Source organism: Lysinibacillus sp. NPDC059133 (assembly GCF_042755925.1).
Lineage (GTDB): Bacteria > Bacillota > Bacilli > Bacillales_A > Planococcaceae > Lysinibacillus.
Map to the genome: position 1 here is coordinate 1 of NZ_JBHZDH010000003.1, position 115,343 is coordinate 115,343.

General features: G+C 37.7%; 109 protein-coding genes, 1 tRNA gene, 2 pseudogenes, 1 riboswitch and 1 other annotated feature (1 of these 114 running past the window's edge). Of the genes and pseudogenes, 28 read left to right on the plus strand and 84 right to left on the minus strand.

The window, feature by feature from the left end:
• Positions 1 to 285 precede the first annotated feature (285 nt).
• Both ACFXN8_RS02500 and ACFXN8_RS02505 read left to right on the plus strand, forming a co-directional pair.
• Positions 286 to 765, plus strand: a complete 480-nt coding sequence (locus tag ACFXN8_RS02500; RefSeq protein WP_376079023.1) for a DUF6530 family protein — start codon at positions 286 to 288, stop codon at positions 763 to 765.
• 19 nt (positions 766 to 784) lie between these two features.
• A complete protein-coding gene (locus ACFXN8_RS02505; RefSeq protein ID WP_386842544.1) occupies positions 785 to 2,161 on the plus strand; it encodes an MATE family efflux transporter in 1,377 nt (458 codons plus the stop codon).
• Between the two features lie 111 nt (positions 2,162 to 2,272).
• Here ACFXN8_RS02505 and ACFXN8_RS02510 read toward each other — a convergent pair whose 3' ends face one another.
• Entirely contained in the window at positions 2,273 to 2,608 is a 336-nt protein-coding gene (locus ACFXN8_RS02510; RefSeq protein ID WP_386842546.1) for a hypothetical protein, read from the minus strand.
• 266 nt (positions 2,609 to 2,874) lie between these two features.
• Entirely contained in the window at positions 2,875 to 3,075 is a 201-nt protein-coding gene (locus ACFXN8_RS02515) for a cold-shock protein (RefSeq protein ID WP_053484870.1), read from the minus strand.
• Between the two features lie 832 nt (positions 3,076 to 3,907).
• Here ACFXN8_RS02515 and ACFXN8_RS02520 point away from each other — a divergent pair.
• On the plus strand, positions 3,908 to 4,960 hold the full coding sequence (locus tag ACFXN8_RS02520) for an ABC transporter ATP-binding protein (protein WP_386842548.1): 1,053 nt from the start codon (positions 3,908 to 3,910) through the stop codon (positions 4,958 to 4,960).
• Between the two features lie 60 nt (positions 4,961 to 5,020).
• Here ACFXN8_RS02520 and ACFXN8_RS02525 read toward each other — a convergent pair whose 3' ends face one another.
• Positions 5,021 to 5,944, minus strand: a complete 924-nt coding sequence (locus tag ACFXN8_RS02525; RefSeq protein ID WP_386842550.1) for a substrate-binding domain-containing protein — start codon at positions 5,942 to 5,944, stop codon at positions 5,021 to 5,023.
• 617 nt (positions 5,945 to 6,561) lie between these two features.
• Here ACFXN8_RS02525 and modA point away from each other — a divergent pair.
• Together modA and modB are read left to right on the plus strand one after the other, a co-directional pair.
• Positions 6,562 to 7,347: a molybdate ABC transporter substrate-binding protein gene (gene modA, locus ACFXN8_RS02530; RefSeq protein ID WP_386842552.1), complete on the plus strand. Its 786-nt coding sequence runs from the start codon at positions 6,562 to 6,564 to the stop codon at positions 7,345 to 7,347.
• A gap of 3 nt (positions 7,348 to 7,350) precedes the next feature.
• Positions 7,351 to 8,007 (plus strand): molybdate ABC transporter permease subunit, encoded by a 657-nt coding sequence (gene modB / locus ACFXN8_RS02535; protein WP_376075227.1) that lies wholly within the window; start codon positions 7,351 to 7,353, stop codon positions 8,005 to 8,007.
• Between the two features lie 93 nt (positions 8,008 to 8,100).
• Here modB and moaD read toward each other — a convergent pair whose 3' ends face one another.
• The 5 genes from moaD to ACFXN8_RS02560 are packed head-to-tail and all read right to left on the minus strand — an operon-like array spanning position 8,101 to position 11,611.
• Complete coding sequence (gene moaD / locus ACFXN8_RS02540) at positions 8,101 to 8,334, minus strand: molybdopterin converting factor subunit 1 (protein ID WP_376075225.1); 234 nt, start codon at positions 8,332 to 8,334, stop codon at positions 8,101 to 8,103.
• Positions 8,327 to 8,806: a molybdenum cofactor biosynthesis protein MoaE gene (locus ACFXN8_RS02545; protein WP_386842555.1), complete on the minus strand. Its 480-nt coding sequence runs from the start codon at positions 8,804 to 8,806 to the stop codon at positions 8,327 to 8,329. Before ACFXN8_RS02545 ends, moaD begins: the two co-directional genes overlap by 8 nt.
• Positions 8,803 to 9,321 (minus strand): molybdopterin-guanine dinucleotide biosynthesis protein B, encoded by a 519-nt coding sequence (gene mobB, locus ACFXN8_RS02550; RefSeq protein WP_386842557.1) that lies wholly within the window; start codon positions 9,319 to 9,321, stop codon positions 8,803 to 8,805. The genes ACFXN8_RS02545 and mobB overlap by 4 nt, the downstream gene beginning before the upstream one ends.
• Positions 9,288 to 10,580: a molybdopterin molybdotransferase MoeA gene (locus ACFXN8_RS02555; RefSeq protein ID WP_386842559.1), complete on the minus strand. Its 1,293-nt coding sequence runs from the start codon at positions 10,578 to 10,580 to the stop codon at positions 9,288 to 9,290. The genes mobB and ACFXN8_RS02555 overlap by 34 nt, the downstream gene beginning before the upstream one ends.
• A gap of 14 nt (positions 10,581 to 10,594) precedes the next feature.
• The gene (locus ACFXN8_RS02560; protein WP_386842561.1) at positions 10,595 to 11,611 is read right to left on the minus strand and encodes a thiazole biosynthesis adenylyltransferase ThiF; all 1,017 of its coding nucleotides are present in this window, start codon (positions 11,609 to 11,611) and stop codon (positions 10,595 to 10,597) included.
• Positions 11,612 to 11,730: 119 nt separating this feature from the next.
• Between ACFXN8_RS02560 and ACFXN8_RS02565 the strand changes: the two genes are divergently transcribed.
• From ACFXN8_RS02565 to moaC, 3 genes are read left to right on the plus strand one after another with little or no spacing between them, the layout of a single operon-like run.
• Complete coding sequence (locus tag ACFXN8_RS02565; RefSeq protein ID WP_386842563.1) at positions 11,731 to 12,225, plus strand: MogA/MoaB family molybdenum cofactor biosynthesis protein; 495 nt, start codon at positions 11,731 to 11,733, stop codon at positions 12,223 to 12,225.
• Positions 12,222 to 12,815: a molybdenum cofactor guanylyltransferase gene (locus ACFXN8_RS02570; RefSeq protein ID WP_386842565.1), complete on the plus strand. Its 594-nt coding sequence runs from the start codon at positions 12,222 to 12,224 to the stop codon at positions 12,813 to 12,815. The genes ACFXN8_RS02565 and ACFXN8_RS02570 overlap by 4 nt, the downstream gene beginning before the upstream one ends.
• Positions 12,808 to 13,290 carry a cyclic pyranopterin monophosphate synthase MoaC gene (gene moaC / locus ACFXN8_RS02575; protein WP_376075212.1) on the plus strand — a complete coding sequence of 161 codons (483 nt, stop codon included), beginning with the start codon at positions 12,808 to 12,810 and terminating at the stop codon, positions 13,288 to 13,290. Before ACFXN8_RS02570 ends, moaC begins: the two co-directional genes overlap by 8 nt.
• A 78-nt stretch (positions 13,291 to 13,368) precedes the next feature.
• Here moaC and moaA read toward each other — a convergent pair whose 3' ends face one another.
• From moaA to ACFXN8_RS02590, 3 genes are read right to left on the minus strand one after another with little or no spacing between them, the layout of a single operon-like run.
• Entirely contained in the window at positions 13,369 to 14,385 is a 1,017-nt protein-coding gene (gene moaA / locus ACFXN8_RS02580; protein ID WP_386842751.1) for a GTP 3',8-cyclase MoaA, read from the minus strand.
• Position 14,386: 1 nt separating this feature from the next.
• Positions 14,387 to 15,202 (minus strand): formate dehydrogenase accessory sulfurtransferase FdhD, encoded by an 816-nt coding sequence (gene fdhD / locus ACFXN8_RS02585; RefSeq protein WP_386842568.1) that lies wholly within the window; start codon positions 15,200 to 15,202, stop codon positions 14,387 to 14,389.
• A 12-nt stretch (positions 15,203 to 15,214) separates the two neighbouring features.
• The gene (locus ACFXN8_RS02590; RefSeq protein ID WP_376075208.1) at positions 15,215 to 15,562 is read right to left on the minus strand and encodes a Na-translocating system protein MpsC family protein; all 348 of its coding nucleotides are present in this window, start codon (positions 15,560 to 15,562) and stop codon (positions 15,215 to 15,217) included.
• A gap of 618 nt (positions 15,563 to 16,180) precedes the next feature.
• Here ACFXN8_RS02590 and fdhF point away from each other — a divergent pair.
• The 3 genes from fdhF to ACFXN8_RS02605 are packed head-to-tail and all read left to right on the plus strand — an operon-like array spanning position 16,181 to position 20,654.
• Positions 16,181 to 19,114 (plus strand): formate dehydrogenase subunit alpha, encoded by a 2,934-nt coding sequence (gene fdhF / locus ACFXN8_RS02595; RefSeq protein ID WP_386842570.1) that lies wholly within the window; start codon positions 16,181 to 16,183, stop codon positions 19,112 to 19,114.
• Between the two features lie 4 nt (positions 19,115 to 19,118).
• Positions 19,119 to 19,595: a helical membrane plugin domain-containing protein gene (locus tag ACFXN8_RS02600; RefSeq protein ID WP_386842572.1), complete on the plus strand. Its 477-nt coding sequence runs from the start codon at positions 19,119 to 19,121 to the stop codon at positions 19,593 to 19,595.
• A gap of 12 nt (positions 19,596 to 19,607) precedes the next feature.
• Positions 19,608 to 20,654 (plus strand): Mrp/NBP35 family ATP-binding protein, encoded by a 1,047-nt coding sequence (locus ACFXN8_RS02605; protein WP_386842574.1) that lies wholly within the window; start codon positions 19,608 to 19,610, stop codon positions 20,652 to 20,654.
• Positions 20,655 to 20,757: 103 nt separating this feature from the next.
• Here ACFXN8_RS02605 and ACFXN8_RS02610 read toward each other — a convergent pair whose 3' ends face one another.
• The 3 genes from ACFXN8_RS02610 to ACFXN8_RS02620 all read right to left on the minus strand — a co-directional run bounded on the left by ACFXN8_RS02610 (position 20,758) and on the right by ACFXN8_RS02620 (position 23,406).
• Complete coding sequence (locus tag ACFXN8_RS02610) at positions 20,758 to 21,045, minus strand: hypothetical protein (RefSeq protein WP_049667586.1); 288 nt, start codon at positions 21,043 to 21,045, stop codon at positions 20,758 to 20,760.
• A gap of 293 nt (positions 21,046 to 21,338) precedes the next feature.
• Entirely contained in the window at positions 21,339 to 22,697 is a 1,359-nt protein-coding gene (locus ACFXN8_RS02615; protein ID WP_386842576.1) for a lytic polysaccharide monooxygenase, read from the minus strand.
• A 508-nt stretch (positions 22,698 to 23,205) separates the two neighbouring features.
• On the minus strand, positions 23,206 to 23,406 hold the full coding sequence (locus ACFXN8_RS02620; protein ID WP_386842578.1) for a hypothetical protein: 201 nt from the start codon (positions 23,404 to 23,406) through the stop codon (positions 23,206 to 23,208).
• A gap of 230 nt (positions 23,407 to 23,636) precedes the next feature.
• Here ACFXN8_RS02620 and ACFXN8_RS02625 point away from each other — a divergent pair, with 230 nt between their 5' ends.
• Positions 23,637 to 23,831: a hypothetical protein gene (locus tag ACFXN8_RS02625; RefSeq protein ID WP_386842580.1), complete on the plus strand. Its 195-nt coding sequence runs from the start codon at positions 23,637 to 23,639 to the stop codon at positions 23,829 to 23,831.
• A 168-nt stretch (positions 23,832 to 23,999) separates the two neighbouring features.
• Here the strand turns inward: ACFXN8_RS02625 and ACFXN8_RS02630 are convergent, their stop codons facing one another.
• From ACFXN8_RS02630 to ACFXN8_RS02640, 3 genes are all read right to left on the minus strand, one after another.
• Positions 24,000 to 24,200 (minus strand): cold-shock protein, encoded by a 201-nt coding sequence (locus ACFXN8_RS02630; RefSeq protein ID WP_049664906.1) that lies wholly within the window; start codon positions 24,198 to 24,200, stop codon positions 24,000 to 24,002.
• Between the two features lie 206 nt (positions 24,201 to 24,406).
• Entirely contained in the window at positions 24,407 to 24,598 is a 192-nt protein-coding gene (locus tag ACFXN8_RS02635) for a hypothetical protein (RefSeq protein WP_386842583.1), read from the minus strand.
• A gap of 1 nt (position 24,599) precedes the next feature.
• Positions 24,600 to 24,893, minus strand: coding sequence for a hypothetical protein (locus ACFXN8_RS02640; protein WP_386842585.1), 294 nt, complete (start codon positions 24,891 to 24,893; stop codon positions 24,600 to 24,602).
• Between the two features lie 194 nt (positions 24,894 to 25,087).
• Between ACFXN8_RS02640 and ACFXN8_RS02645 the strand changes: the two genes are divergently transcribed.
• Complete coding sequence (locus ACFXN8_RS02645) at positions 25,088 to 26,023, plus strand: IS30 family transposase (protein WP_386842587.1); 936 nt, start codon at positions 25,088 to 25,090, stop codon at positions 26,021 to 26,023.
• Between the two features lie 141 nt (positions 26,024 to 26,164).
• On the opposite strand, the gene ACFXN8_RS02650 is transcribed toward ACFXN8_RS02645, so the two are convergent.
• Entirely contained in the window at positions 26,165 to 26,590 is a 426-nt protein-coding gene (locus ACFXN8_RS02650) for a hypothetical protein (protein ID WP_386842589.1), read from the minus strand.
• Between the two features lie 778 nt (positions 26,591 to 27,368).
• Positions 27,369 to 27,442: transfer RNA gene (locus ACFXN8_RS02655), tRNA-Arg, on the minus strand.
• A gap of 215 nt (positions 27,443 to 27,657) precedes the next feature.
• Here ACFXN8_RS02655 and ACFXN8_RS02660 point away from each other — a divergent pair.
• Positions 27,658 to 27,987, plus strand: coding sequence for an SDR family NAD(P)-dependent oxidoreductase (locus ACFXN8_RS02660; protein WP_386842591.1), 330 nt, complete (start codon positions 27,658 to 27,660; stop codon positions 27,985 to 27,987).
• A gap of 66 nt (positions 27,988 to 28,053) precedes the next feature.
• Here the strand turns inward: ACFXN8_RS02660 and ACFXN8_RS02665 are convergent, their stop codons facing one another.
• The 13 genes from ACFXN8_RS02665 to ACFXN8_RS02725 all read right to left on the minus strand — a co-directional run bounded on the left by ACFXN8_RS02665 (position 28,054) and on the right by ACFXN8_RS02725 (position 39,051).
• Entirely contained in the window at positions 28,054 to 28,755 is a 702-nt protein-coding gene (locus ACFXN8_RS02665; RefSeq protein ID WP_386842593.1) for a YqjF family protein, read from the minus strand.
• Between the two features lie 61 nt (positions 28,756 to 28,816).
• Positions 28,817 to 28,990 (minus strand): DUF2639 domain-containing protein, encoded by a 174-nt coding sequence (locus ACFXN8_RS02670; protein WP_376075182.1) that lies wholly within the window; start codon positions 28,988 to 28,990, stop codon positions 28,817 to 28,819.
• Between the two features lie 483 nt (positions 28,991 to 29,473).
• Entirely contained in the window at positions 29,474 to 30,934 is a 1,461-nt protein-coding gene (locus tag ACFXN8_RS02675; protein WP_386842595.1) for a protein adenylyltransferase SelO, read from the minus strand.
• Positions 30,935 to 31,065: 131 nt separating this feature from the next.
• Positions 31,066 to 31,569, minus strand: a complete 504-nt coding sequence (locus tag ACFXN8_RS02680) for a metallophosphoesterase (RefSeq protein ID WP_386842597.1) — start codon at positions 31,567 to 31,569, stop codon at positions 31,066 to 31,068.
• Positions 31,570 to 31,581: 12 nt separating this feature from the next.
• Positions 31,582 to 32,175, minus strand: a complete 594-nt coding sequence (locus ACFXN8_RS02685; RefSeq protein ID WP_386842599.1) for an XTP/dITP diphosphatase — start codon at positions 32,173 to 32,175, stop codon at positions 31,582 to 31,584.
• A gap of 1 nt (position 32,176) precedes the next feature.
• Positions 32,177 to 32,926, minus strand: coding sequence for a ribonuclease PH (gene rph / locus ACFXN8_RS02690; protein ID WP_376075173.1), 750 nt, complete (start codon positions 32,924 to 32,926; stop codon positions 32,177 to 32,179).
• Between the two features lie 131 nt (positions 32,927 to 33,057).
• Positions 33,058 to 33,855 (minus strand): glutamate racemase, encoded by a 798-nt coding sequence (racE, locus tag ACFXN8_RS02695; RefSeq protein ID WP_386842602.1) that lies wholly within the window; start codon positions 33,853 to 33,855, stop codon positions 33,058 to 33,060.
• Between the two features lie 10 nt (positions 33,856 to 33,865).
• A complete protein-coding gene (locus tag ACFXN8_RS02700; RefSeq protein ID WP_053484913.1) occupies positions 33,866 to 34,318 on the minus strand; it encodes a MarR family winged helix-turn-helix transcriptional regulator in 453 nt (150 codons plus the stop codon).
• Positions 34,319 to 34,393: 75 nt separating this feature from the next.
• Entirely contained in the window at positions 34,394 to 34,615 is a 222-nt protein-coding gene (locus tag ACFXN8_RS02705; RefSeq protein ID WP_004226437.1) for a helix-turn-helix domain-containing protein, read from the minus strand.
• 343 nt (positions 34,616 to 34,958) lie between these two features.
• Positions 34,959 to 35,417 carry an acyl-CoA thioesterase gene (locus tag ACFXN8_RS02710; protein ID WP_376075170.1) on the minus strand — a complete coding sequence of 153 codons (459 nt, stop codon included), beginning with the start codon at positions 35,415 to 35,417 and terminating at the stop codon, positions 34,959 to 34,961.
• A gap of 419 nt (positions 35,418 to 35,836) precedes the next feature.
• Positions 35,837 to 36,616 (minus strand): succinate dehydrogenase iron-sulfur subunit, encoded by a 780-nt coding sequence (sdhB, locus tag ACFXN8_RS02715; protein ID WP_053484915.1) that lies wholly within the window; start codon positions 36,614 to 36,616, stop codon positions 35,837 to 35,839.
• A gap of 5 nt (positions 36,617 to 36,621) precedes the next feature.
• A complete protein-coding gene (gene sdhA, locus ACFXN8_RS02720) occupies positions 36,622 to 38,376 on the minus strand; it encodes a succinate dehydrogenase flavoprotein subunit (RefSeq protein WP_386842605.1) in 1,755 nt (584 codons plus the stop codon).
• Between the two features lie 66 nt (positions 38,377 to 38,442).
• Positions 38,443 to 39,051 carry a succinate dehydrogenase cytochrome b558 subunit gene (locus tag ACFXN8_RS02725; protein ID WP_376075165.1) on the minus strand — a complete coding sequence of 203 codons (609 nt, stop codon included), beginning with the start codon at positions 39,049 to 39,051 and terminating at the stop codon, positions 38,443 to 38,445.
• Positions 39,052 to 39,323: 272 nt separating this feature from the next.
• Here ACFXN8_RS02725 and ACFXN8_RS02730 point away from each other — a divergent pair, with 272 nt between their 5' ends.
• Positions 39,324 to 39,758 (plus strand): YslB family protein, encoded by a 435-nt coding sequence (locus ACFXN8_RS02730; protein ID WP_376075164.1) that lies wholly within the window; start codon positions 39,324 to 39,326, stop codon positions 39,756 to 39,758.
• Positions 39,759 to 40,485: 727 nt separating this feature from the next.
• Here ACFXN8_RS02730 and ACFXN8_RS02735 read toward each other — a convergent pair.
• The 15 genes from ACFXN8_RS02735 to zapA all read right to left on the minus strand — a co-directional run bounded on the left by ACFXN8_RS02735 (position 40,486) and on the right by zapA (position 60,004).
• Complete coding sequence (locus tag ACFXN8_RS02735; RefSeq protein WP_386842607.1) at positions 40,486 to 41,745, minus strand: methyl-accepting chemotaxis protein; 1,260 nt, start codon at positions 41,743 to 41,745, stop codon at positions 40,486 to 40,488.
• A 474-nt stretch (positions 41,746 to 42,219) separates the two neighbouring features.
• Positions 42,220 to 43,446: an aspartate kinase gene (locus tag ACFXN8_RS02740; RefSeq protein WP_386842609.1), complete on the minus strand. Its 1,227-nt coding sequence runs from the start codon at positions 43,444 to 43,446 to the stop codon at positions 42,220 to 42,222.
• Between the two features lie 225 nt (positions 43,447 to 43,671).
• Positions 43,672 to 43,850: riboswitch (Lysine riboswitch) on the minus strand.
• A gap of 125 nt (positions 43,851 to 43,975) precedes the next feature.
• Positions 43,976 to 45,766: an excinuclease ABC subunit UvrC gene (gene uvrC, locus ACFXN8_RS02745; RefSeq protein ID WP_386842611.1), complete on the minus strand. Its 1,791-nt coding sequence runs from the start codon at positions 45,764 to 45,766 to the stop codon at positions 43,976 to 43,978.
• A gap of 131 nt (positions 45,767 to 45,897) precedes the next feature.
• Entirely contained in the window at positions 45,898 to 46,209 is a 312-nt protein-coding gene (trxA, locus tag ACFXN8_RS02750) for a thioredoxin (protein WP_004226420.1), read from the minus strand.
• A 124-nt stretch (positions 46,210 to 46,333) separates the two neighbouring features.
• Complete coding sequence (locus tag ACFXN8_RS02755; protein ID WP_386842614.1) at positions 46,334 to 47,692, minus strand: amino acid permease; 1,359 nt, start codon at positions 47,690 to 47,692, stop codon at positions 46,334 to 46,336.
• Positions 47,693 to 47,879: 187 nt separating this feature from the next.
• Positions 47,880 to 48,114: a binding site (T-box leader), on the minus strand.
• Between the two features lie 144 nt (positions 48,115 to 48,258).
• Positions 48,259 to 49,236: an electron transfer flavoprotein subunit alpha/FixB family protein gene (locus tag ACFXN8_RS02760; RefSeq protein ID WP_376075153.1), complete on the minus strand. Its 978-nt coding sequence runs from the start codon at positions 49,234 to 49,236 to the stop codon at positions 48,259 to 48,261.
• Between the two features lie 51 nt (positions 49,237 to 49,287).
• Positions 49,288 to 50,061, minus strand: a complete 774-nt coding sequence (locus tag ACFXN8_RS02765) for an electron transfer flavoprotein subunit beta/FixA family protein (RefSeq protein WP_376075151.1) — start codon at positions 50,059 to 50,061, stop codon at positions 49,288 to 49,290.
• 117 nt (positions 50,062 to 50,178) lie between these two features.
• Positions 50,179 to 50,952, minus strand: coding sequence for an enoyl-CoA hydratase (locus ACFXN8_RS02770; protein WP_386842616.1), 774 nt, complete (start codon positions 50,950 to 50,952; stop codon positions 50,179 to 50,181).
• Between the two features lie 14 nt (positions 50,953 to 50,966).
• Entirely contained in the window at positions 50,967 to 51,548 is a 582-nt protein-coding gene (locus ACFXN8_RS02775) for a fatty acid metabolism transcriptional regulator FadR (RefSeq protein WP_049667778.1), read from the minus strand.
• A 193-nt stretch (positions 51,549 to 51,741) separates the two neighbouring features.
• Positions 51,742 to 53,433, minus strand: coding sequence for an AMP-binding protein (locus tag ACFXN8_RS02780; protein ID WP_386842619.1), 1,692 nt, complete (start codon positions 53,431 to 53,433; stop codon positions 51,742 to 51,744).
• 1,176 nt (positions 53,434 to 54,609) lie between these two features.
• Positions 54,610 to 55,023, minus strand: a complete 414-nt coding sequence (locus ACFXN8_RS02785; RefSeq protein WP_197144741.1) for a DUF350 domain-containing protein — start codon at positions 55,021 to 55,023, stop codon at positions 54,610 to 54,612.
• A 21-nt stretch (positions 55,024 to 55,044) separates the two neighbouring features.
• Positions 55,045 to 57,411, minus strand: coding sequence for an endonuclease MutS2 (locus ACFXN8_RS02790; protein WP_386842621.1), 2,367 nt, complete (start codon positions 57,409 to 57,411; stop codon positions 55,045 to 55,047).
• Positions 57,412 to 57,429: 18 nt separating this feature from the next.
• Entirely contained in the window at positions 57,430 to 59,139 is a 1,710-nt protein-coding gene (polX, locus tag ACFXN8_RS02795) for a DNA polymerase/3'-5' exonuclease PolX (RefSeq protein WP_386842623.1), read from the minus strand.
• Positions 59,140 to 59,198: 59 nt separating this feature from the next.
• Entirely contained in the window at positions 59,199 to 59,738 is a 540-nt protein-coding gene (locus tag ACFXN8_RS02800) for a CvpA family protein (protein WP_376075142.1), read from the minus strand.
• Between the two features lie 5 nt (positions 59,739 to 59,743).
• Complete coding sequence (gene zapA, locus ACFXN8_RS02805) at positions 59,744 to 60,004, minus strand: cell division protein ZapA (protein ID WP_376075141.1); 261 nt, start codon at positions 60,002 to 60,004, stop codon at positions 59,744 to 59,746.
• Between the two features lie 132 nt (positions 60,005 to 60,136).
• Here zapA and rnhC point away from each other — a divergent pair, with 132 nt between their 5' ends.
• Positions 60,137 to 61,063 carry a ribonuclease HIII gene (gene rnhC / locus ACFXN8_RS02810; protein WP_386842625.1) on the plus strand — a complete coding sequence of 309 codons (927 nt, stop codon included), beginning with the start codon at positions 60,137 to 60,139 and terminating at the stop codon, positions 61,061 to 61,063.
• Positions 61,064 to 61,193: 130 nt separating this feature from the next.
• Here rnhC and ACFXN8_RS02815 read toward each other — a convergent pair whose 3' ends face one another.
• From ACFXN8_RS02815 to ACFXN8_RS02830, 4 genes are all read right to left on the minus strand, one after another.
• A complete protein-coding gene (locus ACFXN8_RS02815) occupies positions 61,194 to 63,161 on the minus strand; it encodes a methyl-accepting chemotaxis protein (RefSeq protein WP_386842627.1) in 1,968 nt (655 codons plus the stop codon).
• A gap of 250 nt (positions 63,162 to 63,411) precedes the next feature.
• Entirely contained in the window at positions 63,412 to 65,829 is a 2,418-nt protein-coding gene (gene pheT, locus ACFXN8_RS02820) for a phenylalanine--tRNA ligase subunit beta (protein ID WP_386842629.1), read from the minus strand.
• Between the two features lie 12 nt (positions 65,830 to 65,841).
• The gene (pheS, locus tag ACFXN8_RS02825; protein ID WP_386842631.1) at positions 65,842 to 66,879 is read right to left on the minus strand and encodes a phenylalanine--tRNA ligase subunit alpha; all 1,038 of its coding nucleotides are present in this window, start codon (positions 66,877 to 66,879) and stop codon (positions 65,842 to 65,844) included.
• A gap of 1,352 nt (positions 66,880 to 68,231) precedes the next feature.
• The gene (locus tag ACFXN8_RS02830) at positions 68,232 to 68,996 is read right to left on the minus strand and encodes a TrmH family RNA methyltransferase (protein WP_386842633.1); all 765 of its coding nucleotides are present in this window, start codon (positions 68,994 to 68,996) and stop codon (positions 68,232 to 68,234) included.
• 614 nt (positions 68,997 to 69,610) lie between these two features.
• Between ACFXN8_RS02830 and ACFXN8_RS02835 the strand changes: the two genes are divergently transcribed.
• Complete coding sequence (locus tag ACFXN8_RS02835; protein ID WP_386842635.1) at positions 69,611 to 70,006, plus strand: (deoxy)nucleoside triphosphate pyrophosphohydrolase; 396 nt, start codon at positions 69,611 to 69,613, stop codon at positions 70,004 to 70,006.
• Between the two features lie 67 nt (positions 70,007 to 70,073).
• Here ACFXN8_RS02835 and ACFXN8_RS02840 read toward each other — a convergent pair whose 3' ends face one another.
• Positions 70,074 to 71,423, minus strand: a complete 1,350-nt coding sequence (locus ACFXN8_RS02840) for an FAD-binding oxidoreductase (protein ID WP_386842753.1) — start codon at positions 71,421 to 71,423, stop codon at positions 70,074 to 70,076.
• 168 nt (positions 71,424 to 71,591) lie between these two features.
• Here ACFXN8_RS02840 and ACFXN8_RS02845 point away from each other — a divergent pair, with 168 nt between their 5' ends.
• From ACFXN8_RS02845 to ACFXN8_RS02855, 3 genes are all read left to right on the plus strand, one after another.
• On the plus strand, positions 71,592 to 73,007 hold the full coding sequence (locus tag ACFXN8_RS02845; protein ID WP_386842637.1) for a LysM peptidoglycan-binding domain-containing protein: 1,416 nt from the start codon (positions 71,592 to 71,594) through the stop codon (positions 73,005 to 73,007).
• A gap of 231 nt (positions 73,008 to 73,238) precedes the next feature.
• Positions 73,239 to 73,412, plus strand: coding sequence for a hypothetical protein (locus ACFXN8_RS02850; RefSeq protein WP_386842639.1), 174 nt, complete (start codon positions 73,239 to 73,241; stop codon positions 73,410 to 73,412).
• Positions 73,413 to 73,424: 12 nt separating this feature from the next.
• On the plus strand, positions 73,425 to 73,616 hold the full coding sequence (locus tag ACFXN8_RS02855) for a small, acid-soluble spore protein, H family (protein WP_376075120.1): 192 nt from the start codon (positions 73,425 to 73,427) through the stop codon (positions 73,614 to 73,616).
• A 319-nt stretch (positions 73,617 to 73,935) separates the two neighbouring features.
• Here ACFXN8_RS02855 and ACFXN8_RS02860 read toward each other — a convergent pair whose 3' ends face one another.
• The gene (locus ACFXN8_RS02860) at positions 73,936 to 76,098 is read right to left on the minus strand and encodes a bifunctional diguanylate cyclase/phosphodiesterase (protein WP_386842641.1); all 2,163 of its coding nucleotides are present in this window, start codon (positions 76,096 to 76,098) and stop codon (positions 73,936 to 73,938) included.
• Positions 76,099 to 76,296: 198 nt separating this feature from the next.
• Complete coding sequence (locus ACFXN8_RS02865; RefSeq protein WP_376075117.1) at positions 76,297 to 76,821, minus strand: sigma-70 family RNA polymerase sigma factor; 525 nt, start codon at positions 76,819 to 76,821, stop codon at positions 76,297 to 76,299.
• Positions 76,822 to 77,057: 236 nt separating this feature from the next.
• Here ACFXN8_RS02865 and sspI point away from each other — a divergent pair, with 236 nt between their 5' ends.
• Together sspI and ACFXN8_RS02875 are read left to right on the plus strand one after the other, a co-directional pair.
• Positions 77,058 to 77,267 (plus strand): small acid-soluble spore protein SspI, encoded by a 210-nt coding sequence (gene sspI / locus ACFXN8_RS02870; protein ID WP_376075115.1) that lies wholly within the window; start codon positions 77,058 to 77,060, stop codon positions 77,265 to 77,267.
• 78 nt (positions 77,268 to 77,345) lie between these two features.
• Positions 77,346 to 78,725, plus strand: coding sequence for an FAD-binding oxidoreductase (locus ACFXN8_RS02875; RefSeq protein ID WP_386842644.1), 1,380 nt, complete (start codon positions 77,346 to 77,348; stop codon positions 78,723 to 78,725).
• A gap of 67 nt (positions 78,726 to 78,792) precedes the next feature.
• Here the strand turns inward: ACFXN8_RS02875 and ACFXN8_RS02880 are convergent, their stop codons facing one another.
• From ACFXN8_RS02880 to ACFXN8_RS02900, 5 genes are all read right to left on the minus strand, one after another.
• A complete protein-coding gene (locus ACFXN8_RS02880; protein WP_386842755.1) occupies positions 78,793 to 79,536 on the minus strand; it encodes an ABC transporter ATP-binding protein in 744 nt (247 codons plus the stop codon).
• Between the two features lie 308 nt (positions 79,537 to 79,844).
• On the minus strand, positions 79,845 to 80,762 hold the full coding sequence (locus tag ACFXN8_RS02885) for a GGDEF domain-containing protein (RefSeq protein WP_386842646.1): 918 nt from the start codon (positions 80,760 to 80,762) through the stop codon (positions 79,845 to 79,847).
• Between the two features lie 706 nt (positions 80,763 to 81,468).
• On the minus strand, positions 81,469 to 81,768 hold the full coding sequence (locus ACFXN8_RS02890) for a hypothetical protein (RefSeq protein ID WP_386842648.1): 300 nt from the start codon (positions 81,766 to 81,768) through the stop codon (positions 81,469 to 81,471).
• Positions 81,769 to 82,071: 303 nt separating this feature from the next.
• The gene (locus ACFXN8_RS02895) at positions 82,072 to 83,427 is read right to left on the minus strand and encodes an APC family permease (RefSeq protein ID WP_386842650.1); all 1,356 of its coding nucleotides are present in this window, start codon (positions 83,425 to 83,427) and stop codon (positions 82,072 to 82,074) included.
• A gap of 366 nt (positions 83,428 to 83,793) precedes the next feature.
• A complete protein-coding gene (locus ACFXN8_RS02900) occupies positions 83,794 to 84,915 on the minus strand; it encodes an alanine dehydrogenase (RefSeq protein WP_386842652.1) in 1,122 nt (373 codons plus the stop codon).
• A 450-nt stretch (positions 84,916 to 85,365) separates the two neighbouring features.
• Between ACFXN8_RS02900 and ACFXN8_RS02905 the strand changes: the two genes are divergently transcribed.
• On the plus strand, positions 85,366 to 87,006 hold the full coding sequence (locus ACFXN8_RS02905) for a PucR family transcriptional regulator (protein WP_386842654.1): 1,641 nt from the start codon (positions 85,366 to 85,368) through the stop codon (positions 87,004 to 87,006).
• Between the two features lie 860 nt (positions 87,007 to 87,866).
• On the opposite strand, the pseudogene ACFXN8_RS02910 reads toward ACFXN8_RS02905, so the two are convergent.
• Positions 87,867 to 87,953 (minus strand): annotated as a pseudogene (locus ACFXN8_RS02910) (IS607 family transposase); the annotation flags it as partial.
• A gap of 311 nt (positions 87,954 to 88,264) precedes the next feature.
• Between ACFXN8_RS02910 and ACFXN8_RS02915 the strand changes: the two are divergent.
• Positions 88,265 to 88,582: pseudogene (locus ACFXN8_RS02915) on the plus strand (hypothetical protein); the annotation flags it as partial.
• A gap of 106 nt (positions 88,583 to 88,688) precedes the next feature.
• Here the strand turns inward: ACFXN8_RS02915 and ACFXN8_RS02920 are convergent.
• From ACFXN8_RS02920 to argF, 9 genes are all read right to left on the minus strand, one after another.
• The gene (locus ACFXN8_RS02920) at positions 88,689 to 89,201 is read right to left on the minus strand and encodes a GNAT family N-acetyltransferase (protein WP_386842656.1); all 513 of its coding nucleotides are present in this window, start codon (positions 89,199 to 89,201) and stop codon (positions 88,689 to 88,691) included.
• A gap of 26 nt (positions 89,202 to 89,227) precedes the next feature.
• The gene (locus tag ACFXN8_RS02925; RefSeq protein WP_386842658.1) at positions 89,228 to 89,935 is read right to left on the minus strand and encodes an amino acid ABC transporter permease; all 708 of its coding nucleotides are present in this window, start codon (positions 89,933 to 89,935) and stop codon (positions 89,228 to 89,230) included.
• 11 nt (positions 89,936 to 89,946) lie between these two features.
• A complete protein-coding gene (locus tag ACFXN8_RS02930; protein WP_386842660.1) occupies positions 89,947 to 90,651 on the minus strand; it encodes an amino acid ABC transporter permease in 705 nt (234 codons plus the stop codon).
• Positions 90,652 to 90,677: 26 nt separating this feature from the next.
• Complete coding sequence (locus ACFXN8_RS02935) at positions 90,678 to 91,502, minus strand: transporter substrate-binding domain-containing protein (protein ID WP_386842662.1); 825 nt, start codon at positions 91,500 to 91,502, stop codon at positions 90,678 to 90,680.
• Positions 91,503 to 91,517: 15 nt separating this feature from the next.
• On the minus strand, positions 91,518 to 91,790 hold the full coding sequence (locus ACFXN8_RS02940) for a glutaredoxin family protein (protein WP_386842664.1): 273 nt from the start codon (positions 91,788 to 91,790) through the stop codon (positions 91,518 to 91,520).
• A gap of 13 nt (positions 91,791 to 91,803) precedes the next feature.
• Positions 91,804 to 92,811: an LLM class flavin-dependent oxidoreductase gene (locus ACFXN8_RS02945; RefSeq protein WP_386842666.1), complete on the minus strand. Its 1,008-nt coding sequence runs from the start codon at positions 92,809 to 92,811 to the stop codon at positions 91,804 to 91,806.
• Between the two features lie 46 nt (positions 92,812 to 92,857).
• Complete coding sequence (locus ACFXN8_RS02950; protein ID WP_386842668.1) at positions 92,858 to 94,186, minus strand: LLM class flavin-dependent oxidoreductase; 1,329 nt, start codon at positions 94,184 to 94,186, stop codon at positions 92,858 to 92,860.
• A 186-nt stretch (positions 94,187 to 94,372) separates the two neighbouring features.
• Positions 94,373 to 95,272, minus strand: coding sequence for a LysR family transcriptional regulator (locus tag ACFXN8_RS02955; RefSeq protein ID WP_386842670.1), 900 nt, complete (start codon positions 95,270 to 95,272; stop codon positions 94,373 to 94,375).
• A 761-nt stretch (positions 95,273 to 96,033) separates the two neighbouring features.
• Positions 96,034 to 96,999 carry an ornithine carbamoyltransferase gene (gene argF, locus ACFXN8_RS02960; protein WP_376075098.1) on the minus strand — a complete coding sequence of 322 codons (966 nt, stop codon included), beginning with the start codon at positions 96,997 to 96,999 and terminating at the stop codon, positions 96,034 to 96,036.
• Positions 97,000 to 97,236: 237 nt separating this feature from the next.
• Between argF and ACFXN8_RS02965 the strand changes: the two genes are divergently transcribed.
• Together ACFXN8_RS02965 and ACFXN8_RS02970 are read left to right on the plus strand one after the other, a co-directional pair.
• Positions 97,237 to 97,695 carry a MarR family winged helix-turn-helix transcriptional regulator gene (locus ACFXN8_RS02965; protein ID WP_386842672.1) on the plus strand — a complete coding sequence of 153 codons (459 nt, stop codon included), beginning with the start codon at positions 97,237 to 97,239 and terminating at the stop codon, positions 97,693 to 97,695.
• A 13-nt stretch (positions 97,696 to 97,708) separates the two neighbouring features.
• Entirely contained in the window at positions 97,709 to 98,695 is a 987-nt protein-coding gene (locus ACFXN8_RS02970) for a serine hydrolase domain-containing protein (protein WP_386842674.1), read from the plus strand.
• 150 nt (positions 98,696 to 98,845) lie between these two features.
• On the opposite strand, the gene ACFXN8_RS02975 is transcribed toward ACFXN8_RS02970, so the two are convergent.
• On the minus strand, positions 98,846 to 99,460 hold the full coding sequence (locus tag ACFXN8_RS02975) for a cysteine peptidase family C39 domain-containing protein (protein WP_386842676.1): 615 nt from the start codon (positions 99,458 to 99,460) through the stop codon (positions 98,846 to 98,848).
• 295 nt (positions 99,461 to 99,755) lie between these two features.
• On the opposite strand from ACFXN8_RS02975, the gene ACFXN8_RS02980 reads away from it, so the two are divergent.
• Positions 99,756 to 100,523, plus strand: a complete 768-nt coding sequence (locus ACFXN8_RS02980) for a MerR family transcriptional regulator (protein ID WP_386842678.1) — start codon at positions 99,756 to 99,758, stop codon at positions 100,521 to 100,523.
• Positions 100,524 to 100,772: 249 nt separating this feature from the next.
• On the opposite strand, the gene ACFXN8_RS02985 is transcribed toward ACFXN8_RS02980, so the two are convergent.
• Both ACFXN8_RS02985 and ACFXN8_RS02990 read right to left on the minus strand, forming a co-directional pair.
• Positions 100,773 to 101,861: a M42 family metallopeptidase gene (locus ACFXN8_RS02985; RefSeq protein WP_370041481.1), complete on the minus strand. Its 1,089-nt coding sequence runs from the start codon at positions 101,859 to 101,861 to the stop codon at positions 100,773 to 100,775.
• A gap of 94 nt (positions 101,862 to 101,955) precedes the next feature.
• Entirely contained in the window at positions 101,956 to 102,441 is a 486-nt protein-coding gene (locus ACFXN8_RS02990) for a dUTP diphosphatase (protein ID WP_376075252.1), read from the minus strand.
• Positions 102,442 to 102,544: 103 nt separating this feature from the next.
• On the opposite strand from ACFXN8_RS02990, the gene ACFXN8_RS02995 reads away from it, so the two are divergent.
• Complete coding sequence (locus ACFXN8_RS02995) at positions 102,545 to 102,940, plus strand: sigma-w pathway protein ysdB (protein WP_376075253.1); 396 nt, start codon at positions 102,545 to 102,547, stop codon at positions 102,938 to 102,940.
• A 59-nt stretch (positions 102,941 to 102,999) separates the two neighbouring features.
• Here ACFXN8_RS02995 and ACFXN8_RS03000 read toward each other — a convergent pair whose 3' ends face one another.
• The 12 genes from ACFXN8_RS03000 to polA all read right to left on the minus strand — a co-directional run.
• A complete protein-coding gene (locus ACFXN8_RS03000; protein ID WP_376075255.1) occupies positions 103,000 to 103,260 on the minus strand; it encodes a DUF1294 domain-containing protein in 261 nt (86 codons plus the stop codon).
• A 92-nt stretch (positions 103,261 to 103,352) separates the two neighbouring features.
• Positions 103,353 to 103,712, minus strand: a complete 360-nt coding sequence (rplT, locus tag ACFXN8_RS03005) for a 50S ribosomal protein L20 (protein WP_053592414.1) — start codon at positions 103,710 to 103,712, stop codon at positions 103,353 to 103,355.
• Between the two features lie 54 nt (positions 103,713 to 103,766).
• The gene (rpmI, locus tag ACFXN8_RS03010) at positions 103,767 to 103,967 is read right to left on the minus strand and encodes a 50S ribosomal protein L35 (RefSeq protein WP_004226312.1); all 201 of its coding nucleotides are present in this window, start codon (positions 103,965 to 103,967) and stop codon (positions 103,767 to 103,769) included.
• A 31-nt stretch (positions 103,968 to 103,998) separates the two neighbouring features.
• Positions 103,999 to 104,502 carry a translation initiation factor IF-3 gene (gene infC / locus ACFXN8_RS03015; protein WP_025114499.1) on the minus strand — a complete coding sequence of 168 codons (504 nt, stop codon included), beginning with the start codon at positions 104,500 to 104,502 and terminating at the stop codon, positions 103,999 to 104,001.
• A 564-nt stretch (positions 104,503 to 105,066) separates the two neighbouring features.
• Positions 105,067 to 106,998, minus strand: coding sequence for a threonine--tRNA ligase (thrS, locus tag ACFXN8_RS03020; RefSeq protein ID WP_376075260.1), 1,932 nt, complete (start codon positions 106,996 to 106,998; stop codon positions 105,067 to 105,069).
• A 653-nt stretch (positions 106,999 to 107,651) separates the two neighbouring features.
• The gene (gene dnaI / locus ACFXN8_RS03025) at positions 107,652 to 108,590 is read right to left on the minus strand and encodes a primosomal protein DnaI (RefSeq protein WP_376075378.1); all 939 of its coding nucleotides are present in this window, start codon (positions 108,588 to 108,590) and stop codon (positions 107,652 to 107,654) included.
• A 2-nt stretch (positions 108,591 to 108,592) separates the two neighbouring features.
• Positions 108,593 to 109,978 (minus strand): replication initiation and membrane attachment family protein, encoded by a 1,386-nt coding sequence (locus tag ACFXN8_RS03030; protein ID WP_376075262.1) that lies wholly within the window; start codon positions 109,976 to 109,978, stop codon positions 108,593 to 108,595.
• A 16-nt stretch (positions 109,979 to 109,994) separates the two neighbouring features.
• Complete coding sequence (nrdR, locus tag ACFXN8_RS03035) at positions 109,995 to 110,465, minus strand: transcriptional regulator NrdR (protein ID WP_049667519.1); 471 nt, start codon at positions 110,463 to 110,465, stop codon at positions 109,995 to 109,997.
• A gap of 210 nt (positions 110,466 to 110,675) precedes the next feature.
• Positions 110,676 to 111,698 carry a glyceraldehyde-3-phosphate dehydrogenase gene (locus tag ACFXN8_RS03040; RefSeq protein WP_370075649.1) on the minus strand — a complete coding sequence of 341 codons (1,023 nt, stop codon included), beginning with the start codon at positions 111,696 to 111,698 and terminating at the stop codon, positions 110,676 to 110,678.
• A gap of 757 nt (positions 111,699 to 112,455) precedes the next feature.
• Positions 112,456 to 113,049: a dephospho-CoA kinase gene (gene coaE / locus ACFXN8_RS03045; RefSeq protein WP_386842683.1), complete on the minus strand. Its 594-nt coding sequence runs from the start codon at positions 113,047 to 113,049 to the stop codon at positions 112,456 to 112,458.
• A 13-nt stretch (positions 113,050 to 113,062) separates the two neighbouring features.
• Positions 113,063 to 113,935, minus strand: coding sequence for a bifunctional DNA-formamidopyrimidine glycosylase/DNA-(apurinic or apyrimidinic site) lyase (gene mutM, locus ACFXN8_RS03050; protein WP_386842685.1), 873 nt, complete (start codon positions 113,933 to 113,935; stop codon positions 113,063 to 113,065).
• Between the two features lie 12 nt (positions 113,936 to 113,947).
• Positions 113,948 to 115,343 carry the 3' portion of a DNA polymerase I gene (gene polA / locus ACFXN8_RS03055; RefSeq protein ID WP_386842687.1) on the minus strand. 1,232 nt of this gene lie beyond the right edge of the window, so only the last 1,396 of its 2,628 coding nucleotides appear in the window; the start codon falls outside the window, past its right edge — the gene reads right to left on this strand; the stop codon is at positions 113,948 to 113,950.

The following is a 115,343-nucleotide window of genomic DNA, read 5'->3' on the forward strand; positions in this document are numbered from 1 at the left end:
ACAATATACAACATAAACATATGTTCTATAAAGAAAAAAGCACTTCATTCCTCCCACCTCTGAAGAAGTGGGCTTCCTGAAGCTCAATTCTGTGATTTTCATATTAATATTGCGAAGATCATCTTGATGTTTTCCCTTTAAAACTGGTTTGTTTATGTGATCCATGTTACGGAATAATTTCCATATATAAATTGACCTCCAAATTTGTCCAATGTTATATTTACTAATGCAGTAATTTACTAAATTACTGAATTTTCAAACAAAAAAAGAAAGGGGTTGTAATTGATGAAAATACCTACACATTTAAAGCATAAACCTGTTATTGTTGCTGAAAATTATGCCAATATTGATGGGCGCACCGCTTATCATACAGATGCACAGGGGCTCTCACTTGGCTTAGCTCAATGGAATGACAGAGGTAAGGTTGATATTTCTGCTAAAGTGTGGCGTCATACAGGTGGTAAATGGTCACGTCAATCGGAGGAATTACCACTTCATCGCGTGCTTGACCTCGCTATTTTAGTTTGTGAGTCTCAGCATTATTTTAAGGACGCTTATCGCTACGATCATTTATATGATGAAGAAAACCCTGTTATTAAACGTGTTGGCTTACAGGGGGATGCAATGACAGTGGAAGTATGTACCGACAATGAACAAATTAAAGAGGATATTAAGCTCTATAACCAAGCATTAAGTGCGGATGGTGAACTAATTGGTGAACGTCTGCGCACGCTATCACATATTTTAAAGGAAATGGGTTATTAAAACCCAAGAGGGCATGAAAATGGACCAACAAATTTTACATGATGATAAAAAGCTACAGAAAGCTTTTTTTAACTTTTTAATTCCTGTTATGCTAGCGAATGTGCTGCAATCATTAGGGCAAGTCTTTGGCATGTTTATAGTTGGGCGCAATTTAGGAGTTGATGCGCTAGCGGCAATTTCAGCATTCTTTCCATTTTTCTTCTTTTTAATGGCATTTGCTATTGGGATTGGCTCAGGTAGCTCGATTTTAGTAGGGCAAACATATGGGGCTGGGAATCATGAGAAGATGAAGGAGGTTGTTGGGGTAACATTAGCTTTCACGACGATTTTATCAATTGTCGTCGCAATTTTTGGTGGCTTTTTCATTGAGTGGATTTTACGTTTTATGCAAACACCTGCAAACATTTTAGATATGAGTATTAGCTATGCTCAAATTTTATTTTTTACACTACCGATTATGTTTTGGTATTTGGTGTACACTACCTTTATGCGTGGTGTAGGTGACTCTAAAACACCCTTTTTATTTTTAGTCACAAGTGTTATTTTAAATATCGCATTCCTACCACCATTAGTTTTTGGCTGGCTCGGTCTGCCTAAGTTTGGCTTAAATGGTGCTGCTTATGCCTCTGTTTTATCCAATCTAGTGACGATGTTATTATTATTTGCCTACTTGCATAGAACAAAGCATATTTTGCGCTTAGACAAATCAATTTTACAGCATTTTAAATTAAAGAAGGATATTTTAGCTTCATTATTAAAATTAGCCATTCCAGCAAGCATTAGTATGGTTGCGATCTCTGTTGCAGAAATTGCTGTCATTGGCTTCGTTAATGTTTACGGCTCCGATGCCACTGCCGCTTACGGTGTTGTCAATCAGGTCGCTAGCTATGCACAAGTGCCTGCGATGAGTATCGCTATTGCGACATCTGTATTTGTGGCGCAGGCTTTAGGGGCTAACTCTACAGAAATGATAAAAAAAATTCGTCAATTAGGTGTGCTTATTAACTATATTTTAGGCGGCACGATTATTTTAATTATGTATTTATTTGCGGAGCCTATTTTATCTTTCTTTATTGATCAACAGGATACGGTACTTATCGCAAAGGATTATTTATATATCGCATTTTGGAGCTATTTAATTTTTGGCCATACACAAACAGTTTCAGCTACAATGCGAGCTACAGGTGTTGTCTTATGGCCTACAATTTTCCTAGTCATTGCGATTTGGGTAGTCGAGGTGCCATTAGCGTTTGTTTTATCGCACTACACTACATTCGAGCTAAATGGCGTTTGGTTAGCTTACCCTACTGCCTTCTGTGTGCATTTTGTATTACAATACGCATACTTCAAGCTAGGTTGGCAAAAACGAACATTAAAAGCAATGCTCAGCGATTAATCTTTATGATTGTGTCTGTAGACAAAGCAGCACACGTAACTTTGTCTACAGCAATTTTTTATAGACGTTTGGGGTAAATAAATATAAACCAGAATTTGTTGATCCACATAATTAAGCTTTAGGCGGAATTATTCCCGAAACCAATAAGATAAAGAATACTAATCCAATGAAAAAGAATATAATTGAAGCAGTAAATATCGGACCTATTTGATAAGTGAACTGTTCCCTTTTCTGAATTATGCCTGTTTGCCCACTAACTTGAGATGTAAATAATCTAGTTATAGATCCACCACTACTTGAAAAGTAAAAAGTACCCCCAGCAAAAACTATACCAGTGAAAAACATTACCTCGATAAACCTTACGGAGAAAAATGAGGCAATAAAATAAGTGATTAAAACTTCTACAATAAATGCCACTATCATAATAATTAAATTTTTACTACGCATATAAACCTAACCCTCCTCCTAAATTGTATACTCCTTACTCTGTATACGATTGAACAGGAATTAAGTTCCATTTTTAGCTATATTAATAAGATTTCTTTTTTTGTATTCTTTATTGTTAATGGGAGAGAAATTAAATTAATGTTTGATGATTTTTTTCATGAGAATAGGATGTACTAACCTACTTTTCCATTACATCACATCCTTTTTCGCATAAAAAAAAGGCATCCTACTAAAAGGATGCCTTTTTTATGGTTACATCATTAAAATTAAAGTTTTACGATGTTTGTAGCTTGAGGTCCACGTTGGCCTTCTTCTACTGAGAATTCAACTTTTTGACCTTCTTCAAGAGTTTTGAAGCCGTCACCTTGGATAGCTGAGAAGTGAGCGAATACGTCATTTCCACCTTCTACTTCGATGAAACCAAAACCTTTTTCTGAGTTAAACCATTTTACTGTACCTTGTGTCATTTGAATGACCTCCATTAATTGTATTAATTAAAATCATATTACCAAAAGAAAATCCACATATTACAAAAAGCATCAAATAAAACACGATTACTCTTTGTAATATGTGAATTTATTGTTCTCTTGAAAACGATTTTATTACATTTACTATATACAATAAAAACACATTTGTCTAGTACTAAAGGAAATTATTAAATAAACAGTTTTCTTTCTAACCGGATACGTCATTAAATAAGTTCAATTAATAAGGTGCGATAATCTTTTTAGATCAACGCACCCCGTTAGTAAACTTAGTTTTTGACAAATATCTATTGTGGTTTCAATTGCCATTAATTTTAGACCAAGACCAAGACTAATAAATACAACGCCTGCTACCTTATTCATAATCGTATTAAACAGTTTGCTATCTTTTATGCTTTGTGTTGCTAACGTCGCTCCATATGTATCACAAACGTACCATACGAGGACAATAATCGAGAATGTCGCACCTAAAATTAGAAATGGTCATGAACCAAAGCTGTTATCTGCTGAAATGAATGGTGGTAAGAAGGATAATTAAAACAAAATATTTTTAGGATTCGAAACATTCGTCATTACACCTTGCATATAATCCTTTTTCATAGAGCCGCTAGAGGTACGCTTTACTTATAAGCCCTCGCTTTTTTTGAAAAGCGATTTTGCACCAATGTAAATTAAATAAATACCACCAATTACTTTAAGTACCGTAAAGAGTACAGCTGATTATGATAAGATAATCGATAGACCAGCAGTAGAAAGAATTGTATGAACTACAATGACTTTTGTTTTAGTTATCATGTGAAATGAGGTTTAACAAATGAGTTTTATTAAGCTAACGCAAGTCGAAAAAGCATATAATGCCCAGCAACCTGTATTAAAAGATATTAATATAACGATTAAAAAAGGCGAATTCTTTGTATTAGTAGGCCCATCTGGTTCAGGTAAAAGTACACTTCTGCGCCTTATTGCTGGCTTAGATAAAATGACGACCGGCACAATACAAATAAATGGAGAAACATTAGATATGGCTTCCCCTCAAGAACGAAATCTATCAATGGTTTTCCAAAATTATGCACTATACCCTCATCTAACAGTGGAACAAAATATTTTATTTGGTTTAAAAAGAAAGGGAGTTCATAAACAGGAGCAGCAAAAACGTTTGCAGGAAAGTGTTGAACTGCTCAAGCTGACTAATTATTTACATCGAAAACCAAAAGCTTTATCCGGAGGTCAACGTCAACGTGTCGCTCTTGCACGTGCTATTGTGAGCCAATCTCCGCTGTGCCTAATGGACGAACCTTTATCCAATTTAGATGCACAATTACGATCACAAATGCGGACAGAAATCAAACAACTACAAAAAAAATTGGGCTTAACAACTATTTATGTAACCCACGATCAAACAGAAGCGATGACCATGGGGGATCGAATAATGGTTTTACATAATGGATGTATTCAGCAAATCGGAACACCTCTAGAATTGTATAATCAACCAAAAAATCTATTTGTCGCAAGTTTTATAGGTTCTCCAACTATTAACATGGCAACTGCAGTTATAGAAGATTCTACGCTCATTATTGAAAATCAATTTAAAATGAAACTTCCAACTGATGTTTATGCACGTTTACCTCAACATACACCATTAACAGTTTGCGTTCGTCCAGAGCATCTCCAAAAAGGAGACGCTTTGCATCTTCCTATAGTAAATATTGAACAGCTTGGACATGAAACGCATATCATTGTTCGATTAGCAGATCGAACATGGACGATTAAATGGAGTGGCCAACATACCTTTAAAATCGGAGAAACACTTTCTCTCCAGCCTCAACACCTATTATTTTTTGATGCGGAAACAGAAGTATTATTATAATTTTCCCGATAATGTAAAAAAACTTGCCTTTTCGGCAAGTTTTTTTCACACCATACATTATTAAAGTGTTTCATATATAACTTGTCCCATTTGAGTGGCGTCATAATCTCCTAATGCGACTACTTCTGATTGGAAATCTGGTGAATTTAAAATCTCTTTTACCGATTCAATCAGCAGTTGGTTTTCGGGAGTTTTTAATAGGACAATATCATAACGTTCTCTAACAAGTGGTATAAAGTCAACTTCTATAAGTTTTGATATTTTTTCAATGCCTATTCCAATGTCTGCATTCCCGTTTGCGACAGCAGAAGCTACATCAATATGGCTCATTTCTTCTTCGTTATACCCTTCAATTGAGGATGGAGATATGTGATGTATGCGTAATTGCTCATCTAGGAAAGTACGAGCACCTGAACCTTTTTCACGATTCATCAATTTTAGTGATTTGGTCTTAAAATCATCCATTGATTGAATTTGCAATGGATTTCCTTTTTTTACATAAAAGCCTGCTCGGCGTGAAATCAGATTGAGAAGAATATAAGAGTGACTTACAAAAATCTTTTTCAAATAAGGTGTATTATATTCCCCTGTATCACCATCATACAAATGTAAACTAGCAATATCACATTCCCCATTATACAGCGCCATGACACCATTAAAGCTACCTTCATGTGAGCGCAATACTTTATTGGATTGTTTTTTCTCTATATATTTTCCTAATAAGTCTAAAGCTAAATCTTGTCCGCTAATTATAATTTTTTTATTGTTTGTCGGAGGAGTAGTCGAAGCAGTAGATGCAGTAGGAGTTGCCCCTGTCTTGCTCTTTTGGATATATAATTGTAAATCGGTTCTATCCACACGCATTTGTCGACCTACACGAAAAATGGGTAAATCCCCCTTTTTCACTAAATCATAGATCGTTAATTTTGAAACCTTTAATAATTGAGCAACCTCTTCAATCGTATAGGAATGTTCATGTGACATGTAAAAAATCTCCCCTTCTGCTTCTATTGATTCTATAGTAACGTAATTATAATATTTTTGGATCATCACCAAAACGTGTGGTTGATTTCCGTTCCGACTGGGCGCTTTGCTTTCGCTACAGAAAACATTTGTTGCTGACGCTTCGCTTTCGCACAGATAAAACATTTGTTGCCGCCGCTTCGCTTTCGCACAGATAAAACATTTGTTGCTGACGCTTCGCTTTCGCACAGATAAAACATTTGTTGCTGACGCTTCGCTTTCGCACAGATAAAACATTTGTTGCTGCCGCTTCGCTTTCGCACAGATAAAACATTTGTTGCTACCGCTTCGCTTTCGCACAGATAAAACATTTGTCGCTGACGCTTCGCTTTTGCGCAGAGCAAAGCTTCCTGGGGGCGTCCGATGAGACACTAATCCCCAAGGAGTCGCCCAGCCTCCACTCCAATTAACTTATTTACATAGTATACGGTTAACAAAAGTCATCCACAACTTTTGGTGATGAACCATATTTTTAACATCTTGAAAGTTTCTAGCCATTTGGTATTTCTTTTTTAGACATAACTAATTATAATTAGTTATGTCTTGTTATAACGAGTTATAAAAGGAGTATAATCAAAGTGAAAAAGTATTATAGTTTAATAGCTTCATTGTTACTACTGGTCGGCATTTTAGCAGGTTGTGGTAGCCAAGGAAGCAACAACAAAACAAACAAACCAGTCGAATTAACGATTTCCGCAGCAGCTAGTTTACAAGAATCATTAGAAGAACTTCAAAAAAACTATGAAAATGAACACGATACTATTAAAATCACATTTAACTTTGGTGGCTCTGGTGCTTTACAACAACAAATTTTAGAAGGTGCTCCTGTTGATCTTTTCTTTTCAGCAGCAGAGGATAAGTTTGATGAGCTAGTTCAAGAAGATTTAATCGATAAAAAGCAAGGAACAGATCTTTTAGCGAACGAATTAGTATTAATCGTTCCTAAGAAAAATGAAAAACAGATTCACTCATTTGAAGACTTAACGAAGGTTGATAAGATTGCCGTTGGTACACCTGAAACAGTTCCTGCTGGCAAGTACGGTATAGAAACATTGAAAAATATGAACCTTTGGGAACATGTAGAATCAAAAGTAGTGTATACAAAAGACGTACGACAAGTTCTAACTTATACAGAAACTGAAAATGTTGATGCAGGTCTGGTTTATAAAACAGATGCTCTTGTATCAGAAAAAGTCGATGTCGTTGCTACAGCCAAAGAAGATACACATACACCTATTATTTATCCTGTAGGTGTTATCAAAGATAGTAAGCATGCAAAAGAAGCGGAAGAGTTTTATCACTATTTACAAAGTGATCAAGCGATGAAAGTATTTAAAAAATACGGCTTTCAAGGAACTCATTAATAAATGAGTACGGATTTCTGGTCACCTCTTAAACTTTCTATCGAGATAGCCCTTGTGTCAGGAATAATTGTCATAGTAGCAGGTACTCTATTTGGTAAATGGATGGCAAAACGCAATTTCAAAGGAAAATTATTTCTAGAAACGGTGTTACTTTTACCATTAGTATTGCCTCCTACTGTAGTAGGATTTCTTCTAATTATTATTTTTGGCAAAAACAGCGTGCTTGGTAACTTGATTACATGGCTTTTTAACCAACCCGTTATGTTCACATGGTGGGCAGCTGTCATAGCCTCTACTGTTGTTGCATTTCCTTTAATGTATCAATCTGCAAAAACCGGCTTTGAATCTGTTGATGAGGACATTGAGAACGCTGCACGTGTTGATGGTGCTAATGAATGGCAAGTCTTTTTCTTTATTTCTATCCCTCTTGCATTAAAGTCAATTGTTTCAGGTGGAATTTTAAGTTTCACACGAGCTTTAGGTGAGTTCGGTGCAACCTTAATGTTTGCTGGAAACCTCCCAGGCAAAACGCAAACGACGCCACTTGCTATTTACATGGCGATTGGTTCAGGTAACATGTCACTCGCTTGGTCGTGGGTGATTTGTATGATAGGTATTTCCTTCCTTATGCTTCTGAGCGTTCATCTCATAAAGGCATAAAGTAAAACTTTAATTACTGACGAGCCTTTTCAGGATAAATAGAATAAAAGATGTAGTCGGTTCACTAAACTGTACCAACTACATCTTTTCTTTTTACCCTCCACTAATAGGTGGAATAAAGGCGACTGTATCCCCTTTTTTTACAACCGTTGCATCTGTTGCAAATTCCTCATTTACTGCTGTCATGACATGTTGTAAATGAACTTGTGGATATTGTATTTCCATCCATTCTTTAATTTGACCAATTGTTCGGTCTGACAGGTCTACACATAATTTTGACTCACCGATACTTTCTTGTAAGTGAGCAAATAGTAATATGTTAATCACAAGATTCCTCCTCACTTATTGATGGATTTCCTTTTGGATAAGGGACATTTTCTAATTGATCACCAATCCATTCGGTCCCATCTTCCCAATACTCTTTTTTCCAAATAGGCACAATTTGTTTAATACGATCAATAGCATATTCATTTGCTTCATAAGCTATTTTACGATGTGGTGATGAAACCGCAATTACTACGGCAATATCCGAAATTTCTAAATGGCCAACACGATGTGTAATGGCTACTTTTGCTTCTGACCATTGTTCTTGTATTTCTTCAGATATTTGTTCAAACATTTTAATAGCCATAGCTGGATAAGCTTGATATTCCAAATGTAGTGTTTTCTTTCCTTTGGTCATTTCACGCACTGTTCCGATGAAAACGGTGATTGCACCAGCATTTCGATCTGTTACTTTTTGTCTAACTTCTTCAACATCAATTGGTTTATCAATGATTTCAAACAACGATGTAGTCATGATTTTCTCCTCATTTCCTGCATAAGAACTTCCATATATTGTGCTTTTTCTTGAATTGAAAAAGTTGGATAATCTAACGGTTTATTTAGTGGATAAGTGGGCCAATAAAGAACACAGACGATATTGCTTACTTTTTGTAGTAAAGATTCATCTTCCGCCTTGCGCAAAAGAACAACCTTCGGATAATCTTCATTTTTATAGCCTTCAATGAGAATGATATCCATATTAAATGTTTCATAAATAGCTAGTATATCAGCAAGCTGCCAGTTACTTTGGTGAATACTCATGCGCAAAGTACCTTCTCCCTCAACTGCCGTTACACTTGCGCCAGCCTTCTCATGGCGAACACTATCTTTTGAACTTTCTATCATAGGGATACCACCATGTCCATGATGCTTGATTGTTCCTACACGAAAACCGTCTGTGGTGGCTTGTGTAATGAGTTGTTCCATTAACGTTGTCTTGCCACTATTTTGATAGCCTACGATTTGTAAGATTTTTCGATAATGTCCCATGGCCACTCACTTCCCTGCAAATCTTCTAGCAATAAGACAACAACTTGCATGCCTTTTTCGTAACCACGTGATCCACCTGGTAATACAATAAAAGAATTGGCCTCCGCTAAGGATGAAACGGCACTAGATTTATCGAACCCAGAAGGAACTGCAACTAATTGACCGTTTTCGTAAGAAGCATTCGCACGCACAAAACGAGTAAACGGATTCGGTTTTTTAAAGTCCGCATTTAAAACAGCCTGCTCTCTACGTAGATGAGGTTGCTTATTACCAAACGCCGTTCTTATAATAGGTCGTGTAAATAATTCAAAACCAACATAGCAAGCTGACGGATTACCTGAAAGTCCAAATAATAATTGACCATTTCGAGCCGCAACAGTCGTTACACTACCTGGTCGCATTGCTACCTTGTTAAAAAGTACTTGTGCGTCAATGGCTTCATAAATGGCAGGTAAATAATCGTAATCACCTACAGATACTCCTCCTGTTGTAATCAATATGTCTACTTCCTGAAGAGCTTTTTCGACAGCTTGAATACATAAATTTAAATCATCGCTAAATTTACCAAAATATTTGACGGTTGCCCCAGCACGTTCAATTTGAGCCATTATCATATAGGCATTGCTATTACGAATTTTCCCTGGCTGCAAAGCATCACTCGGTTCTAGTAATTCACTTCCTGTTGCAATTACGCCAACGATTGGTTTTCGAAAAACAGGTACTTGATCATAACCAAAAGTAGCAAGTAATGCGACAACGCCTGGATTGATGTATTGTCCTTTTTCAATAAGAATTGCGCCTTTTTGAACGTCCTCACCCTTATAGGAAATATTTGTTCCCGCTTCATAAGAGCGTTTAATTGACATATAACGTTGATCGTCTTCTTCAAAGCTTTGCGTTAATTCTAGCATAACGACTGCATCACATCCGTGTGGGATAGGAGCTCCTGTCATAATACGCACCGCTTCTCGATCACCTACTTCTCCTTCAAATACAAAACCCGCGCCAATTTCCCCCACTACTTTAAAGGTTACTGGATTTTCAGAACAGGCTTCTTGACTATCGACCGAGCGAATAGCATAACCATCATAAGGTGAACGATCAAATGCTGGTACATCTTGGTCCGCAGCAACATCTTCTGCTAAAAATCGTCCATGTGCTTGCTGTAGTGAAACGACCTCTACTTTTTCTTGGAATGCAAACTCCATGACCCGTTGAACCGCTTCCGCAACAGCAATTGGTTTTCTTTTTTCTAACATTTTAAAACACTCCTTTATCCGAATAAACGATAATAAATGGTTTTAGCTTTTTGTATATCTTTTACGCCGTGAATGACAACTCGTCCATCTTGGAAAATCACTAGTCGATAATCTTCTGCTTGGCAAGATAATAAATAGGGATTTTGTTGAATATCACCATAAGGACGAAGTTGGACAGCGAGCTGATCCAAATTATAGTGAATTGGTTTAGGTGGACGTATTTGAATAGCATCCCGACCACATAATACATTTAATTTTGTTTGATTTTCATATGACAAGTATGGATAGGTCGGATTTTTGCCACAGGATGGGCAATCATGATTTCGAATTTTTTCTACGTTTATTTCATAGTGTTGATTTTGCCAAACATCAAAAGTTAAATAACTTTTACGTAATGCCTCTTCATTGCCAACTAAAAACTTTAATACTTCAGCTACTTGATAAGCTGCTACGATTTGAACAGTAGGACTTATAATTCCTACTGTATCGCATGTCATCCCTGTATTAGGCATCGCTGCTAACAAACAATGTAAACAAGGTGTTTTACCTGGCACAATCGTATAAGTAGCGCCATAACTGCCAATACAAGAACCATAAACCCATGGAATTTGATATTTTTGTGCAAGATCGTTCATCATAAAGCGAATATCAAAGTTATCCGTCGCATCCACCATCATATCGACATCTTCAAGCAGTGAAATTAATTGCTCTGTACACGCATCAACAATATATTCGTTGATTTCTACCTCAGAATTAATGCTTTGTAGTCGTTTTTTTGCAGCGATTACTTTAGGGACTTTTTCTTGCGCATCTTGTTCCGTATAAAGTTGTTGTCTTTGTAAATTACTCCACTCTACATAATCACGATCAATAATCGTCAATTTTCCGATGCCTGCCCTTACTAGAGCCTCTGCGCTAGCACTGCCTAAAGCACCAACCCCTATCATCAGGACATGCTTTTGTTTTAGTAGTAGCTGCCCGTTTTCTCCGATTGGGCTGAATAATTGTTGTCTAGAATATCTATTATGCATAAACGTTTTTGCCTTTCTTTCTATGAATTTTAGTTTGACCTTTTCATTTATAGCTTTATAATAAAAGCAATGTTTTTCAGCAAAAACAATATCAACTCTATAAAAGGAGGCCTTTTACCTTGCATCCCACACATAGTCAACTTCCTATACGAGCTGCCATTTTAACAGTGAGTGACACACGCACGAAGGCGGATGATCATGGTGGTCAGCGTATTCAATCATTACTTCAAGAAGCTTCATTTGAATTAATAGACTATCAAATGTCAAAAGATGAACCACTTGAAATCTCAAACCATGTACAAAAATGGTGCGACGATCCTACCATTAATACCATTATCGTAACAGGAGGAACAGGGTTTACACCGAGAGACCAAACTTACGACACGATTCTCCCACTTTTCGAAAAAGAAATGATGGGATTTGGTGAATTATTTCGAACATTAAGCTTTGAAGAAATCGGCCCAAAAGCCATGTTTAGTCGTGCAACAGCAGGTAGTCGCGATAAAACGGCTATCTATGTGCTACCAGGTTCCACGAATGCCGTGACTCTTGCCATGACAAAACTGATTCTTCCTACTGTGCAACATTTTGTCGGTGAGTTGAATCGCATATGAAAATAGCTGGTGTTGTCTTAGCTGGCGGTCAATCTTCTCGGTATGGTCAACCGAAAATGTTTGAATTATTTGCTGGTCTGCCTTTATATAAGCAAAGTCTCATAGCCTTACAAAAAAATCAACTACATCCTCTCATTATTGCTACGAATGCTAGCTTGCAATCGAAGTTTGTAGAAGAAGATGTCCATTGGATCATTGAAAAACAGCCTCATCAAGGACCTCTGTTTGCCTTGCATAATATCATGACAAATTTTTCGGAAGTAGAGTGGTTTTTCGTAATAGCAAGTGATATGCCTTTTATTAATACAGAATTTGTCCAAACTATGCTAACATTTATCGATGATCGTTATGAGGCTATTGTTCCTAAACAAGCTTCAAGATTACAACCTCTTGCTGCTTTATATCGACGCAGTGCTTTACCAAAAGCACTGCAATTAGTCCAACAAAACAAGCGAAGTATGAAAGTCTTGTTAGAGCAACTTCAAGTGTGTTATGTTCCCTTTGAAGAAGATAGCTCAACATTTATCAATATCAATTCACAACAAGATTGGCTACAAACATTTGAAAGGAAATCTAATAATAATGAGTAATTTTACACACTGGAATGAAGAAGGTCGTCCTAAAATGGTCGACATTTCAGAAAAAACAATCACAAACCGTACAGCTATCGCTCGCAGTACAATCACGTTATCCGATGAAGTCTATCAAGCCATCCAACAAGGAGGCATTAAAAAAGGCGACCCAACGCAAGTGGCACAAATTGCCGGGATTATAGGTGCTAAAAAAACGGCTGATATTATCCCAATGTGCCATCCGATTATGTTACAAGGAACAGATCTTCAATTTGATTATACAAAAACAGAGGTTGGTTACGAACTACACATTCAAGCTACAGTGAAATGTAGTGGTAAAACAGGTGTCGAAATGGAAGCACTAACTGCTGTATCCATTGCTGCACTGACTTTTTATGATATGTGTAAAGCCGTCGACAAGTCTATGGTGATTAAAGAAACATACCTTGTTCAAAAAACAGGCGGAAAAAGTGGCAACTTTGTGCATAAATAAACAGAAAAAATCCGGCATTATTTTGCCGTTTTTTTTCTGTTTTTTTTACCATAAATCACTAATACCACTCTATTTCGTCTAACCACCGATGTGTGACATTTCAATTTTTGAGTTTTTCCGTTTTTCCATTGTCTGTTCATTTCGTTCATCGGAATAGCGATCTTTTCTATTTTCCCAGACGTTCGAAATGCATTGGGTGATCGTTTCATCATCTTCCCCAGACCTTAACAATTCTCGCAAACTCGTTCCCTCTGTTGCAAATAAACACGTATATAATGTTCCTTCTGCCGAAATACGAGCACGCGAACAAGTGGAGCAGAAAGAATCTGTTACAGACGATATCACGCCAATTTCACCTTGGGCATCCTCATATTGATAACGTGTAGCTACTTCCCCTTTATAATTAGGGTCGACAGGATGCAAGGGAGAAAATTGATGGACTTGGTCAACGATTTCTTTCTTCGACAGAACTTCATCAAGCCGCCAACCATTCGAATTACCAACATCCATATATTCAATAAAGCGAAGAATATGCTGTTTCTCTTTAAAATATTCTGCCATTGAAACGATATCTTGCTCATTTTTTCCTTTTTGAACAACCATATTAATCTTAACTTGTAAACCTGCTTCTGCCGCTTTTTCGATACCTTCTAATACCGCTTTCACTTTTCCTCGATGGCCATTCATCTCGAAAAAACGTTCCTCATTTAGAGAATCTAAGCTAATAGCTACTCGCGATAAACCAGCTCTCGCCAATTCATTTGCATATTTCTTCAACAATGTGCCATTGGTCGTTAAAGCAATATCCTCTACTCCATCTATGCGATGTATACGTTCAATTAATGTCGGCAGATCACGACGTAGTAAAGGCTCACCACCAGTAATGCGTACTTTTTTCACACCTAATGAAACGAAAATCTTTACTAATCGTTCGATTTCTTCAAAACTCAATATTTTATCGGACGGTAAAAAAGCATAATCTGGACCAAATACTTCTGCAGGCATGCAATATTGACAACGAAAATTACAACGGTCTGTTACTGATATCCTTAAATCTCTTAATGGTCTTTGTAGTTGGTCTCGTAGATTAGTAATGTTAATCTCTTCCTTTCATTTTATTTGTAGGTAAGTGAATACGTTCTTTATGTGTATAAATATTAAGTGTGTTTTGGCGAATAAAACCTACCGTCGTAATACCGAGTTGCTCTGCCAATTGCAATGCTAATTCTGTTGGTGCTGATTTGGACAGCACAATTTCACAGCCAATTTTCGATACTTTAAGTAGAATTTCCGATGAAATCCTTCCGCTAAATACGATGATTTTGTCCTGAATGCTAATGTTGTTTTTTAGGCAATATCCATAAATTTTATCTAAGGCATTATGGCGCCCAATATCCATTCGACTTAATAAAACTCCATTCGTATCACATAGCGCTGCATTATGAACACCACCAGTTTGTTTGAATATTTCAGCCAACTCTTGCATATCTCGCATTAAACGAAAACAATCATCTGTTGTAATACGTACATGAATACCGTCCATTTTTTTAGCTACTAATGCATCATTAGCAAAAACAAACCCTTGGCGGCTCATGCCACAGCAAGAAGTAATGTAACGTTTATTTTGAATTTGTTGAAAGTAAGGATTCACACGCTTTGTTTTAACATGCACAAACCCTTCTTTTTCTTGGTGCCAAATGGCTTCAATATCTTCGTAATTGCGAATAATTCGTTCAGAAGCCAAATAGCCAATAACCATATCTTCTACATACTCTGGTGTACAAACCATCGTCACAAATTCTTGCTCATTAATCTTCACTGTGACAGCATATTCTGTGACAACAGTATCTTCTATTTCTTTGCTTTGATTTCCTTCAACACGAATGATGTCTCTTGTTACTGCTCGTTCCATATGGCATCCCCTTTATTCACTAATATTATTTTCAAAAACAAATACAGAAATAGCAAAATCCTCTTCAATTTTGATATCTGAAAATAAATGGAGTAACTTAGAACCCATCAGTTCTTCCATGCCTTCTGGTGGTGATTTAGCATACAAATCTTGAATCATTCTTGTACGTGCAGCATGAACCATCTTTAACCCTTCAGGTGTACTCGCAATAAATTTTTCTGTCGGTGTGATATTACCATACAAAGTTGACACAGCCATGTTCTCGACGAAAACAGTATGAATACGCTCTGGTCCTTTTCCAAATATATCTTTGCGTAGTTTTCGAATAATGTCGTTGAATTCATGCACTTTTTTTGACATTTTAACGATTCTCCCAACGTAATTAATCTTTTTATCCTATTTTTATGGGGGTCACCCTTATAGTTTGTTAATAATATAGCAACTTAAATAAAAATTAAAGAGAAAATATCCAATGATAATTATTCTCAATCAATAAATTTTACTATAATTATTGTCCATTTTGGCTGAAAAGGCTATAATAATTGGTATTACATATGGAATGAAAGTATTTTGATTCCTATGTCATGGTTTCATACAAATAAGTTTGAACTATTGGCATGGTGGTTTTAATATTTATATTCTATAGTTATATTGAATAAAAAATAAAAGTAGATTGAATTTTTAGCAAGGCCTGTTAAGAATTTTATCCACCATGAATAAATAGCATGTTTTAAACGTGCCTTTTCATGGTGGATTTTTTTATTTTTCAGCAATATCAACATTGACAACTCGTAATACATGTTTCTTCATCTATCTTAGTGTAGAAATTTGATAAATCGGGAAATGACATGATAACAAGACCATTTTTTAAATGAACAAGACATTCAAAATTAAAAAACTCGTAGTTCTATTCCCGGTTTATCCTCAGTATTAACCTGTTGCCAAAGAAGTCTTAAAGAACAAAAGGAGGAAATCACCTTGACTAAAATTAACATTAATGGCCAACCGTATGATGTAGCAGAGGGAGCTACAATACTTGATACCATTAATCAAAATGGCATCGCCCATCCACAAATTTGTCATGTACCATCTGTTGATCCTATCAAAACTTGTGATACATGTATCGTTGAAGTGAATGGACAATTAGTTCGCTCTTGTTCAACAAAAGCTATAGACGGCATGGATATCCAACTTACTTCTGATAAAGCGAAAGCTGCACAAACAGAAGCGATGGATCGTCTACTAGAAAACCATCTGCTGTATTGTACAGTTTGTGATAATAACAACGGAAATTGTACATTACACAACACAGCAGAATTAATGGAAATCGAACATCAAAAATATCCTTATCAACCAAAAGTTGAACCACACGAAGTAGACATGTCACACCCGTTTTATCGATATGATCCAAACCAATGTATCGCATGTGGACAATGTGTAGAGGTTTGTCAAAACTTACAAGTTAACGAAACATTATCTCTTGACTGGGAAGCCGAAAGACCAAAAATAGTTTGGGATGAAGGCGTTGCCATTAACGATTCTTCATGTGTAGGCTGTGGACAATGTGTTACTGTTTGTCCATGTAATGCCTTAATGGAAAAATCAATGCTTGGCGAAGCTGGTTTTATGACTGGGCTTAAACAAGAAACATTAGATCCGATGATTAATTTAATTAAGGAAGTTGAACCTGGTTATAGCGGTATCTTCGCTGTTTCTGAAGTCGAAGCTGCTATGCGTAGTAAACGTACTAAAAAGACAAAAACAGTTTGTACTTTCTGTGGAGTAGGTTGTTCGTTCGAAGTGTGGACAAAAGACCGCAAAATTTTAAAAGTGCAACCTTCTGACGGTCCTGTAAATGCTATTTCTACTTGTGTAAAAGGAAAATTCGGTTGGGACTTCATCAACTCTGAAGAACGAATTACAAAACCATTAATTCGTAAAAATGATGCATTTGTTGAATCTTCATGGGATGAAGCGCTTGACTTAATTGCTACTAAACTAGGTGGCATTCAAAAAGAACACGGTTCTGGTTCTGTCGGCTTTATTTCTTCTTCAAAAATTACAAACGAAGAAAACTACTTAATTCAAAAAATGGCACGTCAATTATTCGAAACAAACGACGTTGATAACTGCTCACGCTATTGTCAATCTCCAGCTACAGATGGCCTACTACGCACAGTTGGTATAGGTGGCGACGCTGGAACGATCAAAGATATCGCAAAAGCTGGCCTTGTTATTATTGTTGGGGCAAACCCTGCAGAAGGTCACCCTGTTTTAGCTACTCGTGTAAAACGTGCCCATAAGTTACACGGTCAAAAATTAATTGTTTCCGACATTCGTAAACATGAAATGGCTGAGCGTTCTGATATTTTCATGCGCCCAAAACAAGGAACAGACCAAGTATGGTTAATGGCCGTTACAAAATATATGATCGATCAAGGTTGGCATGATGAAGCCTTCATTAAAGAGAACGTGCACTTCTTTGATGATTTTAAAGATGTACTTGAAACATACACACTAGAATATGCAGAAAAAGAAACGGGCATTTCAAAAGAAACGTTGATAAATGTTGCTGAAATGATTCGTGATGCTGACGGTACATGTGTACTTTGGGGTATGGGTGTTACACAAAATACAGGTGGCTCATATACATCAGCTGCAATTTCTAACCTACTTCTAGCTACTGGTAACTATCGTCGTCCAGGTGCAGGTGCCTACCCTCTTCGTGGTCACAACAATGTTCAAGGTGCTTGTGATATGGGTACACTACCAAACCTATTACCAGGTAATCAAAAAGTAATAGACGACGAAGCACGTAAGAAATTTGAAGAAGCATATGGTGTGAAAATCAAACCTGAACCAGGTCGTACGAATATGGCAATGTTAGATGCTATCATGGAAGGTAAAATGAAAGCAATGTATTTAGTTGGGGAAGATATGGCACTTGTAGATTGCGATGCTAACCATGTAGATAAAGTACTTTCACAATTAGACTTCTTTGTTGTACAAGATTGCTTCCTTTCACGTACAGCACAATATGCGGATGTTATTTTACCAGCAGCACCTTCTCTTGAAAAAGAAGGTACTTTCACGAATACAGAGCGTCGTGTGCAACGACTATATCAAGTATTACCAACACTTGGTGAATCAAAAGCCGATTGGGAAATCCTACAAACAGTTGCCCGCCGCTTAGGTGCTGACTGGAATTACAGTCACCCAAGTGAAATCTTTGCTGAAATGGCTAGTCTTGCTCCATTCTTCTCGCAAGCGAACTATGATGTATTAGAAGATTGGGGTAGCTTCTGTTGGGGTAGCCATGATGGTAAAGACACACCTTTACTATATGAGGATGGCTTTAACTTCCCTGACAAAAAAGCTCGTTTTGCTTTAAATGATTGGATCAGACCGGTTGAATATGAAGCACAATATGATTGCCATATTAACAACGGTCGTATGCTTGAACACTTCCATGAAGGTAATATGACAAATAAATCAAAAGGTATTCAATCGAAAGTACCTGAAATTTTTGTTGAAGTATCACCAGAACTAGCAAAAGAACGCGGCATTGAAGATGGAGCTCTTCTTCGTTTAGTGTCTCCTCAAGGCGCATTAAAATTAAATGCCCTAGTAACAGATCGCGTACAAGGAAATGAACTTTTCTTACCTATGAACTCTGTTAGCAAAGATTCAGCGATTAATTTCTTAACGGGCCCAGCTGGAGACATCAATACATCCACACCAGCGTACAAACAAACAAAAGTACGCGTAGAAGTATTGAAACAAAAAGGAAAATCGCCACTTCCTAGAACAAACCCGCGTTATAAAAAACGTCATCCACAAAATGGTGTTGAGGTAGAACGCAAATGGAATCGTCCTGGCTACGTTCACTTAACAACTAACGAAAGGGAGTGAGTTCATGGCAGCACCAATTACAACAATTCAAAAAGCGCAAAAAACAGAAGAACAATTAAAGGAAGAAAAGTTAGGGAATTTAAAGCAACTTCTTTCTGAGAATGAAGAAATGGTTAACCAGGTCTTTACGATCATGGCAGAACTAAATGATATTGGAGCACTAGAAGCAGCTACGAAACTACTTGAAGCAAAAGAGGATGTTGCCCATATTGCACTTGGTCAATTAACTCGTAAGCCTGTTACGAATATCATCAACAACTTAATGGGTGTTGCGGGAGCATTAACCGAACTGAACCCAGAAACAACAACAAAGCTGATTGAAGGCTTAAATACTGGCTTAGATGAAGCGAACAAAGCCGTTGAATCTGATGAAAAAGTTAGTGCCTTTAAGCTGTTCAAAATGCTAAACGATCCTGATGTTAATCGTGCTGTGAATTTTGGCGCTCACTTCTTAAAAGGGCTAGGCAAAGGCCTAAAATAGGAGGATGGTTATATGCTAACGAACGAGCACATTTTAAAAACTTTACAGAAAGTTGATGACCCAGAACTTCATAAAAGCATCGTTGACTTGAATATGGTACGCAATATTCAAGTCAATGGTACGCATATCTCACTTGATATTATCTTGACTATTCAAGGTTGTCCTTTGAAAGCCAAAATCCAACAAGATGTTGAAGAAGCGTTGAAAGCAATCGGCGCATCAAATGTCTCCATTACATTTGGTTCTATGACAGATGACGAACGTCGTAGTTTAACAGCTTCTTTAAAATCAGAAAAAGTTACGGATAAAGGTATGCCTAAAATGCTTCTACCCGATTCTGGTGTCAAATTTATCGCAGTTACTAGTGGTAAAGGTGGCGTCGGTAAGTCTACCGTGACGATTAACTTAGCAGTAGCTCTTGCCCGACTTGGCAAACGTGTAGGTATTTTAGACGCCGACATATATGGATTCAGTATTCCTGCCATGATGAAGATTGATCAAAAGCCAACAATGATTGACCAAACAGCTATTCCAGTCATAAGTCACGGTGTAAAAATCATGTCGATGGGCTTTTTCACAAACGAAAACCAACCTGTCATGTGGCGTGGTCCAATGCTCAACAAATGGATTCGTAATTTCCTTGTCAATACACATTGGGATGAACTAGATTATCTCCTCATAGATTTACCACCTGGTACAGGAGATGTAGCCATTGATATGGCGGCAATGATTCCACAGGCACAAGAAATTATTGTCACAACACCGCACCTTGCAGCTTCCCATGTTGCTTCTCGTGCAGGTTTGATGGCTCAACATACGAACCACTCAATTCTTGGTGTTGTTGAAAACATGGCTTACTTTGAAAATGCAAATGGTGAAAAGAACTATCTATTCGGTCAAGGTGGCGCCGAAAAATTGGCAGATGAGCTTCAAACAAGTATCATCGCTCAAGTTCCATTTGCGCAACCTGAGGAAAATACAGGTTCTTCCGTTTACGACGAAGATTCTATTATTGGTGAAGTATTTACCCACCTTGCAGAAGATTTGATGCATCAATAAAAATGCAGGCTAAAGCAAGAAAACCCTTGACTCGTTCTTATACGAGACAAGGGTTTTTTCATGGAGCCATGTTCAAATTTGAAACACTCCCCTACTATTTAGTTCAATAGCCTGCCTTCTTTAAAACCTGCATAAAATAAAAACGGTACGTATTTTTAACGAAAGAATCTAAAGGCAGCCCAACATTTAATTGATACTTCGTAAAAATAAAATAAAAACGCTTATCCCATTTTAACCGTAATAATTCCCCAGCATCTTCACCGTATTTCTCCGTAAATTCCTCAATTAAAGGTTCAATCATATAGTAGCAATAGTCTTTTAAGTTTGCGAGAGCCTCTATATCTTTCTCCTTTTGAAAACGTGTAATCCAATCTACTAATTGTTCATTCATTTTAAAATCCATCTCTCTATAATTTTGAGTTTCTTCCTATTAAATTATAACTCTTTTTGTAAGTTTTCGCTTCTCTCATTTCTTAGACATTTGGATTGATAAAATCAATAACTAAATTTGAAAAGAGGCTGGGACATAACTCGTTTATTTTGAAAAATAGCGAAAAGAGATAATAACTTTTCCGCTTCATCAAATTGAATTTCCCCATCTAAAATCAAAAAAATGTTAGACCGATTATATCGGTCTAACATTTTTCTTTTTGTCCCAGCTTCTTTTTATGAGGACTCTTCTTTTTATTTAATTTCTTTCCATAAAGACAATGCGAATATCCAATTCGGATCTCCATACCCTTGATAGCTTTGAACAGCTTCATATTTTTTACCTTGGTGCTCTACTTTATCACCTTTTGTGTACGCTTTAATTGGGCTCCATTGCTCATAAGACGACCCTTGCTCTTTTGTAGTTACAGTGAAAATGGAACTTTTAATAGATTCATTTCCAGCTGCATCAACGGCAGTGACCGCATACTTATAAGTTGTATTTGATTGAAGATTCTTGTCCATAAAGGATGTAGTTTTCGATGTTCCAACTACAGTCATTTGTCCTACTGATGTCCCTCGGTAGATAACATAATGGTCAACCGCTACATTATCCTCTGATGCACTCCACATTAAGTCCACACTTGAGGATGTTACGCCCATCGTGTGCAGTGCAGTTGGTTGCGTTGGTGCTTCTGTATCTGGAACTGCAATCGTTGTCTCTACAGCTATAGACTCACTTTCTTTAGAAACATTTCCAGCTGCATCCACTGCCTTTACTGTATATGTATATTTTGTATTCGCTTTTAAATTTTTATCTGTGAATGTAGTTCCCGGTACATTTCCAACTACTTTACCATCACGGAAAACTTGATATTCTTTTACACCCACATTGTCCGTAGAAGGATTCCATTTTAGCTCAGCACTGTTAGAAGTAACTTTCGTTGCTTGTAATCCATTTGGTTGAGATGGAGCTTCCTTATCTACATCCACATTATTCACCAAATTAACATCAATTACATTATAGAAAGCATTTGCAGTATTCGATACATCCCAAACAGCTAAAATAACGTGGTAGCCACTACGATCAGTTGGTACGTTAATTGTATGAGTTAAATTAGTTGATGCTTCAGTACCGTTATGTTCAACAGTTCCAATTGGCTCAAGATCAGCACGGGTTAATGGCTTATTAGGATCCCATCCCTTTTTCGTAATATAATAGTGCCATTTACTTGTTAAATGCGACTGAGTGTACTTCCATTTAAAGGTATTTGATCCTCCTGTAATCGTATTCTTAAACCAGCGATTTACGGATTGTTGATCTAGGATGCCATCAAACTGACCTCCTGCAGATGCAATTTTACCATCAACTGGTCCACCTTGTGGAAATCCTTTTTTGGCCTCTAAGCTCTGTGGCTCATACATAACCCTTCCACAACTCAAGTTAAGCGCGCCATAACTTTGGCTACATAAGGCAGCACGGCTAGCTGGTTTTTCAACAAACCCATGTGCAGATGCATTTGGTGCCATTGCAATCCCCATGATTCCCGCTGCTAATAATGCAGCACTTATCCCCTTTTTACTCTTACTTAATTTCGTGAATTTAATGTTCATATAACTAGTCTCCTTATTTTGAAATTGTGTTTCTATTGGTATAATAGCTACGAATTTACTAATAAGCAAACTATGAATAAACATGATAAAAGGTGTATTAAGTGAGTATGTTTTTCCTCAAACTATATAGATAAATAGCGCTAAATGTAATAAATATCTTATAATTTTGTTATATTTCATTCAAAAGTGCTATAAATTTCAACAAAACGTTCATAAAGTGTTCAAGTTAAATTTGTCATTTTTACGATTTCAACAAAGAAATAAAGACTAAAAAAACAGCTCATGCTTCCTAGGCATGAGCTATTTTCACATTAGACTGCTGGATCATAACTTTCGAAGTACTTTCAATTCCATACCAACTCTTTTGCTTCTTTATTATCTATCTGAAATATATAAAAACTATTATTAATGAGATCAGAGGAAAACTTCGAAATTGTTTTAAAGCCACCTGGTGTCAATGATTACGAAATATCTACTAATAGTTAAAAATGAATACTAGACCCTTATTCTAATTTGCGAGCCCTTTATTATATTCAAGCCATTTTTCCATTTCTCTCTCCACAGCTCGATTTTGCCATTCAAACCAAATACCAGAACATTCACTGCAATGACTGTCTACCCCGCTTTTATTATGCATATCTTTACGTGTAAATACAGTTTTTTTACGACAGCTGTAGCAGTAAACTTCTTTCTCTTTATCAAATTCCATACCTATCAACTCCAACATTTTACACGTATTTATTTCCTTTTTTCATATAAATTATTCTAATTTTATAAAAGAATCATTACGGAGAGAGAATGGCATTATGTATTAACAGATATGGTTAACTGGAAAGAACCGAATTTTTTTGATTACTCTATGATTGTTATTTACTCACTCTGTTTCTTATTAGCGATAGTTAACATTGTTCTGTATTTTACGAAAAGGAGAGGATAAATTTGACGGATCAGAAGACTTCGGAAGCGCAGAAACGTGCTACACAAGCGTATCGGGAGAAAAATAGAGAAAAGACACGTAAGCAATCAGCTAAAAGTTCAGCAAAGTCTTATATTAATAAATATAGTGATTTAGACGATCTAGTTGAACTAAAGCAGCTTATAGCAGCTCGAGAAAAGGAATTACAAGGTGAATAAACACAAAATAGCCCAGGCTCAAAATTAATTGAGTACCTGGGCTTTTTTTGAAGTTGAAGTTTAGGTTTAGGAAAAATATGAAATCTTACATTAATAAAAAACACAACAACCTAAACAAATTCTGAACAAAAAACCACTCTACTAATGAGTGGTTTTCTTCATTAAAAATTAAAGTTTTACGATGTTTGCAGCTTGTGGTCCACGTTGGCCATCTTCTACTGAGAATTCAACTTTTTGACCTTCTTCAAGTGATTTGAATCCGTCACCTTGGATAGCTGAGAAGTGTGCGAATACATCTTTCCCGCCTTCCATTTCGATGAAACCAAAACCTTTGTCTGCGTTAAACCATTTCACTGTACCTTGTGCCATTTATAATGACCTCCATTAATTGTATTAAATAAAATCATACTACTACAAAAGAAAAAAATTCACATATTACAAAAAGTATCTAACAAAACACGATTACTCTTTGTAATATGTGAATTCATTGTTCCCTTGCAAACGATTTTATTACATCAACTATATGTTAAAAAATCATATTTGTCTAGTGTAAAAGCGAACTCATTAACTATAAACTAAGCTAAATGACCGCCAACAAGGTTTTCACGTTTAAGCGCTGTTCCAGCATCTGTGAACGATACTGCTCTTGATGCAAGTCCAAATTTTGCCCTAATTGCATCCATCGTATGACCAAGAATCTGTCGTTTGTCCTTACGATCATCAAATAAATCTAGTTGGATATTTCGCTCCGTTTCAAGTTTGGTCAACCTAACAGATAATTGGTGTGCTGGCTCCCCCTTCAAAATATTTATCTAACAGCTCAGTACATACCTTATATAGATCCATTGTTTCATTAATTGGAATTTCTTCCGTTTTAGAACAATAAAATCTTTTAGTCATTGCTCTATCACTGTACCTTGTAAAACAAAAAAACTGAAATGAATCACCAAAAATCTTAATGATCTTTATCCGCCTTTTTGAGACGACACCTGATTTCGATACATACATCATGTTTACTAATTGGTTACGTTTCATAGCTTTTATTAATTGTTCCTTCATCATTCCACACTCCTCTGGATAAGAACGTTTGTTTGTAACTGCATTAGAACAGATATTTGTATTTTGACAAGAAAAAGTTTTTGGAAATGACGGATTGTAAGATTAAGTGCAACACCCAGAAGTCAATATAAAGGAAGCCCATAACGACCTCGTGTAGAATGTAGTTACCACACCAACATTCAAACGGAGGAATCGTTATGAGCTATACCCATCTTACCATATCAGAACGTGTAAAAATAGAAACATACCTGGAACTTGATTATTCGATTCGTAAAATAGCGAAACTCTTAAATCGTCAACCTTCTACGATTTCCAGAGAAATAAAACGCCACGCCGGTAGGACGGCTGACGAAGCGCAAGTACGTTACCACCAAAATAAATCCAACTGTGGTGCCAAGTCAAAATGTACGCCAGAAGTAAAAGAAGCTGTTCAAGAAAAGTTGCGGGATACTTGGTCGCCTGAACAAATTGTCGGCCGCTTGTATCAAGGACAACTGAGTTTTAAAACCATCTATCGCTGGATTTACGATGGTCTTTTAGAAGTGCCTATAACCGTTCTCCGTCAAAAAGGAAAGCGCCAAAAACCCCGCGAAACAAGGGGAAGATTTAACATTGGCACACCAATTTCTAAACGCCCAAAAGAAGTACGTAAACGTGAAACCTTTGGACATTGGGAGTTAGATACAGTTGTATCTGGACGTGGGAAAGCAAAAGGTTCTGTAGCAACATTTATTGAGCGAATGACACGGTGGTATGTTGGCTTTTTGATACCAGATCGCTCAGCTCAATCAATGGAAAAAGCAGTACGTCTTCTTCATACTAAATTACCAAAAGGTACTATAAAAACAGCCACAACAGACAGAGGTAAAGAATTTAGCTGCTATAAAGTGTTAGAAAAAGACTTGAAAATTGATGTTTATTTTGCGGACGCCTATTCTTCTTGGCAACGTGGAAGTAACGAAAATGGGAATGGATTACTTCGAGAATTCTTCCCTAAGCAAACAAATTTCGAAGAAGTATCACCAGAAGAACTAACAGAATCATTAAACTATATCAACAACCGACCAAGAAAATGTCTTGGTTGGAAAACTGCAAACGAGGCTTTTAATGAGCAATTGTTGCACTTAATTTGACAAATCATCATATACAAAAAAAGATAATGCATATATTCCTTCCTCATTCCAATTTTCAATAATCGATTTTACCTTTTTGTACAAATATTCCGTTAAATTTAACATAGTAATCCTCCTACAAAAGTAGTTAATATATAATCCTTAGTAGTTTTCCATTCGGATAAAGTATTTTTCATAAATATCTATTGCTTCAATCTGTGGATTATTTAAATTAAATTTCAACTCACCCTCACGCTCTTCATCTTCTTCACCCAACCAACAAATATAAACTTCACAATAATCACCTTGTGGAAGCAACTCTTTTAGTAAGTGACATAAATAGAGAAAAGTCTTTTTGGATTTTTCATAGTTATGTGGTGAATGAATCTTTTGATATTCATTCATTTGCCAAATATGGTTACCTTTCTCACAAACTTCATAAATATAAGGCGTAGTAAAATGCTTCTGTTTAACTACATCACGATCTTCTTCATCCGAGAAAACATAATTAATTTCAACTTCATCCCCCGTATAATACTCATTAAGTTTTACTGAAAAATTTAAACCAATATAGGTTACTATACTCATTTTCACATACTCCTTGTTTTAGAGTGACTTTTATTTAACTCCTCATTGTTTAAGTCCTTCTTCAAGTACACTGCTTCGTTAGTAAAAAAACGTCCTCACTTGTTGGAGAAACGCCACCGTTCCAATTTCATTCCATAGAATACTTTACCTATCAAATCTTAACAATGTATTGCCTTATTTTATATATGTAATTTTTTCCTCTTTCAACTTAACTGCACCGTTAGTGGAATAGAAACAATCTTTTAGAAAACAGCCATTTTTTTGTTTTGCCTGTAAATCTGTGATATCGCAAACATCTGTCATATACTTTAATTGTTCTCCATTTTGGCAGGTGTAGCTTCCGGGTTATCACTTATAAATTCTTTTTGTGTTCTCCTAAGTGATACCACACCGAACTTATAACTTGTGCCTAGAAGTTCTAGAAAACTGAATGTCGGAAATTAATTTACGAGCCTTTGGTTATATTCAATCCACTTTTCCATTTCTCGCTCCACTGCTTCTAAATTACAAACTTTTTCATTAAGAATGATGAATGGCATTCAAGAATAGTGGTTTAATGAGACTACTGCTAACTTAACCTTTTAGCGGCTTAGTGCAATAACAGACTAGAAGCGTATTCGTGATACTTTTTCTTGTGTAGAAAATGTGTAGAAACTTTTCATTTTCTATCCTTTTCTAACGAATTCTCAAAAAAAGGAAAAGCGCCTCAAACCCTTGATAATAAAGGATTTGAAGCGCTTTTCAGTTGGTTCAAACTTAATCTATCTGAACCTTTAGACGTCCCAGGAGGGATTCGAACCCCCGACCGACGGCTTAGAAGGCCGTTGCTCTATCCTGCTGAGCTACTGAGACATGATGTTATTTTATGTAGTCCATATCAAGGACAATATTTATTATATGTTCTTTTTACGATAAAGTCAACATTAATTTTACTATGAAGGCAAGGTTTGCCTCATAATAATATTATATGATTTCATATACCCCGTTATGCCCTCTCGCTACTCTTTTTTTCTAATAACTTTTCTTTGCTAAAATAATGAAAAGCAATAAAACTGGAGGAAGCTATTATGTTTAAAGATTTAGTTGTCGTCGTAACTGGCGGTGCACAAGGAATCGGCAAAGGCATTGTGCTTGCGTATGCACGAAATGGTGCCAAAGTTATTATTGCCGATGTAAATAAAGAATTAGGGCTGCAATTAGAAAAAGATTTACTTGCGCAAGGTTATTCTGTTCTATTTGTTCAAACAGATGTTACAAAAGAACAGGACATCGTTTCTTTATTGCAAAAAGTAGTTGATCATTTTGGTACTATCCATATTTTAATTAATAATGCGGGTAAATTTCAACATAAATCTCTTTATGACATAAAATTGGACGAATGGAATGGAATGATATGATTCAAACAAATTTAACTTCTTTCAGCGGGTGTCCGAACACCAATGAAAAAAAGCAAACCAGATTCACTAAGCTTTTTTGAATCCGGTTTCCACTTTTGGTGAAAAAATTCTAGCTTTTTTACTCTTTGAATAATGGGCAATGGGTTGAATGCCCTGTATAGATTCCTTCACAAATGGAGCTAGTGTATTGCTTTCAATGTTAATATGGACTCGTTGTAGCTGCCATGGCATATGATCTATATCTATGCGAAATAGAGAGCTCTTCCATTTTGACCAAGAGTGATAACGTTCCACTAACCATTTATCAAAGGTAGAACTACTTATTTCACTAGCAATCGGTTGAAATGAAATTTTCAACCTTTCATCCGGTGCACCGTGATATAAACTTGTAAACGAAAAATGGTTCTCTTTTTGTTTTATAGATATTTTTGAATGGCGATATGATAAACCGCCCTTTGTAGCTAGTTGAACAATAAAATGATTCGTAACATCTAAGTTAAAGAAATAGATACCTTTCATGCCGTTATATGTAACATATGTCCGGACATTAAGCTGCAAATGGGAACCTACTCCTGGGAATGGTGGTAGAAATCTTAGTCGTTGTCCATTTACTTTAAAAAGGACAGCACTAAGCCAAGCGTTATTTTCATAGAGATCCAGTTGCAACTCTTGCGGAATGTACTGCTCTAAATCCTTAGGTGGTACTGGCCAGTGTAAGAACAACACATCTTGCCAAATCTGCGTCAAAACCCATGATTTACTCCACATAAAATAACTCCTTTCTGTAGTTAAATTCTTTCCTACAAAGGAGTTATTCAAACGAACATGACTATTTTTGTTCTGAATCCAACGTTTCATTTTCAACATATCGATAATATAAATTGCGCAGTTCGGATTCTTTATAATTGCCTAAATGACTTTTAAATTGTGGATGCACCAAAATACCATGATCTCGAAGTTGCTTCACAAACCACCCTTTTGAATACTTATGCACTGTACACATTCTCCTTCACTAATACTCTTACATAGCGTATGCTCAGGATTTTATGTAGTGACAATTTTTCCAAAAAATAAAAAACGAAGAAATTATCCTTCGTTTCATACTGTTGAAAACCAAAATGGGCCAAGGTAATTTTGGTGAATGTTATGCTCTTTAAATAAGGGTGATTTCCGTTTCAGGCTACTCGCTTTCGTACATAAGATACATACTATGTGAATTAGTTGATTGGAGTGGAGACTGGGCGACTCCTTGGGAATTAGCAAATTGAGGAACGAAGGCTAAAACCATCACCGTCCTGTGATAACGCCTTCGTGACCAACATCGTGTTGGCCCAAGCGGCTCATCGGACGCCCCCAGGAAGCTTTGCTCTGTGCGAAAGCGTAGCGACAGCAACAACAAAGCGCCCAGTCGGAACGGAAATCAACCCTTCACTTTGCCGAAGAGCCATATTTTATTTAATATAACTTTATTCCCTCGGTTTTCAACTTATGTGCCACAAAACGTTCGATATGGTTGGTTAGATGGTGTTGGTAATGTTGCATATTCCTGCTGCTCCTTACAATGCGCAAAAGGTTGAGCAAGAGCTTCTAGTAATCGCTCCATTACACTATAGTCTTCCCGTTCAACAGCAGCCTCTAATGCTTCTTCCACACGGTGATTTCGTGGAATTACTGCTGGATTATGATCGCGCATTAATTGTTGAGACATGTCTTTTGTTTCTTGCTGTCTTTCTAGTCTTGCAAGCCAATTCTTATGCCATTCTTTAAATTCATTTGTACTAAATAACGTCGAGTCATCAAATTTATTAAAGGTTAATGCGATAAAAATATTCGTGTAGTCTGCTTGATGTTGCTGCATTAACTTTAGAAGCTCTTCAATGAGTGCCATGTCCTGATCTTCTTCGTTGAACATCCCAAGCTTTGCTCGCATACCTGCTATCCAGTTTGCATAATACAACTGAGGATACTGCTTTAGAGCCTCTTGAGCTAAATGTATAGCATCTTCCTCATTTTCGTGGATTAACGGTATTAATGATTCGGCAAATCGTGTTAAATTCCATCCTCCGATATTAGGCTGGTTACCATATGCATAACGTCCTTGTCGATCAATAGAGCTAAATACTGTCCCTGAATCATAAGTATCCATGAAAGCGCAAGGACCATAATCAATCGTCTCCCCACTAATGGTCATATTATCTGTGTTCATGACCCCATGAATAAAACCAACTAGCTGCCATTTTGCAATAAGAGATGCTTGTTTCTTTATAACTTCCTCTAGTAGGGTTATATAACGGTTTTGAGCTTTATCAACATTGGGAAAGTGCCGTTCTAAAGCATAATCTGCCAATGCTTTTAGCTCCTCCTCCGTTCCAAAGTTCGCTGCATATTGGAAGGTTCCAACACGCAAATGACTGCTTGCAATACGTGTTAAAACTGCGCCCGGAAGCTCTGTTTCACGGACGATCGTTTCGCCTGTAGTCACGACAGCTAAGCTTCGAGTAGTTGGAATGCCAAGTGCATACATGGCTTCACTCATAATATATTCACGTAGCATTGGACCAAGTGCAGCCCTGCCATCTCCGCCACGTGAATAAGGCGTTCTTCCTGAGCCTTTTAGTGCGATATCAAAGCGTTCATGAGCTGGCGTTAGTTGTTCACCTAATAACAGTGCTCTTCCGTCTCCTAGCATGTTAAAGTGACCAAATTGATGCCCTGCATAAGCTTGTGCAATGGGTGAGCCTCCGGTCGGGTTGTTGTTACCCGTAAAAATCGCTACCGCTTCTTCACTTTTCAGAGCATTGCTGTTTAATCCAAGTGAATTGGCAACTGATTCATTTAACATGATTAACTTTGGTGAACGAACTGGATTTAAATTGATTGATGAATAAAAAATGCTTGGTAGGCGGGTATAGCTATTATCAAAATTCCATCCTATTGTATTTTCCATGTTTTCTCCTTTGTTCGTTTATATTTATTTTTTCTATTTCATCATAAACAATTCATAGCCATTTTTACCATTTGCATTGGGATAAAACAAAAAACGCTTAGAGTTTCTAAAACTTAAGCGTTTTTGTTTCATCATTTTCGCATAAACTTGTGGGTGAAAATACAGCTATTATCATCCGTAAAGAACTTTACTTCAAAACACGTGTCTTCAACCTCTACAAGGGCAAAGCTTTTTTCTTTACGATCTCGTGGTTTCAATAAGCTCCCAGGATTTAAAAATAACACATCATCAATCATTTCCGCCCCAAGAATATGAGAGTGACCAAAGCACGCAATTTGCGCGTTTACTTCTTTGGCACGATAGGATAATGACAAGATTGACGTTTTAACATTGAATAAATGGCCATGTGTGACAAAGACTGTGACGTCCTCTAAATCGAATACTACCTCATCAGGGTAGGCTTTATCGATGTCACAATTTCCTCGTACTTTCTTCGTGCCCTCCAATGCTTTATGGGCGAAAGGAAGCTCACTATCTCCACAATGAATGACAGCATCAACCTTTGGGTAAAAGCCTCGAACTTTTTCAATTACATTACTATCGCCATGTGTATCACTCATGACCAGTATTTGCATGGATATCACCTCTTATTTTATAAGATTAGGTAATTGGTCCTTCAACTTACGAATCGCATTCCCGCGATGGGAAATTGCTCCTTTTTCATCGGCTGTTAGCTCTGCCATCATACGGTTTAAGCTTGGGACAAAGAAGACTGGATCATAACCAAATCCGTTTGTACCACGTTTTTCGTGTGCAATAACACCTTCACAAGTACCAAAGACAGTTGTCGTTTCAAAATCAGGCCCTGCAATAGCAATGCAACAGCAGAAGCGTGCTGTACGCTTTTCAGCCTCGACATTTTTTAAGTTTTCTAGTAGTTTAACCATGTTGGCTTCATCATCATGATCACCAGCATAACGTGCAGAATACACACCTGGTTCACCATTTAATGCATCCACAGCTAAGCCACTATCATCGGCAATAACAATTGTACCAAGCTCTTTTGCTAATGCTTCTGCCTTTAAGATTGCATTTTCCTCAAAGGTAGTGCCTGTTTCTTCTATTTCCATATCCGGGGCAACATCAAACATCGTTACAACTTCATAGCCAAGTGGTCCAAATAACGCTTCGAAATCTTTTGCTTTTCCTTTATTTTTTGTCGCAATTACTACTTGTTTCATGTTATTCATTTCCTCCCACTTTGTTAGCCAATTCACCTAGTGTCTCTTTTTGAAGTGCAATCAATTGTTGAATGCCCTTTTCACCTAACTCCAGTAGTTCATTTAACTCTTCACGAGAAAAGGTTGCTTCTTCACCTGTACCTTGAAGCTCAACAAATCGTCCTGCTCCTGTCATGACGATATTCATATCTACAGCAGCAGCGACATCTTCAACGTAGTTTAAGTCTAAAATGGCCCCGTGATCCTCTACAATACCAACACTTGTTGCAGCTAAATAGTCTGTCACTGGGAATTTTTTAAATGGTTTTTCTTCAGCAAACTTAGCAATTGCCTGTGTCATCGCTACAAATGCTCCTGTTATTGAAGCTGTACGTGTCCCTCCGTCTGCTTGAATCACGTCGCAGTCAATCCATACAGTACGTTCGCCAAGTGCTTCTAAATCCACGATTGCACGTAATGCACGACCAATTAATCGTTGGATTTCCATTGTGCGGCCATTGACTTTACCACGAGATGATTCGCGTGCTGTACGCTGTGCTGTTGCACGAGGTAGCATCGAGTATTCTGCAGTAATCCATCCTTTGCCTTGTCCACGTAAAAAACCAGGAACCTTATCCTCAATCGTTGCTGTACAAATCACTTTCGTATTTCCTACTTGAATTAATACTGAGCCTTCTGGGTGCAATAGATACTCACTATCTATTTTCACAGGACGCAGTGCATCTACATTTCTACCATCATATCTTGTCATATTTTTCGTTCCTCCTAAAAACTTTCGCGCACTCATCTTAACATAATTTTGACCTTCAAAAAAGTACTCAGTCCCTATGTACAATGCTAAAAACGTCAAAAATCAGCCTAGCCCATAGCTAAGCTGATTTTTTATTTTAATGTCATACGTTTTATATGGAGTGTACCTTGCTCAAGCCAACTTTCGGAAATCGAACGGAAAATTGGAACAGAACCAGTTGCATAAAATTTATGAGCAGGCACAGCGTCTGGTTCAGCCAAAGTGCCATTATAAGCAAGCATTTCCTGAACATCCTTTGCTGTTTCCTCTGCGGAAGATAGCACAAAAACTTCTTCTCCTACAATAGCTTCAATTTGTTTTTGCAAAATTGGATAATGCGTACACCCTAGTATGACCGTATCAAATTGTTCATTTTTCAGCGGCTTTAAGCCTTCCGCAATTAATTTATTTGCAAATTCACCTTTATATTCGCCACTTTCTACAAGTGGTACGAATGTTGGACAAGCAAGTGGAATTATATGAGTTGACGTATTCAGTGATAATAAGGCTTCCTCATACGCTCCACTTTTAATTGTTCCTTCAGTTGCAAGCACAACGACTTCATGTCGCTTCGTTTTCTTTACAGCTGCACGTGCGCCAGCATTAATAACGCCTAGTACCGGAAAAGGCATATTTCTTTGTAAACTTTCGAGTGCTACTGCAGTCGCTGTATTACATGCAATGACGAGCATTTTGATATTCATTTTTTCTAGTGCTTTTGCCATTTGCCAAGTAAAATTCCGCACTTCTTGTCGAGTTCTTGGACCATACGGACATCTTGCTGTATCACCAATATAATAGATCGTTTCGTTTGGTAATAGCTTCATTATTTCTTTTGCTACGGTTAAACCGCCTACTCCTGAGTCAATAACGCCTATCGGGGCATTCATACTTTCCGCCTCAATCCTGTTTCATGTGTACATGTAGTTTTTCTAAATAGCTTGATAATTGCGCGACTTCTTGTTCGTTAAAACCAACAAGTTTCTCTTGCAAATATTGCTGTCTTTTTTCAATAACCTCTTGAATAATACGTTCGCCCTTTTCGAGAAGATGAACAACAACGACACGACGATCATTTTCGTCACGTACGCGCTTAACTAATTCATTTTTCTCCATTCGGTCCACTAAATCTGTTGTTGTACTAAAAGCTAAGTATAATCGATTTGACAGGTCGCCAATTGTTATATCTCCAAGCTCTTCTAACCACTGTAATGCAACAAATTGTGGCGGCGTAATCGCATATTGTGAAACAATCTCTCTTCCTTTTTGCTTCACAATCGCCGCTATATAGCGTAATTCCTTTTCAACCGTTGCAACGGTTTCAGGTGAGTGTTTTGTTACTTCATCCGACATATAACTATTTCACTCCTAAAAATGCGTTGAATAGTTCTATTTTGTCGTTTTTTTTCTGAAATAGCAAGTGTCCATTTAGTCTAATTTAAATTCTTCTAAGCGTAACAGCTCAATTAACGCCTGAGATCGATTCGTTACACCTAACTTTTGAATTGTATTGGAAATGTGATTTCGCACTGTTTTTTCACTAATACCAAGTTGCTCTGCAATATCCCTCGTTGTTTTTTCAGCTAATAAAAGCGCAAATATTTCACGTTCTCGGTTAGTTAAAAGAGAACGATGATGAGAGCCATTCATTTTCAGTTACACCCTCCTCCCCCGCACGTATTGTAACTTATGTTAAGGAATGAGGAGCGGTGACGGCTATTTTCATGAATATCTCGTGTTTCCTAAAAAAAATCGGAAATTGCTTCCATATATCAATAAATTTTATGTAGAAGTGGCTCATCACCAAAACGCATGGTTGATTTTCATTTCGACTGGGCGCTTTCCTGGGGGCGTCCAGTCGGAACGGAAATCAACATATTTATGAGATACGTTTTAAACAAATGTCATCCACAACTTTTTGTGATGAGTTGAAAAAAATCACTCTCACTATTTCTTTCTATGGACAATTAACTTTCGTAATCCGTTTCCAATATTATATGAATGCCAATCTTGCTAACTGAACTTTTTCTTCTTCAGATAAAGGTACACTCTTTCCAGTTTGAGGGTCCATTTGCACTACCGTCCCACGCCCCGTAAAGCAAACCTCATCATGCTGATTTTTCGCTAAGTAATGAATATCCATCGATGAGTTCCCTACTGTCGCTATCTTCGTATAAATTCTTAGCACATCATCAAAGAAAACTTGCTTTACGTAATCACACTGTAAGTCAGCTACAATTGGAATCGCTTCTACATTTCCATCAATTGCTGATGGCATGAGAACACCTAAATGACGGAAATAATCAATTCGTGCCTGTTCAAAATATGTAAAGCTAACAGTATTGTTCATATGACCGTACATATCCGTTTCTGAAAAACGTACACGAACCTCAATAAAAAATGCAAAATCCTTTGTCCATTCCTGAAAATCTCCGATATAATTTGCTTTCATATTAGCCATCCCCCTAATTTTCATTGCTTATTCCCGAAACAACAGATGGAATTAGCAAGTCATAAATGAATATATATTCATTATAAAAGAAAACACACTATTATCATAGAAGATTCAGATTTTTGAGCTAATTAATTTCAAATTTTCTTGTTCTTCGTATTCTATTTTTTGCATAATACTATGCTGTATAGAAGTCATCATAGTTAGTTTATTAATCTTTCTTGAAAATGTCCCTATTCAGAACTCTCACTACTACGAAACTTTAATCAGTAAAGAGCTTCTTCATCCCCACTGCGTATAAATCTTCATCCATCTTACATTTACAAGCGATTAATCTACAAAATTATTTACTATTACACATAGAAAAAAACTCCCTCACACATTGAGTGTAAGGGAGTTTGGGAGTAAAGCTTGTATTATTAGTCAACGTAGTGGTCAGAACCGAAGAAGTTACGGAACATTTGCACTGAAGTTGCACGGTTTAATGATGCGATAGATGTTGTTAAAGGAATACCTTTTGGACAAGCAGCTACACAGTTTTGTGAGTTACCGCAGTTTGCAAGGCCTCCATCACCCATGATTGCATTTAAACGTTGGTCTTTAATCATTGCACCAGTTGGGTGAGTGTTGAATAGACGTACTTGTGATAATGGTGCTGGTCCGATGAATGAAGCTTTTTCAGACACGTTTGGACATGCTTCCATACATACACCACAAGTCATACATTTAGATAATTCATAAGCCCATTGACGTTTACCTTCTGGCATACGTGGACCTTCACCTAAATCATAAGTACCATCGATTGGAACCCACGCTTTAACTTTTTTAAGTGCATTGAACATACGTTCACGGTCAACTTGTAAGTCACGAATAACTGGGAAAGTTTTCATAGGCTCAAGTTTAATTGGCTCAGTCAATTGGTCAACAAGAGTTGAACATGATTGACGTGGGCGGCCATTGATAACCATTGAACATGCACCACAAACTTCTTCAAGACAGTTCATATCCCATGCTACTGGAGTAGTGTTTTCACCATTTTCAGTAACAGGATTTTTTTGAATTTCCATTAAAATAGAAATTACGTTCATACCATGACGGTAAGGCACTTGGAATTTTTGCCAGTAGCCATTGCCGCCTTTTGTATCTTGACGTAAAATTTCCACTTTGACCATTCTTCCAGTATTAGCTGCGATATTCATAATTCTTAGTCTCCTTTCGCAGAGTAATCACGTTTACGTGGTGGAATTAATGAAACGTCGACTTCTTGGTACGTGATGATTGGATCACCAGTAGTTGGGTCAAACTTCGCAATTGTTGTTTTTAAGAAGTTCTCATCATCACGGTTCGGGAAATCTGGCTTATAGTGAGCACCGCGAGATTCGTTACGTAGTAATGCACCTTTTGTCATTACTTTTGCTAGGTAAATCATATTTTTCAACTGACGCGTAAAGTGAGCACCTTGGTTACTCCATTTTTGAGTATCGTTGACGTTAATGTTTTCCCAACGTTTTTGGAATTCATCAAGTTTATTCAATGTATCTTGAAGTTGGTCGTTGTAACGTACTACTGTCATAGTAGCTGTCATCATTTCACCAAGCTCTTTATGAAGCAAGTAAGCGTTTTCTGTGCCGTCCATTTTCATGACAGCATCCCACTTAGCTTGTTCTTCTTTAACGCGAGCATCGAATACTTCTTGAGGAAGATCTTCAGCATGCTTTTTAAGATGTTTAACATAATCTACTGCGTTTGGTCCAGCAACCATACCGCCATAGATAGCAGATAATAATGAGTTCGCACCAAGACGGTTTGCACCATGTTGAGAATAATCACATTCACCTGCTGCAAATAGACCAGGAATTTCAGTCATTTGGTTGTAGTCAACCCATAATCCACCCATTGAGTAGTGAACTGCTGGGAAGATTTTCATTGGTAATTTACGTGGGTCATCCCCTACGAATTTTTCGTAGATCTCGATGATACCACCTAGTTTAACGTCTAATTCATGTGGATCTTTATGAGAAAGATCTAGGTATACCATGTTTTCGCCGTTGATACCAAGTTTTTGGTTTACACAAACGTCGAAAATTTCACGTGTTGCAATATCACGTGGTACTAAGTTACCATATGCAGGATATTTTTCTTCTAGGAAGTACCAAGGTTTACCGTCTTTATAAGTCCAAATACGGCCACCTTCACCACGAGCTGACTCTGACATTAGACGGTTTTTGTCATCTCCAGGAATCGCTGTTGGGTGAATTTGGATGAACTCACCATTCGCGTATGAAGCACCTTGTTGGTAAACGATAGAAGCAGCAGAACCTGTATTAATAACAGAGTTTGTTGTTTTACCGAAGATAATACCAGGGCCACCAGTCGCCATAATAACAGCGTCTGCACGGAATGATTTGATTTCTTCTGTACGCATATCTTGCGCTACGATACCACGACAAACGCCGTCAGGATCGACTACTGCACCAAGGAATTCCCAGTGCTCATATTTGTTCACTAAACCAGCTACTTCGTGAGAGCGAACTTGCTCGTCTAGTGCGTATAGTAATTGCTGACCAGTTGTTGCACCAGAGAAGGCTGTACGATGCATTAAAGTACCACCGAAACGACGGAAGTCAAGAAGACCTTCTGGTGTACGGTTGAACATTACACCCATACGGTCCATTAAGTGAATAATACCAGGGGCTGCATCACACATACCCTTAACAGGTGGTTGGTTCGCTAAGAAGTCCCCACCATAAACTGTATCATCAAAGTGGATCCAAGGAGAATCCCCTTCACCTTTTGTATTTACCGCACCATTAATTCCGCCCTGCGCACATACAGAGTGTGAGCGTTTTACAGGAACTAATGAGAATAAATCAACTTCAGTACCAACTTCAGCTGCTTTAATCGTTGCCATCAGACCAGCTAGACCGCCGCCGACAACAATTATTTTGCTTTTCGCCATGATTATTTCTCACTCCTCTTAAAAAATTGCAATGATTGCATGTACTCTATAGTAGCTTCTATTAAATTAAACAAAAGCTAAAATAGCAGCCACACCAACTACACTTAGAATTACGAAAATAATGTTTGTTACATAAGTAGCAATCTTTTGAGACTGAGGAGATTGTACAATACCCCAGCTTACTAGGAATGCCCATAAACCGTTAGATAAGTGGAAAGTTGCTGATATAATACCAACGATGTAGAATCCAAGCATGAATGGATTAGAAACGATATCCGCCATCATGTCGTAATCAACTTCTGTACCAAGTGCTTTTTGAACACGAGTTTGGAAAATATGCCATGCAATGAAGATCACTAAGAATACACCAGTGAAACGTTGTAATGAGTACATCCAGTTACGGTATGTGCTGAAACGTCCTGTATTTGGTGTAGCAGTGAATGCAATGTAGACACCATAGAATGCGTGGAACATTAATGGAATATAAATGACAATCCATTCAACTAGGATAAGGAATGGAATCTTTTCCATTACTGCGGTAGCATCGTTGTAACTTTCTGCTCCGCCTGTTGCTGTAAAGTTAATGAACAGGTGCATCGTTAAAAACAGACCTACTGGAATGATACCAAGTAGAGAATGTAAGCGACGCCATAAAAACTCTCGATCTTTCGACAAGACTGTTACCCCCCTTAGTACTTAAAATATCACAACAAAAGAAGTCATCATTTTGTAACTGATACTTCATTGACTGTGTATTTCATCATGGTACAATATTATGACATGTTTATTGTACTCTCAAGAGCTACGAGCGTCAAGGCAACTAAGAGTTTTTCACAATCCTTATTAAAGAAATAATCTAGTACATGACGCATCGTTTTTTCTCGAAAAATCTATCTTTACTTTATCAGTGTCAAATTTTAAGAAAATTCTAAGAAAGAAGGATTTAAATGTTAAACACTTCATCACCTACAATCTCAGCATTTGGCTACGAGATAATTCGCGATTATATTTTATCTTCTATTCTTGGTAAACATGAAGCAGATGTACTTTACTGGGCAGGAAAAGATCTAGCTCGTAAGTTCCCATGTAAAAGTCAAGAAGAACTTATCGCATTTTTCGCAGATGCCTGTTGGGGTAATTTAGAGCTTGTCAAAGAAACGAAGGATGGGCGTATATTCCAGTTGACAAATGATCCAGAACTGATACAAATCGGTCTTCGTAGCTTTAGACTTGAAGCAGGATTTATAGCTGAACAAATCCAGCAAGCAAAAGGTTATTTAACAGAATGCTATGATGAAAAACGCGAAAAGCAACAGAACGTTATGTTTACAGTAAAATGGGACGTCAAAGAACGAATCATGTACACTGTTCCAACAGAATAAAACAAAATGGATTGTCACCCTAAATTTATGGATGACAATCCTTTTTTAGTGTTGGAAAACAAAATGGCCAAGGAAACCTTTGTGAATGTTGTGTCTCTTTAGATGAGGGTGGTTTCTGTTCCAGTCTACTCCAATCAACGATTGCGTAAAACTAACACTATTGCTACTCACCATAATCAAACAGAAAAGACTTATAACAGTGATGCGGTTGTACACCCATTGTTGCTGTCGCACAGACAAACTCCTTTGCTGACACTTCGCTTTCGACATAACTGAAGTTTTGTTTTATCGCTATAAATTGGATTGACATGCTATGTGAAATAGTTGATTGGAGTGGAAGCTGGGCGACTCCTTGGGGATTAGCGTAAGAGGAACGAAGGCTAAGAACATCACGTCCTGTGATAACGCCTTCGTGACCAACATCGTGTTGGCCCGAGACCCTGCAGCGAGCACATAGGGAACGAAGGCTAAGAGCATCACATCCTGTGATAACGCCTTCGTGACCAACATCGTGTTGGCCCAAGCGGCTCATCGGACGCCCCCAGGAAGCTCTGCGCGAAAGCGAAGCGTCAGCGACAAAGCGCCCAGCTGGAACGGAAATCAACCCCTCACTTTGCTGAGAGCCAGAATTTATTTGATAGGACACCTTATTCATTGAAAAATAGTTTTTTCAACAACATGAAAAGATTGTCATTCCAAATTGATGAATGGCAATCCTTTTCTATATTTATAGTTGGCCATGTCTTTCTTTTAAAAGCACATCTATTAACGAAATAAACGCTTCTAAAATATTTAGTGAGTGTTGAATCATTTCCTCTAAGTTTATAATTGACAGTTCATTCACTAATTTTTGTGCGGCCCTATGTACTAATTCATGGGGTTGTTCTATTTGTCGATATTCTGGTAAATTTCGATATTCCTCAAAATGGCCATAATACCATTCCCCAAACTTACATTGATGATGCGTTTTTATAGTTTCTTTATGGCCAGCCTTTTGAATAGCATTTCGTAAAAAGCTAGCATGATCCATTAACCTTGCTGCCAATTGGCTCACTACCGTTTGCTCTTTGGGCTTACGGATTGTAGGTGCAATAGCTTTTAACATTTCAGATACTTGATTTTGTATTATTTCCGAGAAGTCACTAGTATGAGATAATTCAGTCGTTGTTTCCGCTAAACGACCTACAGCTATTACATTTTCTTCTGATGCAGCTGTCATTTGATGAATGCCATGTGCTGCTTCTTCAATATTTTTGCTTGTGACAGTCAAATTAGCAATATTGTTCTTCATGATGCTTAAAAAGTCAGTTAAATAATGTTCAACTTGTTTGATATTGTTTATTGTATTATGTAATTTCTTATCAATGACTGATCGAATCTTCGTCATTTCTTGCAATGAACCTTTCGAGCTGCTGGCTAACTTTCCTACTTCCATCGCGACAACATTAAATCCCTTTCCATGCTCGCCAGCACGTGCGGCTTCAATAGAGGCATTTAAGGATAGTAGTTGTGTTTGATCAGCAATCCCGGTTACACTTTTACCAACATCATCCATTTTAGTCATTTCATTAGATAACTGCTCTGTTGAATGACCTCCTTTAGCCAACAACTCCTGAACCATTTCACCTTTTGAAATGGATGATTCCATTTCCTCTACAAGGAGTAATGAATGCTGTTTTATTTCTTGAATGTTTGCATTAACATTTTGCTCAACTGCAAGCATCTCTTCAGTATTTGACGACATTTCTTCACTCATTGCTGAAATATCCCCTACACCCGCTGAAACATTTTGAACCTTTAAAGCCGTTTGAAAATTAATTAGCTCCATATGCGCTAGGACAAAGTCTAAAATCGCATTTTTCACATCAATGCTTTCCTGCTCAAGTTCTAATTCCAGGATTCGCTTTTTTAATAATTGTATTTCTAAATCGTTGTTTCTCTCAACGCCTTCATCTACTGGCTTTTGAAATAAACCGAACAATACCATACAAACTCCCACCTTCCACTTGGTAAAACATGTCACTTTTTATTATATAACAATAGAATTGGATAAATTATTAAATTGATGTGAACAAAAAAAGATGTGCCCATTCCAGAAGATTCATTCTAAGTGAAGTAGTTGATTGGAGTGGAGGCTGGGCTACTCCTTGGGGATCAGCAAAAGAGGAACGAAGGCTAAGAACATCACGTCCTGTGATAACGCCTTCGTGACCAACATCGTGTTGGCCCGAGACCCTGGAGCGAGCAAAGCGAGTGAAGCGGCTCATCGGACGCCCCCAGGAAGCTCTGCTCTGCGCGAAAGCGAAGCGTCAGCGGCAAAGAGCCCAGCCGGAACGGAAATCACCCCCTCGTTTTGCCATAGAACCCTACTTTATTTAATATGACATATTAATTTCATTGACATAATAGTTTTTCAACAACATGAAAAGATGTGCCTTTTACTGACACATCTTCTTCAACATTATATGTAAAGCGCTTGTTCTAAGTTAAATTCATCATGTAATGCATTTGCTGCATGAATCATTTCGTCCTGAGGAACAACGACAGACACTTTTATTTCAGAAGTACTGACCATTTTTACAGGGATACCTTCACGACGTAGACGATCAAACATACGGGCAGCCACCCCTGGATTAGATGCCATTCCTGAGCCAATAATAGAGACTTTTGCTAAGCCGATTTCAAAATCAGCAAAACTAAACCCTAGTGATAATTTGCTATCTTCTAGGACACGTAATGCATCGGCGAACTCCTCTTTTAAAATGGTAAACGATACAGTTGGCTTTAAGCCATCAATTATTGCTTGTACGATGATATCGACGTTTATGCGATTTTCTGCAAGTATTGTGAACATATCTGCTAACGAAGCATTAGAATAAGCATCATAACCCACCGTTAGGCGAATAACGTCTGACTCATAGGCAACACCACGTACAATTAAATTTTTCTCCATTTCAACTTCCTCCTTCAATAAAGTACCTACTGTATCTTTTTCGCTCGACCGAATGGTAACTGGGATTTGAAACTTCTTTGCTATTTCTACAGCCCGCGGGTGTAAAATTTGTGATCCTAAGTTTGATAGCTCTAGCATTTCATCATAGGAAATTTCTTTTAGCTTTCGTGCCCCAGCAATCTGACTTGGATCAGCTGTGTAGACTCCATCTACATTCGTGTAAATATCTACGCGCTCCGCCTCCAATGCTGCAGCAATAGCTATCGCCGTCGTTTCCGCACCACCTTTACCGAACGTCGTAATATTCCGAGAATTACAGATACCCTGTCCCCCTGCAACGATGACGATCTTCCCCTGCATAAAATGCTCTTCTATTCGACTAGCGTCTATCTCCTCAATACGTGCATTGCCATACATGACATCGGTTTGAATACCTACCTGCCAGCCTGTTAATGACACTGCCTCATATCCTTCTTCCTGCAAAGCAATCGCCACTAATGCACTTGATAGTTGTGAGCTTGTTGACAACAATGCGTCTAGTTCACGCTTAGACGCATTGTCTGATAGATCACGAGCCATCTTCCCTAATTCTTTAGACATCCCCCTCATTGCCGCAGTGACAACGACAATCTCAGTACCTCTTTCCTTTTCTGCAATCACCTTTTTCGCAACATCTTGAATGTGCTCTGTTGATGTTAATGTAGCACCACCAAATTTCATCACAATTCTCGCCATCCTTATCATTCTCCTTTGTATTTAATCATTTAAAGTAGCTATACTTTTGCGGCTCTTTACAAAGATAACGCTGCAAACTCAAAGCGACATTAAGTTATAGGGCTTGAACTAATACGGTTGGCATCACCTCTTACATAGTAGTAACTGCCTTGAAAGAAAGCTAAAAAGGCAGCTCCCACATAACGTGAAAGCTGCCTATAACATGTACAATAAAATAACTTGCGCATGTGTGATAGCTCTCCGAAACGATTAGAATCGACAGTCTTACATCTCTTAAATGTAAAACCAGCACAGCATCGGAAACAACGATGCTCCACTTCGGCAAGATCCCCTTTCATACATTTTCACTGGACTTGTTCGTCCTCGAATGTACTACTCCTAAATCTTGCACCTCTATCATCACTAAATAGTGAATGTATTTAATTGAACCTTATAGTTTATGGATAAATAGAAACTACAAAAAACTAAGGCTCCGTACATAAACATTGCTATATTGAAGAACAATGTTATATACAACCTTAGCATACGTCTAATCCTTTGACAATGTCTCTTGTTGAAAATAAGCATGAATATTGCTAGCTAAATTAGCAGGCATTCCTGCTTCTTCTAACGCCTGTACACTTGCCTCACGAATTTTTTTGACAGAGCCAAAATGCTTAAGTAATTGCTGTTTTCGCTTTGGACCAACGCCCTCTATATGATCGAGGACAGATTGTATAGCATGCTTCTCGTGCTGCTGTCGTAAGAAGGTAATAGCAAAGCGGTGTACTTCGTCTTGAATTCGCTGCAGTAAATAGAAGCCATCACTTGTGCGCTTTAATGCAATGACTTCAGGTGGATCACCGAATAGAAGCTGTGACGTATTATGCTTTTCATCTTTTGCTAATCCGGCAATTGGAATGACAAGGCCGAGCTCATCCTCTAATACTTCTCTTGCAACTTCCATTTGCCCCTTCCCACCGTCAATTAGTACTAAATCTGGTAAAGGTAGACCTTCTTTTAATACGCGTGTGTAACGACGACGGATTACTTCCTGCATTGCCCCGTAATCATCGTGCTTGGCAGCTGTACGTGTTTTGTACTTTCGATACTCCTTCTTTGCGGGTTTTCCATCGATAAATGCAACCATTGCAGATACAGCATCTGTCCCATGCATATGACTATTATCGAAAGCTTCAATCCGTAAAGGCGTAGAAATGCTCATAGCTTCACCAAGCGCCTCACATGCTCCTATAGTGCGTTCTTCCTGACGTTCAATAAGTTGGAACTTCGCTGCTACAGCAATTTCAGCATTTTTCGTCGCTAATTCAACTAGCTCTTTTTTTTGCCCACGTTTTGGTGTAAGTACCTTAACTTCTAATAATTCCGTTAAAATATCTGCATCAATAGATTGTGGGATAAAGATCTCCTTAGGCTTAATGTGCTCTAGCTTTTCGTAAAATCGTCCAACGAACGTTAAAAATTCCTCTTCTGCCTCTTGGTAAATTGGGAAAATCGAGACATCTCGCTCAATAAGCTTTCCTTGACGGACAAAGAAAACTTGAACACACATCCAGCCCTTCTCGACGGCATAGCCAAATACATCGCGGTTAGTTGTATCACTTGAGACGATTTTTTGCTTTTGCATGACTGTATCGATATGTGCAATTTGATCACGAAATTCCTTTGCACGCTCAAACTCTAAATTTTCTGCGGCCGCTAGCATTTTTACCTCTAGCTCCTTTTTGACTTCCTCAACCCCACCATTTAAAAATTTTGTCATATCCTCAATCATATCGTGGTAAACTTCAGCATCAATATCCTTCACACAAGGGGCTAGACATTGCCCCATGTGATAATACAAACAAACCTTGCTAGGGAGTTGTACACATTTTCGCAGAGGATATAAACGATCTAGCAGCTTTTTCGTCTCACTTGCTGCATACGCATTCGGATATGGACCAAAATATTTTGCCTTATCCTTTTTCACTTTTCGTGTTGTAATAAGGCGTGGGTGTTTTTCATTTGTAATTTTTAAATACGGATACGTTTTATCATCCGTCAGCATAATATTGTACTTCGGATCATGAAGTTTTATAAGATTAAGCTCTAAAATTAAAGCTTCAATATTGGAGGATGTCACAATGTACTCAAAATCTTCTATTTCGCTTACAAGTCTTTGTGTTTTCCCTTCATGCGTACCAGTAAAATACGAGCGCACTCGATTTTTCAGCACTTTTGCTTTCCCGACATAAATAATGGTTCCTTGTCGATCTTTCATCAAATAGCAGCCAGGCTGATCTGGTAAAATTTCAAGCTTTCGTTTAATTAAATCATTCATCGCCTACCTGCCCCCTTTTTGTTCAAACTAACATTCGTTCTTTACATGCATTATGATACTTATCTCTTTATTATATAACGAAAAAAAGCCAAGCACATCTATTGATGGCTCGACTCTTTTTTTCTTACAAATTAAGCATGTTTTGCGATAAATGCTTCTAACGCTTCTTTTGGTTGGAAACCAACAGTTTTATCTACTAATTCACCGTCTTTGAATAATAGTAATGATGGGATAGACATAATTTGGTATTGCGCTGCAGTACCTTGGTTGTTATCTACATCTACTTTTACAATTTTAGCCGCACTACCTGCAGCATCCATTTCTTCAAGAACTGGTCCAATCATTTTACATGGTCCGCACCAAGCAGCCCAAAAGTCTACTAGTACTAAACCTTCTTTAATATCGTCTTGGAAAGTTGCATCTGTTGCATGTACAATTGCCATTTGAAATCCTCCTTAAACTTACTATGTTTGTAGTATAGCATGGATAAATTCTCTTGAGCGAACAATCTGCCTAGTATGCATAATTTATGAAAAACAAGGTCGAAAATGGCATTAAGTTGATTTGTTATTTAGCTTCATTTTCTTGAAAACGACCTTTAAAGACATACGTTAACGTAATAAAGAGATAAATAGCTAATGTAATACCTGTTACGATAATAGATGTTGTAAAAATAATACCAATCAGGATTGCACTTAACGCAATAATAGCTATCCAAGTTGTATAAGGGAACCATTTCACTGCATAGGCACTTGTTTTTTCCGGCTGTATTTTACGCGATTTCAAATGCGCAATCGCAATAATTAGCCAAATAAATAACACGGTATATCCAAGTGAACCCATTAGGAAATCAAAAGTTTTGCTTCCCGCAAATAAAGAAAATATTACAGCTATATATAAAGCTAACGTACACATTAATATGGCATATACCGGAACTTTCCTTTTTGATAAATAGGCAAAGATTTTAGGAACACGCCCGTCCACAGCTTGTGTATACAGAACACGTGATGAACCATAAAGTCCTGAGTTCATTGATGAAATAATGGCAAGTAAAACAACAGCGTTCATAATATGGTCAGCACCAGGAATCCCAATCATTTTAAAAACCATTACAAACGGACTTTCTGGCACCCCGTTTACTTCATTCCAAGGAATCAAGCTAACGATTATAAAGAAAGGAATTAAATAAAAAGTCACGATACGTACTAATGTACTGCGAACAGCTTTTGGCACTACTTTCTCTGGATTTTTCGTTTCAGCTAATGTAATACCAATAATTTCAGTACCACCATAAGAATAAATAACTACAAGCATTGCAGCAATCAACCCCATTGATCCGTTCGGGAAGAAACCACCATGCTCCGTTAAATTTGAAAAACCAACAGCTGTATGATTACCAAAAGTAACAAGCAATAAAATTAATCCCGCTATAATGAACACCACAATAACGGTAATTTTAATTAACGCCAGCCAATATTCAGTTTCAGCAAAAACTTTCACCGATAACAAGTTAATGGCTGTAACTAACACCGAAACAGATAATGCAAGTATCCAAATTGGATAATCTGGCAACCAATACTGAATAAAAATTGCCGCAACTACAGCTTCTGCTGCAATATTTAACACCCACATTTTCCAATAAATCCAATCTAGGAAATAAGCTGGATACTTTCCTAAAACGGCTTGCACTAAATCTCTAAATGTTCTCGCTTCGCTATTGCGGACTGCCATTTCTGCTAAACCTTGCATAACAAATAGCAGAATAATCCCACCAATTAAGTACGCAATAAGTACTGATGGCCCTGCCATATCAATGGCTGTACTACTTCCCTTAAACAACCCTGCACCAATGGCACCACCTAAAGCCATCATCGTAATATGCCGTGAGGTCATCGTTCTCTGTAATTTCTGATTGTCATTTTCCATTTCTTTACCTCCTAAAATCAACAAATGCGCTAAAGTGCTCGTTTACATCCGACAAGCGCTGGAGAGCCCGAAGCAAAAGTAAGTGCTCCTCCACTTTTGCCCGAGGGATCGAAGCGACCTCGAGGATGTAGCGCTTTAGCCTAGACGCAAAAAAGGCATATCGTCTCTTCCTTCATTATCAAATGAAAGAAGAGACGATATGCCATAAGCAAACCGCGGTACCACTCTAATTGGTTCTTTAAGAACCCTGCTTAAAAACCTAATAACGAAGGTTAACCGTCCAACAAATAGAATATTCTGCAAATTCCATTTATCTTTACCGCTCCTAGGCAAGTTCAAAGTCTTATTGGACTGCGTTGCACCAACCCGCAGCTCTCTTCACCAAATAATGAGCTTTTACTACTCCTAATCTTTGCGTTTACAAATTGATTTAAATTAATATTCATCACTATACGTTCTAAAATTAATTATGTCAACATTTTATTTTGCAATAACTTTTAAAAATCAAAAAATTCAACAAAAAAAGCAGGGAAGATAAATCCTCCCTGACTTTAAATATCAATTAATTAGGCATTCACTTTTAACGCTTTAAATTCTTCGATTAGAAGAGGCACTACTTCAAATAAATCACCTACGATACCGTAGTCCGCAACTTTGAAAATATTTGCCTCTGGATCCTTATTAATCGCTACGATTACTTTTGAGTTTGACATACCCGCTAAGTGCTGAATTGCTCCAGAAATACCCGCTGCGATGTAAAGGTCTGGTGTTACTACCTTACCTGTTTGACCAATTTGAAGTGAGTAGTCACAATATTCAGCATCACATGCACCACGTGAAGCACCAACTGCACCACCAAGTAAATCCGCTAGCTCTTTCAATGGTTCAAAGCCATCCTCCGACTTTACGCCACGACCACCTGCTACAACTACTTTTGCCTCTGAAAGATCGACACCCTCTGAAGATTTTCGAACAACCTCTTTAATGATTGTACGAAGGTTTGTAATATCTACAGTAAGAGAAGTGATGTCACCTGATTTGCCTGCTACTTTTTCTAATGGCGCAATATTATTTGGACGAACTGAAGCTAAAACTAAGCCGTCTTTTACTTTCACTTTTTCAAAAGCTTTACCAGAGTAAATTGGGCGGATGAATACAGCATCATCACCAGCACCTTCAATAGACGTTACATCAGATACAAGACCTGCTTGTAATTTACTTGCAATTTTAGGTGATAAATCTTTACCGTTTGCAGTATGACCAAAAACGATACCTGTTGGCTTTTCTTCCTCAATTACAGCTAATAAAGCTTGACCATAGCCATCAGATGTATATTGTTTTAAATGTGGGTGCTCTACCGTTACAACACGATCAGCACCATATTCAAATAATGGACCTGTTAAGTTTGCCACTGCATCTCCTAAAAGAACACCAACAACCTCACCGCCATCTGCGATTTGCTTTGCAGCCGCAATTGCTTCGAAAGAAACATTACGTAAGCTTCCTTCACGAACTTCACCTAATACTAATACTTTTTTTGACATAGTATATTCCCTCCGTTACCCTTTAAGATTCGATTTGTGTCATCAGATGACCTAAACTACTTTTGCCTCTGTATGAAGTAAGTTTACTAGCTCTTTTACTTGAGCAGAAAGTTCGCCCTCAAGAACACGACCTGCTGCCTTTTGAGCTGGCAAGAAAATATCAACCGTTTCTACCTTAACCTCTACATCATCTTCATCGATATCTAAATCATCTAACTCAAGTTCTGCAAGCGGTTTCTTCTTCGCTTTCATGATTCCTGGTAAAGATGGGTAACGCGGCTCGTTTAAACCTTGCTGAGCTGTTACTAAAAGTGGTAATGATGTCTCGATAACTTCGGAGTCACCTTCAATATCACGTACAATTTTCGCAGATGTTCCATCAATTTCAAGCTTTGTAATTGTTGTTACATAGTTAATGCCTAGTAAATCTGCAACACGAGGTCCTACTTGACCAGAGCCTCCGTCAATTGCAACGTTACCTGATAAAATTAAATCAGCGTCTTTATCTTTTAAATACTCAGCCAAAATATAGGCTGCTGCATTTTGATCCAGTTCATCTAAATCGTCTTCTGTATTAATTAAAACCGCTTCATCAGCTCCCATTGCAAGAGCTGTGCGTAATTGCTTCTCTGTATCTTCGCCACCAATTGAAACAACTGTTACTTTACCACCAGCAGCGTCTCGTACTTGGATGGCCTCTTCAATGGCATATTCATCGTAAGGATTGATGATGAACTCTGCACCATCCTCTTGGATTTTACCACCCGACACAACGATTTTTTCTTCTGTATCAAACGTACGTTTAATTAATGCAAAAATATTCATATATTCATACCCCCTGAAACGTTTTTTAATTCTAAGTAAACTTATAAATATTATATATTTTCAGTGTCGATAACGTCGATAACACTCTTTCAAGTCGCTATCGACACTGATGGAATATTATTTACCAGTAAACACAGGCTCGCGTTTTTCAATAAATGCTTGAATTCCCTCTTTTGCATCTTCCGAAACGAATACTGTACCAAAGGATTTCGCTTCCGCCTCAATCCCTTCATAGAATGAAGCATGCTTTGCATATTGCAATGTTTGAATAGCTGCTTTTAAAGCAACTGGGCTCTTCTTCGCAATTTTCTTCGCTACCTTTAGCGTTTCTTCTAGTAATGCTTCATCTGTAAATGCACGATTTGCTAAACCCCATTGTACAGCTTCTGTACCGGAAATCGGCTCACTTGTAAACATCATTTCTGCAGCTTTTGCAACTCCTACATATCGTGGTAGACGTTGTGTACCCCCAAAACCTGGAATCAGACCTAATTGTAATTCAGGTAGCCCTAATTTCGCAGATTCTGTCACAAAGCGCAGATGACAACTCATCGCTAGTTCAAGGCCCCCGCCTAGTGCAGCACCATGAATTGCAGCAATAATAGGTTTAGAGAACGATTCAACTCGCTCAAAAACTTGTTGGCCATTGTTCGCTAGCTTTGAAAATTCATCACCAGAATCAACCTCTGTAAACTCTTTAATGTCTGCACCCGCTGAGAAGAAACGACCTTCGCCATGAAGTACAAGGACACGTACAGCGTCATCATGTTCTACTTCATCTAGCACAGCATTTACTTCGGCGATGATTCCGCGAGATAATGCGTTTGCTGGTGGGCGTGCAATTGTAATAATCGCTACTCCATCCTCTGCTTTCCAACTTAGAAATTCCATTTCTCCACATCCTTTTAAGCTTTAATACCGTTCAGGATTAATGCCTGAACTTTTGGAACCTGTTCTATCAAATCATATCGATATTCATTCATAACCCACGACGTAATGGTTTCGTCAATGGTTCCAAACACCATTTGACGCGCCAAGCGTACATCCATCGTTTGATTGAACTCACCTGATAGCATACCTTCAATTAAAATTTGATCCAGTAATTGTAAATACTCTCTTAACACCGAATTGATCTTTAGTCGTAAATCTTTATTCGATTGTCGTAGTTCTAATTGTGTGACGGTTGCTAGGTATCGATCTGTCGCTAGAACATTAAAATGATTTTCTATCATTCGTGAAAGTTTGTCCTTAGACGTACTTCCATTTTCTATTATATCTTGTAATGACTCTACAAAAACAGCCATTTTTTCATTAAAGACAGAAATTAATATATCTTCTTTATTTTTAAAATATAAATAGATTGTTCCATCGGCCACCCCTGCCTGTTTAGCAATCTTCGATACCTGTGCTTGATGATACCCATTTTCTGCAATAACGATGACAGCTGCATCAATAATTTGCTTATATTTTGGCTTATCACGTTTCACCTTTATATCACCACCTAAAAAAACTTGCACACACCAACATGATGTCATCCCTCAATGATCAGCAATCTAAAACTGATATATTTTAAGGAAATGTGACGTGGAAACCTAAAAAAATATGAAAATATGAATGGTCATTCATTCATATTTTCATATTATAATTTACATCTTTGCTTGTCAATACTTTACCACGTATTTATTTTGCTTCTTTATTCACCAATTTCGTTTTTTCTTCGTCCACTAACGAGCGACGCAAAATTTTTCCAACAGCTGTTTTCGGTAGTTCATCTCTAAACTCATAATAGCGGGGAACTTTGAAAGCAGCCAAGTTTTGACGACAATATTTATTTAATTCGTCTTCTGTAATCGAATATCCTTCTTTTAAAACAATATAAGCTTTTACTGTTTCTCCTCGATACGGGTCTGGTATGCCCGCAACTACACATTCTTGGATTTCCTCTCGCTCATATAGTACTTCCTCTACCTCACGGGGGTAAATATTAAAACCACCTGCGATAATTATATCTTTTTTACGATCAACTACATAGAAATAGCCCTCCTCGTCCATATAGCCCAGATCGCCTGTTAAAAACCAGCCATCTACAAACGCTGCAGCTGTATCCTCAGGGCGATTCCAATAGCCTTTCATAACCTGTGGACCCTTTACAGCTATTTCACCAACCTCACCAACTGGAAGCGCCTCTGTATCCCCTGTACGTAAAATTATTGAATCCGTATTTGGCCAAGGTAAACCAATCGAGCCCATGACACGCTTACCCCAAATAGGTGTAGAATGTGTGACAGGAGAAGTTTCTGTTAATCCATATCCTTCTACAAGTTTTCCCCCTGTTACCGCTTCAAATTTCTCCTGCACCTCAACTGGCAATGAAGCGGATCCACTTATGCATGCTTTTATGGACGATAAGTCGTACTTTGCAATATCCGGGTGATTTAATAAACCAATATATAAAGTCGGTGCACCCGGGAATAGTGTTGGTTTTTGTTTATCAATCGTTTTCAAGGCTGTCTCTGCATCAAACTTTGGTAATAACACCATCTTATTTTGCGTGAATACGGATAATAAAATAACAGCAGTCATACCATAAACATGGAAGAATGGCAGTATGCCCATAATGGTTTCTTCACCATGTACACATTTATACATCCATGCATCACACATTGTTGTATTAGCAATTAAATTTTTATGGGTCAGCATCACACCCTTAGGGAAGCCAGTCGTTCCACCTGTATATTGAAGCAGTGCTACGTCCTCTTCAAAATCAAATGGAATATCAATCATTTTGATGGGCGCAGAGCGCATAATTTCTGTAAATAAATGATTTTGACCACTATGTTCAACCTTTACGCTAAAACCGTACTGCTTTTTTTGAATATAGGGATAAACTAAATTTTTAGGAAACGGTAAATAATCTTTAATAGCTGTGACAATTACATTTTCAAGTGCAGTTTCTTTTATGATTTTCATAACACGTGGATACAAAATATCCATCAATAAAATAACTTTCGCACCTGAATCAGCCATTTGATATTGAAGTTCACGCTCAGTATAAAGTGGATTTGTTTGTACGACAATCGCTCCAGCATACATTGCCCCGTAGTAAGCGATTACACTTTGTGGTGAGTTTGGCAGCATAATCGCTACTCGATCTCCCTTTTCCACCCCAAGGGCTTGTAAATAGTTTGCGAACCTTAGCGCTGACTCATATAACTCGGTGTACGTCAAATCCTTTCCCATAAAGTGAATCGCAACTTTGGATGGATTCTTTTTATAGGCGCGTGTCAAAAACTCTTGCACAGGAATTTCCTCAAACGTTAAAGACGATGGTATTTCTTCAGGATAATTTTTTAGCCATGGTTTTGTTGTCATACGTCCTCTCCCCTTTGCCCCAAACTTTGTAAACTCTTACTTTAATTATAATGAAAAAGAAATAGTCTTTCAAACATAAAATAGAAAATAAATGTATTTACGATTAATTATTATGCATTTCACAACATTTATATAACTGTATTTCTTAGGATTTTTGATCAGTAGGCCGTGTGAATACTCATTCATTCTTTCTTTTTTCATGCACAAGACTGAGTTAGTATTTCTATATTCCAAAAATAATTTTTTAATGATAACTTTTTAGATAGATGAAGGAATATTAATAGGTTTTAGTAGTATTTTATGAGGGGGTTGATGTGAAGGGGATGTAACTTATGATTTTTTTCGAGAGTATTGAAGTTTTTTATCTATTGGAGTGATTACACACTTAACCTTAGCGATTTCTCTTCGGGCGTGAGCAGTTCTTCACTCTTTTCCGTCGCTTCGGCTCTTCTTTCCGTCACTTCGACTATTCTTTCCGTCGCTTGAGCTTTCCTATCCGTCGCCCTGCCTTCTTTCCGTCGCTTCGACACTTCTTTCCGTCGCTTCGGCTATTCTTTCCGTCGCTCTGCCTTCTTTCCGTCGCTCTGGCTATTCTTTCCGTCGCTCTGACTATTCTTTCCGTCACTTCGACTATTCTTTCCGTCGCTTGAGCTTTCCTATCCGTCGCCCTGCCTTCTTTCCGTCACTTCGGCTATTCTTTCCGTCGCTCTAGCTTTCCTATCCGTCGCTCTGCCTTCTTTCCGTCACTTCTGCTATTCTATCCGTCGCTCTGGCTATTCTTTCCGTCACTTCGACTATTCTTTCCGTCGCTTTAGCTTTCCTATCCGTCGCCCTACCTTCTTTCCGTCGCTTCGACACTTCTTTCCGTCGCTTCGACTATTCTTTCCGTCGCTTGAGCTTTCCTATCCGTCGCCCTGCCTTCTTTCCGTCGCTTCGGCTCTTCTTTCCGTCACTTCGACTATTCTTTCCGTCGCTTGAGCTTTTCTATCCGTCGCCCTGCCTTCTTTCCGTCACTAGCTTCCCAAGCAGTTCTTCTCTTTACCCATAAAAAAACGCATCCTCATAAAAGGATGCGCTTTTTGCTTAAACGGTCGTCATATAATAGACACCGACTGCCAAAAATGCGATGCAGACAATGATTAGTATTTTCGCTAATTTTTCCATGTCATTACACTCCTATGCAATACTTGCCCCAATAACAAACGATAGACCGACTGAAATAGTGAAGGATATGAAGCCGACTGAGCGATTATCATTTGCGATTTCCTGATCGACATTAAATCGTGGTGTCATAAATTCAAATAAGAAATACGCCACAATTAGTAATGTAAAACCAAAAAGGCCCCAGCCAATCATTTCACTTAAGGTACTATGGCGCGCAATTGAAAAGCGAAAAATATTACAGATCCCCAGTATTTTCCCACCTGTTGCGAGTGCCACAGCGATATTACCTTTTTTAATTTCTTCCCAATTTTTATATTTCGTAACGACTTCGAACAATGCCATCGAGACGACTAAACACAATACAACAACACTAAAATATCCTGCCGTTTCGATAATTGGATATCGCCAAAAGCTAGAATTCAGCATTTTCTCCGTCCCCTTTACAGCTTATTTCAATTCCACAACCGTGACGCCTAAGCCCCCCTCGCCCGCTTCACCAAAACGGAAGGATTTTACACGCTTATGCTTTTTCAAATAGTTTTGAATTCCTTGACGTAATGCACCTGTACCGACGCCATGAATGATTGATACACGCCCATAGTTAGCAAGCAATGCATCATCAATATATTTTTCTGTACGTATAATGGCATCTTCATATCGTTCGCCGCGTAAATCTAATTCTAATTTTACATGGCTGCTGCGATTTTTCACACCAGCAATACGTTGCACAGGTTCTTTTTCTGGTTTAATGTACTCTAGATCACTATCCGCGATTTTCATTTTCAAAATCCCCATTTGGACAACCCATTCGGAATTCGATACTTTTTCGAGCAATGTACCCCGTTGTCCATAGCTTAACACCTTTACCTCGTCTCCGACAACTAGGTTTTGTGCACGGGCTTTTACTTGTGCCGCTTTTTTCAGTACTTTATTGTTTTCAAGCGGTGTAGCTTCTTCCAGTCGTTTACGAGCTTCGATAAGCTCATGCTCCTTGACAACCTGGTCTGCATTTTTACGCATTTCTCGAAGCTCCGCAATAATTGATTCTGCTTCTCTTTTTGCTTCATCAACAATTTTACGAGCTTTTTCTTTCGCTTTTTTATCGAGTGCCTCTTTGCGGTCATCGTAAGCTTGTAGTTTTTCTTGTAGCTCTTTTCGTAGGGCTTCAGACTCTATCATTAATTCATGAGAGCGTTCTGCATCATCTTCGGATTGGCGACGAGTCTCTTCAAGTGAAGCAATCATTGACTCTACCTCATGGCGATCTGTACCTGTAAAGCTTTTCGCACGGTCAATAATCGACTCAGGTAAGCCTAGGCGACTTGAAATTTCAAATGCATTGGAGCGACCTGGTACTCCGATAAGCAGACGATATGTTGGACTCAATGTCTCAATATCAAATTCCACACTCGCATTAGCAACTCCTGGACGATTATAGCCGTATGCTTTTAGCTCAGGATAGTGCGTCGTTGCCATAACGCGGGCACCACGACCATGTACTTCATCTAAAATGGAGATGGCCAGAGCTGCCCCCTCCTGAGGATCTGTCCCAGCACCTAATTCATCAAATAGAACGAGTGACTCGTCATCAAACTTTTGTAAAATATCTACTATGTTGACCATATGAGAGGAGAATGTTGACAGTGATTGCTCAATGGACTGTTCATCTCCAATATCCGCAAAAAGCTGCTTGAAAACGGCAAGCTCTGAACCATCAAGTGCAGGCACTGGTAATCCAGCCTGTGCCATTAATGTACACAATCCAACTGTTTTTAAAGTGACGGTTTTACCACCAGTGTTTGGTCCTGTAATCACAATTGCCGTAATATCTTTTCCAAATTCAATATCGTTAGCAACCGCCGTTTCAATTGGTAAAAGTGGATGACGTGCACGCACAAGTCGAATGTTGCCATCATTGTTCATTTTAGGCATTGTACATTTGTTCGCTTGACCGTACTTACCTTTAGCTAAAATGATGTCAATCTCACCTAGTACTTTTACTAAATTAAATAGATCTGGAGCTACTTCCTCTACCATTGCACTTAATGCAAGTAAGATCCGTTCAATTTCAGCTTGCTCTTTCATTTTTAATCGATGAATTTCATTATTCGCTTGTACAATCGAATCTGGCTCGATAAATAATGTTTGACCAGAAGATGATTGATCATGCACAATTCCACCATAATGATGACGGTACTCTTGCTTAACAGGGATAACGAAGCGATCATTACGAATCGTTACGAGTGTATCCGAGAGCATTTTTGAAGCATTGCTCCCACGTATAAGGCTTTCCAGTTTAGAACGTACTTTAGCTTCCTCAGCGCGGAAAGATTGGCGAATGGATCGCAAAGTTTGGCTTGCAGAGTCTAGCACTGAGCCGTTGTCATCAATACAGTTATTAATTTCATGCTGCAAGCCTGTCAAAACAGGCATTGCCTCCTTTTTGGCGATGAAATGAGGAATCTCAATCACTTCTTCTGATTCTATATCTTCAATAAAATTGCGAAGAATTCTACTAGCTCGAATCGTACTTGAGACTTCCATTAGTTCCATCGCTGAAAGCATGCCACCGATCTGTGCACGCCTTGCAGCTGGTCGTACATCAAAAATCCCACCCATTGGTACATTGCCTTTAACACGTAAAATGGATAGTCCTTCATCCATTTCTTCTAATAATTGTACAACCTTTTCATAGTCTGTCTGTGGTACAAGCTCATCAACGGCAGATTTACCGATTGAAGAAGTACAGTATGTAGCCACTTGCTGACGTACTTTATCATATTCTAGTGTTTTCAATGCGCGTTCTGCAATCACTGAGAACACCTCCTCAACCTATTTATTTCGTCGAATAAACGCTTCAAATTGTTCTCGCGTCCATGTATTCACAATCATATCCTTTTTCAACCATGCTCTGTTTGCATAGCGCACCCCTATATCCATAAAGCGTAAATGAGCAATATCATGGGCATCCGTATTGATTGCTACAGGCACGCCTGCTGTTAAAGCCATTTCTAAATGCTCAACACATAAATCTAGACGATATGGATTCGCATTTAACTCTAAAATTTTACCATACTCTTTCGCCCAAGCGATTAATTGTCCCATATCAGGATTATAGCCATTACGATCCTCAATAATGCGGCCAGTTGGATGTGCAATCATATGAACGTATGGATTTTGCATCGCCGTAAGTAAACGCGCCATAATTTTGTCCTGCGATTGTGTAAAGCTAGAATGAATAGAGGCAATGACAAAATCTAACTCTCTCAGCACATCATCTTCAAAATCAAGTGAACCATCTGGCAAAATGTCCATTTCTGTCCCCGCATATAAATGGAAATCTGGATGTGCCTCATTAAATGCCTCAATTTCAGCACGTTGCTTTATTAAACGTTCTGGCGTTAAACCATTTGCTACTTTTAAAAATTGTGAATGGTCAGTAATAACGCTATATTGATAATCACGCGCTATTAATGCCTCGCCCATTTCAGCTACAGAGTATGCACCATCAGACCATGTCGTATGCATATGCAAGTCTGCTTTAATATCTTCTAATCTTACAAGACTTTTAATGTCATCCGTTTTGTCAAATTCCGTTGTTCCTGTACGCAAGCTAGGCGGTATGAACGGTAAATCAAAATGGGCAAAAAATTCCTCTTCATCCTTAAACGTTAAAACGGTGCCATCAGCTTGTTCCACACCGTATTCACTAATCTTTTCACCTCGGGCTTTTGCAAACTGGCGCATGCGGACATTGTGATCTTTCGAGCCGGTGAAATGATGTAAGGCCGTTGCATATTCAGCATCCCTCACTAATCGAAAATCTACACTTACAGGCTCTTCTAAATCTAAAATAACTGAAATCTTTGTATCACCAGCTGCTACTACTTCTTGTATAGAAAGCGCATTCAGAAGCTTTTCACGTACAGCCTCAACTACTTCCGTTACAACAATAAAATCAATATCTTTACTTGTTTCTGCTGCACGGCGGAAGCTTCCAGCAACAGAAAAACGCTCAACTTCTTCCATACTACCTAGAAGCGCTTCAATTTGTAAAACAACAGGCTCTAGCTGCCAAATCGGTAAACGTTCTGAACGATTTGATAAATTTGCAAGTTCTTTTAAAATTTTTTCTTCAGTTTTTGCTGCAAAACCTGCTAGCTCCCGAACTTTACATGCCTCACAAGCTGCCTTTAAACTTTCGGCAGAATCAATTCCTAACTCATGATGAAGCTTCGCGATTTTTTTACCGCCTAAGCCCGGAAGTTTTAATAATGGGAGTAATCCTTTTGGTACAATGTCTTCTAATTCTTTTAATAAGCTTGATTCACCATTTGTCATCAAATCCTCAATAACAGCAGCTGTACCTTTACCTATACCTTTAAGCTTTGTGACATCCTCCATCTCACTTAATGAGCGCTCGTCCGCCTCAAGTGCAGCAGCAGCTTTTCGAAAGGCAGACACTTTGAATGGATTTTCCCCTTGTAATTCCATATACAATGCAATCTTTTCGAATGTGCGAATAATTGTTTTTTTGTTCATTGGGAATTCCTCCTATCGTAAAAACACTTCCCTCAAAACCGAGAGAAGTGCACAGTTTGCTATTGCATATAAATATACCACCAGTTTTGGAACATACTTGTAATAATTGGGGTATGCTCCAAAATAAGACCACTTAACAACGACTTCGACATTAAACTTTGAATAGAATCAACTGGCAATAAAGCAAGAATGTACAGCAAAATAAACATAATTAAATAGTTTTCAATCATGCCAAACAATGCTCCAAGCCAACGATTCACTGTACCTAACACAGGTAAATACGCTATAAAATCAAAAATCGATGCCACAATTTGCATGGTAATTTTCACCGCGAAAAATATTACAGCAAAGGCAATGACACGGTAAAAAGTACGGTCTAAATCCAAGCTATCAATGACTACTCCAAGACTACCTGAATCCGTTACCCCTGGATACGGGACCCAAAACACCATTTTTTGTGCTAATGGTTTATAATAGATATACGCAACAATTAGGGCAACTATAAAGCTAACGATATGCATCATCTGTACAATGAAACCACGTTTTGCTCCAACGACGAGCCCGGCTAATAGTACCGCTAATATGATTAGATCTAACATTCACTTCAACCCTTTAATTTTTTCAATTCTTCTTCTAGTTGCTCCATTCGTTCTTTTAATAGTAAATAATCGTGAACGGTATTTACTGCTGTAAGAACGGCAAGCTTTGTGCTATCAAGAGAGGGATTATGTACATTCATTTCGCGCATACGGTCATCAACAATAGAAGCGACAAGTCGCATATGTCCAATGGATTCAGAGCCGACCATTTTATATGTATGACCGTATATTTCCACAGAAATTTTTTTCTTTTCTTGATTTTCCATAGTCGCACCCTCCTTTATAATTTTCTGCTCACGATTTTTCCGATTGTGAGCAGCTTACACAAAAAAGCTATTTATTATCATACCATGAAAGGTATAAAATTGTGAACAACGAGGACAGAAAGGAACGAGTAAATGTCAAATATTGTACTTTTAATATCAACAAATATACAAAAAGAGGTGATGTCCTACTACGCAAACCATTTTGTAGAACGTAAAGCACCAGGAGTAATCTTTGCTGCAAAGCTCCAAGATACAGCAATTACGATGTACAAATCAGGAAAATTAATGTTCCAAGGGGGAGGAGCGGAGCGAGAAGCTGCACGCTGGGGAGACATAGAAGTAACAAACACACAGAAAACATCATCGATTGGAGCAAAGGGCGACGCGCTGCCAGAAGGTTTTGCTACGATGTCGGTACTAGGCTCAGATGAAACGGGTACTGGTGATTATTTCGGTCCAATTACAGTTGCGGCCGTATATGTTCCTTCCTCAAAAATTGCGCTTATAAACGAACTTGGTGTCAAAGACTCCAAAATGCTAACGGATGATTACATGCGAAAAATAGCGCCTGATTTACGTGCAGCTTGCATCCATAGTGTGCTTGTACTACGCAATGAAAAATATAACGAATTACAGTCACGTGGCTACTCACAAGGTAAGATGAAAGCCATGATGCACAATAAGGCACTTAAAAATGCTCTATCAAAAATGGAATCCGAAAAACCAGAGCATATACTGATTGATCAGTTTGCGGAACGTGGTGTGTATTACAATTACTTGAAAAATGAACGAGATATTGTACGAGAGGATGTACTGTTTTCTACGAAGGCCGAGCAACTACATGTTTCCGTAGCAACGGCATCGATATTAGCTCGTGCTGCATTTTTAAAAGAAATGGATCGACTGAGTGAGATTGCTGGGATAGAGTTGTTGAAGGGAGCTTCTGCAAAAGTAGATCAGTTAGCAGCACGAATTTGGCGAAAACAAGGCGAGGAATTTTTACGTTCCATTACGAAATGGCATTTTGCGAATACTGAGAAAGCTAAAAAGATGAAATAAAATTGGTCTTCTAGACAATAAAAAAATTTCGCTATACTCCAGCATATTACAAGTTATACAACTTGCTCTCTACTGTAGTTAGCGAAATTCTTTATATCAAAAACTTATTATAATCAGATTTTTGTTTAGCTTAATATTTAAACTGTCTAATGGTTTGTTGTAGATTTTCAGACATTTTAGCAAGGGCTTCAGCCGATGCAGCGATTTCTTCCATAGAAGCAAGCTGTTCCTCTGTTGCGGCTGAAATATTTTGTGCACTTGCTGTATTTTCATTTGTTCGATGAAGCACACTTTCAATTCCCATTGCCACTTGATTGGAGTGTTCAGAAATAACTTTTGCTGTCTCTGAAATTTGTCCTATTTCATAGGTTACGCTTTGTACATTATCACTAATTTCTTTGAACGACTTTCCTGCCATATTTGTTACATCAATTCCCTTTACGACCTCAGCTGAACCAGCCGCCATTGATTCAACCGCTAGTTTTGTATCAGCTTGAATATAATCAATGATATCTTTTATTTGCATTGTTGATTGTGCGGATTGCTCAGCAAGTTTTCGCACCTCATCAGCAACAACTGCAAAACCTTTTCCATGCTCACCTGCACGAGCAGCTTCAATTGCAGCATTTAAAGCTAAAAGATTTGTTTGATCAGCAATTTGCGTAATTGCCTCTACAATACGTCCGATTTCATTAGAACGTTCACTTAGTGTTTGTACAGTGTTTTCAAGTGCTTGGACAGTACTTTGAATCATTTTCATTTGGCCAATTGCTGTTTGAATAGTTTTGTCTCCTATCACAACAGCTTCCATTGCTTTATTCGACATCTCATTAACGGTATCGGACTTTACTGCAATTTGCTGAATGGATGAAGACATTTCAAGTACAGCGTTATTGCTATCATTAATTGTTTCGGCTTGCAAATCAACCGTTTCAGCAAATGTTTGAATGGAATCAACAATTTGCGATGTAGCTCGTTTATTTTCTGATGTACTGGCTGTAAGTTCCTCCGATGATGCAGCTAACTGATTTGATTCCTCACCAATGTTACCAACTACACCACGTAAAGATAGAATCATTTTATTGAATATATCCGCCAATTTACCTATCTCATCATGTCTTTTAATTTCAATTAAATTACGTAAATCACCATCTCCTACCTGCTCAGCTACTGTTGACAACTTTTGTAATGGGTGAATGATTGATCTTATAATGAAGACACCAATGATTCCAAATATGATAAGAGCAATAACAATGACTGTCATAGTGTTTGTTAAAATTGGTTTTGTGACAGTTGCTACATCTGCTAAATCCATAGTACCAACAATTTTCCAACCTGTTAGTTTATTGGTAGTAAAAAACACTTGATACTCTTTTCCATCTTCCTTCATGGTAAAACTACCATCTTCTTTTCCTTGCATCTTTTCTATATATGACTTTTTGAGCTCCGATCCTACCTCTAACTGTGGATCAGCAATAATAAGATTATTGGCATTTACTAATGTAGCATAGCCATTATCACCTATTTCCACTGAATTCACTAGCTCGGAAATTCCGTCTAAATTTAGACCAATAGAAATAACTCCTGAACGATCCTGTAAACCAGCTGATACTGCTAATATTAATTCACCTGTAATCGTTGATTTATATGGATCAATCATAACGTTTTTGCCAGGTGATTCAATAGCCGTTAAGTACCATGGTCGCGTAAATGGATCATAATCAGTTGAGGATTCAGCTTGTGGTTCACGCATAAATTTGTGCCCCTCAATTGCCAAATTGACAACAGAGACATTGCTATGTAAAGCATTATATTTTTCTAATTCCTTTAAAGCATCTGCATCTTGCACATTCTTATTAAAAGAAGCAGCTAAATACTCCACATCACTTTGAATAGGTGATATCTCATTTGAAATTAGTGTATTTAATAAATCGACATTTTCGCGTGAGCTTTTACTTAATTCCTTATAATATTGATCAGAAGCCTTCAAATATGAAAACGTACCAATAGCAATGCTTGGGATTAAAAGTGTCAAAGTAAACGCCCATATTAATCGGGCTCGCACGGAAAAGCCTCTTCTTTTTCGATGATTTTTCATAATAACTACCACCCCATAGTAAATTTTTCTATCCAAAACTTACTATACACATAATATAGATGAAAAATTTATTTTTTGTTATTTCTAAATATTGATGAAAAACTTAAATTGAGAATTAGCTTAGAGTATCTTCTCTCCCGTGCCTTACTTCTCTCACACTTTCTGCAAAAACTACTTGTAGCAGTTGTATGATGTTAACAAAACAAAAAGCTGCCTCATTACGAGACAGCTCAAAAAAAAAATTATTAATTTAGCGTACTTCTGTGCCTTCAATTGTTGCAATAGCTTTTAACACTTTGTTATGTGCTGCAACAACCTCTTCATCTGTTAAAGTACGTTCTGGATCGAAGTATGTTAGGGAGAATGCCACTGACTTTTTACCAGCCTCCATTTTTTCCCCTTCATAAACGTCGAATACACGAACGTCTTTCAATAATTTCACGCCTGCCGAACGAATAGCAGTAATGACTTCTCCAGCTGTTGTTGCACGGTTCATGATAAGCGCAATATCACGAGACATTGCTGGGAAACGAGGCACTGGTGTATAGGCAAGAGGTGCTTCTTTTGCATTAGCATTTAATAATGTTACGAGATTCATTTCCATTACATATGTGTCTTTTACACCCCATGCTTTTTGTTCTGCTGGATGTAATCCACCGATAATGCCGACTTGTTCACCGTCAAAAAGAATGCTTGCAGTACGTCCTGGGTGTAATCCATCTACTTCAGCTTTCACAAATGAAATACGGTCCTCTAAACCAAGCTTACCGATAACACCTTCTACAATGCCTTTTAAGACGAAGAAATCTACTGCTTTTTTCTCACCCTGCCAAGCATGGTCAAGCCATTTTCCTGTTACTACTGCCGCCACATGCTCTTCCTCATATGGTAGCCCCTCTTCTGATTGACCAAGGAATACTGAACCGATTTCATACAATGCTACATTGTCAGCTTTACGTGCAACATTATAAGCAGCCGCTTCAATTAAATGTGGGATAAGACTTTGACGTAGTGTTGAACGGTCCTCGCTCATCGGCATTAGTAAACGTGTTACTGGCTCAGCTTTCAATGCAAAGCGTTGTGACAATGAATCTGAAGTTAATGAGTAAGTGACAGCTTGGTAAAGACCTGCCCCTTCCATGTAACTACGAACTACACGACGATTTGCTTGATATGGCGTTAGACGACCTGCTTGGTTTGCTCCCTCTGGTAAAGTCATCGGAATTTCATCATAGCCATATAGACGAGCAATTTCCTCTACAATATCTTCTTCAATTTTAATATCTTGACGACGTGTTGGTGCATCAACGATTAGTAAACCATTTGCTGCTTCTACGCCAAACTTAAGACGCTCTAAAATAGACAGCATCTCTTCTAACGAAATTTTCATACCTAAACGTTCATTGATGAAATCAGGAGAAACGACAACACGTGCTGGTGATTTATCTAGTTCATCCACGATGCATGTTCCTTCTAACACTTCACCACCAGCAAGTTCAGCTAGTAGTGCTGCAGCACGTTCTGCAGCAGGTAGCACACGGTTAGGGTCTACACCCTTTTCAAAGCGAGCAGAAGCATCTGAACGCAGTCCAAGGTGACGAGATGTTTGACGTACAGATAAGCCGTCGAAGTAAGCAGATTCGATTACAACTGTTGTTGTAGAATCATTTACTTCAGAGTTTGCACCGCCCATTACACCTGCGATCGCTACTGGCTCCTTGCCATTTGTAATGACTAAATCTGTTGCTTTTAATGTACGCTCTTGCTCATCTAAAGTCGTGATTTTTTCGCCCTCTGTTGCTTTACGTACTACGATTTCACCTGTTGCTAAGCTATCGTAGTCAAAGGCATGAAGTGGTTGACCGTATTCCATTAAAATGTAGTTCGTTACATCGACAACGTTATTGTGTGGGCGTACGCCTGCTGCCATTAAGCGATTTTGTAGCCACATCGGTGATTCTGCGATTTTTACATTTTTCACAACTTTCGCTACATACATTGGGTTCGCTTGTAAATCTTCTACTCGAAGTTTTAACATGTCTTCAGCTTTTTCAGAAGATGTGCTGTAGGCGATTTCTGGATATTTCACTTCTTCGGAAAGAATTGCGCCAACTTCATACGCCACGCCTAGCATTGACAGTGCATCTGAGCGGTTTGGTGTTAGACCAAGCTCTAATACTGTGTCACGTAGACCTAAAATAGCAAGGGCATCTGAACCGACCTCCGCACCCTCCGGAAGCACATAAATACCTTCAGAATATGCTTTAGGCACAAGTTTCCCTTCGATTCCTACCTCTTGTAATGAACAAATCATACCGTTTGATTCATGTCCACGAAGTTTTGCTTTTTTTATTTTAATGCCGCCTGGTAAATGTGCGCCCGGACAAGCGACAATAACCTTTTGACCAGCATCAACGTTTGGAGCACCACAAATAATTTGTTGTGGCTCAGCTTCACCAACATCCACTTGGCAAATATTTAATTTGTCCGCTTCAGGATGTTTCTCTTTTGATACGACATAGCCGACAACAATTTTATCCATTCCGTTAGCACGGTCAATTACTGCATCTACTTCAATTCCAGAGCGTGTAATTTTTTCAGCTAACTGTTCAGTCGCTAAATCCTGTGTATTTACATAATCTTTTAACCATTCTAATGATACTAACATCTTTTATCCCCCTTACGCCTCTGTTCGCTCGAATTGTGATAAGAAACGTGTGTCACTTGTATAGAAATGACGAATATCGTCGACACCATATTTCAACATTGCGATACGTTCAGCACCAATACCGAATGCAAAGCCTGACACTTTCTTCGGATCATAGCCAGACATTTCTAGTACTCTTGGATGCACCATACCTGCTCCTAAAATTTCAATCCAGCCTGTGCCTTTACAAATGTTACAGCCTGAACCACCACATTTGAAGCACGAAATATCCATTTCAACAGAAGGCTCTGTGAATGGGAAGAAGCTTGGGCGAAGTCGAATTTCACGGTCTGCACCGAACATTTTTTTCGCTAATGTATCAAGCGTACCTTTAAGGTCACTCATGCGAATATTTTCACCAATCACTAACCCTTCAATTTGCATGAATTGATGAGAGTGTGTAGCATCATCATTGTCTCGACGGAATACCTTCCCTGGGCAAATAATGCGAATTGATTCACCTTTTTTTGCCTCCATAGTGCGAGCTTGAACAGGTGATGTCTGTGTACGTAGTAATATTTCCTCGGAAATATAGAACGAATCCTGCATATCACGAGCAGGGTGTCCCTTCGGTAAGTTCAGTGCTTCGAAGTTATAATAATCCTTTTCCACTTCTGGACCTTCTGCAATTTCATAACCCATACCGATAAATAAATCTTCAATTTCTTCAATAACACGTGTTAATGGATGACGATTCCCAATTTTAATTTCACGTCCAGGTAAAGTGACATCAATCGACTCACTTGCTAATTTTTCAGCAATGGCCGCTTCCTCTAATACAGCTACTTTTCCCTCTAACACAGCAGTTACATTTTCACGAACAGTATTAACTAAAGCACCCATTTTCGGGCGTTCCTCTGCTGATAATTTCCCCATACCTTTTAATAAATCAGTGATCGGTCCTTTTTTCCCTAGATACGCTACTCGCACATCATTTAATTCCTTTAAATTTGCTGCCGCTTCAATTTTAGCAAGTGCTTCTTGCTCTAATTGCTTTAATTGCTCTTCCATGTAATAAACCCTCCTTGATTAAATCAATTTCGCCTTGGCGTAATTGTAGCTGTCGCTTTGCTTTCGCTACAGAAAACATTTGCCGCTGACGCTTCGCTTTCGCGCAGATAAACAATGCGTCCGGATTTTGAATTGTGCCGGCACAATTCATTCCTTTGAAAATCCGTGACATCCGCCGGAGGCTTTACCTTCATTCAGTAAGTATTTGGACACCCACTGAAAAGGAACCACATCCGCATTTATCTCACCACCATTAATGGTGGGAGTCTTCTGCTGAATGAAGATAAATGCCAAATGATGGCATAAAAAAACTCGCCCCTAAAAAAGGGACGAGGACATTTTCGCGGTACCACCCTAGTTATTGCAAGGCACACTCCTAGCAATCACTTCATTGACATAACGACTAGATTAAAGCCGGCATACCTTTACAGCATTTCGCTGGTCCCGGTAGCTGCTCGCGGGGTGAATTCAAAACTGCATTGGTACGGCACTGGCTCTCAATATCCGCCTGCGCTCCCTGTCGTCCATTCACAATCTTTACTACTTCCCGGTCAAAGCATTTTAGTATTCATGTATACATTTTACATGTGATTATACAATACTATACCAATTCAAATCAAGAGCCATGTGCCTATTGCCATCGATATTGATAGTTCTATCTGCAATTTTAGGCTCATCATCAAAAATTGTGGATGACATTTGATCAATTATGCCTCGGCATAATTCCATGACATCCGCCGGAGGCTTTAACTTATTTCAGCGGATGTTTGGACACCCACTGAAAAGTGACATAAAACCGCATTCAACTCACCACCTATAGAGGTGGGAGACTTCTGTACCTGTCGCTACGCTTTCGGTACAAAAGAGATTTGTAGCTGACGCTTCACTTTCGCTACCAAAACACTTGCTGAAAGAAGGTAAAACATATGCCATGTCTTAGTTGATTGGAGTGGAGACTGGGCGACTCCTTGGGGATCAGCGATAGAGGAACGAAGGCTAAGAGCATCACATCCTGTGATAACGCCTTCGTGACCAACGTCGTGTTGGCCCGAGACCCTGGAGCGAGCACATAGGGGAACGAAGGCTAAAACCATCACGTCCTGTGATAACGCCTTCGTGACCAACATCGGTGCTGCTGCCGCTACGTTAGCACTACGCTTTCGCGCAAAAAACATCTGTTGGCCCAAGCGGCTCATCGGACGCCCCCAGGAAGCTCTGCTCTGTGCGAAAGCGAAGCGTCAGCAACAAAGCGCCCAGTCGGAACGGAAATCAATCACTCGTCATGGTAATAATTGGTAATTTTAACAATTTCACTATATTCTTTAAATTACAATTATGATTTCTTTTATTAACTACTTAACAAATCCATATAAAACGATTCCTGTTGCTACTGCTACGTTTAAAGACTCTGCTTGTCCCAAAATTGGAATAATAATATTTTGATCTGTCATTGAAAGTAGTTGTGGATGAATGCCACTCCCTTCATTCCCCATCATGATAGCGAATGCACCAGTATGCTCAATATCACTATAAACTACTGCATCCTCATCTAAAGCAGTTCCAAATACTGGTACACCATTGTCCTGTAGCTGCTCAATCCATTCCTCTAAATCACCACGAAGGACAGGAATATGGAAATGTGAGCCTTGTGCAGAGCGAAGCGTTTTAGGATTATATAGATCCGCACAGCCCTTGCCGAGTATGACTGCATCCAAACCAGCTGCATCCGCAGTACGAATCATCGTCCCAATATTCCCTGGATCTTGGACGGCATCAATTAGTAGCACCTTGCGCCACGAAGCCGTTACATCTTCTTCTAACAAAGGTTGCTTACAAACTGCAAATACACCTTGAGATGTCTCCGTTTCAGCAAACTCCTTGGCAACAGCCGCTGTTACTTCAACCACGGCTACATTATCAATCGGCCAAAGTATTGGTAAATCTACACCTTCACGTACAATTAGCTGTAGTACCTGCTCGTTATTTTTTAATGCTTCCTCTACCAAATGGAATCCCTCTACTATGAATTCTCCAGATCTTTCACGCTCTTTACGTGTTGTCGCAAGCTTCTTCCAATATTTCACTAACGCATTTTGCGTAGATTCAATTCTTTTCATCGTACCTCGTACCGCCTTTTTCCTATATATTGTTCATTATTATACAGTAGAAAACGATAAATTACATAGTCATGCAAAAAACAGTTTAATTGTTCTTTCTCCATTTACCAATCATTGGCAAACAATGCCCCCTGACGGAACGGAAATCAACTCCACGCTATTACGATGAGCCATACATGCTAAGATATTTTGCCATCATCTGTATTTTGGTATGACATTTTGTTAAAACGTATACCATGTGAAAAAGTTGATTGGAGTGGAGGCTGGGCGACTCCTTGGGGATTAGCAATAGAGGAACGAAGGCTAAAACCATCACGTCCTGTGATAACGCCTTCGTGACCAACCTCGTGTTGGCCCGAGACCCTGGAGCGCAGCGAAGCGGCTCATCGGACGCCCCCAGGAAGCTCTGCTCTGTGCGAAAGCGTAGCGACGGCAACAACAAATGTTTTCTGTAGCGAAAGCAACGCGTCAGCTACAAAGCACCCAGCCGGAACGGAAATCAACCCCACGCTATGGAAATGAGCAAAATTATTCCCTACTAGATAATGGGGGAATTCAGTGATATATGTTATAATTTTCAATATTTTAAGAATGCACAACGGGGATGAAAATAAATGAAAAAAAATGTACATGTAGTAGGTGCAATTATTGAAAATGATAAGCACGAAATTTTTTGTGCCTTAAGAAATCCTAATATGGTACTAGCAAATTATTGGGAATTTCCTGGTGGTAAAATCGAAGAGGGCGAATCGCCTGAACAAGCTTTATCTCGTGAAATATTAGAGGAATTTAATTGCTCTATACAAGTTGAGGAAAAGGTTGAGGATACCATTTATGAATATGAAAAATTTATCGTACGCTTAGAAACATTTAAAGCGTCGATAACAAAGGGAGAGCCGGTCATGCTAGAACATGCTGAAATTAGATGGGTTCCTCGAAATGAACTTCTCAATCTTAATTTTGCTCCCGCCGATATTCCCGCAATCAATAAAATACTTGCAGAAGAATAGTAGAGAGAAAAGAGCAGCAATGCCTAGATGAAACTCTACATTCTGCTCTTTCTTATTACGCCCTCATTTAAAGCCATTTTTTATTTGGCGGAATACTTTGAGGAAAATGAAATACATTAAACGGATCGTATTTTCCCTTTACTTCTCTAAGCATTCTAAGGTTACGACCATAATAGGCAGTTGGCCAATCTTTTATAAAACGATCGGGGAAATTCACATAATCACCAGTAGTGTAAGGTGACAAAGCCCTTCTTAAATTCTCCACCCACTGAATATTTCTTTCTTCCTCTTTCGGCTTTTTCCACGAAGTAATATACTCCTGAGCAATTAAAGCATTTCTATAATAATAAGCTGTTCGGCTTGACGCAATTTGACTTACCTCCCCTCTAAGAGATTGCTGCCAAATGGACGTATCTCTATTTGGGGCGTTAGATAAAAATTCTTTCATTTGAACAATTGCAGCATGAGGGAATGGCCTTTCAATAAAGGATCCTGACCTTTTACGAAAAGCTGGTTTATTGCCGCTCGGTAAGTCAAAAAATTCTACAGCTTTAATATACGGTACTTCCTTTATCCATATATTCGTTGGTGAACCTGTTTTTCTTATAGGACGGAGTAGTTTCTTTAGTTCAGATGCTGTACCTATAAACTCACCTTGAGCTACAATTTCACCAACTTCCTTAGATTTAAGCTCAATCTGTGAGGTCAAGCGTTCATCTGTATACGGTGCCCATTTTTGCCATGCGTCAAACGCTCGTTCAAAATCTTCCCATTCCCATGTAATGGAGAAAATCGATACATTAGAAATAGGATGCAGTTTAAATGTAAGAGCTGTAACGATGCCAAAATTCCCACCGCCCCCGCCACAACTTGCCCAAAATAAATCACTATTTCTCTGCTTATCAGCTTGGATTACTTCAGCCCCTTCATGACCACTTGCAACAACTATTTCCAGTTCTAATAGATTGTCACATGTCAGCCCAAATGGACGCGATAGCATGCCAATTCCTCCACCAAGCGTCAAACCAACAACCCCTACACTACCTTCAGTTCCTGCTGGGATTGTAAACCCATTTTCCCATAATACCCGATACACTTTTCCTAAATTAGCACCTGCTTCAATTCTCGCTGTCATATCTTTCTGGTTAATTGTTATGTCATTCATTTCACTAACATCTATAACAAGACCTTCATTTAATAATGAATAATTTTCATAATTATGTCTCCCACTTCTGATTCGAAATGGTTCATTATTTTCTCTCGCCCATCTTAATGCATGGATAACGTCTTTCGTATTTTGACAAAATACAATGATACTCGGAAATTTGGGATCATTTAAGTTATTATTTGTTCTTGCTTGCTCATAGTCCGGATCTTTAGGGGTAACAATTCTTCCTGTGAGCTTTACTTTCTTCAACATCCAGCTCCTCTCTCAAATGATGCATTGCATATGTTTTATCCTATGCATATCACTTGGAAAGAATATGAAGATTGAAATTTTTATCACGTAAAAATTAAAGATAAATGCTCATTCTCTTTATTCATACATATGATGCTATATTGAAACCACTAAGGAGGTGTCCTAATGATTATTCATGTGGTAAGCGCAGGTGAAACGCTTTGGCAAATTGCAAACAGCTATTCTGTACCTATCAATTCTATTATTCAATTAAACGCTTTATCTAATCCAGATCAATTAGTAATCGGGCAAGCACTTGTTATCCCTTCTACCTACACAACCCATATTGTAAAAAGGGGTGACACCTTATGGTCGATCTCCCAACATTACGGGGTGACTATGCAATCGATTATCACAGAAAATCATTTAACGAATCCAGATGTTTTAACACCTGGAACTAGACTAATTATTCCACCCACTACACATATTGTGCTGCCAGGAGAAACTCTATCGCAAATTGCTACACAATATGGAACGACTGTTCAAGCAATTGTTTTAGAAAATGGAGTTTCAGATCCAAACATGATTTATGCTGGTGCGCATTTGATTATTCCGAGAGCAAAGCCTTCCATTGAAGTAAATGCTTATACGTATGAAGAGCCTAAAGAAGCCATACAGTCGATTAACGCAATCGGCCATCTACTAACTTATTTTAGTCCCTTTGCTTATATGGTGAAGGAGGATGGAACATTACAACCTATAAAGGATAAAGAAATGATCGATGCAGCTATTGCCAAAAACATTACACCTATGCTGACACTTACGAATTTCTCTTCCACAGAAACTGGTTCCAACTTATCACATGTTATTTTATCTAGTGCAGATTTACGGGAAAAGGTTATCAACAATACTTTGCAAGTGATGCAGGAGAAGGGCTATAAAGTGCTAAACGTTGATTTTGAGAACGTTCTACCGGCAGATCGTGAGAATTACAACACTTTCCTCCAATTAGCTGTTGATCGTCTTCACCCAAAAGGATTCCTAGTATCAACGGCACTTGCGCCAAAAACGAGCGCAACGCAGGCAGGAACTTTATATGAGGCACATGATTATGAAGCACACGGAAGAATTGCAGACTTTGTCATTTTGATGACATATGAGTGGGGATACCGACTTGGTCCACCACAAGCCATTTCACCCATTAACGAGATGAGAAAAGTTGTGGAATATGCTTTATCAGTTATGCCTGCTAACAAAATATTTTTAGGCTTTGAAATTTATGCTCGCGATTGGCTCCTACCGCACGTTAAGGGCCAAGAGGCGGAAACATTCAGCTCTCAAGAAGCCATTAACAGAGCAATAAAACATGGCGCAACCATTCAATATGATAGGACCGCACAGTCACCGTATTTCCGTTATGTTGATGAACAAGGTAAAAATCATGAGGTATGGTTTGAAGATGCTAGAAGTGCACAAGCTAAGTTTGACATGACGAAGGAATATAATCTTCGTGGTATTAGCTATTGGGCATTAGGTTTTCCTTTCCCACAAAACTGGGCACTATTAAATAATGAGTTTTCCATCAAAAAGGTTTCATTATAAACGTAGGGTGATTTTCGGTAGCAGTGGTTGTCCGATAAACCACTTTAGTCAAAAAGTTGTTGATTACGAAGGCGATATTATGGCTAAGTATGTGCATTTAAGGCTTATTTATTAACCCAAAAAGCCCTATACATTTCTACAATATATTCTTACTTTCCCTAGTTTTTCCCATGATAAAAAATCAATTCAGAGCCATATTAAGAAATATCAAAGCGAAAGGAGAAACTGAACATGGGAAGAGACAATAAGCAAGGTCAAAGCGCCAACAAAGGGTCTTTGCCTCAAACGCCAAAAAACCAAAAAATAGCGCCAGACAAAGCTAGTGAAAAAGCTAGTGAAGAATTTTCTCAAGAGTTTATGAACATGATTAATTCAGTCACTAAAGAAGGCAAGACGAAAAAATAAGGAGGCCTTCAAGTGGATTACACACGTGCACAAGAAATTGTCGCCTCACCAAAAGAATATGAAGTAAGCTATAATGGCGTATCTATCTGGATTGACAAGCTTCATGATGATGGTAAAACTGCAACTGTCCATTTACGCCGTTCTTTAGAGGAACGATCCGAAGTGGATTTAGGAGAATTAAAAGAAGAGTACCTCGTACATTAAACTTTATCCTCAAATAAAAAAACTGCTTACTTCCTGTGGTGAAGTAAGCAGTTTTTATGTTGTTGAAAAACTATTATTCCTGGCTTATTAAGTATCTTCTGGAAACGTTTCGGCTAGAGCTTTCCTGAGGGCGTTCGATGATCCCCAAGGAGTCGACCAGCCTCCACTCCAATCAAACACTTCATCATTCTAACTTCTATCTGCCACTTTGATGGTTCTATCCACGACTTTGGCTGCTTATCCGTCACTTTGACTCTTCTTTCCGTCGCTTTTGCCTTTCTATCCATCGCTCAACTTCTCACCTATGAAAATCCCAACTTTAAATGACGTAATCCTCTTCATATTTAAACTTTGTTAAAATATCACTCGCTCGATTGTGTAACTCTGTGAAGGTTTTGGAAATCTGTTCAGCAGAAATCGGTTTACTAAATAAATAGCCTTGAATATAATCACAATCACCGTTAATAAGGAAAGCAAGCTGCTCCACTTCTTCAATTCCTTCAGCAACAACCTTTAATCTCAAATGCTTCGCCATTGATAAAATCATGGAAACGAGCGCCTCATCGTTTGGGTTATGCTGAATATTTCGAACGAACGCCCGGTCAATTTTTAAGCAATCGACTGGAAAATCTTTTAAATATGAAAGCGATGAATACCCTGTCCCAAAGTCATCAACAGCAATTTGAATTCCAATTGCCTTTAATTCATGAAGTAGCTGTGTCATTTGATCGATATTCATCGTCATACTTTCCGTAATTTCTAATTGTAAATAGTTTGGTTCTAAATTTGTTCTTTGTAAAATCTCTTGCACCATTTGCACTAAATCTTGCTGAAATAATTGCCCAAGCGACAAATTTACGGCAACCTTTATTGGTGGCAATCCTTGCTCTTTCCAGGCATTCGCTTGAAAGCATGCTGTCTCTAAAATCCATTTCCCTAATGGAATTATAAGACCAGATTCTTCTGCAATTGGGATAAACAACTCAGGTGAAACAAATCCACGGGTTGGATGACGCCAACGTACTAGCGCTTCTACAGATTCAATTTTACCCGTTTTTAAATTTACTTGAGGCTGAAAATCTAAGTAAAATTCTTCATTAGCTAATGCTTTATGGAGCTCTTGTTCAAGCAAAATACGATCAGTAAGGCCATTTGACATATACGGCTTATAAAAAAGAACTCTTTGAGGTATTTGGCTCGCTTCCTTCATCGCTAACTGCGCATGCATTAAAAGCTCTTCACCTGAGCAATTTTCCTCATGGAGGGCAATTCCAATATTAAGATTCCCGTTGAGTGTGAATAATTGTACTTGTAATGGTCTTTGCATAGCGCTCTTCAAGTTCAAGCAAAATTGCACTAACTCTTCTCTCGTCTTCACATGATTAATATAAATAATAAACTGCCCCTCATGAAGTTTTGTAGCAAAATAATGAGGAGGTAATATGGCTTGAATTCTCTCAGCTACGAGCTTCATCATTGTATTAGAATAATTAATGCCTATAGATGAGCGGATAGCGGCAAGGCGATCAATCTCAATCGCAACGATTGCTTTTTGACGACTATTGTCATGTAAATCCTCTTTTAAGGTTTTCAATAATAAATGCTCATTTGGAAGCTTTGTAATATCATCGTGAAAAGCTCGAAAATGAAGCTCCTGCTGCGAATACTCAAGATCTTGCTTTATTTTTAAAAGCTGTTGATATGGTTTTTCAACAGTTGTATAGTAAATGGCTTTTAGGAAAAAGAAGAATGCAAAAAATTGATAAATTAATGCTGAAAAGCCCCAAATTGATTTCAAATCTTTGATGAATGCAAAGAAAATATCACTAATAATTAAATAAACTGCTGCGGTAATAAGCCACATAACTCGTTTAGGCAACTTTTGTTTATACTTACTTAAAATCACTATCGTTACACCTTGTAAGACAGCAGATAATAAATGAACAATAGAGTTTGCTTTAAGCAACATTTGTTCTTCGAGTAAAAAATATTTTGAAGAGAAATACACTAGAAAAAGGCTCAGTAGCACAAATAAAAAGGAACTGCTATATGTATAATTACGATCATTCATCGTTAAGCGTTTTTTAGGCTTTAAAATAATAAAGAGAAAACCGATTGATAAGCATAAACGCATGATTAAATCCAACCATATTTCCAAATATAGTGTTTCAGCCATTGGATATTGAGCAATAACCAAGCTCACCATTTCCAACAAGGCGATAATAAAAAATAAATTACCTATGTATAATGTTTGATTTGATAATAAGTGTGAAAAAACGAGCCAAGATTGAATAGCGATTGCCATTGTAAAAACAATGATTAGTACTTGTATAATCAAGTTCAAACAAATATAACTTTCTTCCTTAAAAAAACCAAATACCTGATTGCTTAAACCTAATAGTGGCATGACTAGGAATAATGGCAATACTATATACCAAATCTCTTTCTTTTCTATCTCTAATCGATTCAACCCTTTTTCCAACAGAAACCCTCCATACCAATATTCATCAAATTATACGGGTAATATCACCTATATAAAGGAAATATAAAAATAAAAATTGTACTTTTTTTTGACTTATTACGAATCATAGCATTTTTATTGGAAGTTGTATGCAATTATGAAAAGTATGCCAATATTCATTTTTCTTTGATATTAGCATACCTTTGATGCTTTATAGCACTATTCTTCTTTAGAATATAACAACTCGCGAAGCTTAATCATTATTCTTGTGCGTCTTTTTTTAACAGCCTCTACAGATAAACCTAGTTCTTTAGCAATTTCAAAGTAACTGTAACCTTCTTCATAGAAAAGTAGTAATATTTTTCTGTCTTCAAATTTTAAATGAGACATAATACATTCTATAAGAACTGGATTTCTGTCACTTATTGCATGATCTCGAATATAATTTATCGTTTCATGATCCATAGGTGTATTCATATTTTCAAAACTCTTTTCCTTTGAAAGCTCTTTTAAAATTTCTCCTTTCACAGTTGTATAAATATAAGCAGAAAACAATCCTTTTGTTTGATCCGCTTTACGCCAAGCATCCCACACGGCTATGGTTGCTATATGACGATAATACTCAAAATCCTTATAAATTTGGCACTTTACCAAAATCGACGTGATCATCGGCTGGGCTAATTCTAATACTTCATCAAATGGTAGTTCAGGTGATAACTCTTTTTTATTTTGCTGTGTTGTCATTCTATTGTCCTGTCGACTGTGCACAGTCCATTATTCCTAGGTGCCTTTATCTTAGTTACTATACTAGGAGGATGTCGAACAGCTCTTTTGTCAGTATGATTAGAAAGTCTTTATAAGTCCTTTTTAATATTTATACATAACAACAGTATGATATTTTAAAAATCATATCTTTTAGCTGTCACACTATACATATTTCTTAAAAGGTTGGACAAATTACTACTAAGGAGGCGAAATAGATGAATTTTCAAATAAGAGATGCGATTACGACAAACGTACATGGTCAATCAGCGGCTGAATTTAAGGACATTGTCGAAGATGCAATTAGCCGTGGTGAAGAGCATTTACTTCCAGGGCTTGGTGTGTTTTTTGAAAAATGGTGGCAGCAATCTAGTCCTACTGAGCAGGATGAATTTGTTCAAAAACTTGAAAAAGTCTTTGCTCACTAATTTTTTATAGACGGTTCATTCCATTTCCAATAAATGCATGATAAAGTTTAACTTATCAGAAAATTAGGAGGGATTGGAATGACTGTTGCTGTAGAATTAATAGTAAATCAACTAAAAAAGGTTTTAACTGAAGAACAGGTGTCAACAAACGAAACGGTGCGACAGCTACATGGAAGGGACGAATCTCATCATACAATGAGCTTACCAGATATCGTTGTCTTTCCTCGTTCCACGGCCGATGTCAGTGCCATCTTGAGAATTGCGCATGCGGAACGTGTCCCAGTCGTACCTTTTGGTGTTGGCTCAAGCTTGGAAGGAAATGCAATTCCCATTGCAAATGGCATTTCTATCGATTTCTCTGACATGAATGCTATTTTAGAAATTCGACCAGATGACCTGCTAGTAAAAGTACAACCGGGTGTAACACGTGCTCAATTGAATAAAGAATTAAAAAAACATGGACTTCAATTCACAGTTGACCCTGGTGCTGATGCTACACTTGGTGGAATGGCCGCAACGAATGCCAGCGGTACAACAGCAGTGCGATATGGTGTTATGCGCGATCAAGTACGAGATTTAGAGGTTGTACTCGCAGACGGTTCAGTCATTCATACCGGTAGCTTAGCTGTAAAGTCTTCTTCTGGTTATCACTTGAATGGCCTTTTCATTGGCTCTGAGGGTACGCTAGGTTGCTTTACAGAATTAACTTTACAAGTCTATGGTATCCCCGAATTTGTAGCGGCGGGACGTGCAGTTTTTGCGACAGTTGGCGATGCTGTCAGTACAGTAACCGCATTGCTGCAAGCGGGCATTTCAATTGGCCGTGTCGAACTGGTCGATGAAGCCTCTATCAAACAAGCAAATATTTATAATGAAACATTCTATGATGAAAAACCAACACTATTTTTAGAATTTCACGGAAATGAAGCAGGTATGCATGCCGATATAGAATTTGCTAAAGAAATTTTTGAGGACTTTGGCTGTCTTTCTGTTGAATTTGAACAAGACAATGCGGCACGTAATAAGCTCTGGGAAGCACGCCATTCATTGGCCTATGCATATATCCATGCTTATCCAGGAAAAAAGCTTATGTCGACTGATGTTTGTGTACCAATATCTATGCTTGCTGAATCCGTTTTATATGCTCGTGAACAGCTTGATGATGTTGGTCTTGCAGGCGGAATAGTAGGTCATGTTGGAGACGGTAACTTCCATGCCTTGTTAATGTTAGATCCAAACGATGCCGAGGAGCAGGCAAAAGCAGACCGCTTCAATGAACATATTGTCCAATATGCTTTGCTGCGTGGTGGTACTTGTACTGGTGAACATGGTGTTGGTATTGGAAAAATGAAATATCAATCTACAGAGCACGGTACATCTCTATTAGTGATGAAGAGCATAAAGGCAGCACTTGATCCACATAATATTATGAATCCAGGGAAAATTTTCAGCATGTAATATAGATACTTAATAATAAACACGATCTCACCATGACCGGAGAGACCGTGTTTATTATTGTAGATTATTAACGACTGTTACGCTCCGTGCCAAGTGCACTTGGTATCATCGTTTCAACCAGATAATCGCCTTCTTCAAAGATAATTTTTTTCAATTCAATATTAAAAAATTCCTTCATCCTTGCTTCTGTCATTACTTCCTGTACGTTACCGTAAACGACCCCTTTTTCTTTTGCTGTCATTAAGACTCGATCTGCTAGATAAAATGCATGATTTGGGTAATGAGTATTGATGATGCATGAAATACCACGTTCCTTTGATAAACGCTTAATAGTTTGTAAAATAACTATTTGTTTTTGAATATCCAAATGCGACTCTGGTTCATCTAAAATCAAAACTTCTGGCTCAGAAACAAGAGTTCTTGCAATTAAAGCTAACTGCAACTCACCACCACTAATTTCATTGCATGATTTTTTAGCAAGATGTAAAATATCAATCGTCTTCAGCGCTTGATAAGCGGCTTCCAAATCCTTCGCAGATGGCTGAGCTAGCGTGCTAATATACGGAGCCCTTCCCATTACGACAAGCTCTTCTACTGAAAATCCAAATACCATTTTATGTGCTTGAGGTACATAACCAACACGTTTCCATAGTTCTTTACGATTTAATGTTGCAAGTGGTTTGTCGTCGATTAAAGTCTTTCCTTTTTTCCATTCAAGTAACCCTGTTATACATTTTAACATCGTCGTTTTCCCTGCTCCGTTCGGACCTAGAATCGCCATTATTTCACCAGGCTCCAATGAGAAATTGATATTTTATCGTATTTTAAGACTCCTGAATAATCAATTTATCATAGATAAATCGCTCATATAGCAAAAACCCATGTATTTTGAGGTAATTCTCAATACATGGGTTTTAATTAAATGCACCTATATAAGACAAATATCAAGATTACTTAGTATAGAGTTCACATACTTGCTTCTTCCTTATCTAATAATTCAAAGAAAAACTCCCATTCTCTGAACAGTAGCATTAATTCTTTGCTACTTTGCAACAATGAATGTTTTTTTATTTTGATATAGTGAGTAAGCAAATTCAATAGTACCGTCATTGTTTCAATTTATACTTTCGAAGTTTCTACATCTTCCTGAAGAGTAATTTTGTTCTTACCAGTTTTCTTGGAGATGTACATACATTCATCTGCTGATTTTAATAGTTTATCTAATGACCCATGGCCAACTGCTATTCCTATTGACATAGTAATTTTAATTTCTTTTTGCACTGTTTCTAATATTTTTTCTGCTAGGCGTTGCGTAAACATAGTATTAGTTACAAGGCCGATTAGCTCCTCGCCACCATATCTAACCCCAAACCCGTTTTCATTTAATATTCTACGCATAATCTCACCTGTTTGCTTTAAAACATAATCCCCGTGTTCATGCCCTTTTTCATCGTTTAATTGCTTAAAATTATCGATGTCACAGAAAATGATTCCAATTTCTTGTTCCTGTATTAATTGTTCTGCCTTCTTCTTGTATAGCCAGCGTCGATTATAAAGCCCTGTTAGTGCGTCAGTAATGACATTTTCACTTGCTTGTCGAAGCATACCTAAAAGCTGTTCTGCATGGTTTATATGATTTAATACAAAGTAAACCGTTGCACCTCCCCAAATAATGCTATCTTCATTAGTAGTTATAGTCAAAATGGCCGAGAGCACCATTATTAGTATTCCTAATCGTTCTTTCCATTCTCCATACGTATATCCACCGGCGATTAAATAGAATAATAAAAGGATTAATGCACCCCCCTTTACAAATGGAATGAAAGTAGCAACTAGAAAAATGGCTATCACAATTTTTATTAAAAGTCGTTCGTTCATTAACCACGGCTTAATTAGTTCTATCAGGAATATACTTATCACTAAGAAAGGGATGTAGAAATTCAACTGCTGGGGCAGCCAAATATAAAAACTCGCTGAAATAATTAATAATAGTTGGCTGATTAACAGTACCATGTTCTCCTTTTTTGCATTTTTCATGGTGATTGTCCTGTTAAACTTCAACCTTATGTATTGATATAAAACACTAATTACAACAGTTAATAAAGGCATATTCAAGTCTTCCTTTCTATATCATAAATGATTAAATAAATTACTTCCTTTTCATTCGTGTCAAAACGCTAGCTGGACACCTCTCATTCTCGAAAAAAAATCTAATAAAAAAGAACCCGCTTCAAAATACCATTAAATAGCCATGTATAATACACCATGACTAATGGTTATTTTGAAGCGGGTTCTTCCCTCTTACTAATCCATTTATATCATTTTATCAAAACATAAACATAATACAATAGACTCAAAAACCATGTTTTTGGAGATTTGAATTAATTTGAGTTAGATGACTAGCCTCTTTAACTCATCTACAACCTGCTTTCTTGTGATTACTTTAAAACACAAAGTAGATGCAACCCCTTGGCAAAAAAAAATAAACTTAAACTAACGTTTAAATATGCTTGCAATGTTTTTAAATAATTTTCTTTTTTGATTTAGACGCTTCCATTTTAATCATGTCACCTGAAATATTAAGCCCTTTCGTGTCTACAAGGTCTTGAAGGTTCCCATATAAGGTATCCAGCAGAAAGGTTATGTTAGCAACTTCATTAAATATACTTAATTCAAAGCGATACCCGTCTGGATGAGCACTTCGATCCCTATTTTTTTTATATCTTTAACTAATTTAGTAATCTTAGAATGATCGTTTTCCCCAAGCTTTCTCTAATGCTTCCATGGATGTTAAACGAACTTCTTGATTCAAGTAATTATTTGTTGTTTTGATACATTCGAACAAATGTGCAATAAAACCATGTATGGAATCACGAATATATTCCAACACATTAATTTTTTCATCATCATTAGAAATATTGGGTGCCATTTTGAGTTCACATTTATAACGATTCATTCGTGGTAAAAAGTTGTCTCTAAGATTTGATAACTCCCCTAACAGCCTCTTTGCCTTTTTAAATTCCTTTTCAGCTCGTCTGCTCATTTTTGTTCACCTCCCTTTCAAAGCACGCAGGCAAGTTAAACGCACTTAAGAGAAATACAAAGCCCGTAAAATTTTTTACTGTTCGTAAAATTTTACGGGCTGCTTGTTATTTATTGAGGTTTTGTCCCAGCCTCAATTATTACTTGTTAGAATCTCACAAAGATGGGATGCTTTTTTGTTTTCTTCAAGCAAATCTTCTTCTAAGCGTGAAATTTGCCTCATTTCAGCAACACCTCTTAGGTTTGATACTGACAATAGTTATGTTTAAGCTGTAAATTTATCGTATTTATAAACATCATGACTTTATTTTAAACCTACTTCATAATTTTCTTCGATTTGCAATACTGGTGGCTGTTCTTTAAGTCCTTTTGTCAATGCAAGCAAATAAATACAGCCTATTATTAACCAACTTACTCCAAGTATTTTTGAGTGGACATCAAGATTCACCAGCAGCAAAATATTAAAAGAAGCACCTAAAATAGGAATAATTAAATATAAGATAGTTCCTTTTAACGAGCGTTCTTTTTTTCTAATATAATAATGAGCAATTACAGCAATATTAACACAAGTATACGCTAGAAACGCTCCGAAATTAATAAATGATGCTACAAGCTCTAAACTTAAAAATAAAGCAAGCAAAGAGAAAACACTAATGAACAGAATATTATTTACAGGTGTTCTATATTTCGGATGCAGGGTGCCAAAGAACTTTTTAGGAAACTGTCCATCTCGCCCCATCGTATAAAGGACTCGTGATGCACTTGCCTGGGAGGACATCGCACTACCCAATACAGCTAAAGCGTAAAGAGCAAGGTATATTGAATACATCACCTTTCCACCAACAAAATTAATAATTTCGTAGGCAGCCGCATCAGGACTATTAAATGTCTGATACGCTGGCCATATAAGATGTGAAAAATATGAAACACATGTAAAGATTAACCCACCACCAAGAGTAATTAAAATAACAGCTCGTGGAATTGTTTTTTTAGGGTTCACTGTCTCTTCTGATAACGCTGTAACTGATTCAAACCCTAAGAAACAAAAACATAATAATGCTGCTCCAGCTATTGTATAACTATAGGGTTCTTTTGAATTAAAGAACGGCTCAAGAGAAAAAAGAGTGGCCGTGCTTTCTCCCATCAAAATTTCCTTAATAGAAAAACCTATAAAAATAAGAATAAAAAGAAATGCAAAAATCGTTATTACTGCGTTTATACTGGAAGCAAACTTCAATCCTTTGATATTAATAAATGTGACGAGCATCAGCATACCTGCAATCCAGACGTAACTAGGAATTATAGGAAAGGCTGCTGAGAAAAAAATACCAAATGCCAAATAATTTACCATAGGCATAAATAAATAATCCATTAAGATCACCCATCCGACAAGAAATCCGACAGAGGGATTGATTGATTTTTGCGTGTAAACATAAGCTGATCCTGAAGTTGGAAATGCAGTTGCCATTTTCCCATAACTATAAGCTGTGAACATCATTACCACTGTAGCAACTATCATTGCCCCCGGAACCATGCCGTGGGAAGTATTAGCCGCAATACCATACATAGTAAAAGCTGTGGTTAATCCCATAAATGAAAAACCAAACATTACAACTGGAATGAGTGTAAGAGTTCTATCTGATTTCCCTATATTTGACATGACAAACGCCCACCCCTTTCCCCCTATTTTACCCCTTTTAAAAAATAGTGTTTATTGTATTACTTCCATAGCTTTATTAATAAGTAGTTTTCTAGAAACCATAAAAAGGTCAGTAAGATGCTAGGTTAGCATTCTATGAATTGTCTAGAATTTTCCCAAAACTTATTTACCTATTGCTTGCAAAGATTCTCGTCAGCAGGTTGACAAAGATAATTCATTGAAATGTATATTACATATTATGTAATTCCCGCAAAAATCTTCACGCAGGCAGCTTTACTGACCTTCAGACTTTTTAATTGGTAGAAGCATGTTCAATAACAATAGATATGAAAAGTAGAAATATGAGATTACTCTAAAGACATTTCATTATTTGGACGATAGTAACTCCATTTTTATATCTGTATAAGGCATGTTATGATTGATCCCAACTTCGTGATGAACAATTTCACCGTTCAGAGTACTGATGCAATTTCTTACTATTACATCATTTTCTATAACATCCTTCAATCCATTATTTGAAATATTCATAATATACTGACCGGTTGTCATCAACATTATGTTTGTCGAGGTTTGTGGACATAATGCAGGCATATTTGGGACACAGTAATGTAGAACATCTAGTTCATAGTAAATTGGTTCCTCTAAAGTCGTATAACGTGAAGTTTCGATTAAACCGGCTCCTGTGATATCAATAATCATAGAATTAGGTTTCATTTTACTGACCATTTCGCGTGTTACAAGAGGCTCAGTTACCCCTGGCAACGGATATATTGTATTAATTAAAACATCACTTTGAATAAGCTCTTCGAACATTAATTCTTCATCCCAATACAAAACGTCCACCTGAGGCAACTGATTGTTCAAATAATCCATACGGTTCAATGATGCTTCTATTATTGTCACATTTAATCCGAGACCCACGGCAACTTGCGCAGCATTGAGTCCAGCATTGCCACCACCAAGAATAAGTACGTTGCTCGACGGTAAACCAGCCAATTTTCGTAGAAGTACACCTTTTCCACCATATCCATACTGTGCATATTTGACTGCTTCAAGCATTGCTAATGTTCCTGCGATTTCACTCATTGGTTTAATCGTAGGTCTAGTTCCATCAGGTAAAACGATTAATTCCATTGATATTGAAGTTACCTTTTTATCTAGTAACGCTTGTAGCATTTCATGATCCACATCTTCCGCTAAATGGAACCATGCCATTATCATTTGATTCTCTTGAAGAAGGTCATATTCATAGGGTTGAAGTTCTTTCACTTTAACAACAAATTCTGCCTTCTCATAAACCTCTTCAATTGTGTTCACGATTTTTGCTCCAGCCAAAACATAGCTCTCGTCACTAAAACCACTAGCATCACCTGCCGAGTTTTGTATTAACACTTGGTGACCGAAGCCTGTTAATTTATTTACCCATGTTGGATTTAACCCCACTCTAGTTTCTGCAGTTTTTAATTCTTTAGGAACTCCTATTATCATTGTGCATTCTCCTTTTGAAATTTATTAGTGTGAATATTATAAATGTTACACATGAATAACAACCCTTGCATTGGACACGAGGTTAAATTTTTATTATTTTATTTTTAACTAAGAGCAATAAATAAAATACCTTAAGGCAGGTCAGCTGAACTTTCATGAATACAACATTAGTGAAAAAAGTAATAATTCTTCCATTATTCATCTATTGTCTGGTCGTTTTCATTTTAAATAAACAAGTGTTATTCTATTGAATAGATTAATAACTGATCAAAAAAGGTGTAAATGATATATTACGATAGATTCTCAGTTAAAAAATACTCTTGTAGACACTGATCCTGTTACTTAGATTAAACAGAAAAATGACTCCATATTTTATGGGATTAGATTTTCTAGTATAGTTGTAATAAAATTACTTTATCAACAGCAAATAAATAAATTGAGGAGGTACATATGCTTACTGTACAAGATGTACTTAAACGCTCACTCTTTTCAAAGACGAGGGTAGTTGCGGGTTCAAACGGGTTGCAACGTCAAGTCAAATGGACGCATGTTCTTGAAATCCCTTTTTTTGATGATACCATCTTTCAGGGAGGTGAACTGATACTCTCCACTGGCTTTGGGTTTGAATGGAAAGACTCCTCTAATACTTCATTTTTGTTTAATCTTATCGAACGCAATGCCTCTTGTTTATGTATAGAACTTGGACACTATTTCGAAGAGATTCCTAAAGAAATGATTGAGATGGCAAATGCGTATAACTTTCCAATTATTATTTTCGAAAAATTCGTAAACTTCGTAGAAATAACACAAGATATACATTCGTTTATCATTAATGCTCATCATGAAAAGTTGGTTGAATTAGATTCAATTTCAAGAGAATTCCATTCTTTGTCACTCACTACACATGGGTTATCAAATATATTAAAACTGTTGCAACAGAAGACTGAAGCATCAATTATCTATCTTCCTTTAGAAGGAACACCTTTTTCGATTCCAAGCTTAAATAATGATTTTATGGAGCAAATACTCCAAATCATTTATAAAGATAGGGATAAATGGAATTACAGAATTACAAATGATCCTCCCTTTGAATGGAAGATGCTAAATCGTACTATCCTTCTCCAACCAGTTGGGGCAATGGACCAAATCTGGGCATACCTTGTAATGGTTTTAGATCGTAAATCGGATGAGTTTGATTCCCTATTACTCGATCGTGCTTCCCTCGCAGTTTCACAAGACTTATTGAGAAAATATTATTTAGATGAAAAGAGATTACGTTTAGAATCTACATGGTTAAATGATTTAATTTATGGACGAATTAATAATGAGGAACAAGCATGGGGCTTTACTTCGTTAACATCTAAGCGCAATTCCATTCGTTATCGAATTGTAATCATTGAGATTGAAGAGGTTTTCCAACCGTCTTCATTAAGTTTATCGGATGAAGAAAATGAATCTGCTATTTATCATTACTCTTTAAAAATCCGTTCTGAGTTCGAAAAATATTCTTTTACACCCTATATCACATCAAAAAGAAATCAAATTATAGTATTAGCTATTGATCTGGGAACAACAAATTCCTCTAAAGAACGTATCTTGAAAGTGGTCGATACCTTACTATTTGTTAGAGTTGGTGAGTCTAGCCAAATCCGTATAGGAATTGGACGACAATACCAATTACTTTTAGATGCTCATAATAGTTTTCGAGAAGCGCAGTTAGTTTTAAATTATCGCACATTTTCAACAAGTTCATTTTATGAAGACCTAGGCATATATCGTCTGATTCAATTAATTCAGCATAATCAAGATACAGCCAGTTTTATTGAGGACTATCTCTCACCCTTAATTTACTATGATAAAGAGTACGGAACAGAATTGCTTCTGACTTTAGCAAAGTACTTTGAGTTTGATCGATCAAAGAAGCTTACGGCCCAAGATTTATATATTGTAAGACAAACACTCTACCATCGGCTGGAAAAAATAAAAATGATTCTTAATTTTGATTTTGAGGCACCAGAGAACAGATTGAATGTTGAAATAGCTTTGAAAACATATCAATTTACACAACAAGGAGGAGTATCTTCGAAGTAGTTATTAACCGCAAAGAAAATGTAAATAAATGTATGTTAAACTATCAGAATTCTGAAAAAGGCATTTTGATTAATACTAGAAAGCTTATTTGTGCTTCATTGTTGATTCATGAACTACACCAAGATTATCAAAATAGGAATCTTCTTATTCCGATGACTTATATATTAAAAATATAAACCATAAATAATATAAAAAAGTACTACTATTAAAACAGTACTGGAATAAAACTAGCTCACCGATCACCTTTATTTCAAAGCAACACATGTATTCCCATTATATTAACCTTATATTCCTTACTGTCGATTTAAAACAAGGCTGTTAGTTGAATAAATCATTTACTCTAACTATTAAAGAAAAATCATATAAATCCTTATGATTTCAACTTTCTTATATAACAATTCATTTCGGTAATGCAAGCAGCATCAAAATCACCACTTCGGTAATAAGCTTATCTAGGAATAGATGGTCATCCTGATATGATTCAAGGGGATATGTATTTAATTTACAATGCCAGCTTGTTACAAATGGTTTATATTGCGGGGATTCAGCAGCCTACTATCACCCGCTACGCATAGAGCTTGAACCACACGAAAAGGATTGGCATCTCCTATTACAGCTTGATTCGGAAGATGACCTCGGCAATATGTGGGGATAGTGGCAAAAATAAAAAATTCGATAAAGCCTGGACTGTTTTGCAATGCTATTGACTATTTGTATGTATTCTAAGAGTTGAGATAATAATCCTTATTGAACTAACCTTCTTCGTTGTTATTAAAACATAAAGACAGATTTAATCTACAAATGGGTAGAATGAACTCTGTCTTTTCGTTTTGATATTTCGTGAATCGAATATTTAACTAATAGTCTATTATCTCAAGTTCAACACCGTTGATCTGATATAGATATTCAATCAGTTCGAATCCAAATCGAATCAGCCTATCTTTATACCCCTCTTTCACTATGATAATACCATATATTACCATGTTCAGAGAGATTTATTAATATTTTTTAGATTTGTATATATTTTCTTTTTCACACTAAGAAGCAGTCCTTAATGCAGTCTTTCTCTCACGAGTAGACCTACTAATCATATAAAGGAGTGGGATTCCGGTTTAGAAATTGCCAGGACTTCGGCATTGTTGCAATGAATGGACGGTCCAAGATAAGCGATACCTAGCGCACTAATGAAAAACCCACTGCAATAGGGGTCACTACCTATAGAGGGGCTTCTCTTAATGAGTAACACTTGATTTGAAATTGGTGGTGGCTTGAAAAAGATGCTTCAAGTGGTCTAGTATTACAAAAACCAGAACATCCTCTGTTTAACGGTTATTTAACACTTGCTGACTGCACATGGCACCAGCATGGCGTTTTTTGGCCTACTGAGCATGCAGATGTTTTAATAACAACGGAAGATGGCGGTGCAGTTTTATATATTGATACTGTCTCTACCGGCGGAACATGGATCATTACGACATTAGATCCTGATTTCCATTTCGGCTCTTACTTTATGCCAGCAACTGAGCGATTCCTTGAAGGCTTTTTCCCATACTTAGCCTTTGGAAAAATTTCATAAAACAATGATTTAAAAGCAAATGCCCTAGAAAAAGGGGCGAATTAACCCTTTTCCTATGGCATTTAAACGAGAAATTACGCTTAATAAACAACTTACTATGCTTTATTTATAAGTCATAGCGGAAGCTTTTTACTAGCTTATCTCCCTTATTAAATTCTTTAGATTCATCTCGTACAAAGCCCAGCGATAAATAAAGATTAATAGCGGCCTGCATAATATCACCTGAGTGCAAATATAATGCTTGATCCTGACGATTGCGAGCAAAGGCGAAGCTTTCGTGCAATAATTTTTTAGCAACACCTAGCCCTCTTCCGTTAGGATGCACGCCAAGTAAGCGCACAATGGTAGACTGTATGTTAAGCTCTGGTAAACCATATGCTTTTTCAGAATCTGTAAATATTTGCAGTCCCCCTAAAATCTCATCACCACGCTTTGCCACTAAAATTGTCTCTGCATTAGGATTACCAACAGATGCTCGAATATCACTTAAGTATGAGCCCCAGTCCTCTGGGTTATCATATTCTTTTTCATATTGTGCATAACTTTCTACTAGAACCTCTAAATACCGTGCATAGTCTTCCTCTTTCAAATGTTCAATCACTATTTCAGCTACTGTCATCGTTCAATCCCCTTTCTAGACTCTATTTAAATGCCGCCCTTACTATAGGCAGTTACTCTTTTTTCAATACGATGTGCCAACCATTCGACGATAGCTGAAACACCCCAATAAATTAGCCCGACAGCGATAAATGCCTCCAAAAACTTTAAATTAATCGAAGCAATGATATTCGCGACTCCTGTTAACTCTTTAACTGAAAGGAAAAAAGCTAGTGACGTGGCATGTAAGAACCCAATAAAAACATTTGTGAAGTTAGGTATGGATTTACTAAATGCTTGAGGTAATATATAGCGTCGCATCGCCTGTGAAAATGTTAAACCGACTGCATAAGCTGCCTCTAGCTGTCCCTTAGGTACACTTAAAATACCGGACCGAATTATTTCGGAGGCGTAAGCTCCTGCACTTAGCGTCAAAGCCAAAATAACAAAGAATAAAATAGGGATCGAACTTGATTGAAACTCTAACTTGAAAGCTTTTGCAATGACATCAACAACAATTGGTATGCCAAAATAAACAAGCATAATATGCATAATGATTGGTGTGCCTCTAAAAAAAGATACGTAAAAATTCAACAATGGTGCGAGAATTTTTGTTTGTTGTATCCGAACAAAAGCAACGATTATGCCGATAAAAATGCCTAATAAGACAGGTGTAACTGCCATGAACAAAGTTAATGGTAATACTTTACTAATTTCTTTTAATGCTTCAAAAATAAAAGCAATATCTATCGTCATAGCTTCTCCCCCTAGTTAGATGCAGCTTCCTTTGGCATATATCGATTGAGATACCGTTCATTGCGTTTTAAGATCTTTTCTAGCAGCATAACAATGACAAAATAAACGATGGACAGCGCCAAATAGATCTCTAATGCCCTTGTCGTGGAAGCAATAAGTGTTTCTCCACGTCCCACCATATCCATGACACCAATTGAAAATGCTAAAGAAGTATCCTTTAATGAACTAATCATCGTATTTGCCATATTAGGAAAGGCAACACGAATCGCCTGAGGGAGAACAATACGTTGAAAAGCCTGTATTCCACTTAATCCAACTGCATAAGCTGCCTCCATTTGTCCGCGATCAACTGTTAAAATAGCCGCTCTAAAAATCTCAGCAAACGATGCAGCATTGCTCAACGTATAAGTAATAATTACAAAATACATAGCATCCATTCTTGTTACATCAATATGCACAAGCTTTAATAATGCTGGTATACCATAAAACACTAAAAACAATTGCACTAATATCGGCGTACCTCGAATAAACGAAATATAAATCGTTATGATTTGCTTCAAAACTGGTATGTGTAGCAGCTTTGGTATAGCGAATACTATACCAAGCAGCATACCAAAAAGAATGGCGAACACTAAAATTTCGAGTGTAACTGGCAAATACTGAAGCAATATTGGAAGTACTTTTGCGATTAGCGTGAAGTCAAAGTCATTAGCCATACTTCCTTCTCCCTCTCCTATTTCGTTTAGAAATCTACCGTATAATCGTCACCAAGCCACTTCTTACTTAGCTTACTAATGACGCCTTCTGCCCTTAATTCTCGAATAGCATCATCAAGTCGCTCCTGTAAGATGGCCTCGTCTTTATTTAATAAGAAGTAAACTTTTGAATTTAATAAAGCATCTCCTACTACCTTCTCTTGTGCCTTATTGCTTCCGTTATAGTACTTTACTGCAAACGGTGTTGTAATGATTGCATCGATTCGACCTGTTGCAAGTTGATTGTGAACATCAACCGAGCCGGACGAATAGACAATATTAGCACCTAAATTATGTTCCTTATTGTATTTCTCTATATAGACAGCAGAGTTACTAGTTGGTGAAACACTAACGTTTTTCCCCTTCAAATCATCAATGGATTGAATAGAATTGTTTTTTGCATTGACTGTTACTTTTAATGGGAATACATTATAAGGCTCTTTATTAAAGAGGAATTTTTCCTCTCGTTCACTATTGACTTCCATTTGATGGGCAATAAAGTCAATTTTCCTTGTCTCTAAACTTAGTAATAAATTTGAAAATTCCATTGTTTTAAATTCAAACTCATATTCTGGTAGCTTCTCATCAATGGCGCGAACAAGCTCCACGTCATAACCGGTTAAATTCCCCTTGTCATCAATGAAGCAGATATTTGGAAATTGGGTTCCTGTACCAACAATAATTTTTTGAACGCCCTTTCCACCTTGTGCTGCATTATTTTCACTAGTATCCCCTTCGGACTTTTCCGTACTTGTACAAGCTGTTAAAAGTAAAGCTAGCAATAATAGTAAATAAAACGATAATTTTTTCATAAAATCCCTCTCTTCTTATGCATGCGACGGTAGATCAACAGCAAGTGCTGCTTTTAAATGCTCCAGTCCAATCTCTGTTACTGCTTTAAAGACACCATTTGATCCAATTTCGACAACCGGAACATAACGGACACCATATTTTGCTTCTAAGATGTCACGGAATGCGTCATTATGTGTTACATCCACTGTTTTGTAAGAAATACCTTGTTGTTGTAAATATGTTTTCACTTCATCACAATAACTACAGCCTTGCTTTGACCAAACAATTACATCTATATTTTTTGCCATGTTTATTTCCTCCTTAGCTAACCGCTTCTTTTTGTTGTAAATAGACTGGACTTAATAACTCAAATGATCGTTCCCGTTCAGATTCCTTTAACACTGGCGTATGCAAAATAAACTCATCAATTTGATAGCGCTCATGATAATCATCTAATATCGTTTTAATGTCTTCTGGAGTCCCATATAAAATATCCGCATCATATTGCTTCACTGTAAATGCCTCTCCAGATTCCTGACCAAATTTCTCTGCTAGCTCCACCGATTGTAATGTTAGGCTTTTGCCACTTGCTAAATGCACCTTTGTAATTTTTTGATCACCAATAAGCTCTTTCGCCTCCTCTTTCGTAGGGGCTGCAAGGGCTGCGATGGAAACGGCGAAATGACCCTTTGGATAATGCTTGCGATAGGCTGTAGCTGCTTGTGCTAATACATCATTATCACTATTAATAAATCGCGCAAAGACGAACGCAATGCCTAGTGTGCCTGCAAGAGCGGCACTTTGTGGACTTGCCCCAAGTAAAAATAACGCTGGCTTTACCTTTGGAATCGGCGTTGCCTGTACTCCATATAACTCGTGCTCTGCTGGTACGGTTTGCTCAATTAATTGCTGTAAAAATGTTAATCTTTCCTCAAAATCTTCGCCTTGATTGAGCGTGCCGTATTGCAACGCCTTCGTGGAGAGAGGTAAACCACCTGGTGCCTTCCCTATGCCTAAATCAACTCGCCCTGGCTCCAACGATGCGAGAACGTGAAAATTTTCCGCTACTTTGTATGGGCTGTAGTGCTGTAGCATCACTCCACCTGAGCCAATATTGATAGATTTTGTTTTAGCAAGAAGATAAGATACTAATACTTCTGGAGATGACCCCGCTAATGAATCTGTATTATGGTGCTCTGACACCCAAAAACGTGAGTAGCCCAATTGCTCTGCTTTTTGTGCTAGAGCCACTGTTTTTTGTAAGGTCCGCTCATTTGATGCATCCTCAATAATAGGGCTTTGATCTAATATGCCTAATGAATAGCTCATACCTTGCCTCCTCAATTACATTTATTCGTATACATTTACTAGGTTTTTAGACAGACTGTTTGATATAACGGCTTTCTTTAAATGGTAAACCTAAGTTACCACGTAATGTGTCTGCTTCATATTCTTCACGGTATAGCCCTCTTGCTTGTAAAATCGGCACAACCTTATCTACAAAATCATCCAGTGCTCCAGGTACAGTAACGCCTATAATAAAGCCATCAGCCGTCTCTTGCTCAAACCATTCCTGCACGAGGTCAGCCACATGCTCTGCTGTACCAAAGAATGCTGTTTTTGGGGTTGCTTCTCGTAACGCAACTTGTCGCAATGTTAGACCCTCTTGCTTGGCATACTTTTTAATATAATCGGTCGTACTTCTAAAGCTGTTTGCTCCAATATCACCAAGCTCTGGGAACGGAGCATCTACATCATATTGTGAAAAATCATGATGATCGAAATATCGACCAAGATAAGCAAGTGCACGCTCTATCGAAACAAGTTCAACGATTTCCTGATACTTTACTTCTGCTTCTTCAAGCGTCTCGCCAATTATCGGAGAGATTCCTGGGAAAATTTTAACTTCATCTGGATTGCGTCCAAATGCCGCAACCTCAGTCTTTACCCTTTTATAAAATTTCTGTGACTCTTTTAACGACGCACCGTGTGTAAAAATTGCATCTGCATCCTTTGCTGCCAATCGAATACCTGCATCTGAAGAACCCGCTTGGAAAATAACGGGCTGCCCCTGCTTAGAGCGTGCAATATTTAGCGGACCTTGAACTGAAAAATAGTTGCCCTGATGATTTAATGTATGCAACTTATCAGGATTGAAAAATACATCATTTTCTACATCTGCAATGAAAGCATCATCTTCCCATGAATCCCACAACCCTCTTGCTACTTCTAAATATTCCTCAGCAATTTGATAACGCTCTGCGTGACTAGGATGCTGCTCAATTGTTTTATTGTAGTTCAAGGCAGTGCTTTCTAATGGTGTCGTAACAACATTCCACCCTGCACGGCCCCCGCTAATATGATCCAATGAGGCAAATTGGCGTGCCACTGTAAATGGTTCGCTATAGGAGGTTGATACAGTGCCTACTAGCCCGATGTTTTTAGTTGTTACTGCTAGCGCCGATAGAATTGTTATTGGCTCGAAACGATTTAAAAAATGAGGAATCGATTTTTCATTGATGAACAAACCATCTGCAATAAAAGCAACATCAAATTTCCCCTGCTCTGCCTTTTGTGCCTGCTGAATATAAAACGGCAAGCTTACACTTTGATTGCTAGCCACCTTAGGATGACGCCAACTTGAAATATTACCACCTACACCATGAATAATAGCCCCGAATCGAATCTTGTCCTGTCTCACCATATTTGTTCCTCCTCAAATTTTATTTTTACTAAACATAGTGGTTAAGTATGTTTTATGTTTAAAAAAATATTTCATTTATGGGTACTCATAAATAAAATAGGATTGAGGAAGATAATACAGTTCATTTATACAGTTTGCAATAGGCTACTTAATAGAAAAAAATTTACTGACTTATAAAAAATTTTATCAATTCAGATTTTCTTGAATACTTTCAAATTGCACAGCTGTTTCTACTATTGTTTTCCAAAAGGCCGGTGCGAGCGTCTGTTTATTTTTATACGTTAAAAAAATGTGTTGATTCATATCAAGTAAATGTTTGACATCAATCTCAACAAACTCACCACTTTCAAGTTCTTTTTTTACACAAAGATACGGTAAGAAGCTCATATACTCTCTCGTACGAATAAATTCTTTCGCTACCTCTAAATGATCCGTTCGCACTTCAATATTTGCTGATACGCCCTCTACCTCAAACATTTTATGCACATAATTCCAATCAAAAGCCCCACATTCAAAAAATACCATTTTCTGTTGTGCCAGTTCCTTTGCTTTCATTAGGTGCTGTTGTTTAAAAGGATGCTCGCGATGCATCACAAGTTTAACGGCATTGCTTAGCAATAACTCATTCGCAATCCCTTCTCTATGCATGTATTGAATAAGAGCAAGATGGATTTGATGACTTTGCAGTTTCTCTAAAATCACTGTAGTTGAACCCGTGATGATCTGGAAACGCAAATGCGGGAAGCCTTTCTTCCATTTCGGCAATGCATAAGCTAAAAAATATTGCGCTGTAACGCCATTTGTACCAATGCACACTTCATCAGACTCCTGCGTTTCCTCTAATTGTTTCTTTCCTTGTTGAAAGGTTTGCACAATCTGTGTCGCAAACGGTACAAAGTCCTTGCCTTTATCCGATAATATTACACTTCGTCCATCGCGATGAAATAACTCTACATTCAACTCTCGCTCCAATGATTTAATACGGGCCGTCACAGTCGGTTGGGACAAAAACAATGCACTTGCGGCCTTATGAATACTTTTATAATGCACGACATATAAAAACGCCTCGATATGGTCAATGTTCATCTAAAGCCCTCCTCAAATTACTTATTTATCCTATTATATAGATAATCGTTTTAATTCTCTATATAATATCGGAAAACTAGGGATTATATTTTAAAAATGTATCTGAAAAAAAGTAAATAGCAGTTCAACAAGAAAAAAAGTAACCTAGCGTCTCCCAGGTTACTTTATTATGTAGCGATGCGGTCATCCATCTTGATAACATACATCACGCGCGGCCTACATCCCTCTGTCTGCAACCACTGTTATGCTATTCACATTGACACCCCCTGTTGTCAATATGAACTCTATCTATATAGTATTTCTCAAACTGAGAAGTATAATACTTGGCGTCTGTTCTTGCTCGAAATGTTCATTTATTGCAATCAATTATGCCTCGGCATAATTGCGTCCGGAATCGGCTTTGTGCTTAGGCCTGCACGAGGGCCGACACGATGTCGGTCATTTCGGTAATGCCACAGGACGTGGCGTTTTTACCGATGCAGGTCAGTTAGTCGTTATCGCATGGATGCGATGGTTTTAGGCTAACATCCCCTAAGAACTCCTTTCCGATTCCGTGACATCCGCCGGAGGCTTTAGGCCAACAAATGTTTTTTGCGCGAAAGCGAAGCGTCAGCAGCAGATGTTTTTTGCGCGAAAGCGTAGTGCTAACGTAGCGTCAGCAGCACGATGTTGGTTACTCAGTCGTTGCCACAGGACGTGGCGCTCTTAGACTGAGTTCCTCTATTTCAGCGGATGTTTGTTTGGACACCCGCTGAAAGAAGTTAAGCTAGAATTGATGCTAGCACTGCTTTTTGTGCATGAAGTCTATTTTCTGCTTGCTCAAAGATGTAGGAATTTGGGCCATCAATAACAGATGATGCTACTTCTTCTTCACGATGAGCTGGTAAACAGTGAAGGAACATATAATTTGGTTTTGCGTATGCGACAAGCTCATCATTAATTTGATAACCTGCAAAATCTTTTAGACGTTTTGCAGTTTCCTCTTCTTGCCCCATCGACGTCCATACATCAGCGTATACTACATCCGCGTTTATAACCGCATCTATAGGATCGTTTGTAATTGTAATTGTACTACCATTTGCTGCTGCGATAGCATGTGCTTTTGCGATAACATCTGCATCACATTCATAGCCAACCGGTGTTGCCACTGCCACATTCATTCCTACATGCGCAGAAGCGACTACTAATGAGTGCGCCACGTTGTTGCCATCCCCAACATAAGCAATTTTCAGCCCTTTTAGTTCACCTTTATTTTCAAAGATTGTTTCTAAATCAGCTAAAGCTTGGCATGGGTGATAAATATCCGTTAGTCCATTTATAACCGGTATAGATGCATGCTCTGCAAGCTCCTTCACCATTGCATGAGAGTTTGCGCGGATCATAATACCATCTAAATAGCCTGATAACACATGTGCTGTATCATAAACAGATTCACCACGACCAATCTGTAAATCACGCGCATGCATAAACATACCTTTTCCGCCCAATTGGTTCATCCCTACTTCAAATGAAATACGAGTACGAGTTGAATGTTTTTCAAAAATCATGCCGAGTGTCTTACCTTCTAGTAGCTTCGGACATTTTCCTTCTTTAGTAATCATTTTCAGCTGTGTTGATAACTCAACTAACTGTTGAACCTCTTCACTTGTATAATCTAGCAAGGTTAATAAGTCCTTACCTTTTAAGCTAGTGACTAACTTTAACTGTACTTCCTCGAGTAATTTCATAGCCTTCTCTCCTTGTTTCGTTGCTGTTGGGATTAGTATAACAATGCATAAATATAAAATCAACTGAATTTTTATGTTCATTTTAAAAAGTTAGAATTTTATCTTCTGATGTGTCAAAAATGCGAATAATCGAATATTCATGCATATTCTAACTACAATCGCATAGTTAAGAGAATTGCATTATTGTTAATACATATTTATAATTAATATATATTAATTATTTAGGTGGTAAAACGTATGGATAAGGAATTGGTACATCTTATTAAGGAGATTAATCAAGTTGATTATGAAGCCAATTTAATGTTAACCGAAGAATTTTCCTCTTTATTGGATGAAACATTAACTACAAAACAAGCAGTATTTTTAAGTCTCCTTCAGACGAAAGGTCCCCTTCAAACTTATGAATTAGCAAAGTTAATGGGGACATCTGCGAGTGCTGTTAGCCAATTAGTAAATAGGCTAGAGCAAGAAAGTTATATAAAAAGAACAATGAGTAAAAAGGATCGTAGAGAGGTTATTATAGAGCTAGATGAACGAGCACATCTTTATTTTCAAAAGCAGGAGGAAATTGAACTTGCTATTATTTATAAATATTATACAAAGCTCAATCGAGAGGACTTATTACAATTAAAGGATATACTTTCGAAATTACATTCTATTATTTCAGTGGAGCAGGAAAAAAATAAGCGTTCATAATGGAGGTATTCTTGTGGATTTACATAATTTGAAAAAGGACATTTTTAAAATTGCTTATCCTTATATAAAAACTCGCCCAAATGTTGCTTTATCCATTGGTATCATTTCGCAAGATCAGGAAGCTACTTTTACTTTCGGTGGCTCGAATTTTAAGTTGGAAGAAAAGCCTTATATATATGAAGTTGGATCGATTTCTAAAGTTTTTACTACATCCATATTAGGGGAAATGATTCAGGAAGGAAAAGTCCATGTAGAAGATTCTATTGGCAAATACTTTTCCGCAATTCCCGATACTCACCCTGTCACGCTCAAACGTTTAGCCAATCATACTTCCGGACTGCCGGGAATAGGTGTGCTAAAGAACATTTCCAATCTTTTTGACGCGCAAACACCTCGTGATCCTTTTTGCCAATACTCACTAAACGAGACTATACATTATTTTAAAACGCATACAAACGAGCCTAAAGTTAAATTTAGATATTCTAATGTAGGGATGGGGCTTTTAGGATATATTTTAGCCAATACGCTTCATACTAATTATGAAACAGCTATCAAACAAAAATTAACAGATCCTTTAGATATGCCAAATACATTTATCTCTATCCCTTCTGATCAAGCTGAGGCAGTATTGCAAGGATACACGATTCTTGGACATAAAAAGCCTCCGCTCCAAATGAATGACTTTATGGCAGCGGGGGCAGTCCGCTCAACTGTTAATGATCTTTTAAAATTTATGAAAGTACATTTACGTGATGAAAATTTAGGGTATACATTATCACATCAAGCTACTGAAACTTTTTCGGAACATATGGGTATTGGTCTAGGATGGCTTCTTGAGGACAATATCATTTGGCATAATGGTTCGACGAAAGCTTTTTCTAGTTATCTAGGGTTTGATAAAACGCAACAAACAGGCGTTGTTGTTCTATCAAATTATCGATCACCTATATTGGCAGCAAACCCTGGGCAAATTGGGAAAGATATATTGCAGCTTTTATAGGTTAAATAGATGATTATATGAATTTATCGATAAAAATTTTGAATTTATCGCCTAACTTTTTAAATTTATCACCTAACTTTCTTAGTTTATCGACATAAAAAAACAGCCCTCAAACATTTAAGTTTGAGGGCTGTTAGAGTAAAAATATCATTAGCTCTGTGTGGCGTCTACAATTATATAAGTATTGCTATAAAGAACCATATTAATATTTTTCACATTCCACAATTTACCAAATTCATTAATAGGAACTTTTCGATTATAGCTATTGATATCATCGTCACAATTCGTCAGTTCCCTTAGTGATTCTGAAAGGTATACATACTCCTTGTCATACCCTACGACAGGGACAAAATGCAAATTATTACGATCCTTATGTACTTTAATAAAAACGATTACTGGAGTTCCTTTACTAATTTCGTACTTTAATGTATTTATATTTCCTTTATAATAGCTTGTTTTAAATCCCTTTTTTCTTAACACCGTACGGATTCCCTTTGGATATACATTACCTGACCTCGTTTTACTAGGGAAATTAGTATATAACTCATCACCATCGGCCTCCATTCCAAAATGACGCAACACATATGCTGTTGAAAATGCTGCACATTCCCTATTGTTTTGTATATCTATCCTATTATTTCGTTTAATTAGATAGCTAGCCGGATAATCTCTTTTTCGTAAAACAGGTATGGGTAATGTCATTAAATATGCATTAATGATCGTTGATATAATAATCCATAAAATAGCTGTTCTAACTATAAACATACTACTCCCCCATCGCTTTGCGTCCATATCGCAACATTATTCTAAGTACTTCTTTCACTAACCTACCCAATCAGTTAAATAACTGAATAATCAGTTATTGTGTCTAGTGTAACATATTCACAAATATTGGTGTGTGGGAATTAGACCTCCCCATATCGTCTCGGTATCTGTAACAGACAATCTCATTTTTTGCACATTTACCATTTATCTATCACCTCAAACTTTAAATTTCCCTCTTGAACCTCAAGTTACTTGATGTATTATGATTAGCTTATACCTATTGATAGGAGGAATTTTGATGAATAATAAAAAGTTTTCTATTGGAGAATTTTCAGAAAGGACAGGAATACCAATTCCTACTTTGCATTACTATGATGAAATTGGTATATTACAACCTGAAAAAAATCCTTCTTCAGGGCATCGCATTTACAATCATCAAAATATTATTACATTACAAAAAATTATTAGTCTAAAATTTCTAGGGTATAGCCTTGATAAAGTTACTACTTTGTTAAATGAATCAAGTTTTAATATGGATTTAAATGAAAGTTTGTCCCTCCATTTATATGCTTTAGAAAAAGAAAAGGAACAAATTGAGCAAACAATGCGAGCAATTAAAAGAGTAATTAAATTAGTCGAAGATGAAAGAGAAGTAGATGGTACTGTATTATTAAGCCTTATATATAGTATGAGTACAGAACAAAAACAAAATGAATGGATGGAACAACAAAAGTTAAAGGTTGTTGTGGAAGAGTTATCAAAGAAATCAGAAGAAGATCAAATTGCATTGGATAAAACATTTATTCATTTAACTAAAGAAGTGAAAAGATTATATGGTTATCCAGTAGAAGACTTGAAAGTACAAGAGATGGTTAAGGAATATTTAGAAGCTACTTTTTCATACCTTGGTGAAAATTTGATACAAAAACTTGCCGATACAGATATAGAAGAGGTGGATATTCAAAAATTCGAAAATATGTCATCTTCCCCCTTCACGGAAGATGAACAAAAGTGGTTTAATCAAGCAATGCAATATTATATGCAATACACAGAATTAGATTAGAAATGGGCTTCCATGAACTTAGTAAAATAATTTGAGGGTAAAGTTGAAGAGATATAACATATTTTATTGAACTCCGGTGAAGTGCTGATTTTTGCGCTTCACGGAAGGCTAAAAGGGGCTATATTAATAAAAATAGGACTTGCGTGTATGATTGAACTTCAAGTATGCAAGTCCTTTATTTCAAAAAAGCCTCCTAACATTTTTGTTAGAAGGCAAAATTATGGTATATCTATTTAGTTCTTTCCACGCTTAGTCAAAAATAATTTTATTGACTGCATCACGGTCTAATTTTTTAATAACTTCCACCATTAGTTTTACAGCATTATCATAATCATCACGATGTAAAATACCTGCATGTGAGTGGATGTAGCGTGTTGCAATACCGATAGATAGGGCAGGTATACCATTTGCAGTCACGTGGATAGAACCAGCGTCTGTACCGCCACCAGCCATCGCTTCGAATTGATATGGAATATTGTGCTCATCAGCCACATCTAATACGAATTCACGTAAGCCACGGTGTGACACCATTGATGCATCGTAAACAACAATTTGTGGACCTGCGCCCATTTTACTAGTTGATTCTTTAGCAGTTACACCTGGTGTGTCTCCTGCTACACCTACATCGACAGCAAAGCCAATATCTGGTTGGATTTTATGCGTCGCAGTTTTCGCACCACGAAGCCCTACTTCCTCTTGGACATTCCCTACAGAATAAAGGATGTTAGGATGCTTTTCATTTTGCAATGCTTTCATAACATCAATGGCAATTGCACAACCAATGCGGTTATCCCATGCTTTTGCTAATAAGTATTTTTCGTTTTTCATCACATTAAATTCGAAATATGGTGTTACCATATCGCCAGGACGTACACCCCATTCAAGCACTTCATCTTTTGAAGCCGCACCAACATCGATAAACATATCTTTAATGTCTACTACTTTGTTACGCACATCTGCTGGTAAAATATGAGGAGGCTTTGAACCTATAACTCCAATAATTTCATCGCCTTTACGTGTTGTAATTGTTACACGCTGTGCAAGCATAACTTGGCTCCACCAGCCGCCTACAGTTTGGAATTTGATGAACCCTTTGTCATCGATTTGAGTAACCATGAAGCCTACTTCATCTAAATGGCCTGCAACCATAATTTTAGGACCATTTTCATCGCCAACTTTTTTAGCAATGACGCTACCTAAATTATCTGTTTCCACTAAGTCTGCATATGGTCCAATGTATTTTTTCATGACCTCGCGCGGGGCACGTTCATTCCCTGCAATACCATTCGCATCTGTTAAATCCTTAAACATTTGTAATGTTGAATCTAGCTGTGTCATCCTTTTACCTCCTGACTCTTGTATCTCCTCTATTATACTTCGTTTACCGAAATATTCCTAGTTAAATCGTCTGAAAATTGTCGGATTTCTTACTTTAATACCCCGAACGCTGACGATTATAATTTTCTTCATTTTTCTCTATATATGCCGAAACTACGTCCTCAAACGTAAAGTCTAGATTAAACGCAAGTAATCCATAGCATTGCCAGATCGCTAAATATCTATCCTCTGTTGGTTGACTAATAAAACTTAAAATATAGTCTTGTGTCATTAAAAATGTCTCTGTTAAATCTCTCTTCTCTTCAATCACAGGCCATTTTTCTATCGCTGTATAACCTTTTAATAGGCCAAGTGATAATATAAAATGAATCGAATCCACATATTCTTCTAAAATCACATCCCGTTCTGAAGCTCCCTTTGTGCTCCAAAACTTAAAGCAACGTGTCTCATTTGCTAGTTCAGCTAGCTCCACCATTAAGGCTAAACCTTTTTCTTTAAATACATCACGGTCAATATTTTGTGTTTTTTCGATGAAATCATCAAGCTCTTTTTGCATTTTAAACAATTTTTGTAAATTCATTTTTTTCTCCTAAATTTCTTAAAAATATTTATATAAAGTGAAACTATTTGCCCCATACAATCGTATAGGAAGGAATAACCTTTCTTCAAGGGGGAAATTTAAAATGTTGCCGTTACTTATTCGTCTTGCTGTTATTGCGCTTATTATCTATGTATTTTATAAAGCGATTCGTTATATAACCGATCCTAAGCGAAAACTTGATGAAGCCTATGAAAAAGGCCAATACTATTTTTATGATGACGTCAAAAATGTCCGAAAAAATTTCTTTATCTCTTATAAAGGTGCTCTTTTCGAAGGTGAAAAATACCTCGGTACTACTGAAGAAGCCTTCGAGGTTGTTACGATTTTTGTTGGCGCCCGAGACGCCGCTACACTGCAAGGTTTTACGAAAAGAGATTTTGAATACCTTCAGCAAGAAATCCTATTGAACTATCCGAGCGCAAAAATAAATTGGAAGCAACCCATTGAAAAGCTTATGCACAACACATCCTCAGAATGAGGATGTGTTTTTATTTATCGGAACATTTTCGAGTTTTATCGGAATGTTTTTGCGTTTTATCACCATAATTGTACTATGATAAAAATTTGAATAGCTGCTAGTAGCGGGAAACCAAATGCAAAGCTGTTATGGCGTGTTTTATGACGGAATAAATACATTCCTAGCACGCCCCCTACTGCACCTCCAGCGATTGCTAATGTAAATAATGTGCGTTCCGCAATACGCCATTCATGTTTTTTTGCTTTTGATTTATCCATTCCCATCATAATGAGCAGGACTATAGAAACGATCGCCATATACGCTAATAATGCTTGTACCATTGAATACTCCTTTTTCTCTATTTACTACTACTCTAACACAAAAAAGACTGACGGATAAATCCATCAGTCTTGTGAAAGCATTATATCACTAATTATTTAGCAACAGCTTTTTTTGCAGTGTCTGCTAATTGAGTGAATGCTGCTGCATCAGTTACAGCTAGGTCAGCTAACATTTTACGGTTAACTTCGATACCAGCAACTTTTAAACCGTGCATTAAGCGGCTGTATGAAAGACCGTTCATGCGAGCAGCTGCGTTGATACGAGTGATCCATAATTTACGGAAATCACGTTTTTTCTGACGACGGTCACGGTATGCATATTGACCTGACTTCATCACTGCTTGGTTAGCAACTTTGTATAATGTATGTTTTGAACCATAGTAACCTTTAGCTAATTTCAATACTTTTTTACGACGTTTGCGCGTCACTGTTCCGCCTTTTACGCGTGGCATATGAATTACCTCCTGCTTTTCATTTAAAAATGAATGTTAGTATTTTTTAGTCAATTATTTCATGTAAACAAGTAATGATTTGATGCGTTTGAAGTCACCAGATGAAACGATATTTGCTTTACGTAGGTGACGTTTTTGTTTTGTAGATTTGTTTGCGAATAAGTGGCTTCCATAAGCACGGTCATATTTTAATTTACCTGAACCCGTTTTTTTGAAACGTTTCGCAGCTCCACGGTGAGTTTTCATTTTTGGCATGTCGAATTCCTCCTAAACTGTTCGTCTAATATTATTTCTCGTTCTTTGGTTGAAGAACTAAGAACATGCTTCGGCCTTCCATCTTCGGTTTTTGTTCAACCGTCGATACTTCAGCACAAGCTTCAGCAAAACGATCTAACACACGTTGACCAATGTCTTTATGTGTAATCGCACGACCTTTGAAACGTAGGCTACATTTTACTTTATCACCTTTTTCAAGGAATTTAATCGCATTACGTAGCTTCGTTTGGAAATCATGCTCATCGATTGATGGGCTCAGACGAACCTCTTTCATTACGATGACCTTTTGATTTTTACGAATTTCACGGTCTTTCTTTTGCTGTTCAAACTTAAATTTACCATAGTCCATGATACGAGCGACTGGCGGCTTGGCTTGAGGGGCCACAAGGACAAGATCCAAGTTTACACGAGTGGCGATTTCTAGCGCTTCATTACGTGTCTTTACACCAAGCTGGTCACCATTGTGATCGATTAATCGAAGTTCACGTGCGCGAATGCCTTCGTTTACATACATGTCTTTGCTAATAGTAATCCACCTCCAAGTAGTTGTCGCGAATACATGGTTTGGGCAAAGCCTTGCCCGGTTGAACGGTACATCCTCTTGTCATGTCCATAAAAAAAGGACGGACACTAAGATGTCCGCCCGCTATATGTGCATGCGCAAGTCTGCGCAAAACAATTCAACGTGTAATACCTGTTCACAGCCCAAGAGCGTTGTATCAGGTGAGAAGCGGGCAGCCTCTACTTCAACCACAAACTTTGTATTCATTAACCTTAACTATATTAACATGTACTTTTATAAGCTGTCAAATGTTTTTTAGCTTATTATTATTAAAGTAACCTAAAATTTTATAATCTAAACTATTATAATGGTTCATCTTCGTAACATGAGGTTGATTTCCCTGGGGGCGTCCAGCCTCCATTCCAATCAACTTATATAAATGACATTTGTTTTAACAAGTGTCACCCCAACATTTGGTGATGAAATCAATAATATTGTTTAAATAAAATTAAGATTACCCTTCAAAAATTGCCGGCGAATTCTAATTAATCGTATTCGCCGGCAAAATTACGAAAATTATTTTGTAATTTCTGCTTTAATATTCGCTAAGAAGTCTTGGAAGCTAATTGTTTCTGAATCTTTTGAGCCGTAACGACGTACGTTTACGCCACCAGCCTCTACTTCTTTGTCTCCGATCACAAGCATATACGGGATTTTTTTCATTTGTGCTTCACGGATTTTGTAGCCTAGTTTCTCTTCACGGTCATCCATTTCAACACGTAAGCCCGCTGCAGTTAATTGCTCTTCAATTTGTTTTGCATAATCAAAGTGTGCTTCGTTTGAAACTGGAATGACTTCAACTTGTACTGGTGCTAACCATGTTGGGAATGCACCTTTGTATTCTTCAATTAAGAAGGCAACGAAGCGTTCCATTGTTGATACTACACCACGGTGAATAACAACTGGACGATGTGGTTTACCATCTTCTCCTACGTAAGTTAAGTCAAAGCGTTCTGGTAATAAGAAGTCAAGCTGAACTGTTGATAAAGTTTCTTCTTTACCAATTGCAGTTTTTACTTGTACGTCAAGTTTAGGACCGTAGAATGCAGCTTCACCTTCAGCTTCAAAGTAATCTAAGCCAAGCTCATCCATTGCCTCTTTTAACATGCTTTGTGCTTTTTCCCACATTGCATCGTCGTCGAAGTATTTTTCAGTATCCGCTGGGTCACGGTAAGATAAACGGAATGAGTAATCATTTAAATCGAAGTCTTTGTAAACTTCTAAAATTAATTGTACTACTTTTTGGAATTCCACTTTAATTTGGTCTGGACGAACGAAGATATGTGCATCATTTAAAGTCATTCCTCGTACACGTTGTAAACCTGAAACTGCGCCTGACATTTCGTAACGGTGCATTGTACCAAGCTCTGCAATGCGTAATGGTAGGTTACGATAAGAATGCATGCTGTTTTTGTACACCATCATATGGTGAGGGCAGTTCATCGGACGCATAATTAATGTTTCATTGTCCATTTCCATTGGTGGGAAAATAGAATCTTGATAATGATCCCAGTGACCAGAAGTTTGGTACAGCTCTTTAGAACCAAGTACTGGTGTATATACATGCTTATAACCAAGAGATAATTCTTTATCTACAATATAGCGCTCAATAACACGACGGATTGTCGCACCGTTTGGTAGCCATAGCGGTAAGCCTTGACCAACTTTTTGAGAAGTTGTAAATAACTCTAATTCTTTACCGATTTTACGGTGATCACGTTCTTTTGCTTCTTCAAGCATTTGTAGGTGATGTTTTAATTCTTCTTTTTTAAAGAATGCTGTACCATAAATACGTTGTAGCATTTTGTTATCTGAGTTACCTCTCCAGTAAGCACCCGCTAATGAAAGAAGTTTGAACTCACGAAGCTTGCCAGTTGATGGTGCGTGGATACCACGGCAAAGGTCGAAAAATTCACCTTGATGGTAAATAGAAACTTGTTCATCTGCTGGAATCGCTTCAAGTAATTCTAATTTATATTCATCGCCGATTTCTTCATAGATTGCTTGTGCATCTGCACGACTAACATTTTTGCGCTCTATCTCTAGATTTTCAGCGATAATTTTTTTCATTTCTTTTTCGATTGCTGGTAGGTCTTCAGCAGTGATTGGAGTTGGTGCATCTATATCGTAATAGAAGCCACCTTCAATAACTGGACCAATACCAAGTTTAACATCTGGGAATAAACGTTTAATCGCCTGTGCTGTTAAGTGTGCAGTAGAGTGACGTAAGATTTCCAGTGCTTCCTCATCATCCTGAGTAATAATTGAGATTGTTGCATCCTCTTCAATTGGTGTTTTTAAATCGACTAAGACACCATTTACTTTACCCGCATATGCTTTTTTACGAAGTCCTGGGCTAATTGATAATGCTACGTCATCAGTAGATGTGCCTTTTGCAAATTCCTTTACAGCGCCATCTGGGAAAGTTAATTTAATCATATCTGACATTTTTCCGCACTCCTTATAGTTTTGTTGTGTTGCATGATTGAAGTTCAAGAATCCCCGGAATTTATCCGCATTCATTTCACCACTTTTTTCCACTGAACGAAAATAAAAAAAGCTCCGTCCCTACGAAAGGGACGAAGCGTATGCTCGTGGTTCCACCCTTCTTCCTTCCGACTTTTTTAGTCAGACGAAGCTCAAGGCTAGCTAACGGGCTAGGGACCGGCGAAAGATTATCCCTTTCGCTGCTCAGCAGGTAGTAAATAGTGTGCTCAAACTAGGAAGCTTACAGCCAATGACTTCCCTCTCTAAAAGCCTTACACAAAATTCATGTCCTCATCAATGCATTTGATCAATTATGCCTCGGTATAATTGCGTCCAGAATCGGCTTTGTGCTTAGGCCTGCACGATGGCCGACACGATGTCGGTCATTTCGGTAATGCCACAGGACGTGGCGTTTTTACCGATGCAGGTCAGTTAGCCGTTATCGCATGGATGCGATGGTTTTAGGCTAACATCCTTTATGAACTCTTTCCGATTCCGTGACATCCGCCGGAGGCTTTAACATCTTTCAGTGGGTGTTTGGACACCCACTGAAAGATGTTAATTATTATATGTGACAGTATACGCTCGATTGTCGTAAAATGCAACTGCCAATCTTACATACGTCTATTTTCCCCACCCATTTTAATCGGTTCTGTCAAGGCTTTGATACGTTCCATAACACGTCCCGCCTTTACGACTTCTATGTCACCTTTCTGTGACTGTGCTAAATGATGCTCCAACTCATCGTAATTAAAATTAGATGTAATGAATGTTGGCAATTGCTCTGCCATGCGGTAATGGAAAATAGTCCCCAAAATTTCATCTCGCGTCCAAGCAGTCATCGTTTCAGCTCCTAAATCATCAAGCATTAGCACTGGTGCCTTTTTCACATAGTCTATTTTTTCATTCAACGTGTTGTCGCCAATTGCATTTTTCATTTCTCGTAAAAATTCAGGCACGAAAACTACAACTGACTTTACTTTAGCCTTCGCAAGTTCATTAGCTAATGCGCCTAGCACAAAAGATTTCCCCACTCCAAATTGACCATATAAATAAAAGCCCTTAGCAGGTAAATTTCCTGTATCTAGTACATTTTGAACAAAATCAGCCGCACGGTTTGCAATATCAATACGTGTATGATCATCAATAAATAAATCACTTATTGTAGCTTGTAGCACATCCTTTGGCATATGCATACTTGCAATCATATTAGCAACATCTCGGCGCTCATCTTCACGTATCTTTTGCTCACATCGTACATAATCAATTTCAACAGTACTCCTTACTACACGTAAAGTAGGTAAAAAACCTTTTAAGTAATTTGTACAACTTCCTGTATTGTCACAGCCACAGCAGACTGTAGATTGGCTAATAAATTCATGAAGCTTCGGTAAATTACGTTCAACTGTATCATAGCTTAACTCATCCACATGCTCAGCTAAAAACTCTTGCACACGAGGATTTTCTAATATTTCTCGACGCATCGCTTCATATCGTTCTTGAAATGATGGTACCTTAATTGCTCTTTTTAATGGTCCATTAATCGGTTCGATTGTCATTCACCTACCTTATTTTGAATATTACCTAATTTCTCTAGAATCTTTTGTCTTTCCTTTTCAAAATCAGTAGTGTCAGTATTTGTTGTATCTTTTAATACTTCCTCTGATTTTTCATTACGCTTATAAAACCAATCTGGTACTTTTTCCTCTCGGCGATTTTTTGTGTAAGAGTTCTTTTTTGCCGAAGACTGGGGTTTATTTTTCCACGTAGTGTACTTATCATGCTCTTTACGTGCTAGTTCCATTGCTTCTTTTGCTGTTTGAATATTTTTACGTACCCAATGATCCGCAATCGTTTCCACATATTTCTTAGGTAGCTTCATATCAGTTGTTAGCATTACATATTCCAGAAGAGCATTAACAACCCCTACTGGCATTCCATGCTGGACAATTAAACTCTCAGCAAGCTGTACGGAAGTCTGTAGAGGTTCTTTGCCATTATTGATATCTCGCAGTACTTGCACTGGGGGAGTCGTCTCTAAATATTGCTGAAGCTCCTGATCCTTTGTTTTTTGGCCTGATTCCTCTATGGATGACGGCTGCTTACTCACTCTAGCAAGCTTTGGTGGCTCTTTTGATACCGTTAGCTTATAAAAATCCGCAGCGGCTTTACGTAAACGTTCCAGTGAAATACCTAGGTCATCATCTAAAGCCAGAATCACTACTTTTTGCATATCGAGTGCAGTTAAGCGGTATAAAAATGCTAATTTCGCTATTGTTTCACGCACCTCAAATGTTAGTAAGCTTGCCGGTACTAGTTGCTCCGATAAGCCCGCTTGCAGCAGTTCAAAGTCAAACTGGTCAAAATAAAATGGATATACTTTTTGCTGTTTATCCTTGCTACTAGTATCAGCTTGTAAATCATCTGGAATGTTTGTACTTACAGGCTTAAAAACATCTATGAAGGCACGCGATACATCTTTAAATTCTGCATCTCTTGCAGATGGAATAAAACGCTGACGTAACTTCCGATAAGCTTGCTCCCCTATTTTACTAAATAAAAACATCGACAGCAGTGGGTCTTTCATAAAGCTATCTGCATCAAGTGGACGTATCAGCTCATATAAAAAGCTTCGCTGGCCAGCATCCTCTTTTTTCCATGTGTGTAACAGACCAATTGCTTCAAGCGCAATACGTGCCTCAAATACTTTGCCAATAGGAAGCCCTAGCACATTCATTAAATAATAATGTGTCATTTGCTGCTTTGGCATTTGCTCAGCTTCTGCCCATAATGTTAAATAAAGGCTGATTGGTTCCGCTCCAATTAAAGGCTGATAAAAAAGCGTTACTAATTGACGTTCCTGCGTAGAAAGTGCATGAGGTAGACGAATGTCAAAAGAATCAGCAGGCTGTAATTCCTTATACAAATGGATCAACGTCATTCACCCTCTCTGTTTCCTATAATTTCTGCTCTGTCTGACGTTGGATAATTTCTTTAATTTCTTCAATAAAGACATTGATATCCTTAAATTGACGATAAACCGATGCAAAGCGCACATACGCAACCTCATCGATTTTAGCTAAGCGATCCATTACCATTTCTCCTACATCCTCGGATCGGACTTCAGAATTCCCAATACGACGAAGATCTTTTTCAATAGACATTACTAGACCTTCAAGCACTTCTAGAGAAACAGGACGTTTTTCGCAAGCTCGAATAAGCCCACGAAGTACCTTTTCACGGCTAAATTCTTCTCGTGAACCTTCTTTTTTCACTACAACTAATGGTGTCTCTTCAATTTTTTCAAACGTTGTAAAGCGGAAGCCACATGACTCACATTCACGACGTCTACGAATTTCTTTATTATCATCAACTGGCCTCGAATCTACAACACGCGTTCCGTTAAATTGGCAAGATGGACATCTCATATAATTACTCTCCTGATTTCACAACAATTTAATATTTCTATTATAACAAATTTCCTATGTATAAGAAAAGCGCATTGACGCTAGTGTGCTCATGATAAACCTTGAAAGGCTAAAGTACAAGCATAGATTCTACATTTAAACTAGCTATCTAAATAAAAAAAGCACATTGAAATCACTGGGATTTCAACGTGCTCGGTCTAATTATTATTATTATGCATTAACTGTTTCTAAAGCTTTTGCCACTTTTTTCACAAGATCTACAACACGTGCAGAATAACCCCACTCATTGTCGTACCAAGCAAGTACTTTCACTTTGCGGTTACCCATCACCATTGTAGAAAGTCCATCTACTGTAGAAGAGTAAGTTGTTGTATTGTAATCAGAAGATACTAGAGGCTCAACTGAGAAGTTTAAGATACCTTTCATTGGACCTTCAGTAGCAGCCTTCACAAATGCAGCATTGATAGAATCAACTGTTACGTCTGTGTTTAAATCAACTACTAGGTCAACTAATGATACGTTAGGTGTTGGAACACGAAGTGCCATACCATGAATTTTGCCTTCTAATTCTGGTAACACTAATTTTAATGCTTTTGCAGCACCTGTAGAAGTTGGGATGATTGATTGTGCGCAACCACGTGCACGACGTAAATCTTTATGTGGATTGTCTAAATTCTTTTGGTCATTTGTATAAGCGTGAACTGTTGTCATTAATCCGCTTTCAATACCAAATGTGTCATTTAATACTTTGGCAACTGGGGCTAAGCAGTTTGTTGTACAAGAAGCATTTGAAATAACATCATGTTTTGCGATATCAAGTTTCTCGTCATTTACACCTAAAACAATTGTTACGTCCTCGTTTTTACCAGGTGCCGTTAAGATAACTTTCTTTGCGCCTGCTTCTAAGTGCATTGCTGCTTTTTCACGATCATTAAATTTACCAGTTGCTTCAATAACGATATCCACACCCATTGTTGCCCATGGTAATTTTAATGGGTCACGTTCGCTAATAATTTGAACACGTTTACCATTTACAATTAAAGCATCGCCTGCTGGCTCAATTGTACCCTCGAATGTTCCGTGATTTGTGTCATACTTAATCAAATGTGCTAATGTTTCAGCTGGATAGCTAGCGTTAATCGCAACGATATTTAAACTTTCTTGCACGATCGCTTGGCGGAAAACCATACGTCCGATACGTCCGAAACCATTAATAGCAACTGATACTGTCATTTATAAAATCCTCCTGTGAGTCATACTCATATTAATTATATACTTTATGCGAATAGTATAACACAATTTCAAAAAAGATGAACATTATATATTTATAATATTAAAGTTCTTATTTTCTGAAAAATAAAACCACCTAAATTTGTCCTTATTATGGTATAACTCCACAAAAAAAATGCGTAGCAAAGTGTTCTTGCTACGCATCTATGTTATTAATTATTGTATCAATGAAATTAAGGTGTCATATTAAATAAAGTATGGCTCCTTCGGCAAAACGGGGGTTGATTTCCGTTCCGGCTGGGCGCTTTGTTGCTGACGCTTCGCTTTCGCACAGAGCAGAGCTTCCTGGGGGCGTCCAGCCTCCGCTCCAATCAACTTCTTCACATAACGTGTAATTCTAGCATGTCACTCTAATTTACAGTGATAAAACTTCAGCAGGCGACGGCACAAGTTGTTTCATTTTGTGCGAAAAGCAAAGCAGAAGCAACGGAAGATGTACAAACGCGTCTCTGTAATAAGTCTATTCTGTTTGACTATTGAGTAGGATAACGCTCACTTTTGAAAAGCTTAAAATAAAAAAAGTTCTACGTATCATTGATTAAAGTGAAAAACTACTCGACTCCCGTTTGAAAGCTCAACGAACACCCTATAAGCACCTCAGCATTCAAAGAGATTCTTTTTTATTTTGTTTATCAAAAATAAGAATGCGTAGCAATATGTCATTGCTACGCATCGAATGATTTTACAGATTCTAAATTAATTATAAAATATCCCAATAAGTCAGGATTTTTTTTAATTGGTGCTCGGTTTGTTCTAAATTTTCATTATTATAAATAACCGCATGGGCACCTTTTTCTTTCACTGACAGAGGTAACTGAGAACGTATTCGAGCTAGTGCATCCTCTTTTGATAAGTTGTTACGCTCCATTAATCGACGAAGCTGTACCTCTTCACTAACCGATACCACGATAATACGCTCGACAAAATGTTGTAACTTACTTTCAAATAAAAGTGGAATATCCATCACAACATGCTTTTCTCCAGCCTCTAAATAAGCATCGCGCTGGCGTAACATTTCCTTACGAATAGCAGGATGCATAATATCATTTAACATTTTACGCTTTGCAGGCTCGTGAAAAATAATATCGCCAAGCTTGGCACGATTTAAACTACCGTCTTCTAGCAATATAACTTCTCCAAAATTTTCAGCTATTAACTTTAAAGTCTCCGTCCCTGGTTCTACAACATCACGCGCTACAATATCTGCATCGACAATCGGTAAACCAAGTGCTGTCATCATTTTTACTACTGTACTTTTTCCGCTTGCTATACTTCCTGTTAGTCCGATAATCATAGTTAAATCCCCTTTAATGTTGACAATTTGGGCAAAAGACTGATGTGCGCCCACCTATCGTCATTTGGCTCGTTGCAGTTCCACACGTTGGACACATTTTTTTCCCATACATTTGCAGTCGATTCTGCATACTTCCAGCCTCACCATTTATATTACGATAGTCTGAAATTGTTGAACCTCCTGCTTCAATGCTTTGGCGTAAAATAGCGACAATCGCCTCGAATAATGCACGCTTACGCTTTTCACTGATGCTGTTCATTGTGCGGGCCGGATGAATTTTTTGAGCAAATAATGCTTCTGTAGCATAAATATTGCCGCAGCCCGAAATGACCTGCCCATCCATAATGACATCCTTAACGGCCTTTTTCTCATATTTCGGCAACTTTGATTTCGCAATAAAATAATCACATGCTATTTCATCGAATGGCTCTGGTGCCATTTTTGTTAATGGTGCATGATCTTCAATTTTTGTTAAAAAACGTAGTTCACCAAAGCGGCGTATATCCGAATAAATTAAATAGCCACCATCTGCCATTTGAAATGTAGCATGAATATGTTTTTTAAATTTCGCCTCTTGGATTTCCTCAGGCGAATTTACCACAAACCATGCACCTGTCATCCCTAAATGACTAACAAGCACATAGGGGACATCTTCCTTCAATAAATGAAAAAAGATGTATTTTGCACGTCGTTCGATTTTTGTGATCGTCATTTGAGACAAGGATATTTCAAATGCATCAGGCTCAGCTTGCTTCACGATACATTGCTTTCCCTCCCCAAAGGAAAAACGAATAATTTCAGATAGTTGAACCTGTTGAATTGTCCGCCCTTCAATTTTAGGTTTTAATGCCTGGACGACACCTTCAACCTCTGGTAATTCAGGCATTTTAACCTCTCCTTATTTTGCTTCGTACCAAGTTGCACCGTAGTTAAAATCTACTTTTAATGGTACTGAAAGCTCGATTGCGTTCTCCATAACTTCTGGTACTATTTTTTCAAGCAATGCAATCTCCTCTTTAGGTGCTTCAAATATTAATTCATCATGCACTTGTAAGAGGATTTTTGCCTGCATATTTTCTTTTTTCAAACGAGCATCCATATCAATCATTGCTTTTTTAATAATATCCGCTGCACTTCCCTGAATTGGCGTATTCATCGCAGTACGCTCTGCAAAGCTTCGCAGATTGAAATTCGAGCTCGTAATGTCAGGTAAATATCGACGTCTATTTAAAATCGTTGTCACATAACCATTAAACTTCGCATCTTGGACGATATCATCCATATATTGTTTTACACCTGGGAAACTTGCAAAATACTTCTCGATAAATGTAGCAGCTTCCTTACGAGTAATATCCAAGTTTTGCGATAAGCCATAATCACTAATCCCATAGACAATACCAAAGTTCACCGCTTTTGCAGCACGACGCATATTACTATCGACCTCTTCTGCTGAAACATGGAATACATCCATCGCTGTACGTGTATGAACATCCATACCTTCACGGAAAGCTTCGACTAAATTATCATCCTTCGACATATGGGCTAATACACGCAATTCGATTTGCGAATAATCGGCAGAAAATAATATCCAATCTTCTTTCGATGGCACAAACGCTTGACGAATTTTCCGTCCTTCTTCTAAGCGAATCGGGATGTTTTGTAAGTTCGGATCGGTTGAGCTTAAACGTCCTGTAGCTGTTAATGCTTGTTGGAATCGAGTATGCACCTTTCCATCCTCTTTATGGATTTCTTTTAGTAAGCCCTCGATATAAGTTGACTGTAATTTTCCAAGCTGACGATATAAAAGAATATGCTCAATAATGGCATGCTCTGGTTTTAATTTTTCCAATACATCTGCTGCAGTGGAATAGCCTGTTTTCGTCTTTTTAATAACAGGAAGACCGAGTTTATCAAAGAGGATAACGCCTAATTGCTTTGGTGAATTAATATTGAAGGTTTCTCCTGCTTCAGCATAAATTGCTTGTTCGATAACAATTAGCTTGTCATTTAATTCCTGACCCATCTTCTCTAATGTGGCATGATTGACCGTGATTCCCTCACTTTCCATTGCCCCTAAAATAGAAGCAAGCGGAAGTTCTAAGTTTTTATAGAGTTCGAACTGTTCATTTTCCTTTAACATTGCCTCAAGCTTTGGCTGTAAAGACCACACAGCAAAGGCTTTGCGGCTGGCATGCTCAGCAAGTGCATCTATGACTGGTATAGCTCGTTTCGCCCCTTTACCATAAACAGCCTCATTTGCTTGCACATTACGATAGCCTAGTTCTTTTGCAAGA

Excerpts from the sequence above, each read along its gene's own strand:
- ACFXN8_RS02815 (WP_386842627.1), bottom strand. The coding sequence starts at position 63,161 with ATGAAAAATCATCGAAAAAGAAGAGGCTTTTCCGTGCGAGCCCGATTA.
- ACFXN8_RS02525 (WP_386842550.1), bottom strand. The coding sequence starts at position 5,944 with ATGTCACATGAACATTCCTATACGATTGAAGAGGTTGCTCAATTATTA.
- ACFXN8_RS02830 (WP_386842633.1), bottom strand. The coding sequence starts at position 68,996 with ATGAAAAGAATTGAATCTACGCAAAATGCGTTAGTGAAATATTGGAAG.
- rplT (WP_053592414.1), bottom strand. The coding sequence starts at position 103,712 with ATGCCACGCGTAAAAGGCGGAACAGTGACGCGCAAACGTCGTAAAAAA.
- ACFXN8_RS02975 (WP_386842676.1), bottom strand. The coding sequence starts at position 99,460 with ATGTTTATAGTTAGAACAGCTATTTTATGGATTATTATATCAACGATC.
- ACFXN8_RS02940 (WP_386842664.1), bottom strand. The coding sequence starts at position 91,790 with ATGGCAAAAAATATAGATGTAATTGTTTGGTCAAAGCAAGGCTGTAGT.
- sdhA (WP_386842605.1), bottom strand. The coding sequence starts at position 38,376 with ATGGCGAAAAGCAAAATAATTGTTGTCGGCGGCGGTCTAGCTGGTCTG.
- ACFXN8_RS02670 (WP_376075182.1), bottom strand. The coding sequence starts at position 28,990 with ATGTGTACAGTGCATAAGTATTCAAAAGGGTGGTTTGTGAAGCAACTT.
- ACFXN8_RS02755 (WP_386842614.1), bottom strand. The coding sequence starts at position 47,692 with ATGGAAAATGACAATCAGAAATTACAGAGAACGATGACCTCACGGCAT.
- rph (WP_376075173.1), bottom strand. The coding sequence starts at position 32,926 with ATGACAAGATATGATGGTAGAAATGTAGATGCACTGCGTCCTGTGAAA.
- ACFXN8_RS02835 (WP_386842635.1), top strand. The coding sequence starts at position 69,611 with ATGAAAAAAAATGTACATGTAGTAGGTGCAATTATTGAAAATGATAAG.
- zapA (WP_376075141.1), bottom strand. The coding sequence starts at position 60,004 with ATGGAAAATCAAGAAAAGAAAAAAATTTCTGTGGAAATATACGGTCAT.
- ACFXN8_RS02560 (WP_386842561.1), bottom strand. The coding sequence starts at position 11,611 with ATGCATAATAGATATTCTAGACAACAATTATTCAGCCCAATCGGAGAA.
- sspI (WP_376075115.1), top strand. The coding sequence starts at position 77,058 with ATGAATTTTCAAATAAGAGATGCGATTACGACAAACGTACATGGTCAA.
- ACFXN8_RS02990 (WP_376075252.1), bottom strand. The coding sequence starts at position 102,441 with ATGAATTTACAAAAATTGTTTAAAATGCAAAAAGAGCTTGATGATTTC.
- ACFXN8_RS02765 (WP_376075151.1), bottom strand. The coding sequence starts at position 50,061 with ATGAATATTTTTGCATTAATTAAACGTACGTTTGATACAGAAGAAAAA.
- ACFXN8_RS02865 (WP_376075117.1), bottom strand. The coding sequence starts at position 76,821 with ATGACAACACAGCAAAATAAAAAAGAGTTATCACCTGAACTACCATTT.
- ACFXN8_RS02570 (WP_386842565.1), top strand. The coding sequence starts at position 12,222 with ATGAAAATAGCTGGTGTTGTCTTAGCTGGCGGTCAATCTTCTCGGTAT.
- ACFXN8_RS02945 (WP_386842666.1), bottom strand. The coding sequence starts at position 92,811 with ATGAGCTATTCATTAGGCATATTAGATCAAAGCCCTATTATTGAGGAT.
- ACFXN8_RS02955 (WP_386842670.1), bottom strand. The coding sequence starts at position 95,272 with ATGAACATTGACCATATCGAGGCGTTTTTATATGTCGTGCATTATAAA.
- ACFXN8_RS02935 (WP_386842662.1), bottom strand. The coding sequence starts at position 91,502 with ATGAAAAAATTATCGTTTTATTTACTATTATTGCTAGCTTTACTTTTA.
- ACFXN8_RS02505 (WP_386842544.1), top strand. The coding sequence starts at position 785 with ATGGACCAACAAATTTTACATGATGATAAAAAGCTACAGAAAGCTTTT.
- racE (WP_386842602.1), bottom strand. The coding sequence starts at position 33,855 with ATGAATGCCCCGATAGGCGTTATTGACTCAGGAGTAGGCGGTTTAACC.
- ACFXN8_RS02995 (WP_376075253.1), top strand. The coding sequence starts at position 102,545 with ATGTTGCCGTTACTTATTCGTCTTGCTGTTATTGCGCTTATTATCTAT.
- ACFXN8_RS02610 (WP_049667586.1), bottom strand. The coding sequence starts at position 21,045 with ATGAATGAACAATTAGTAGATTGGATTACACGTTTTCAAAAGGAGAAA.
- ACFXN8_RS02895 (WP_386842650.1), bottom strand. The coding sequence starts at position 83,427 with ATGTCAAATATAGGGAAATCAGATAGAACTCTTACACTCATTCCAGTT.
- ACFXN8_RS02770 (WP_386842616.1), bottom strand. The coding sequence starts at position 50,952 with ATGGAATTTCTAAGTTGGAAAGCAGAGGATGGAGTAGCGATTATTACA.
- trxA (WP_004226420.1), bottom strand. The coding sequence starts at position 46,209 with ATGGCAATTGTACATGCAACAGATGCAACTTTCCAAGACGATATTAAA.
- pheT (WP_386842629.1), bottom strand. The coding sequence starts at position 65,829 with ATGTTAGTATCATTAGAATGGTTAAAAGATTATGTAAATACACAGGAT.
- ACFXN8_RS02780 (WP_386842619.1), bottom strand. The coding sequence starts at position 53,433 with ATGACAACAAAACCATGGCTAAAAAATTATCCTGAAGAAATACCATCG.
- ACFXN8_RS03040 (WP_370075649.1), bottom strand. The coding sequence starts at position 111,698 with ATGACAGTATCAGTTGCTATTAATGGTTTCGGACGTATCGGACGTATG.
- ACFXN8_RS02515 (WP_053484870.1), bottom strand. The coding sequence starts at position 3,075 with ATGACACAAGGTACAGTAAAATGGTTTAACTCAGAAAAAGGTTTTGGT.
- ACFXN8_RS02640 (WP_386842585.1), bottom strand. The coding sequence starts at position 24,893 with ATGATGAAGGAACAATTAATAAAAGCTATGAAACGTAACCAATTAGTA.
- ACFXN8_RS02675 (WP_386842595.1), bottom strand. The coding sequence starts at position 30,934 with ATGGAAAATACAATAGGATGGAATTTTGATAATAGCTATACCCGCCTA.
- ACFXN8_RS02735 (WP_386842607.1), bottom strand. The coding sequence starts at position 41,745 with ATGGTATTGTTCGGTTTATTTCAAAAGCCAGTAGATGAAGGCGTTGAG.
- fdhD (WP_386842568.1), bottom strand. The coding sequence starts at position 15,202 with ATGGAACGAGCAGTAACAAGAGACATCATTCGTGTTGAAGGAAATCAA.
- infC (WP_025114499.1), bottom strand. The coding sequence starts at position 104,502 with ATGTATGTAAACGAAGGCATTCGCGCACGTGAACTTCGATTAATCGAT.
- ACFXN8_RS02845 (WP_386842637.1), top strand. The coding sequence starts at position 71,592 with ATGATTATTCATGTGGTAAGCGCAGGTGAAACGCTTTGGCAAATTGCA.
- ACFXN8_RS02555 (WP_386842559.1), bottom strand. The coding sequence starts at position 10,580 with ATGTTAGAAAAAAGAAAACCAATTGCTGTTGCGGAAGCGGTTCAACGG.
- ACFXN8_RS02740 (WP_386842609.1), bottom strand. The coding sequence starts at position 43,446 with ATGGCGAGAATTGTGATGAAATTTGGTGGTGCTACATTAACATCAACA.
- ACFXN8_RS02680 (WP_386842597.1), bottom strand. The coding sequence starts at position 31,569 with ATGCAAATACTGGTCATGAGTGATACACATGGCGATAGTAATGTAATT.
- ACFXN8_RS02760 (WP_376075153.1), bottom strand. The coding sequence starts at position 49,236 with ATGTCAAAAAAAGTATTAGTATTAGGTGAAGTTCGTGAAGGAAGCTTA.
- ACFXN8_RS02950 (WP_386842668.1), bottom strand. The coding sequence starts at position 94,186 with ATGGTGAGACAGGACAAGATTCGATTCGGGGCTATTATTCATGGTGTA.
- ACFXN8_RS02800 (WP_376075142.1), bottom strand. The coding sequence starts at position 59,738 with ATGTTAGATCTAATCATATTAGCGGTACTATTAGCCGGGCTCGTCGTT.
- ACFXN8_RS02925 (WP_386842658.1), bottom strand. The coding sequence starts at position 89,935 with ATGACGATAGATATTGCTTTTATTTTTGAAGCATTAAAAGAAATTAGT.
- ACFXN8_RS02985 (WP_370041481.1), bottom strand. The coding sequence starts at position 101,861 with ATGACACAGCTAGATTCAACATTACAAATGTTTAAGGATTTAACAGAT.
- rnhC (WP_386842625.1), top strand. The coding sequence starts at position 60,137 with ATGTCAAATATTGTACTTTTAATATCAACAAATATACAAAAAGAGGTG.
- ACFXN8_RS02630 (WP_049664906.1), bottom strand. The coding sequence starts at position 24,200 with ATGGCACAAGGTACAGTGAAATGGTTTAACGCAGACAAAGGTTTTGGT.
- nrdR (WP_049667519.1), bottom strand. The coding sequence starts at position 110,465 with ATGAGATGTCCATCTTGCCAATTTAACGGAACGCGTGTTGTAGATTCG.
- pheS (WP_386842631.1), bottom strand. The coding sequence starts at position 66,879 with ATGGAAGAGCAATTAAAGCAATTAGAGCAAGAAGCACTTGCTAAAATT.
- ACFXN8_RS02885 (WP_386842646.1), bottom strand. The coding sequence starts at position 80,762 with ATGAAAAATGCAAAAAAGGAGAACATGGTACTGTTAATCAGCCAACTA.
- mutM (WP_386842685.1), bottom strand. The coding sequence starts at position 113,935 with ATGCCTGAATTACCAGAGGTTGAAGGTGTCGTCCAGGCATTAAAACCT.
- mobB (WP_386842557.1), bottom strand. The coding sequence starts at position 9,321 with ATGGGACATTATCGAAAAATCTTACAAATCGTAGGCTATCAAAATAGT.
- ACFXN8_RS02850 (WP_386842639.1), top strand. The coding sequence starts at position 73,239 with ATGGGAAGAGACAATAAGCAAGGTCAAAGCGCCAACAAAGGGTCTTTG.
- ACFXN8_RS02920 (WP_386842656.1), bottom strand. The coding sequence starts at position 89,201 with ATGACAGTAGCTGAAATAGTGATTGAACATTTGAAAGAGGAAGACTAT.
- ACFXN8_RS02705 (WP_004226437.1), bottom strand. The coding sequence starts at position 34,615 with ATGAATGGCTCTCATCATCGTTCTCTTTTAACTAACCGAGAACGTGAA.
- ACFXN8_RS02665 (WP_386842593.1), bottom strand. The coding sequence starts at position 28,755 with ATGTGGAGTAAATCATGGGTTTTGACGCAGATTTGGCAAGATGTGTTG.
- ACFXN8_RS02545 (WP_386842555.1), bottom strand. The coding sequence starts at position 8,806 with ATGACTACATCGTTGTTTGAAATCATTGATAAACCAATTGATGTTGAA.
- coaE (WP_386842683.1), bottom strand. The coding sequence starts at position 113,049 with ATGATTATCGGACTAACAGGAAGTATAGCAAGCGGAAAAAGTACAGTA.
- uvrC (WP_386842611.1), bottom strand. The coding sequence starts at position 45,766 with ATGAATGATTTAATTAAACGAAAGCTTGAAATTTTACCAGATCAGCCT.
- ACFXN8_RS02520 (WP_386842548.1), top strand. The coding sequence starts at position 3,908 with ATGAGTTTTATTAAGCTAACGCAAGTCGAAAAAGCATATAATGCCCAG.
- ACFXN8_RS02615 (WP_386842576.1), bottom strand. The coding sequence starts at position 22,697 with ATGAACATTAAATTCACGAAATTAAGTAAGAGTAAAAAGGGGATAAGT.
- ACFXN8_RS02650 (WP_386842589.1), bottom strand. The coding sequence starts at position 26,590 with ATGAGTATAGTAACCTATATTGGTTTAAATTTTTCAGTAAAACTTAAT.
- ACFXN8_RS02785 (WP_197144741.1), bottom strand. The coding sequence starts at position 55,023 with ATGCTGAATTCTAGCTTTTGGCGATATCCAATTATCGAAACGGCAGGA.
- ACFXN8_RS02875 (WP_386842644.1), top strand. The coding sequence starts at position 77,346 with ATGACTGTTGCTGTAGAATTAATAGTAAATCAACTAAAAAAGGTTTTA.
- ACFXN8_RS02510 (WP_386842546.1), bottom strand. The coding sequence starts at position 2,608 with ATGCGTAGTAAAAATTTAATTATTATGATAGTGGCATTTATTGTAGAA.
- ACFXN8_RS02605 (WP_386842574.1), top strand. The coding sequence starts at position 19,608 with ATGCTAACGAACGAGCACATTTTAAAAACTTTACAGAAAGTTGATGAC.
- argF (WP_376075098.1), bottom strand. The coding sequence starts at position 96,999 with ATGAAATTACTCGAGGAAGTACAGTTAAAGTTAGTCACTAGCTTAAAA.
- ACFXN8_RS02600 (WP_386842572.1), top strand. The coding sequence starts at position 19,119 with ATGGCAGCACCAATTACAACAATTCAAAAAGCGCAAAAAACAGAAGAA.
- ACFXN8_RS02730 (WP_376075164.1), top strand. The coding sequence starts at position 39,324 with ATGTTAAACACTTCATCACCTACAATCTCAGCATTTGGCTACGAGATA.
- ACFXN8_RS03030 (WP_376075262.1), bottom strand. The coding sequence starts at position 109,978 with ATGACGTTGATCCATTTGTATAAGGAATTACAGCCTGCTGATTCTTTT.
- ACFXN8_RS02930 (WP_386842660.1), bottom strand. The coding sequence starts at position 90,651 with ATGGCTAATGACTTTGACTTCACGCTAATCGCAAAAGTACTTCCAATA.
- ACFXN8_RS02660 (WP_386842591.1), top strand. The coding sequence starts at position 27,658 with ATGTTTAAAGATTTAGTTGTCGTCGTAACTGGCGGTGCACAAGGAATC.
- ACFXN8_RS02900 (WP_386842652.1), bottom strand. The coding sequence starts at position 84,915 with ATGATAATAGGAGTTCCTAAAGAATTAAAAACTGCAGAAACTAGAGTG.
- ACFXN8_RS02905 (WP_386842654.1), top strand. The coding sequence starts at position 85,366 with ATGCTTACTGTACAAGATGTACTTAAACGCTCACTCTTTTCAAAGACG.
- ACFXN8_RS02500 (WP_376079023.1), top strand. The coding sequence starts at position 286 with ATGAAAATACCTACACATTTAAAGCATAAACCTGTTATTGTTGCTGAA.
- ACFXN8_RS03000 (WP_376075255.1), bottom strand. The coding sequence starts at position 103,260 with ATGGTACAAGCATTATTAGCGTATATGGCGATCGTTTCTATAGTCCTG.
- ACFXN8_RS02620 (WP_386842578.1), bottom strand. The coding sequence starts at position 23,406 with ATGGAATTTGATAAAGAGAAAGAAGTTTACTGCTACAGCTGTCGTAAA.
- ACFXN8_RS02645 (WP_386842587.1), top strand. The coding sequence starts at position 25,088 with ATGAGCTATACCCATCTTACCATATCAGAACGTGTAAAAATAGAAACA.
- ACFXN8_RS02710 (WP_376075170.1), bottom strand. The coding sequence starts at position 35,417 with ATGAAAGCAAATTATATCGGAGATTTTCAGGAATGGACAAAGGATTTT.
- rpmI (WP_004226312.1), bottom strand. The coding sequence starts at position 103,967 with ATGCCAAAAATGAAAACTCACCGTGGAGCTGCGAAACGTTTCAAAAAA.
- ACFXN8_RS02965 (WP_386842672.1), top strand. The coding sequence starts at position 97,237 with ATGGATAAGGAATTGGTACATCTTATTAAGGAGATTAATCAAGTTGAT.
- ACFXN8_RS02685 (WP_386842599.1), bottom strand. The coding sequence starts at position 32,175 with ATGAAACAAGTAGTAATTGCGACAAAAAATAAAGGAAAAGCAAAAGAT.
- moaC (WP_376075212.1), top strand. The coding sequence starts at position 12,808 with ATGAGTAATTTTACACACTGGAATGAAGAAGGTCGTCCTAAAATGGTC.
- modB (WP_376075227.1), top strand. The coding sequence starts at position 7,351 with ATGAGTACGGATTTCTGGTCACCTCTTAAACTTTCTATCGAGATAGCC.
- sdhB (WP_053484915.1), bottom strand. The coding sequence starts at position 36,616 with ATGAATATCGCAGCTAATACTGGAAGAATGGTCAAAGTGGAAATTTTA.
- polX (WP_386842623.1), bottom strand. The coding sequence starts at position 59,139 with ATGAACAAAAAAACAATTATTCGCACATTCGAAAAGATTGCATTGTAT.
- ACFXN8_RS02590 (WP_376075208.1), bottom strand. The coding sequence starts at position 15,562 with ATGTCAAAAAAAGTGCATGAATTCAACGACATTATTCGAAAACTACGC.
- ACFXN8_RS02890 (WP_386842648.1), bottom strand. The coding sequence starts at position 81,768 with ATGAGCAGACGAGCTGAAAAGGAATTTAAAAAGGCAAAGAGGCTGTTA.
- ACFXN8_RS02700 (WP_053484913.1), bottom strand. The coding sequence starts at position 34,318 with ATGTCGGATGAAGTAACAAAACACTCACCTGAAACCGTTGCAACGGTT.
- thrS (WP_376075260.1), bottom strand. The coding sequence starts at position 106,998 with ATGTCAGATATGATTAAATTAACTTTCCCAGATGGCGCTGTAAAGGAA.